This is a genomic window from Stenotrophomonas sp. CFBP8994, from assembly GCF_034044835.1.
In the GTDB taxonomy this organism is placed as follows: domain Bacteria; phylum Pseudomonadota; class Gammaproteobacteria; order Xanthomonadales; family Xanthomonadaceae; genus Stenotrophomonas; species Stenotrophomonas rhizophila_A.
This window is the reverse complement of record NZ_JAXCWT010000001.1, coordinates 969313-1060289: the sequence shown is the minus strand read 5'-3', so window position 1 is coordinate 1060289 and position 90977 is coordinate 969313. Positions and strand designations below refer to the sequence as shown.

Annotated in this window: 77 protein-coding genes and 1 tRNA gene; 56 read left to right on the top strand and 22 right to left on the bottom strand. The window is 67.0% G+C overall.

Annotation, left to right across the window (positions count from 1 at the left end; translation table 11 throughout):
- The first annotated feature begins 564 nt into the window (after positions 1-564).
- From SOM39_RS04865 to SOM39_RS04845, 5 genes are read left to right on the top strand one after another with little or no spacing between them, the layout of a single operon-like run.
- Positions 565-1077, top strand: coding sequence for a CS1 type fimbrial major subunit (locus SOM39_RS04865; RefSeq protein WP_068853877.1), 513 nt, complete (start codon positions 565-567; stop codon positions 1075-1077).
- Positions 1078-1128: 51 nt separating this feature from the next.
- Entirely contained in the window at positions 1129-3729 is a 2601-nt protein-coding gene (locus tag SOM39_RS04860; RefSeq protein ID WP_320457643.1) for a CS1-pili formation C-terminal domain-containing protein, read from the top strand.
- Entirely contained in the window at positions 3729-4847 is a 1119-nt protein-coding gene (locus SOM39_RS04855; RefSeq protein WP_320457642.1) for a CfaE/CblD family pilus tip adhesin, read from the top strand. Before SOM39_RS04860 ends, SOM39_RS04855 begins: the two co-directional genes overlap by 1 nt.
- A gap of 17 nt (positions 4848-4864) precedes the next feature.
- Complete coding sequence (locus tag SOM39_RS04850) at positions 4865-5563, top strand: pilus assembly protein (RefSeq protein WP_320457641.1); 699 nt, start codon at positions 4865-4867, stop codon at positions 5561-5563.
- Between the two features lie 11 nt (positions 5564-5574).
- Positions 5575-7224: a YadA-like family protein gene (locus SOM39_RS04845; protein WP_320457640.1), complete on the top strand. Its 1650-nt coding sequence runs from the start codon at positions 5575-5577 to the stop codon at positions 7222-7224.
- Between the two features lie 18 nt (positions 7225-7242).
- On the opposite strand, the gene SOM39_RS04840 is transcribed toward SOM39_RS04845, so the two are convergent.
- Complete coding sequence (locus tag SOM39_RS04840) at positions 7243-7890, bottom strand: hypothetical protein (protein WP_068853874.1); 648 nt, start codon at positions 7888-7890, stop codon at positions 7243-7245.
- Between the two features lie 157 nt (positions 7891-8047).
- Positions 8048-10468, bottom strand: coding sequence for a penicillin-binding protein 1A (locus SOM39_RS04835; protein ID WP_320457639.1), 2421 nt, complete (start codon positions 10466-10468; stop codon positions 8048-8050).
- A gap of 225 nt (positions 10469-10693) precedes the next feature.
- Between SOM39_RS04835 and SOM39_RS04830 the strand changes: the two genes are divergently transcribed.
- The 15 genes from SOM39_RS04830 to tkt all read left to right on the top strand — a co-directional run bounded on the left by SOM39_RS04830 (position 10694) and on the right by tkt (position 27179).
- On the top strand, positions 10694-11752 hold the full coding sequence (locus SOM39_RS04830) for a pilus assembly protein PilM (RefSeq protein WP_038686523.1): 1059 nt from the start codon (positions 10694-10696) through the stop codon (positions 11750-11752).
- Positions 11752-12591, top strand: a complete 840-nt coding sequence (locus SOM39_RS04825; protein WP_068853872.1) for a PilN domain-containing protein — start codon at positions 11752-11754, stop codon at positions 12589-12591. The genes SOM39_RS04830 and SOM39_RS04825 overlap by 1 nt, the downstream gene beginning before the upstream one ends.
- Complete coding sequence (locus tag SOM39_RS04820; RefSeq protein WP_068853871.1) at positions 12588-13262, top strand: type 4a pilus biogenesis protein PilO; 675 nt, start codon at positions 12588-12590, stop codon at positions 13260-13262. The genes SOM39_RS04825 and SOM39_RS04820 overlap by 4 nt, the downstream gene beginning before the upstream one ends.
- Positions 13263-13297: 35 nt before the next feature.
- Entirely contained in the window at positions 13298-13795 is a 498-nt protein-coding gene (locus tag SOM39_RS04815) for a pilus assembly protein PilP (protein WP_237334367.1), read from the top strand.
- Between the two features lie 20 nt (positions 13796-13815).
- On the top strand, positions 13816-15798 hold the full coding sequence (locus SOM39_RS04810) for a type IV pilus secretin PilQ family protein (RefSeq protein WP_320457638.1): 1983 nt from the start codon (positions 13816-13818) through the stop codon (positions 15796-15798).
- A 126-nt stretch (positions 15799-15924) separates the two neighbouring features.
- On the top strand, positions 15925-16194 hold the full coding sequence (locus tag SOM39_RS04805) for a YkgJ family cysteine cluster protein (protein WP_320457637.1): 270 nt from the start codon (positions 15925-15927) through the stop codon (positions 16192-16194).
- Between the two features lie 92 nt (positions 16195-16286).
- Positions 16287-17318: an AAA family ATPase gene (locus SOM39_RS04800; RefSeq protein WP_414715846.1), complete on the top strand. Its 1032-nt coding sequence runs from the start codon at positions 16287-16289 to the stop codon at positions 17316-17318.
- 7 nt (positions 17319-17325) lie between these two features.
- On the top strand, positions 17326-18252 hold the full coding sequence (locus SOM39_RS04795) for a DUF58 domain-containing protein (RefSeq protein WP_320457636.1): 927 nt from the start codon (positions 17326-17328) through the stop codon (positions 18250-18252).
- Entirely contained in the window at positions 18249-18710 is a 462-nt protein-coding gene (locus tag SOM39_RS04790; RefSeq protein ID WP_320457635.1) for a DUF4381 family protein, read from the top strand. Before SOM39_RS04795 ends, SOM39_RS04790 begins: the two co-directional genes overlap by 4 nt.
- Entirely contained in the window at positions 18707-19711 is a 1005-nt protein-coding gene (locus SOM39_RS04785) for a VWA domain-containing protein (protein ID WP_320457634.1), read from the top strand. Before SOM39_RS04790 ends, SOM39_RS04785 begins: the two co-directional genes overlap by 4 nt.
- A complete protein-coding gene (locus SOM39_RS04780) occupies positions 19708-21435 on the top strand; it encodes a tetratricopeptide repeat protein (RefSeq protein WP_320457633.1) in 1728 nt (575 codons plus the stop codon). The genes SOM39_RS04785 and SOM39_RS04780 overlap by 4 nt, the downstream gene beginning before the upstream one ends.
- Positions 21432-23117 carry a BatD family protein gene (locus SOM39_RS04775; RefSeq protein ID WP_320457632.1) on the top strand — a complete coding sequence of 562 codons (1686 nt, stop codon included), beginning with the start codon at positions 21432-21434 and terminating at the stop codon, positions 23115-23117. Before SOM39_RS04780 ends, SOM39_RS04775 begins: the two co-directional genes overlap by 4 nt.
- A gap of 67 nt (positions 23118-23184) precedes the next feature.
- Complete coding sequence (locus SOM39_RS04770; RefSeq protein ID WP_095363603.1) at positions 23185-24510, top strand: dicarboxylate/amino acid:cation symporter; 1326 nt, start codon at positions 23185-23187, stop codon at positions 24508-24510.
- A gap of 83 nt (positions 24511-24593) precedes the next feature.
- Positions 24594-25013 carry a hypothetical protein gene (locus SOM39_RS04765; RefSeq protein ID WP_221414595.1) on the top strand — a complete coding sequence of 140 codons (420 nt, stop codon included), beginning with the start codon at positions 24594-24596 and terminating at the stop codon, positions 25011-25013.
- A gap of 156 nt (positions 25014-25169) precedes the next feature.
- Entirely contained in the window at positions 25170-27179 is a 2010-nt protein-coding gene (gene tkt, locus SOM39_RS04760) for a transketolase (RefSeq protein WP_320457631.1), read from the top strand.
- A gap of 72 nt (positions 27180-27251) precedes the next feature.
- Here tkt and SOM39_RS04755 read toward each other — a convergent pair whose 3' ends face one another.
- A complete protein-coding gene (locus SOM39_RS04755) occupies positions 27252-29201 on the bottom strand; it encodes an acetyl-CoA hydrolase/transferase C-terminal domain-containing protein (protein WP_320457630.1) in 1950 nt (649 codons plus the stop codon).
- Positions 29202-29325: 124 nt separating this feature from the next.
- On the opposite strand from SOM39_RS04755, the gene SOM39_RS04750 reads away from it, so the two are divergent.
- Genes SOM39_RS04750 through SOM39_RS04740 form a run of 3 tightly spaced genes read left to right on the top strand, consistent with a single transcriptional unit; the run spans position 29326 to position 31482 of the window.
- Complete coding sequence (locus tag SOM39_RS04750) at positions 29326-29691, top strand: BlaI/MecI/CopY family transcriptional regulator (RefSeq protein WP_184127195.1); 366 nt, start codon at positions 29326-29328, stop codon at positions 29689-29691.
- The gene (locus SOM39_RS04745) at positions 29684-30922 is read left to right on the top strand and encodes a TonB family protein (protein WP_320457629.1); all 1239 of its coding nucleotides are present in this window, start codon (positions 29684-29686) and stop codon (positions 30920-30922) included. Before SOM39_RS04750 ends, SOM39_RS04745 begins: the two co-directional genes overlap by 8 nt.
- A gap of 8 nt (positions 30923-30930) precedes the next feature.
- The gene (locus SOM39_RS04740; protein WP_320457666.1) at positions 30931-31482 is read left to right on the top strand and encodes a hypothetical protein; all 552 of its coding nucleotides are present in this window, start codon (positions 30931-30933) and stop codon (positions 31480-31482) included.
- A 20-nt stretch (positions 31483-31502) separates the two neighbouring features.
- On the opposite strand, the gene SOM39_RS04735 is transcribed toward SOM39_RS04740, so the two are convergent.
- From SOM39_RS04735 to SOM39_RS04720, 4 genes are all read right to left on the bottom strand, one after another.
- Positions 31503-32303, bottom strand: a complete 801-nt coding sequence (locus SOM39_RS04735; protein WP_320457628.1) for an MBL fold metallo-hydrolase — start codon at positions 32301-32303, stop codon at positions 31503-31505.
- A gap of 9 nt (positions 32304-32312) precedes the next feature.
- Positions 32313-33128 carry a S1/P1 nuclease gene (locus SOM39_RS04730; protein WP_320457627.1) on the bottom strand — a complete coding sequence of 272 codons (816 nt, stop codon included), beginning with the start codon at positions 33126-33128 and terminating at the stop codon, positions 32313-32315.
- A 119-nt stretch (positions 33129-33247) separates the two neighbouring features.
- A complete protein-coding gene (locus tag SOM39_RS04725; RefSeq protein ID WP_320457626.1) occupies positions 33248-35110 on the bottom strand; it encodes an ankyrin repeat domain-containing protein in 1863 nt (620 codons plus the stop codon).
- 336 nt (positions 35111-35446) lie between these two features.
- Positions 35447-36073: an OmpW/AlkL family protein gene (locus tag SOM39_RS04720; RefSeq protein WP_320457625.1), complete on the bottom strand. Its 627-nt coding sequence runs from the start codon at positions 36071-36073 to the stop codon at positions 35447-35449.
- 200 nt (positions 36074-36273) lie between these two features.
- On the opposite strand from SOM39_RS04720, the gene gap reads away from it, so the two are divergent.
- The 8 genes from gap to SOM39_RS04680 all read left to right on the top strand — a co-directional run bounded on the left by gap (position 36274) and on the right by SOM39_RS04680 (position 47979).
- Positions 36274-37278, top strand: a complete 1005-nt coding sequence (gene gap / locus SOM39_RS04715) for a type I glyceraldehyde-3-phosphate dehydrogenase (RefSeq protein WP_068854751.1) — start codon at positions 36274-36276, stop codon at positions 37276-37278.
- Between the two features lie 393 nt (positions 37279-37671).
- A complete protein-coding gene (locus tag SOM39_RS04710) occupies positions 37672-40329 on the top strand; it encodes a DUF2339 domain-containing protein (protein WP_320457624.1) in 2658 nt (885 codons plus the stop codon).
- The gene (locus SOM39_RS04705; protein WP_320457623.1) at positions 40326-41687 is read left to right on the top strand and encodes a DUF3999 domain-containing protein; all 1362 of its coding nucleotides are present in this window, start codon (positions 40326-40328) and stop codon (positions 41685-41687) included. Before SOM39_RS04710 ends, SOM39_RS04705 begins: the two co-directional genes overlap by 4 nt.
- Positions 41688-41819: 132 nt before the next feature.
- A complete protein-coding gene (locus SOM39_RS04700) occupies positions 41820-42995 on the top strand; it encodes a phosphoglycerate kinase (protein ID WP_320457622.1) in 1176 nt (391 codons plus the stop codon).
- Positions 42995-43681 carry an HAD hydrolase-like protein gene (locus SOM39_RS04695; protein WP_320457621.1) on the top strand — a complete coding sequence of 229 codons (687 nt, stop codon included), beginning with the start codon at positions 42995-42997 and terminating at the stop codon, positions 43679-43681. The genes SOM39_RS04700 and SOM39_RS04695 overlap by 1 nt, the downstream gene beginning before the upstream one ends.
- A 180-nt stretch (positions 43682-43861) precedes the next feature.
- Positions 43862-45328 (top strand): pyruvate kinase, encoded by a 1467-nt coding sequence (gene pyk / locus SOM39_RS04690; protein WP_068853848.1) that lies wholly within the window; start codon positions 43862-43864, stop codon positions 45326-45328.
- Between the two features lie 140 nt (positions 45329-45468).
- Complete coding sequence (locus tag SOM39_RS04685) at positions 45469-46473, top strand: class I fructose-bisphosphate aldolase (RefSeq protein ID WP_093533681.1); 1005 nt, start codon at positions 45469-45471, stop codon at positions 46471-46473.
- An 87-nt stretch (positions 46474-46560) separates the two neighbouring features.
- Complete coding sequence (locus tag SOM39_RS04680) at positions 46561-47979, top strand: M1 family metallopeptidase (protein WP_320457620.1); 1419 nt, start codon at positions 46561-46563, stop codon at positions 47977-47979.
- Here SOM39_RS04680 and SOM39_RS04675 read toward each other — a convergent pair.
- Positions 47873-48469, bottom strand: coding sequence for an O-acetyl-ADP-ribose deacetylase (locus SOM39_RS04675; protein WP_068853846.1), 597 nt, complete (start codon positions 48467-48469; stop codon positions 47873-47875). The genes SOM39_RS04680 and SOM39_RS04675 overlap by 107 nt on opposite strands.
- A 230-nt stretch (positions 48470-48699) precedes the next feature.
- The gene (gene cysK / locus SOM39_RS04670; RefSeq protein ID WP_217538647.1) at positions 48700-49659 is read right to left on the bottom strand and encodes a cysteine synthase A; all 960 of its coding nucleotides are present in this window, start codon (positions 49657-49659) and stop codon (positions 48700-48702) included.
- Positions 49660-49828: 169 nt separating this feature from the next.
- On the opposite strand from cysK, the gene SOM39_RS04665 reads away from it, so the two are divergent.
- From SOM39_RS04665 to SOM39_RS04620, 10 genes are all read left to right on the top strand, one after another.
- Complete coding sequence (locus SOM39_RS04665) at positions 49829-50812, top strand: LysR family transcriptional regulator (protein ID WP_068853844.1); 984 nt, start codon at positions 49829-49831, stop codon at positions 50810-50812.
- A gap of 46 nt (positions 50813-50858) precedes the next feature.
- Complete coding sequence (locus SOM39_RS04660; RefSeq protein ID WP_320457619.1) at positions 50859-51506, top strand: DUF2946 family protein; 648 nt, start codon at positions 50859-50861, stop codon at positions 51504-51506.
- A gap of 74 nt (positions 51507-51580) precedes the next feature.
- Positions 51581-53641 carry a TonB-dependent copper receptor gene (locus SOM39_RS04655; protein ID WP_320457618.1) on the top strand — a complete coding sequence of 687 codons (2061 nt, stop codon included), beginning with the start codon at positions 51581-51583 and terminating at the stop codon, positions 53639-53641.
- Positions 53642-54052: 411 nt separating this feature from the next.
- Positions 54053-55231: an efflux RND transporter periplasmic adaptor subunit gene (locus tag SOM39_RS04650; protein ID WP_083214201.1), complete on the top strand. Its 1179-nt coding sequence runs from the start codon at positions 54053-54055 to the stop codon at positions 55229-55231.
- Positions 55228-58353, top strand: a complete 3126-nt coding sequence (locus tag SOM39_RS04645; RefSeq protein ID WP_320457617.1) for an efflux RND transporter permease subunit — start codon at positions 55228-55230, stop codon at positions 58351-58353. The genes SOM39_RS04650 and SOM39_RS04645 overlap by 4 nt, the downstream gene beginning before the upstream one ends.
- Positions 58346-58879: a GNAT family protein gene (locus tag SOM39_RS04640; RefSeq protein ID WP_320457616.1), complete on the top strand. Its 534-nt coding sequence runs from the start codon at positions 58346-58348 to the stop codon at positions 58877-58879. The genes SOM39_RS04645 and SOM39_RS04640 overlap by 8 nt, the downstream gene beginning before the upstream one ends.
- A 96-nt stretch (positions 58880-58975) precedes the next feature.
- Positions 58976-60493: an amino acid carrier protein gene (locus tag SOM39_RS04635; protein WP_210130952.1), complete on the top strand. Its 1518-nt coding sequence runs from the start codon at positions 58976-58978 to the stop codon at positions 60491-60493.
- Positions 60486-61319: a TrmH family RNA methyltransferase gene (locus tag SOM39_RS04630; RefSeq protein ID WP_068853839.1), complete on the top strand. Its 834-nt coding sequence runs from the start codon at positions 60486-60488 to the stop codon at positions 61317-61319. Before SOM39_RS04635 ends, SOM39_RS04630 begins: the two co-directional genes overlap by 8 nt.
- A gap of 556 nt (positions 61320-61875) precedes the next feature.
- A complete protein-coding gene (locus SOM39_RS04625; RefSeq protein WP_217538653.1) occupies positions 61876-62868 on the top strand; it encodes a hypothetical protein in 993 nt (330 codons plus the stop codon).
- Positions 62868-64307 (top strand): alanine/glycine:cation symporter family protein, encoded by a 1440-nt coding sequence (locus tag SOM39_RS04620; RefSeq protein WP_320457615.1) that lies wholly within the window; start codon positions 62868-62870, stop codon positions 64305-64307. The genes SOM39_RS04625 and SOM39_RS04620 overlap by 1 nt, the downstream gene beginning before the upstream one ends.
- 49 nt (positions 64308-64356) lie before the next feature.
- Here SOM39_RS04620 and SOM39_RS04615 read toward each other — a convergent pair whose 3' ends face one another.
- The 4 genes from SOM39_RS04615 to SOM39_RS04600 all read right to left on the bottom strand — a co-directional run bounded on the left by SOM39_RS04615 (position 64357) and on the right by SOM39_RS04600 (position 67519).
- Entirely contained in the window at positions 64357-65778 is a 1422-nt protein-coding gene (locus SOM39_RS04615; protein ID WP_320457614.1) for a M28 family peptidase, read from the bottom strand.
- Positions 65779-65959: 181 nt separating this feature from the next.
- Complete coding sequence (gene mscL / locus SOM39_RS04610) at positions 65960-66364, bottom strand: large-conductance mechanosensitive channel protein MscL (RefSeq protein ID WP_184126686.1); 405 nt, start codon at positions 66362-66364, stop codon at positions 65960-65962.
- Between the two features lie 58 nt (positions 66365-66422).
- Entirely contained in the window at positions 66423-67130 is a 708-nt protein-coding gene (locus SOM39_RS04605) for a fumarylacetoacetate hydrolase family protein (RefSeq protein ID WP_093533691.1), read from the bottom strand.
- Positions 67131-67243: 113 nt separating this feature from the next.
- The gene (locus SOM39_RS04600; RefSeq protein ID WP_093533692.1) at positions 67244-67519 is read right to left on the bottom strand and encodes a hypothetical protein; all 276 of its coding nucleotides are present in this window, start codon (positions 67517-67519) and stop codon (positions 67244-67246) included.
- A gap of 177 nt (positions 67520-67696) precedes the next feature.
- Between SOM39_RS04600 and SOM39_RS04595 the strand changes: the two genes are divergently transcribed.
- Positions 67697-68044, top strand: coding sequence for a Rieske (2Fe-2S) protein (locus SOM39_RS04595; RefSeq protein WP_217538658.1), 348 nt, complete (start codon positions 67697-67699; stop codon positions 68042-68044).
- A gap of 60 nt (positions 68045-68104) precedes the next feature.
- Here the strand turns inward: SOM39_RS04595 and SOM39_RS04590 are convergent, their stop codons facing one another.
- From SOM39_RS04590 to thiS, 4 genes are all read right to left on the bottom strand, one after another.
- The gene (locus SOM39_RS04590; RefSeq protein WP_320457613.1) at positions 68105-69952 is read right to left on the bottom strand and encodes an SLC13 family permease; all 1848 of its coding nucleotides are present in this window, start codon (positions 69950-69952) and stop codon (positions 68105-68107) included.
- A gap of 27 nt (positions 69953-69979) precedes the next feature.
- Complete coding sequence (gene trmB, locus SOM39_RS04585; protein WP_320457612.1) at positions 69980-70714, bottom strand: tRNA (guanosine(46)-N7)-methyltransferase TrmB; 735 nt, start codon at positions 70712-70714, stop codon at positions 69980-69982.
- The gene (locus SOM39_RS04580) at positions 70714-71508 is read right to left on the bottom strand and encodes a thiazole synthase (protein ID WP_184126690.1); all 795 of its coding nucleotides are present in this window, start codon (positions 71506-71508) and stop codon (positions 70714-70716) included. The genes trmB and SOM39_RS04580 overlap by 1 nt, the downstream gene beginning before the upstream one ends.
- A 79-nt stretch (positions 71509-71587) precedes the next feature.
- Positions 71588-71797 (bottom strand): sulfur carrier protein ThiS, encoded by a 210-nt coding sequence (gene thiS, locus SOM39_RS04575; RefSeq protein ID WP_320457611.1) that lies wholly within the window; start codon positions 71795-71797, stop codon positions 71588-71590.
- Between the two features lie 203 nt (positions 71798-72000).
- Here thiS and SOM39_RS04570 point away from each other — a divergent pair, with 203 nt between their 5' ends.
- The 3 genes from SOM39_RS04570 to SOM39_RS04560 all read left to right on the top strand — a co-directional run bounded on the left by SOM39_RS04570 (position 72001) and on the right by SOM39_RS04560 (position 74672).
- The gene (locus SOM39_RS04570; protein ID WP_320457610.1) at positions 72001-73830 is read left to right on the top strand and encodes an autotransporter outer membrane beta-barrel domain-containing protein; all 1830 of its coding nucleotides are present in this window, start codon (positions 72001-72003) and stop codon (positions 73828-73830) included.
- Positions 73831-73974: 144 nt separating this feature from the next.
- Positions 73975-74048 (top strand) — tRNA-Gly (locus SOM39_RS04565).
- A gap of 270 nt (positions 74049-74318) precedes the next feature.
- On the top strand, positions 74319-74672 hold the full coding sequence (locus SOM39_RS04560) for a nuclear transport factor 2 family protein (protein ID WP_320457609.1): 354 nt from the start codon (positions 74319-74321) through the stop codon (positions 74670-74672).
- Positions 74673-74678: 6 nt separating this feature from the next.
- On the opposite strand, the gene SOM39_RS04555 is transcribed toward SOM39_RS04560, so the two are convergent.
- Both SOM39_RS04555 and SOM39_RS04550 read right to left on the bottom strand, forming a co-directional pair.
- On the bottom strand, positions 74679-75650 hold the full coding sequence (locus SOM39_RS04555; RefSeq protein WP_320457608.1) for an RES family NAD+ phosphorylase: 972 nt from the start codon (positions 75648-75650) through the stop codon (positions 74679-74681).
- 3 nt (positions 75651-75653) lie between these two features.
- Positions 75654-76040 carry a hypothetical protein gene (locus SOM39_RS04550; protein ID WP_208856107.1) on the bottom strand — a complete coding sequence of 129 codons (387 nt, stop codon included), beginning with the start codon at positions 76038-76040 and terminating at the stop codon, positions 75654-75656.
- 257 nt (positions 76041-76297) lie between these two features.
- On the opposite strand from SOM39_RS04550, the gene rimK reads away from it, so the two are divergent.
- The 7 genes from rimK (at position 76298) to SOM39_RS04515 (ending at position 81261) form a co-directional block, all read left to right on the top strand.
- Positions 76298-77203 carry a 30S ribosomal protein S6--L-glutamate ligase gene (gene rimK, locus SOM39_RS04545; protein ID WP_093533701.1) on the top strand — a complete coding sequence of 302 codons (906 nt, stop codon included), beginning with the start codon at positions 76298-76300 and terminating at the stop codon, positions 77201-77203.
- A 232-nt stretch (positions 77204-77435) separates the two neighbouring features.
- Positions 77436-77909: a hypothetical protein gene (locus SOM39_RS04540; protein WP_068853822.1), complete on the top strand. Its 474-nt coding sequence runs from the start codon at positions 77436-77438 to the stop codon at positions 77907-77909.
- A gap of 8 nt (positions 77910-77917) precedes the next feature.
- Entirely contained in the window at positions 77918-78595 is a 678-nt protein-coding gene (locus tag SOM39_RS04535) for a response regulator transcription factor (protein WP_017356179.1), read from the top strand.
- Entirely contained in the window at positions 78558-79925 is a 1368-nt protein-coding gene (locus tag SOM39_RS04530; protein ID WP_307106392.1) for a sensor histidine kinase, read from the top strand. The genes SOM39_RS04535 and SOM39_RS04530 overlap by 38 nt, the downstream gene beginning before the upstream one ends.
- 199 nt (positions 79926-80124) lie before the next feature.
- Positions 80125-80610, top strand: coding sequence for a hypothetical protein (locus SOM39_RS04525; protein WP_320457607.1), 486 nt, complete (start codon positions 80125-80127; stop codon positions 80608-80610).
- 125 nt (positions 80611-80735) lie between these two features.
- Positions 80736-80897 (top strand): hypothetical protein, encoded by a 162-nt coding sequence (locus SOM39_RS04520; protein WP_320457606.1) that lies wholly within the window; start codon positions 80736-80738, stop codon positions 80895-80897.
- Positions 80898-80934: 37 nt separating this feature from the next.
- Positions 80935-81261 carry a hypothetical protein gene (locus SOM39_RS04515; protein ID WP_320457605.1) on the top strand — a complete coding sequence of 109 codons (327 nt, stop codon included), beginning with the start codon at positions 80935-80937 and terminating at the stop codon, positions 81259-81261.
- A 402-nt stretch (positions 81262-81663) separates the two neighbouring features.
- Here the strand turns inward: SOM39_RS04515 and coaE are convergent, their stop codons facing one another.
- The 3 genes from coaE to SOM39_RS04500 are packed head-to-tail and all read right to left on the bottom strand — an operon-like array spanning position 81664 to position 84415.
- Complete coding sequence (gene coaE / locus SOM39_RS04510) at positions 81664-82281, bottom strand: dephospho-CoA kinase (RefSeq protein WP_320457604.1); 618 nt, start codon at positions 82279-82281, stop codon at positions 81664-81666.
- Positions 82282-82288: 7 nt separating this feature from the next.
- Positions 82289-83152, bottom strand: coding sequence for a prepilin peptidase (locus SOM39_RS04505; protein ID WP_068853817.1), 864 nt, complete (start codon positions 83150-83152; stop codon positions 82289-82291).
- A 6-nt stretch (positions 83153-83158) separates the two neighbouring features.
- Positions 83159-84415 (bottom strand): type II secretion system F family protein, encoded by a 1257-nt coding sequence (locus SOM39_RS04500; RefSeq protein WP_320457603.1) that lies wholly within the window; start codon positions 84413-84415, stop codon positions 83159-83161.
- Between the two features lie 356 nt (positions 84416-84771).
- Here SOM39_RS04500 and SOM39_RS04495 point away from each other — a divergent pair, with 356 nt between their 5' ends.
- From SOM39_RS04495 to SOM39_RS04480, 4 genes are all read left to right on the top strand, one after another.
- Positions 84772-85179, top strand: coding sequence for a pilin (locus SOM39_RS04495; RefSeq protein WP_320457602.1), 408 nt, complete (start codon positions 84772-84774; stop codon positions 85177-85179).
- A 118-nt stretch (positions 85180-85297) separates the two neighbouring features.
- Positions 85298-85708 (top strand): pilin, encoded by a 411-nt coding sequence (locus SOM39_RS04490; protein ID WP_320457601.1) that lies wholly within the window; start codon positions 85298-85300, stop codon positions 85706-85708.
- A 56-nt stretch (positions 85709-85764) separates the two neighbouring features.
- Positions 85765-87498, top strand: a complete 1734-nt coding sequence (gene pilB / locus SOM39_RS04485; protein ID WP_320457600.1) for a type IV-A pilus assembly ATPase PilB — start codon at positions 85765-85767, stop codon at positions 87496-87498.
- A 283-nt stretch (positions 87499-87781) separates the two neighbouring features.
- The gene (locus SOM39_RS04480) at positions 87782-90820 is read left to right on the top strand and encodes a spermine synthase (protein ID WP_320457599.1); all 3039 of its coding nucleotides are present in this window, start codon (positions 87782-87784) and stop codon (positions 90818-90820) included.
- The last annotated feature ends 157 nt before the right edge of the window (positions 90821-90977 follow it).

Below are 90977 nucleotides of genomic sequence, written 5' to 3'. Positions count from 1 at the left end.
ACGACCAGGCGTACGGCCTCGTCTCTCATACCTTGGGTTATCTGTCTTGCCACGGGTCACCTCGATGCTTGGATTGATCCTATCGAGTGTCCAGCCGGATTAGACCACCTCAATCCATCCCTGGAGGCTCTTGCGAAACATCCATGTTTCGCAAAGCCCCCGTACCCCCACCCCCGCCGACCCTCTGACAGTCGGCCGGTGACCACGGGAAAAGCAAAAATCACGTCGCCGGCCCTGCACGCAGCATCGTGCAAACGACGGCTTTGGCTTTAGCTCTGGACTTTAGCTGCGCCTTTCGCTTTCAGCTTCCGGCAACACCACGCCGTGCCGCGGCGAGCATAAAGCAGCAACGCGCAACATGCGCACGCGCGCGGGTCGGAATGCTTGCGTTGCTTCCGGTTCGCGCGCGCTGTCGCAGAACGTGCGCGTGCGTGGCGGGTTTAAGAATGGTTGCGTGGGGAGACGTCGCGCACAGAACTAACGTGATCGTGTCGCCGACACTGCACAGCGCAGCGTGGGTGATCGCCTCGAGCGAGGCGTTTTTCAATCATGGGAGAGAACCACATGTACCGCACCCTGAAGCAGGCCGCGTTGGGCCTGGCGATCTTTACCGCCGCACTGTCCGCCCACGCCGTTGAAGCGCACATCACCGTCTGGGCGAACGTCGACCCGACCCTGTCGCTGCTCCGGGCCGATGGCAGCGCGCTTCCCGCTGACGTCGAGATGCCGTACCGCGCCGGGCAGGGACTGAGCAGCTGGAGCGAACGCGTGCGCGTGTTCTCCAACGACACCAGCCTGGATGTCGATGTGCGCCTGGCCGAACCGGCCGTGCTGATGCCCAAGGTGACCGCTGCCGGTGCGGTCGACATCCCGCTCTCGGTTACCCTCAACGGCCGCGAGCTTGGCCTGGCCCCGATCGCGTTCACCGCAGACCAGCTGTTCCAGGGCGCCATTCCCGGTGCCTCCATCGAAATGCCGCTGACCGTGGCCCAGGCCGCGCCCGGTCCCATCACCGCCGCCGGCCTCTACGACGGCCCGGTCAGCCTGGTCCTGGTGCAGAAGGCCAGCAGCCTCTAAGCCATTGCGCGGAAGCCGGCCCTGCGGGGCCGGCGTTCCTGCGCCCCTGCCATGCGCATTCCTGCTCCCGCCCTTGTCCGGCTGGCGGTGGCGCTCGTCCTGGTGCTGGCCTGCGTGGCCGTCCAGGCGGGCCCGGTGCCGGCCGGTTTCGAAGATCTTGTCAGTGGCCAGCGCGAGCGCGTTGAAGTGCGCGCGTTTGGCCGTTCCGCCGGCCTCTGGCCGGCCTGGGTGACGCTGGAGCACGTCCAGCTGGAACAGCCCGCGCAGGTGTTGGCCGCGCTGGGCATGACCACCTCCGCGCAGCAGGCACTGCTGCCGGCGCTGTCCCTGCCGCTGCCGCGCAACAGCCACCTGGCCTGCGTCCATGGCCAGCCACAGCCGGGCTGCGGCTGGCGCCCCCCGTCCGAGGATCCGACCCACATGCATGCCATCTTTGACGAAGGCAACGGCGCGCTGCTGCTGTTTCCCGCATTGCGCTGGCTGCCGCGCGCATCGCCCGGTGCCGACGGGCTGCATGCGCCCAGCGAGCACGCCGAAAATGCGTTGCTGCACCAGCAGACGCTCGCGCTCAGTGGCAGTGGCAGCCAGTACGCCCTCAACGCGCATGGCAGCGCCACGCTGGGCGTCCTGCGCGCCGGCCATGTCGGCGGCAACTGGAACTACGCGCGCCACGCCTGGCCCGGCCAGCGCGCCCGTACGCACTTCCAGTTCGACGATCTGTACTACCGGCATGACCTGGCCCGGCGCCACTACCTGCAGGTCGGGCGCATGGACCGGCGCAACCTTGCCAGCACCCAGGGCGGACAGTTCGGCTTCGGCATGTTGCCGCTCGACCGCTTCGACGGCGTTCGCGCCGGTACCACCCAGGCCTACGTCGATGCCGGCGCCGATACCGGCGCCGCGCCCCTGACCGTGCTGCTGTCGCGGCAGGCGCGCGTGGATGCCTACGACGGCGAGCGACTGCTGCAGACGTTCTACCTGCCCGCTGGCGTCACCGACCTCGATACCCGCCGGTTTCCACCGGGCAGCTATGACGTGACCCTGCGCATCCACGAAGACGGGCGCCTGCTGCGGACCGAGACACTGCCGTTTGCCCGCACCCAGGACTGGGGCGAACCCGGCCTGCAATGGTTCGTGCAGGGCGGGCGAAGCCGCGCCCGCGATGTCCGCCTGGACGCCGGCGACCGCGTCCTGCAGGCCGGCCTGCGCATGCCGCTTGCCCGCCAGCTTGGCATGAGCCTGGGCGTGGCACGCGTTGCCGAGGCCAGCAACGCCGAACTGCGTACCGGTGTCCGCCATCGCCTGGGCAGGCACGACCTGCACGCCGAAGTCGGCGCCCTGGTCGGCAGCGACGGCAGGCGTGGCAGCCAGCAACAGCTCAGTGTGCGCAACCCCGTTTCCTGGAACCTGTACCGGCAGCGCCTGCGCGGCAGCCGTTGTCGCGTGGACTGCGCTGATTCCCTCAGCGCATCGCTGACCGTTCCTTTGTCCGGCGGCAGTCTTTACCTGGGACACAGCCGCAGGCGCACGCTGGTACCCGGCCGCTGGCCCGGTGGCAGCGCCCGCAGCCTGCAGGCCGCCTACGGTCTTACCCGGCAGTGGCGCAGCGTCAGCATCGGCACCCGTTTCGGCGCATGGCGTCAGACCGGGAGTTTCTCCGACCAGGGCCTGCAGCTCTCGGTCACGCTCTCGCGGTTGCAGCACGGCGCAGGCGCCAGCCAGCTGCGCCGCATCGGTGTCGAAGCACGGCGCACGCAGTCCGGTGATGCCGGCCAGCGCCTGCTGCTCGCGCAGTCCTGGCGCCGCGAACAGGACGCGAGCGCGCGCGAGGTGGCCACCGAGGTCAGCGTGCAGGACGCCGCCGACGTCGATGCGCTGCTGGCGGTGCGCACCGCCACGCCGCTTGGCCAGACCAGTGCCGTGCTTTCGCACCACCGGCAGGCGCATGCCAGTGACACCGGGTACAGCCTCAGCCATGGATCGGCGCTGGCGCTGTCGCCGCGCGGCCTGTTCTGGGGCGGCGCGCCCGGTGCCGACGCGGGCGTCGCCGTCAGCGTCGATGATGCCGCTGCCAGCGGGTTCGACGGCGCGGCCGCCGAGGTGAAAGCCGGGGCCAGCCGCCGCCAGGTGCTGCGCTCCGGTCAACGCCGCCTGCTGCCGCTGAGCGGCTATCAGCGCCATCAGGTGGAGGTCCAGGATGCGCCCGGGCACGCACACGACGCCAGCGTGCGGGTGACCCATCCCGGCCCTGCCCAGCAGCCCTTCCTGTTGCCGGGCAGGGTGATCGCATTGCCGGTGGGCGTGGAAGCCACCTTCACCTATATCGGCAGCGCCGTGGACAGGGCCGGTGCCGCGCTGGCCGGTGCGCGCATCCTCAACGCCGCGGTTCCCCGGCTCGGGGCCGACGGCGGGTTCATCGCCGAATTCCCGCAGCGCGAAGCGGTCCTGTACCTGTTGCAGGCAGGTCGCCTGCTGCACTGCCCGCTGCAGGTGCGCGAGCAGCGCAGCGTGGTGCTGCTGGTAGGGCAGGTGGCGTGCACGCCCCTGGCGCGCGACGCGCTGCCCGCCCGCATCGCCCTTCAGCCGCGTGTGCAGCAGTTGCTGGAGGATGCAGCGCCGATCGCGCAGGAGGGGCGATGGAGCGGGCCCTGATGCGCGCCGTCATGCTGGTACCGGCCTTGTGGGTCGCCCAACCCGCGGCGGCGCAGCGGCCCCCGGTCACCACGCCGGCCGCAGGCACCACCGTGACCACGCTGAGCCACGCCTTCGACCGTGCCGCGCCGCAGCCGCTGCCGTTATGGACGCCGCGCACCGTGCTCGGGTTCGACGAGGTGGTGCACGGCCATGGCCGCCTGCATGTCACCTGCACCGATGACCCCGCGCGCGGGCGCTGCCCGCGCAGCGACACCGGCGAAGGACCGACCGGGCGCCAGCCGATCCTGCTGGAGTTCCACGAACCGCGCAGCGGCCAGCGCCGCGACATCGGGGTCAGCGGATGGATGGAACGGGTCGAGTGGGAGCGCAGCTGCAGCGACGACTACTGGGATAAATCCGAGTACCCGCTGTGGACATCGGCAACCCGGGAGTGTCACGTCGCCCCGGCCGGCACCGCCGCGACGTTGCAGGTGGCGGCATCGGACATCGGCGCGCTGGTGGCGGGGCGCTGGCGGGCCGAGCTGCACCTGGACGTGCGCGGTGGCGTGGGCGGCGCGGTACTCGGCCGGCACGTATTCGTGCTGGAGGTCACGGTGACCGATACCGAGCGGGCGGCCATCCACCTGCCCGAGCACGGCGGCTCGGCCGCGCCGATGGACCTGCAGTTGCAGTTGCGGGCCGTACCACCGCCGGCCAGCGTCGGCGGCGAGGCCGTGCTGGACATGTGCCTGTACGACGGGCTGGGTTCCCACAGCAGCCAGCTGGTGCTGGTGGCGCGCGATCGCGGCCCAGACGTGCCGGGGCGGCCACGCGATGCCTTTTCGGTGTGGCACCACGCGGGCGGCCGCGCGCCGCACGAGCGCATCGATTACCGCCTGCAACTGCTGCATGCGGGCACCACGATCGACCTGCACCGGGAGGCGCACACGGTGCTGGCCGGCATCCACAACGCCCCACTGCGGCCGGTACTACTGCCCGGCATGGACCAGCCCGTGCACTGCGTGCCGACCCCGCTCAGCTTCATCACGCCCCGGGTGCCAGCGGCCGAAAAGCGCGACGGACGCTACCAGGGCGATCTCACGCTTGAAATGCGCCTGCCCACCCGACGCCCCTGACGCCGACCGAGACTTCCATGCGCCTGCATCGCCTTTCCCTGCTGCTGTTGCTGCTTCCCGCCCTGCCGTTGTCGGCCAGCCTGGACGTGCACCCCATGCGTGCCCACGTCGACGCGGGCGACACCACCAGCATCCGCGTGCAGGCGCAGTCGCCACGCACCCAGTACGTCAGGGCCACGGTCAAGCGCGTGGTTGCCCCCGCCACCGAAGACGAAAGCGAAGTGGATGAGCCGACCGGCGACGCCGCGGCGATCGCCGTGACGCCGGGCATGTTCGCGCTCGCCGGCGGTGGCAGCCGGCTGGTGCGGGTGATCGCCCTGGCCCCGGTCAAGGAAGAAACCGCGTTCCGGGTGTACTTCGAAGGGGTGCGCGGAGAGGACCCGGAGGCGCGCCCCGATGCCCTGGAGACCCCCGGTGCCACCCTTGGGGTCAGCCTGGTATGGGGCGTGCTGGTCAACGTCCTGCCTGCCGATGGACGGGTCGCGATGCAGGTTGCCGAGGGCCGCCTGCATAACCACGGCACGCTCCGGCTGGGCATCCGCCGGGTCGAGCACTGCGTTGCGGCCGCCTGCATCACCCACGACATCGAACGCAGCGTCTACCCCGGCGCCTCGCTGGCGTTGCCCTTCGAGCCGGTGCCCGGCGCGCGGCTGCGCGTGGATTACCGGCTTAGCCGCGACGGCTACCGCGAACACCAGCAGATCCTGCTGCCTTGAGAGGAAACACCATGCATGTTCTCTACCGATCCTTGTTGTTGATGGTGCCTGGCACCGCGTTTGCGACCGCGTTGCCGCCGCCGGGCGAGGCGGATCCGGCACCTCGCGAACAGAGCACGTCCACGACGACGCACAGCGTGGCCTTCGCCAGCGGGCTCGGCGTCGGCGTGGGCGTGGCCGGCGTGTTCGGCCGCGACCAGGTCCGCGACCGCCTGGTGTACTGCGAAGCGCCCGCGGTGCCGCCGGCGGAGGTTCCGATCGCACCGCCGGGGTGGGCCGATGCGCTGTGGCAGGTCAATCACAACCATGAGCGGATCGCGCGCAACCGGCTGGACATCGACCTGCTGCGCGACGGCGTGCAGGGCGTCAGCGCCGACCTCAGCGACGTGGTGCGTTTCGACAAGGACGCCATCGTGCACCTGCGCGGCTCGCGCCTGGTGGCGCTGGGCGCCGGCGAGGTCAGCGCCAGCAGCGCACACGCGGTCAACGGCGCGCAGCTGTTTGCCGCCGAAGCGCGGGTGGCTGCACTGGAATATGTGCAACGGTATTTCAAGGTCGGATCGGACGAACTGAGCCTGCCCGCGCATGCCGGGTTCCTGGCCACCGCGATGGGCGCCGATGCGCGCGCCGTTGCCAGCGGCTCCACGGCGTACGGCAGCTACGCCACGGCATTGGGCAACAACTCGGTGGCGCTGGGCCGTGCAGCGATCGTCCTGGAAGGGGCCGCAGACGGTTTCGCGCTCGGCACGCGCTCGCGCGTGTTGGCCGAGAACGGCATGGCGCTCGGCGGCTCCACCCAGGTGTGGGCCGACGCCCATGACAGCGTGGCGCTGGGCTTCGGCTCGATCGTGCAGCGCCCCTGGGAGGTCTCGGTGGGCGGGCAGGGCCTGCGCCGACGCATCACCAACGTCCTGCCGGGCATCGCCGCTGATGACGTGGTGTCGCTGCGGCAGCTGTCGGACATGGCCAGCGTGCTCGGCACCAGCGTCAATGCCGAAGGCGGCGTGCGCGGCATGCGTTTCGCGGTGCAGGGCAAGTGGCACGGCACCGTGGCCGGAGCGCTGGATGCGCTGGATTACGCGGTAAGCGCGGCACACCGGGCGCTGGACGACATGGGCGAGCAGGTCGACGCGCTCGCGGCGCAGGAAGGAGCCAGTCTGCCCTCCAGCGTGGCCGATGCCGCCGAGTCGATCACGGCGTCGGCGGACACGACCCACGCCGCAGGCCCGCAGGCCGCTGCCACCGGGACCGCCGTCGCGGCCGACGCGCATGCGGTCGAGCCGGCCGCTGCGACACCGCCGTCGGCAGCGCCACTGCCGCCGGTCGACACCCGCGCCGTGGACGACGCGGTGCAGCGCGCCAACGCGTACACCGATCAGGCCCTGGCCGGCATCGACCGCCGCTTCGACCGCCTCGACCAGCGCATGAATCGCATGGCGGCGATGAGCAGTGCGCAGGCCGCCATGGCCATGAACACCGCGGGCCTGCCCACCTGGAACCGGCTGGGCGCGGGCGTCGGCCATGCCGACGGCGAATCGGCCCTGGCGGTGGGTTACCAGCGCGTACTGGACCGTCGCGCCACCACCAGCGTCAGTCTCAGTGGCGCTTTCAGCCAAGGCGGCGAAAGCAGCGTGGCGATGGGCGTGGGCATCGGCTGGTAGATCCCGCGCGGCGCGTGCTCAGGGGCCGTCCAGATAGCCCCTGATCTCGTCCTCGGCCAGCAGGCTGCGCAGCTGCGCGGCCGAGGCCCGTCGCATCGGTTTCTCGTCGATGCTCGACAGCGGCGGCTGGCGCAGCGCGTCGTAGGGCAGCACCGCCACGTCGAAGGTCAGCCCTTCGGCGGAGAACACCCACACCGGCACGTCCATCGTGCGTTCGCGGTCCAGGCGCAGGCGGCGCATTCGCGACTCGGCCGGGATGCGGTGTTCTTCCAGGAACCGCTGCACGGCATCGGCGTCGTCGCTGTGCAGCTGCAGCTGCACCGGACTGTTGGCGTCCGCGGTGCCGTCCAGCACCGGTCCGCACAGGCGTGGTGCGAAGCCGTGCAGGAATTCCAGCGCACGCAGGCCGGCCTCGCGGCGTTGTCGCAGCTGCGTGCCATGCCCGGGGCCGGCGAACAGGCGCTGGTACTCGCGCAGGGCGTCTTCGATCTCGGTATTGCGCGGCAGCGAGGCATCATCGTGGATGCCCAGTCGCCCGGCGGCTTTCAGCTTGGCCTGGTGGTAATCGCGGATTCCGCCTTCGGCCATCAACCGCGCCGCCTCGTGTGCAAGCCGGTGGCGGCGTTCGCGGGTCTGGCTCTCGGCATGCTGACGGGCCCGATGCATGAGCGATTCTCCCCTTGTACGACCTGCCCCGACTTTACACCCACGTTGTGACGATCAGGACACGCACGGCGTGTCCCTACGCAACCCCAACATCGCTCGACCCCGGATCGTAGTGACACGCCATGCGTGTCAACGCCATGCCGAACGAAGCCGCGAATCAGAAAATATCGAACGCCGCGTCGTCGGCCTGCGGGGTCTGGGTGTTGAAGTCGTACTCGGCCAGCTTCTCCATGTCCTCGACCTTGACCCACTCGGTGGCGCCGTTGAGCGTGGCCTGGACCATCCCGGTCGGCGGCTCGTTCTGCGCGATCGGCGTGTCCTTCAACGCCACCCGCATGTAGTCGATCCAGATCGGCAGCGCGGCGCGGCCGCCGTACTCGCGGTAGCCCAGCGAACGGAAATCGTCGCGGCCCACCCATACGGTGGTGGCGTACGGGCCGCCGAAGCCGGAGAACCACGCATCGCGGTGGTCATTGGTGGAGCCGGTCTTGCCGCCCACGTCCTCGCGACCGAGCACCTTGGCCGCCGTGCCGGTGCCGCGCTGGACCACGTCGCGCATCATCGAGACCAGCTGGTAGGCGGTGCGCGCATCGATCGCCCGCGGCGCGGTGCGCGCGTTCGGGTCTACCGGCACGGCCGGTTCCGCCGCCTGCTGCGGCTTGGCCGGGCCGGCCGGCGCAGGTGCGGCGGCGGCACCGAAGTTGAAGCCGTCCACTACCTGGCTCACCGGCGCCCCGCCACTGGTGCCCACGCATTCGCGGCAGGCCCGGGCCGGGTTTTCCTTGAACACCAGGTTGCCGTCGCGGTCGCTGACCTGGTCGATCAGCCAGGTGTCCACGCGCGAGCCGCCGTTGGCGAACACGGCATAGCCGCGCGCCACCGACAGCGGGGTCAGCGAAGCGGTACCCAGCGACATCGACAGGTTCGGCGGCAGCTCGGCTTCGGCAAAGCCGAATTCGCTGATGCACTTGCGCGCGTACTCCACGCCCATGCCGTCCAGCAGGCGCACCGACACCAGGTTGCGCGACTGCACCAGCGCTTCGCGCAGGCGCATCGGGCCACGGAAGCCGCCGCCGTCGTTCTGCGGCTGCCAGGTCTTGCCGCGGCGGTCGCGGAACACCACCGGCGCATCGAGCACGATCGAGGCCGGGTTGAAGCCCTTGTCGAACGCGGCGGCGTAGATGAACGGCTTGAAGCTCGAACCGGGCTGGCGGCGCGCCTGGGTGGCGCGGTTGAACTTGTTGCCGGAGAAGCTGAAACCGCCCACCAGGGCCTTCAGCGCACCGGTTTGAGCATCCAGCGATACCAGCGCGGACTGGCCGCGCGGGATCTGGTCCAGCAACCACTCGCCTTCCTTCTCGCCGGCGCGCACGCGGACGATGTCACCGCGCTGGACCAGCTTGGCCGGGCTCTTGCCGGTCCACTTGGCGGCCGAGGCGGGCAGCACCACCTCGGTACGGTTGGCCAGCACCACCGTGGCGCTGCCATCGGCGCCGGTGCCGGCCACGATGGCCGGCAACAGCCCGGACTGGCCATTGATACCGCGCAGGTGCGCGGCCAGTGCGGCCGCATCATCGCCCGCGCCCAGCGCCACCTGCTGCTCCACCCCGTGCCAGCCGTGGCGGTGGTCGTAGGCCAGCAGGCCGTCGCGCACGGCCAGGTTGGCGGCGGTCTGCATCTCGGCATTGATGGTGGTGGTGACGTGGTAGCCCTTGTTGAGCACGTCGCCGCCGAAGCGGGCGATCATCTCCTGGCGGACCAGTTCGGCCACGTAGGGGGCCTCGACCTGCAGCGGGGGCTCATGCGCGCTGGCGTGCATCGGCACGGCCTTGGCGGCGTCGGCCTCGGCCTGGCTGATGAAGCCCAGGTTGGCCATGCGCTGCAGCACGTAATAGTCGCGGCGCTCGCGGGCGCGCTCGGGGTTGCTGATCGGGTTGCCGCTGGAGGGGAACTTGGGGATGCCGGCCAGCGAGGCCATCTCGTCCAGGCTCAGCTCGCCCAGCTTCTTGCCGTAGTAGAACTCGGCCGCCGCGGCCACGCCGTAGGCGCGGTTGCCGAAGAAGCTCTTGTTGAGGTACAGCTCGAAGATCTCGTCCTTGCTCAGTTCCTGCTCGATCTTGCGCGCCAGCAGGATCTCGGCCAGCTTGCGGGTGTAGCTGTACTCGGAGCTGAGGAAGAACTGGCGGGCCACCTGCTGGGTGATGGTCGACCCACCCGGGACCCGCTTGTCGTTGGTGGTGGCCAGCAGCCAGACCGCGCGGCCGATGCCCTTGTAGTCCACGCCCCCATGTTCATAGAAGCGGGCGTCCTCGGTGGCCAGGAAGGCCTGCTTCAGGCGCTCGGGGACCTCCTTCATGGTGATCGGGGTGCGCCGGGACTCGCCGAACACCGCCATGAGCTTGCCATCGGCCGCATAGACGTACATGGGCTCCTGCATCTCGATGTCGCGCAGGGTCTGGACGTCGGGAAGACGGGAGGAAATGGCGTAGTACAGGCCCCCGGCGACCGCGGCGCCGATCAGTGCCAGGACCAGGAAGGCGACCAGCAACCAGCGCAGCCAGCGGCGAAGGCGAGTCATCAGTGTCAGATTCCGATTGCGAATTTCGTGGCCGCAGAGTATAGATTACGCAAGGGAACGGCTGGGGTTGTTCCCGGGGAGAGCATTTCGGTCACCGTCAGGGGACGGGTGAAACGTGTCGTAAGTACACGTTTTGCACGTTGATGGTTGCGAATTGCAAAAAAAACGTTATTAATGCGCGGGCGCAAGTTTTGCGTCCAAGTGCCCGTCGGCAGGGGAGAAACCGTGGGGCTTATCCCAAAAAGCCAGTCGCCGCTTATTGGCGTCGACATCAGCTCGACTGCAGTAAAGCTCTTGCAGCTTTCCCGCAGTGGCAATCGTTTCCGCGTGGAACATTACGCTGTGGAACCACTACCGCCGAATGCGGTGGTGGAAAAGAACATCGTGGAAGTGGAGGCCGTGGGTGAGGCCATCCGCCGCGCGGTGAACCGTTCAGGCACCAAGGCCAGGCATGCCGCCGCCGCCGTGGCCGGCTCTGCGGTCATCACCAAGCTCATCCCGATGCCCGCTGACCTGGACGAGAACGACATGGAAGCCCAGGTCGAGCTCGAAGCGGTCAACTACATCCCGTACCCGATCGAGGAAGTGAACCTCGATTTCGAGGTGCTGGGTGCGATTCCCAACAACCCGGAAATGGTCCAGGTGCTGTTGGCGGCGTCGCGGTCGGAGAACGTGGAGCTGCGCCAATCGGCGCTGGAGCTCGGTGGCCTGACCGCCCGGGTGATGGACGTGGAGGCCTTCGCGGTCGAAAACGCCTTCGCGCTGGTGGCCAGTGAACTGCCGATCGCCAGCGATGGCGTGGTCGCACTGGTCGACATCGGTGCCACCATGACCACCCTGAACGTGCTTCGTGGCGGGCGCAGCCTGTACAGCCGCGAACAGGTGTTCGGTGGCAAGCAGCTGACCGACGAGGTCATGCGCCGCTATGGCCTGACCTACGAGGAAGCGGGCCTGGCCAAGCGCCAGGGTGGGTTGCCGGAAAGCTACGAGATGGAAGTGCTCGAGCCGTTCAAGGAAGCCACGGTCCAGCAGATCAGCCGCCTGCTGCAGTTCTTCTATGCAGGCAGTGAGTTCAACCGGGTCGACCACATCGTGCTGGCCGGCGGTTGCGCGGCGCTGGCCGGTCTGCCGGAGATGGTGGAGGAACAGCTGGGCGTGGCCACCGTGGTGGCCAATCCGCTGGCGCAGATGACGCTGGGTCCGAAGGTGCAGGCGCATGCCCTGGCCCAGGACGCCCCGGCGCTGATGATTGCCACCGGTCTGGCGCTGAGGAGCTTCGACTGATGGCAAGAATCAATCTATTGCCCTGGCGCGCCGAGCGGCGCAAGCAACGCCAGCGCGAGTTCATGACCATGCTCGGCTTTGCGGCTATCGCAGGCGTGGTGCTGTCGGCGCTGATCTGGTTCTACTACGACCGCCAGCTCAGTGGCCAGGAGGACCGCAACGCGTTCCTCACGGCCGAGATCGCGCGGGTCAAGGAGCAGAACAAGGAAATCGACCGCCTGGATCGCCAGAAGGACCGCCTGCTGGCGCGCAAGAAGGTGATCGAACAGCTGCAGGCCAAGCGCTCGCAGATGGTGCACCTGTTCGATGCGCTGGTCCGGACCATCCCTGACGGGCTGGTGCTGACCGCGCTGAAGCAGGAAGGCGACATCCTCACCCTGGAAGGGCGCACCCAGTCCAACGCCCGGGTCAGCGCCTACATGCGCAACCTGGAAAGCTCGGGCTGGATGACCAAGCCGGAACTGTCGGTGATCGAAGCCAGGAAGCCGGAAGAAGAGAAGGACAAGCCGATCGGCCCTGTCTCGGACATTTCCGCGCTGCCGTACGTGTTCGTGGTCAAGGTGACGCTGCCCGCGCAGAGCGAAGCGGTCGACGGCATCGCGCCGGATGGCACCGTGGAGGCACCGGGCACCGACCCGAATGCCGCGCCTGCCGCTGCCCCCGCCGTGGCCCCGCTCGCGCCGGCGCCCGCAGGAACTGGCGCACCGGCACCTGCGCCGGGCACTGCTCCGGCACCGGCCGCTGACCCGGCTGCACCGGCGCCTTCGGGCAGCCGTATCGTTCCCGCCCCGGCAACGCAACCGGCGGCGTCCAGCACGCCGCAGAAGGGGGCCGCATGAGCCAGAAGAAAGTCAACCTGAAGGACCTGGACTTCAACAACATCGGCAGCTGGCCACAGCAGGCGAAGATCGTCTTCTGCGCCCTGTTGACCGTGCTGATCGTCGTGCTTTCGTGGTTCCTGCTGATCAGTGGCAAGAGCGACGAACTGGCATCGCTGGAGCAGACCGAAGTCTCGCTGCGCGCCGATTTCGAGAAAGAGCAGGGCCGCGCGGTCAACCTGGAGCCGCTCAAGCAGCAGCTGGCCCAGATGGAGCAGGTGCTGCAGCAGATGCTGCGCCAGCTGCCCAGCAAGACCGAAATGCCGGACCTGATCATCGACATCTCGCAGACCGCGCTGTCCAGCGGCCTGGTCAACGAGCTGTTCCAGCCCGGTGAGGAAGTGCCCAAGGAGTTCTACGCCGAAAAGCCGATCGCCCTGCGCATGGTGGGCAGCTACCACCAGTTCGGTGCGTTCGTCAGCGGCGTGGCTTCGCTGCCGCGCGTGGTCATCCTGACCATGCACGACATCAACCTCAAGCCCAAGGACCCCAAGACCGGCATCACCGCGCGCAGCGGCGCGCTGGAACTGTCGGGCACGGTCAAGACCTACCGTTACCTGGACGACGTGGAAATGGAAGCGCAGGAGAAAGCGGCCGCACAGGCAGCAGGCCCGAACGGAGGCAAGCCATGAACCTGGCCAGCACCGCACGGGTATGTGGCCTGCTGATGCTGGTCCTGTTGGCGGGCTGCGCACGCAGCATCTCCAGCACGCCCGGTGACGCGCCGAACCTGGAAAAGTGGGTCGCCGACGTGCGCGCCCGCCCGGCACCGCCGCTCGAACCGCTGCCTGTCATGCAGCAGTTCGAGACCTTCGAGTACTCCGCGCAGGGGATGCGTGATCCGTTCACCGACGCCTGGGCCAACCCCCAGGCCGGCGGCTCGGGCCTGCGCCCGGATCCGAACCGCCGCAAGGAGCCGCTGGAAGCCTTCCCGCTGGACTCCCTGGACATGGTCGGTTCGATCGGCAAGGGCAGCGCACTGGTCGCGCTGGTGATGGCGCCGGACAAGGTCACCTATCGGGTGCGTCCGGCCGTCTACATGGGGCAGAGCGACGGCCGCGTGACCGGGGTCTTCGAAGACCGGATCGAACTGATTGAACTGGTGCCGGATGGCGCGGGCGGCTGGCTGGAACGGCCTGCATCGCTTGCGCTTGAAGATCAATGAATGATTATGGGGATAGCACGATGACCTTTTCCAACGCCATGCTGCAGCGTCCCGACCGGCGCCCGAAGCTGATCCACCTGTGCGCGCTGGGAGTCGCGCTCATGGTGGCCAATGGCACCCTGATGGCGGCCACGCCGGCCGCTGCAGCCACGACCCAGGGGGTCGGCCCCGCGCCGGCCGCCGCACCGGCCTCGCTGGCGGTGTCCAAGATCGATTTCAAGCGCGGTGAAGACGGCAGCGGCCGGCTGATCCTGCAGTTCGATGGAAAGGGCGCCAACCCGGACCTGCGCAGCCAGGGCAACAGCGTCGTGATCGACGTGGGCAACGCGACGCTGCCGGCGAACCTGCAGAAGTCGATCAACGTGGTCGACTTCGCCACGCCGGTGCAGCGCATCGATCCCAAGCCGTATGGCGGTGGCACCCAGTTGGTGCTGGACACCAACACGGCCTTCGAGTCGCTGGCCTACCAGACCGGCAACGAGTACGTGGTCGAGATCAGCGCCCGCAAGAGCGCCCCGGCCACCGGTGCGATCAACGCCACCACGGTGACCCAGGCGGCCACCGCGGTCGCGCAGCGTGGCTACAGCGGCAAGCCGGTGACCTTCAACTTCCAGGACGTGCCGGTGCGCACCGTGCTGCAGTTGATCGCCGAGGAGTCGAACCTGAACATCGTGGCCTCCGACACCGTCGAAGGCAACGTCACCCTGCGCCTGGTCAACGTGCCGTGGGACCAGGCACTGGACATCGTGCTGCGGGCCAAGGGCCTGGACAAGCGTCGTGATGGTGGCGTGGTGTGGGTGGCCCCGCAGCCGGAGCTGGCCAAGTTCGAGCAGGAGAAGGAAGACGCCCGCATTGCGATCGAGAACCGCCAGGACCTGATCACCGATTACGTCCAGATCAACTACCACAACGCCGCGCAGATCTTCAAAGCGCTGACCGAGGCCAAGGGTATCGGCGGCAGCGGTGGTGGCGGTGGCAGCGGTGGCGGTTCCGGCGGCAGCTCGCAGGAAGACAGCGGGTTCCTGTCCTCGCGTGGCCGCCTGGTGGCCGACGAGCGCACCAACACGCTGATGATCAGCGACATCCCGAAGAAGGTCGCGCGCATGCGCGAGCTGATCAACGTGATCGACCGCCCGGTCGACCAGGTGCTGATCGAGAGCCGCATCGTGATCGCCACCGATACCTTCGCGCGTGAACTGGGTGCCAAGTTCGGCATCACCGGCAGCCGCGACAACGTGTACTTCAGTGGCAACACCAGCACCAACCACGAAAACGTCACCAGCGACGGCGAGAACGCGACCGAGTACCAGGAAGCGCTCAACGAGTGGGCTGCCGGTGGCGGTACCGGTCCGATCCCGGTGCGTCCGCCCCGTACCATCAACACCGGTGGCCTGAACTGGAACCTGCCGGTGGCCGCGGCCAGCAACCCGGGTTCGCTGGCACTGTCGATCCTCAACGCCGGCTACCTGCTGGACGTGGAGCTGTCGGCGATGCAGCAGGAATCGCGCGGTGAAGTGATCTCCAACCCGCGCGTGGTCACCACCAACCAGCGCGAAGCGGTGATCAAGCAGGGTAAGGAAATCGGCTACGTCACCATCACCGGCGGCACTGGAGGCCAGGCGGCGACGCCCAACGTGCAGTTCAAGGAAGTGCTGCTCGAACTGAAGGTCACCCCGACCATCACCAACGACAACCGCGTGTTCCTGAACATGGCGGTCAAGAAGGATGAGGTCGAAAGCTACATCGTGCTGGAAGGCTACGGCCAGGTTCCCTCGATCAACCGCCGCGAAGTCAACACCGCCGTGCTGGTCGATGATGGCCAGACCGTGGTGATCGGTGGCGTGTACGAGTTCACCGACCGCAACAGCGTCAACAAGGTGCCGTTCCTGGGCGACGTGCCCTTCCTGGGCAACCTGTTCAAGAAGCGCAGCCGCAACAAGGACAAGGCCGAACTGCTGGTCTTCGTCACCCCGAAGGTGCTGCGCGTGGCCAAGACCAACTGAGTCGCTGATCCAGCACACGGTGGTAAGCAAGGATCCGGTGCCCGCAAGGGCGCCGGATCTTTTTTTGGCTGTTCGTTCCCCGGGAGCGGTTCAGGGCAGGGCAAGGGCGCCGCGCTATCCTGCCCCATGGCCCAGGCACACTGCTCCGGTTGCACCGCGCAATGCTGCCGGCTTACTGCCGTGCTGGCGCCGTCGGAGTGCGTCCCTTCGAATCTGACCACCGAGATTGCCGATGGCGTGCTGGCCATGGCCAAAAGCCCTGACGGCTGGTGCGTGGCGCTCGACCGCGAAACGATGTCCTGCGGCATCTATGCGGAACGGCCGATGGTCTGCAGGCGCTTTGAAATGGCCGGCCCCTATTGCAGCGCCATCTTCGACGGTGCAGGACGGGCGTAGCCGCGTTCAGGCAATCTTGATCCCGCAGCCCCGCCAGCCCTGCCATCATGTGTGCGGAACCTTACGCCTGTTGCGTGGGTCAGATGGACGCCATGAACCTGCCACCCCCCATGCCCGCAATCGACCCCACGCCCTTCGTTGACACCCCCGAACACGACCGCCTGCATGCCGGCTTCCGCGCATTGCGCGACTCGCTCGCGGCCGAGATCGTCGGCCAGGACGCGCTGGTCGAGCGCCTGCTGACCGCACTGCTGGCCGATGGTCACCTGCTGGTGGAAGGCGCCCCCGGGCTGGCCAAGACCACCGCCATCCGCGCACTGGCTGCCCGCCTGGAGGCCGACTTCTCGCGGGTGCAGTTCACCCCGGACCTGCTGCCCGCCGACCTGACCGGCACCGAGATCTGGCGGCCGCAGGAAGGGCGCTTCGAATTCGTGCCCGGTCCGATCTTCCACCCCATCCTGCTGGCCGATGAGATCAACCGGGCCCCGGCCAAGGTGCAGTCGGCGCTGCTGGAGGCCATGGGCGAGCGCCAGGTCACCGTGGGCCGGCATACCTATGCGCTGCCGGCGCTGTTCCTGGTGATGGCCACCCAGAACCCGATCGAGCAGGAAGGCACCTTCCCGTTGCCCGAAGCCCAGCTGGACCGGTTCCTGATGCACGTGCGGATCGGCTATCCCGACTCCAACGCCGAAGCCGAGATCCTGCGCCTGGCCCGCGAGCGCGCACGTGATGCGCTCGGCACCGCGCCGGCGGCGCCGGCGCGCATGCCGCTGGACGACGTGTTCGCCGCCCGCCGCGCGGTGCTGTCGCTGCACATGGCGCCGGCGCTGGAGCGTTACCTGATTGAACTGGTGCTGGCCACCCGCGACCCGGGCCGCTATGACCCGGCGCTGGCAAAGCGCATCGCCTGGGGTGCCAGTCCGCGCGGCTCGATCGCGCTGGAGCGCTGCGCGCGGGCACGCGCCTGGCTGGCCGGACGCGACTTCGTGACCCCCGAGGACGTGCGCAGCGTCGCCCCCGACGTGCTGCGCCACCGCGTGCTGCCCAGCTATGAAGCCACCGCCGAAGGCTGGGATGGCGAGCGGCTGGTGGCCGAGCTGCTGGCCCGCATCCCGGTGCCTTGAGATCCGCATGACTGCCCCGGATGACACTGCTGCCGATGCGCTGGCGGGCAACGGCGTGCAGCCGAGCCTGGCCGAACTGGTCGCCTTGCGGCGCAGCGCGCACCGGCTGGCACCGGCGCGACGCGGGCGGCTGGCGCATGCCGGGCAGGCGCCCTCGCCAATGCGCGGGCGCGGCATGGAGTACGCAGAGTCGCGCGAGTACGTCGCCGGCGATGATGCGCGACACATCGACTGGCGGGTGACGGCGCGCACCGGGCGCGCGCATACCAAGCTGTTCCAGGCCGAACGCGAACGCCAGACACTGCTGGTGGCCGACACCGACCCGGTGCTGTATTTCGGCACCCGGGTGCGCTTCAAGTCGGTGCAGGCCGCGCGGGTCGGTGCCGTCGCGGCGTGGCTGGCACAACGCCAGGGCGACCGCCTGTCCGCACTGCGCGGCAGCCGCAGCGAAGCACCGATCCCACCGGCCGGCGGTACGCGGGGCGTGCTCCGCGTACTCGACGCACTGGCCCGCTGGTACGCCGCGCCGCCGCCCGACGACGCCGGCCTCGACCACGCACTGCAGCAGGCCGCGCGCGTGCTGCGCCCTGGCGCGCGCGTGGTGGTGCTGGCCGATCCGGCGCGCGCGGCCGCCATCGACATTCCGCGCTGGACCGCGCTGGCCATGCACCATGAAGTGCAGCTGATGCTGCTGGCCGATCCGCTGGAGCTGGCGCCGCCGGATGGCGTGCTGCCGTTCCTGTCGCAGGGCCGGCAGGTGGTGCTGGACCTGCACGATCGTGCCGTGCGCGAACACTGGCACGCCCGCTTCGTCGAACCGCTGGAAGCGCTGCAGCGCAGCCTCGGCGCCCGCCGCATCCAGGTGCACGTGGTCAGTACCGATGACGCCAGCGACTGCTGGTTGGGACCGCTGCCGTCGGCGGTGGTTGCATGAGCGCGGCCACCTCGCTGCCGCTGCGCGATGTGCACCTGCCGCCCATCCCGTCCTGGTGGCCGCTGCCGTTGGGCTGGTGGCTGGTGCTGGCGGCGCTGGCGCTGGTCGTGCTGTTGGCCTGGGCGTGGCGCGCGCATCGACGGCGCCAGCAGCGGCGCTGGCTGCGGCTCTTCGACACGACGGTCGATGCGGCGCAGCACGGCACTGCCCAGATAGCCGCAATGGCTGAACTGCTGCGCCGCGCCGCGCGCCGCCGCCAACCGGGCGCGGAACTGCTGCAGGGCCAGGCCTGGCTGGAATTCCTCGATGCCCCCGGCAGCCGCGCCTTCTCCGACGGCGATGGACGCCTGCTGCTGGACGGGGGCTACCGTCGCAGCCTCGACGCTGCCGACGTGCAGCGCGTGCGCGACCTCGCGCGCGCACGCTTCCTTGAACTGATCGACAGGCGCGGCCGATGAACCCGGGCCTGTCTTCCGTGCTGCCGTGGCTGGATGCGCTGGCCTGGCCGTGGGCGTTGTTGGCATTGCCGCTGCCGTGGCTGATGCGCTGGTGGCCGCGCCGCAACGCAGCGGCTCCCGCGCTGCGCGTGCCGTATGCCGCCGGTGCGCTGGCCGAACTCGGCCAGGCCAGTGGCGTGGCCGTTTGGCGGATCGGGCGCCTGCTGCTGTGGCTGGCCTGGGCCTGCCTGTGCGTGGCCATGGCCCGGCCACAGCAACTCGGCGAACCGGTCACCCCGCCGCAGCAGGGCCGGCAGATGATGCTCGCCGTGGACGTCTCCGGCAGCATGAGCGAACCGGACATGATGCTGGGCAACCAGGTCGTGCAGCGTCTGTCCGCGGCAAAAGCGGTGCTGGCCGATTTCCTCGACCGCCGTGCCGGCGACCGGGTCGGGCTGCTCATCTTCGGCGAACGTGCCTACACGCTGACCCCCATCACCGCCGACCTCACCACCGTGCGCAACCAGCTCACGGACAGCGAAGTCGGCCTGGCCGGCCGCGACACCGCCATCGGCGATGCCATCGCACTGGCGGTCAAGCGCCTGCGCGAACAGCCCGAAGGCCAACGCGTGCTGATCCTGCTGACCGACGGCGTCAGCAACGCCGGCGTGCTGCAGCCGTTGCGCGCGGCCGAACTGGCCAAGGCCGAAGGCGTGCGCGTGTATCCGGTGGCCTTCGGCGGCGACGGTGGCATGAGCCTGTTCGGCGTGCAGATCGCCGCCGGCGACGACCCGGTGGACGAGGCTACGCTGCGCCGCATTGCCGAGCTCACCGGCGGCCGTGCGTTCCGCGCGCGCAACACCGACGAACTGGCCGGCATCTATGCAGAGCTGGACCGGCTGGAGCCGATCACCGCCGCAGGCGCGGCGGTACGCCCCTATATCGAACGCTATGCGTGGCCGCTTGCACTGGCCATGCTGCTGGGTGGGCTGGGCTGGCTGCTGCCGAGGCGCTGGGCATGAATACCCTCTTGAACCACGTGCATCTGGCGCGCCCGGCACTGCTCTGGGCGCTGGCCGCGCTGCCGCTGATCGCACTGCTCTGGACCTGGCGCCGCCGGCGCAGCAGCGTCTGGCGGCAGAACGTGGATGCGCACCTGCTGCCGCACCTGCTGGTGGCAGGCGGGCGCCGCGCCTGGAGCGGGCTGGCGCTGCTGTTGCTGGGCTGGACACTGGCCGTGGTGGCCCTGGCCGGCCCGGGTTGGCGACAACTGCCGCAGCCGCTGTGGCAGGCACCGGCGCCGCTGGTGGTGGCGCTGGACCTGTCCTCGCGCACCACCGCCACCGACCTGCCGCCGTCGCGCCTGCTGCAGGCGCGGGCCAAGCTGGCCACGCTGCTGCGCGAGCGCAGCGGCGGGGAAGTGGCGTTACTGGCCTACGCGGACGATGCGTTCACCGTTGCCCCGTTGACCGGCGACGCCGCCAACGTGGCGCTGTACCTGGATGCGCTGGCCCCGGAGGTGATGCCACGCGACGGCCAACGCGCCGACCGTGCGATTGAAGCGGCGGTGCTGTTGCTGCAGCAGTCCGGCGCCAAGGGCGGCGATATCCTGCTGCTGACCGACCGTGCCGATGACGCCGCACGTGCTGCCGCCGCTGCCGCCAAGGCGCAGAACATCCACGTCTCGGTACTCGGACTCGGCACTCCGGCCGGTGCGGCCTACCGCAGCGGCGATGGCCAGATCGCGCGCGCGCAGCTGGAGCCGGACACGCTGCGCGCGGTGGCCTATGCCGGCGGGGGTCGCTACGCGCCGGTGGCCGACGACGAGGGTGACCTGAAATCACTGGGCGTGCTGACCCCGCGCGCCAGCGCAGGCGAGCAGCAACGCCGCGAAGGCGAAGGCCTGGCTTGGCGCGATGAGGGCTTCTGGCTGCTGCCGCCGCTGATGCTGCTTTCGCTGTGGGCGTTCCGCCGCCGTGGCGTGGTGGCCGTGGCCCTGGTCTGCGTGATGCTGCCGCTGGCCATGCCCGCGCCCGCGCAGGCCGCCGAACGCAACTGGTGGCAGCGCGCCGACCAGCGCGACCAGCAGCGCGTGGCCGAGGGGGTGGATGCCTACCGGCGCGGCGATTTCCAGGCAGCACAGCAGCAGTTCGAGGGCGTGAACGACGCCGAGGCCCGCTACAACCTCGGCAACGCGCTGGCCCGGCAGGGCCAGTACGACGCGGCGATCGCCGCCTACGACCAGGCGCTGGCCCTGCGCCCGGGCATGCCCGACGCGGTGGCCAACCGTGCCGCCGTGGATGCCGCGCGCAAGCGCAAGCCGCCACCGGGTGGCGGGCAGCAACCGCAGCAGCAACAGCAGAAGCAGAATCAGTCGCAGCAGTCCCAGCAGCAACAGCAACAACAGCAACAGAAACAGGACCCCTCCTCGAAAGGCGAGCAGGGCCAGCCCAAACCGGGGCAGGGCACGCCGCCGCAGGACCGGCAGGCGGGCAAGCCCGATCCGGCCGAACAGGCACGCGCCGATGCGGCCCAGCGCGAGCGCATGCGCCAGGCGTTGCAGAAACAACAGGCCGACGCAGGCAGCACCCCGGCGCAGCGCCGCGAGGCGAATGAGACGCCGCAGCAGCGCGAGCAGCGCCAGGCGGTCGAAGCGTGGATGCGGCGGGTGCCCGATGAACCGGGCAACCTGCTGCGGCAGAAATTCCAACTGGAAAGCGAACGCAGGAAACGGGACGGACAATGAGCGCAGCATCCCCCACGCAACGTTGGTGGCGCGCCTGCGCCTGGCTGCTGCTGGGCGTGAGCAGCCTGGCCCAGGCCCAGCCCCGCGCGTGGCTGGATCGCGATGCGATCAGCGACACCGACACGGTCACGCTCAATATCGAGACCGATGCCGGCGCACCGGATTACGCGCCGTTGCAGGCCGATTTCGAGCTCAGCGGCCAGACCAGCAGCCGCCAGGTGCAGTGGAGCCAAGGCGCGATGCAGTCGCGCTCGTTGTACGGCGTAGCGCTCAGCCCCCGGCGCAGTGGCGTGCTGACCATTCCCGCGCTCCGGGTGGGCGCGGCGCGGACCGCGCCATTGCAGTTGACCGTGTCCGCCAGTGCCGCCGCCACGCCCGCCGTGCCCGGCAACGCCACTGCCTTCGTCGAAATGGAGGTTGATGACGCCAGCCCTTACGTGCAGCAGAGCGTGGGCGTGGTGGTGCGCCTGTACTACGCTTCGCAACTGCTGTCGGGCGAACTGGGCGTGGATGCGCCCGAAGGCGCCTCGATGCAGCGCGTCGGCGAGGATCGCAGCCTGGTCCGCGAGATCAACGGGCGGCGCTACAACCTGGTCGAGCGCCGCTATCTGCTCATTCCCGAACGCAGCGGGCCGCTGGTGCTGCCGGGCGCGCGCTTCAATGGCCGCAGCGCGGGCGGCTTCTTCGATGACCTGTTCGGTGGCGATGGCCGGCTGCGCGCCAACGCGCCCGATCGCACCCTGCAGGTGCAGGCACAACCCGACGCCGCCCCCCAGCCGTGGCTGCCGCTGCACGACCTGCGCCTGCGCTACTCCGCCGCGCCCACCCGCGCCCGCGCCGGCGAGGCGGTCACGGTGGTGGTGGAGGCGGTGGCCGACGGCGCCACCCGCGCGCAGTTCCCCGAGTTGCCGCCGCTGGATGCGGGCCCGGGCGCGCAGGTGTTCGCCGAGCCGCCGCAGTACGACGAAACCTTCAACGGCAGCACCCCGCGCCTGACCCTGACCCGCCGCTATTCGGTGGTGCCCCGCCAGCCGGGCACCCTGGTGATTCCCGGCCCGCGCATGGCCTGGTGGGATGTGCGTGGCCGCCAGGCGCGTACCGCCTCGCTGCCCGACCTCAGCCTGGCCGTGGCCGCCGGCGCCCCGGGGACGGCGCCGCCGCCGACCGCGCTGGATACCACCTCGCCCTTGCCCGGGACCACCGCCACGCCGTCCGACGCCGTCACCGTGGCGGCCGCGGCCAGCCGCCCTTGGGGCTGGATCGCGGCAGCGGCCGGCTTTGCGGCGCTGTGGCTGCTGACCCTGGCGTGGGCGTGGCGGCGCCGGCGCGTGGCAGCGCGCGGCGCATCCCACGCGGCGCTGGCGCCGGCTGCCTCCACACAGGTCCCGTCGCGCGGCGAGCTGCGCCGCGCCCTGGACCACGAAGGGCTGGACGAGATCGTCGCGCTGCTGGGCAGGATGGGCGGCGTACACGGCCTCGATGCCGTGCTGGCGCGGCTGGCCGACCCGGCCCAACAGCAGGCCCTGAGCGACATGCAGGCCGCGCGCTGGAGCCGCGACGGGGGCGATGCGACCCAGGCGCGACAGGCGCTGCGCCGCGCCTTCCATGACGGACCGCACTGGCAGCCGCCGCAGGCCGCAGAAAATACTGGGCTGGCGCCGCTCTATCCTTCGGGACGCTGAGCGGCCCCCGGGCCGGGTTGGCCGGCTTTGCTAAGCTCTTTCTCTAATTTTCAAGGAACACCGCTCCATGACTGAGGCCGCAACGACCCGGCAGAAGCTGCCATTGCATTGGAAAATGGGCATTGGCTTCGGGCTTGGCCTGCTGCTGGGGCTGATCGTGCACGCCGTCGGGCCGGGCATTCCCTGGCTGCCCGATGCCGCCCGCGCGGTGATGACCTACCTGACCACGCCGCTGTCGGGCCTGTTCCTCAACCTGATCTTCATGCTGATCGTGCCGCTGATCTTCTCGGCGCTGGTCATGGGCGTGTCGGAGATGGGCGACATCCGCTCGCTCGGCCGGATCGGCTGGAAGACCCTGGCCTACACCGTGCTGCTGTCGGGCATCGCGGTTGGCCTGGGCCTGGTGCTGGTGAACGTGCTCAAGCCGGGCGTGGGCGTGGACCCGGCCATGGCCCAGCAGCTGCTGCACGAGAACGTCGAGCGCAGCCGCGAGATCGTGGCCAACATCGGCGAGCAGCCCAAGGGCATGGACATGCTGCTGTCGATCGTGCCCAGCAACGTGCTGGCCGCCGCCTCCAGCAACGGCGCGATCCTGTCGCTGATGTTCTTCGCGCTGATGTTCGGCATCGGCATGGTGCTGTCGCCGGATGAGAAGACCGCGCCGCTGCGCAAGGTCATCGAAGGCGTGTTCGAAGTCTCGATGACCCTGATCAACCTGGTCATCCGCCTGGCGCCGTATGCGGTGGCCTGCTTCATGTTCAACCTGGCCGCGATCTTCGGCTTCGACCTGCTGATCCGCCTGGGCGCCTACGTGGGCGTGGTGGTGCTGGCGCTGGCACTGCACATGGTGGTGACCTACGGTGCGGCGGTGTGGCTGTCGGGGCGTTCGCCGCTGGCGTTCTTCCGCGATACCCAGGAGGCCACGGTGATGGCGTTCTCCACTGCCTCCAGCAACGCCACCCTGCCGACCGCGCTGCGCGTGGCCGACCAGATGGGGCTGCCGCAGAAGGTATCGCGCTTCGTGCTGACCGTGGGCGCCACCGCCAACCAGAACGGCACCGCGCTGTTCGAAGGCGTGACGGTGATCTTCCTGGCCCAGTTCTTCGGCGTGGACCTGAGCATCACCCAGCAGCTGATGGTGATGGTGGTCTGCATCCTGGGCGGCATCGGCACCGCCGGCGTGCCGTCCGGCTCGCTGCCCGTGGTGGCCATGATCTGCGCCATGGTCGGCGTGGACCCGATGGGCATCGGCCTGATCCTGGGCGTGAACCACTTCCTGGACATGTGCCGCACCGCGCTCAACGTCACTGGCGACCTGGCGCTGACCACCCTGGTAGCCAAGGGCGAAAGTGATGAAAGTCACATTCCCGGGCCTGTCGCGCCGCGCGATTGAATGCGAGGTTGATGCCATGGATACTGGCCCGGCGCATGGAAGGCGCCGGGTCGGCGTCGTGCGGGGAAAGGAGAATCACATTCATGAAGAAGTATCTGGTGGTGGCGGTGCTCGGCCTGCTGGCGTTCGATGCCAGCGCGAAGTCGGAATGCCCGAACTACAAGCAGGAAGGCAGTTATTTCGCGGGCCGCAAGTTCACCAACTGGGACGTTGTTCCGGTGTCTGCGGACGTGGCGTTCAAGCGCATCAAGGTGGAAGGCGTGAGCTCGGGCTTGACCCTGAAGTCGGAAGACAAGGAAGCAGGCCTGCTGATGTTCGAGCAGAACGCCAGCGGCTCCAACGGCCAGGTCACCCTGCCGTGGAACGTGGTGATCACCCCGCAAGGAGCGACGTCCTCCAAGGTCATGGTCACCAAGCTGACCCCGGGTGGCTACGCTACCGGTGAGAAGTTCCAGCGTGAATCCACCTGTGCGGTGATCAATTCGGCCACCGGCGAGGCCTGATCCACGACGTCCAGGCTGAAACGCCCCGCCCAGCGGGGCGTTTTTGTTGGTGTACCGCAGCCGTCTTCACACACCCGGGCAGCCTGACCCGCCCGGTGGACTGTGGGACAATGGGGGGCCCGCAGCCAGCGGGAGCCTCCCGACCCCGACAGAACCATGACGCAGCCCACCCGCCGCCAGTTGGCCAACGCCATCCGCTTCCTTGCCGCTGATGCGGTCGAAACCGCCAAGTCCGGTCACCCCGGCATGCCGATGGGCATGGCAGATATCGCCGAAGTCCTCTGGAACGATTATCTCCGTCACAACCCGAACAATCCGAAGTGGTTCAACCGCGACCGCTTCGTGCTGTCCAACGGCCACGGCTCGATGCTGCAGTACGCGTTGCTGCACCTGAGCGGCTACGACCTGCCGATCGAACAGCTCAAGCAGTTCCGCCAGCTCGGCAGCAAGACCGCCGGCCACCCCGAACACCATGAAACCCCCGGGGTGGAAACCACCACCGGTCCGCTCGGCCAGGGCCTGGCCAACGCGGTTGGTTTCGCGCTGGCCGAAAAGCTGCTGGCCCAGCGCTACAACCGCCCCGAGCACGAGATCGTCGACCACCGCACCTGGGTGTTCCTGGGCGACGGCTGCCTGATGGAAGGCATTTCCCACGAAGCGGCCTCGCTGGCCGGCACCTGGGGCCTGGGCAAGCTGGTCTGCTTCTGGGACGACAACCACATCTCCATCGACGGCAACACCGCCGGCTGGTTCACCGACAACACCCCCGAGCGTTTCGAAGCCTATGGCTGGAACGTGGTGCGCGGCGTCGATGGCCACGACCCGGAAAGCATCAAGGCCGCCATCGACAGTGCGCTGGCGCAGTCCGACAAGCCGACCCTGATCTGCTGCCGCACCACCATTGGTTTCGGTTCGCCGGGCAAGGCCGGCAAGGAATCCAGCCACGGCGCACCGCTGGGCAAGGACGAGCTGGAAGCCACCCGCAAGCAGCTGGGCTGGAACTACGGCCCGTTCGAGATCCCCGAAGAGATCTACGCCGGCTGGCGTGCCGGTGGTACCGGCACCGTGCGCCAGGCCGAGTGGGACCAGCAGTTCGACAAGTACGCCGCGCAGTTCCCGGCCGAAGCCGAAGAGCTGACCCGCCGTTCGAATGGCGAGCTGCCGGCCGATTTCGTCGCCAAGGCCGATGCCTACATCGCCCAGGTCCAGGCCGAAGGCCAGACCATCGCTTCGCGCAAGGCTTCGCAGCTGGCCATTGAAGCCTTCGCGCCGCTGCTGCCGGAGCTGGTGGGTGGTTCGGCCGATCTGGCGCACTCCAACCTGACCCTGTGGAAGGCCAGCAAGTCGGTCGCCACTGACGACCCGAACGCCAACTACGTGTACTACGGCGTGCGCGAGTTCGGCATGACCGCCATTGCAAATGGCCTGGCCCTGCATGGCGGCTTCATTCCGTTCGATGCGACCTTCCTGGTGTTCAGCGACTACGCCCGCAACGGCGTGCGCATGAGCGCGCTGATCCCGGCCCATGCCATCCACGTGTACACCCACGACTCGATCGGCCTGGGCGAAGACGGCCCGACCCACCAGCCGGTGGAGCACCTGGCCTCGCTGCGCTACATCCCGAACAACGATGTGTGGCGCCCGTGCGATGCGGTCGAGTCGGCGGTCAGCTGGAAGGCGGCAATCACCCGCCAGGACGGCCCGAGCTGCCTGGTGTTCAGCCGCCAGAACCTGCCGCACCAGCCGCGCAGCACCGACCAGGTGGCACAGATCGCCCGTGGCGGTTACGTGCTGGCCGATGCCGAAGGCGGCGTGCCCGACGTGATCCTGATCGGTACCGGTTCGGAAGTGGGCCTGGCCGTGGCCGCCAAGGCCGAGCTCGACGCCGCCGGGATCAAGACCCGCGTGGTCTCGATGCCGTCCACCGATGTGTTCGAGCGCCAGGATGCGGCCTACCGTGAATCGGTGCTGCCCAACGCGGTGCGCAACCGCGTGGCGGTCGAAGCCGGCGTCACCGGTTTCTGGCGCCAGTACGTGGGCCTGGACGGTGCGGTGATCGGTATCGACACCTTCGGCGCATCGGCCCCGGCCGAAGCGCTGTACAAGCACTTCGGCATCACCACCGATGCGGTGGTGGCTGCTGCGAAGGCACAGCTGGCCAGGTAAGGGCAAGCAACCGACGTAGTCCAGACGGCGCTTCCCGAAACGGAAGCGCCGTTTTCATTTGTCCGCGCTGCGTTACGCGGTGCGCGCCAAGCCCAACCGCACCAGACGCGCTTCAACTTTCTCGCCGAACGTCTTCGGCGCATCCAATCCCATCCGCTGCAGGTACACCACGTCGCCATCGCCGGCAGGCTGGGTAAATGCAGCCAGCACCGTGCGCAGCTTCGCGCCCGGGGTCTGGGTGTTCTGCTTCAACCAGCCCAATGCCTTTACCAAGTGCTGCTCCACTTCGGTGAAATCGCTGCCCAGCGGGTAATCGGGCAGGGCGCCGGACTGCCGGAACGGCGCCAGCGATGCACTCACCGCGGCGGCCGTATTGCGTCGTGGCCAATGCTCCGGCGCGACAAAACCATCCGCCAGCTTCTTCGAGGCCTTCGCCGTCTGCAGCAGGTTGGCCTGGAACGCCGCATCGGTGATCGCCGCCATGCCGGTCACACAGTCCTCGTCGGTGAGGTTGCGCAGGTCGGCGATGCCATATTCGTTGATGTAGATATCGCGCAGGTGGCGCGGAATCGTGGTGTGCCCGTAGTTCCAGCGCACGTTCGACTGCAGCGTGCCCTTGTCCTCGCGGGTCGCGCGGAACATCAGCGCGCTGCGTGCCTCGGGCAGCGCGTGCGCCATCGCCACGAAGTTGTACTGGCCGCCCACGCCGGAGACCACGCGCCCGTCTTCCAGCGCATCGGACACCGCCGCGCCCAGCGCGGTGGCCATCATGCAGGAATTGAAGAAACGCGCATGCCGGCGCTGCAGCCGTTCCAGCGCCTCGTTGCCGCCATACAGCTGGTTGATCTCGCTGATCCGGCGCATGCCGATCGCGCGGGATTCCGCTTCCGGCAGGTCGCGCAGCCACTGGTAGAACTCCGGCGAGCCCAGGTAGAACGCGCCATGCAGGTATTCGCCTTCGGCGTCCAGCGTGGCGTGGTCGATGGTCAGCGTGCTGCCGCTTTCAATCCGCTCCATCAACGCCAGGTCATCGTGCACCTTGCGTCGAATCACCCCGGTCTGCACCAGCCGGCGGAAGCCTTCGTTGAGCATCTCACTGCAGCCGTACAGACCCACCTCGAACGGCTCCAGCCCGCCGCATTCGAGCACCGTCGGGTGGCTGGCCAACGTCGGGTCCAGGGCGTGCAGGATCTGCCGGTAGCGGGCGTTGTCGGTGTGGCGCAGCACCAGCGCGTGGCTGATCGCATCGGCCAGCGTGCCGATGCCGATCTGCAGCGTGCCACCATCGCGGACCAGTGCGCTGGCATACAGCCCGATGGCGTAGTCCGCATCGCTGACCGGCTGTCGCGGCAGCCCGAACAGGGCCGGATACGGTGCCGGCGGCGTGATCACCAGGTCGAAGAAGGACACATCCACCGTGGCCGAGCCGCCCAGGTAGGGCAACTGCGGATCGATCTCGGCAATCAGCAGCGGGCGCGGCAGGCCGCGCGCGAGCATGGCGTCGATCGTGTCCTGGGTGATGTCGTTGTTGCAGGACAGCGACAGGCGCCGGTCGTCGGGCCGCATCGCCACTTTCTGCACGATCGCGTGCGGCGCGCGCTGCGCCACCGCATCGGCGGCATGGGTGTAGTTGAGGCTGGTGTAGCCGCGCTGGGCCTGCGATGAACCGAGCAGCGCGCCGGACTGCATGTAGAACTCTTCCACCTGCACATGGTCGGGCAGGCGGTCGCGCACCATCGCATCGGCGTAGGCCAGGGGCGGGAAATCCTCGCCGAAATGGCGCGCCGCGAACGGTGCCATGAAGCGCGCCTCCAGCCCGCCGCCGGGCTTGGGCGGGTTCAACGACAGCGCGGTGTAGATCTGCAGCGGGCGCGACGGGTCGTTCTCGATCCGCGCATACAGCGCGTTGAGCAGCCGGTGCGGCTTGCCCAGTGCCAGCGGTGCGCCGATGCGCAGCGGCCCGTCAACACGCTGCAACAGCCAGTCGGTGGCAGCGTCCAGGTCGGTGAGATGCTCGGTCATTCGGCGTTCCTGCAAAGTCTTGAAAAGCATTACAGCACTTCCGGCTTGAACGGACCGCGACGCAGGGGCTTGACAGGGGCAAGGATTACGCGCGTAATCGATCCGTCGATTACGGATGTAAATGATGAGCCAGATCAGCGAAGCCGAAGCCGTTGTCATGGAAGTGCTCTGGAACCGGCACCCGCAGGGCGCCGACGAGGTGGTGGCGGCGCTGGCCGACCGCGACTGGGCAGAACCCACCATCAAGACCCTGCTCAACCGCCTGCTTACCAAGGGCGCGATCAGCGCCAGCCGTGAGGGCCGCCGCTATCTGTACTCGCCGGTGCTGCAGCGGCAGGCCTGGGTGGCCGAACAGAGCAGCGGCCTGTTGGACAAGCTGTTCGCCGGCCGGGTCGCGCCGCTGGTGGCGCATTTCAGCGAACGCGGCGAGCTGAGCGCGCAGGACATTGCCGAACTGAAGAAGCTGATCCAGGAGCTGGACCATGACTGAGCTGCTGCAGGGAATGCTGCTGGCAAGCATGTGGCTTGCGATCGGTGCGATGTTGCTGGCCGCGTTGCGCCCGCTGCTGCGCCGGCTGGGCGGTGCACCGCTGGTGTATCGCAGTTGGTGGCTGCTGCCGCTGGTGCTGCTGGCACCGCTGCTGCCGCTGCCCGGCGTGCCGCTCGACGAGGCCACGCCGGTACACGCGCTGGGGTCGGCGCTGCGCGCGCCGGTGCTGCCAACCGACGCGGTGCTGTGGCCGGCCCTGCTGGTCGCGCTGTGGGCGGCCGGCGCACTGCTGGCCGGCATCCGCCAGTGGCGTGGCCAGCGCCGTTTCGAGCGTGGCATGGGCGCGCTTCACCCGCGAAGCGATGGCAGCTGGCAGGCCAGCGCCGATCCCGGCCTGCCGGCCCTGGTGGGCCTGTGGTCACCACGCGTGGTGGTCGGCCCGGATTTCGATCTGCGCTTCAGTGCGGCCGAACGCGCGCTGATCCTGCAGCATGAATTCCAGCACCGCCGGCATGGCGATCACTGGGCCAATGCCGCGCTGGCACTGCTGCGCTGCCTGTTCTGGTTCCATCCGTTGTTGCCGTGGGCCTCGCGCCGCTTCCTGCGTGACCAGGAGCTGGCCTGCGACGCACGCACGGTCGACCCGCATCCGGCCTCGCGCCGGCTCTACGCCAACGCGCTGCTGAAGGCGCAGTTGGTCCACCCGGTTGCGCCCATGGCCTGCCACTGGCGCAGCCAACCGATGTTGAAGGAGCGAATTGCCATGATGAAGGAACACAAGCGCAGGGCGTTGCCGTGGGTGACCGGCCAGGTACTGGTGGTGGGGCTGTGCATGGGGCTGGGCGCGGTCGCCTGGGCCAGCCAGGCCGGCAGCGGCGGCAGCCCGGCGATCAGTGCCGAACCGTTCCAGTTCGCGCAGGAAGATGCGGCCAAGGCAGGGCTGGAGCGCCCGGTGACGATCGACAGGATGCCGCCGCCGAGCTACCCCACCAGCGCGTTCGAGAACAACCAGAGCGGTGAAGTGGTGCTGCGGGTGGAGGTGGACGCGCAGGGCAAGGTCAGCGATGTGCGCGTGCTCAGTGCCACCAATCCGGGCGTGTTCGACGCCGCGTCGATCGCTGCAGCCCGGCAGTGGACCTACCGTCCGGCGATGAAGGACGGCAAGGCGGTGGCGGGCGCGGTCCGCATTCCAGTGAACTTCGCCATGACTGAAACGGTGACCGGCCAGTGAGGTGGCAGCTGCATGCGTCGGTTGCGCTCGTGGTGGGGGTGGCTGGCTGTGCCGGCCACGACCGCCTCACCACGGTGGATTCACGGGCCGAAACAGTCGGCCATCAGCGGCTGCGGGCTGACGCGACGGGAGGGGAAGGGCAGGTGGAGGCTTACATGCTCAAACCCAGCGAGGGCTACCGGATGCCGCAGCTGTTTGCGGCGCCGGACCCGGTGCTGGGGGAGCGCGATCCACGCCGGGAGTTGCCGCCCACCACGGTCTGCCTGCAGGTGGTGGTGAGCGCCGACGGCACGGTGGAACGCAGCGTGCCGGTGAGTGATCGCAGTGAGTGCATTGCCGGCGGCGCGCCTGAAAACCGGGTGCTGGTGGAAGCAGCACAGGAAGCGGTCGCGATGTGGCGCTACTCGCCTGCGGCGGTCTGCCACTTCGCGGCAGGCCACGCGCCGGCCGACCGCAGCGACTGTCGCGATGCCGAGCGGGTGGAGCCGGTGGCGGTGAGCCTGTTCTACGCTTTCACGTTCGAGATCGTGCACGGCCAGCACACGGTGAAGACCCGGTAAAACCACGCGCTGCGCGGTTTTTACGCCCCGCCCTGGATGTTCGCCTTTACCGACGGGTGCATCAACTTGGGCTCGGCAAGCGTGGCGTCGCGCGCTTGCCGGGTCGCCACGAACGCCGCCTCGCTCACCCCGTCATGCAGGTGGATGTTATGTGCGCGCTGCTCGCCGATGGTGGTTTCATTGGCGACCGCGCGCCCGCCCGGGCCGTAGTCGTGGCAGATGAACACCCGGGTGGCATCGGGCAGGGCAAGCAGGCGTTGGATCGAGCGGTACAGCAGGCCGGCGTCGCCCCCGGGAAAATCACAGCGTGCGGTTCCGCCATCGGGCATGAACAGCGAATCGCCGGTGAACACGGCATCACCGATCCGGTACGCCACGCTGTCGCTGGTATGTCCGGGTACGGCAATGACCTCCGCTGCGATGTCACCCACGGCAAAGCGCTCGCCATCGGCGAACAGATGGTCGAACTGCGAGCCATCGGTGGGCACGTCTAGCCCATAGCGCGGTGCGAAGGTGCGTTGCACCTCCACAATGCCGTCGCCCATCGCCAGCGTCGCCTGCGGCCATTGCTGCTTCAGCGAGCGCCCAGCGCTGACATGGTCGGCATGCGCATGCGTTTCCAGCAGCCAGCGCACCTCGAGCGCGTGGCCGCGCACATGCGCCAGCAGCGGCTGCAGCGCACCGGACCCGGCCGCGTCGGTGTCCGGGTCGTAATCCAGCACCGGGTCGATCACCGCCGCCTGCCGGGTGGCCGGGTCATGCACCACGTAACTGAAGGTGTTGCTGTCCGGGTGGAAGAAACTGGCGACGTGCGGTGACATGGTGAAACCTCAGCGCTTACCCAACGTGTCGTTGAGCAGCACCGCCAGGCGTTCCCCGGCCAGGCGCAGTTCGCTTTCGGCGACCGGCAGGTACGTGGCGGTGTACTCGGGCGCCAGCGTACGCTGGGCCGGGTAAACGCCAGGTGCAATGGCGATGCGGCAGCTGGCCTCGGCCCACTGCACCGCATCGGTGCCGATCGCCGAGCGCTTGCCCACCTTCGGCGCCTTCAGCGCGGCCAGGCGCCGGGTATAGGCGTCATCGTCCAGCTTGAGGGTGTTCAGCATGCCGCTGTCCCACAGCGAATGCAGGTTGGTGCCGCGCCCGTTGAACTGCACCTGGAAGTCATTGCCGCCCTTGTCGTGGCCGTAACCGGCATGCATGGGCTGGTGGATGTCGCCGACGAAATGCACGACGAACTTGAGTGCCTGCGCGCGCTCGGCATCGGGGCGTCTGCGATCGCCCAGGATGGCGGTCTGGGTCTTCAACGCTTCCACCACGCAGTTGCCATTGCGGCAGTTGCGCTCGACCTCGTAGTGGCAATCATCCTCGCCAATGTTCACGTAATGCCAGCCGGCCGAACGCTTGCCAAGGCCAGGATCTTTGGCGCGCAGTTCATCGGCCCACGGCGCAATGGAGGCCAGGGTGGCCCCCGGCTCGGTGGCCAGCAGCCGCGCCACTTCGGCGCGGGTCTGCGGGGTCAGGCGCGGTTCGGCAATGCGGGCGACCAGGCGGTGGCCCTGCGCGCCCCAGGCCAGGGCATCGGTGGATACGAGGGTGAGTGCGGCCAGCAGCGCGGCGGACGTCAACAGGGAGGCGATTTTCATCGGCCCATTCTAACGATCCGCTCAGGCGCTGACCTTTTCCGGATCTGGCCAGCTGGCGATGTCGCCGGCGCAACGGGGTGGCCCCGGCGGAATCCGGGATTCTGCCGGGGCCGTTCCCGCTACAGCGCCACTGGACGCGAGAACACGTAGGAGGGGACGAAGACCTTCCCACTGCGCTTCGACTGCAGGGCATGAGCTGCGCGCGGATCATTCGCGGCGTCGCCATGCTGTGCCATCAGCGCTGGGGCGGGCGAGGTATCGGACGCAGGGCGCTGCTGCCGTTGCAGCAGCCAGCTGCGCAGCAGCGTCGTCACCGGTGCGAGCCGCTCTTTGTCAGCGCGGGGAAGCGTTGCTGTCGCCGCCTCGAAGCTGTCCGTCACCGCTCTCACGAACTGCGGGTCGGCGTTTTCCTCGAGCAGCACCGCCACTGCCTTGACGTGCCCGCCCTGCATGGCGAATGCCAGCGGGGACTGCTCTGCGTTGGAGTCGTTGGGCGGGTAGGCGATTCCGGGTGGGACATGTTCCAGCAACAGCCTCAGCATCGCGGCGTGCCCCTTCTCTGCGGCAAACTGCAGCATGAGGTAGCTTTTGTCACGCGGCCGGACCCCCTGCTCAAACAGGTAGCGCGCGATATCCAATGCGTTGAACGCGACCGCAGTGCCCAATGCCTGCCGGAAGTCGAACGGCTCCGTCGCATCGCATGCGCGCGCGTTCTTCCTTTCCAACAACTGCCAGTGGGCGTGCAGCTGCCGGAACCTGTCCACATTGCCGTCCTCCGCCTGCGATACGAACGCGCGCAGGGTAGGCCTCGCCCCCGCCCGCAGCAGTACCTCGGCGCAGTCCCAATGCCCATGTTCCACGGCGAGTTCGAGCGCTGTGGCTCCGTGCACCTCGGACGTCATGTCGACGTCGATCTTTCCAGCACTGGAGCGCAGCAGTGTTTCAAGGCGCTTTGAATGATTGGAGATCACCGCGCAGTGCGCGGCACCATAGCTGCCGGCGTCAGGGTTGGACTTCTCGAGCAGTTTCTTGATGGTGGTGTCGCTCGTCGGCTTCACCACCCGCCGCAGTACGGACGTGCTGGCGTCGACGAGACAGGCGCGCTCCAGCGCGTTGAAGGGCGCCGGCTGCCGCGTCCGGTTGGATTTCTCCTGCTGTTCGATCTGGTGCACCAGCCTGACGTTGAACGATTGGATCTGGGCAGTGCCCCACCGGCCCACGTTGGCAAGCAGGCTGTTGCTCGCCGCCTCCATGGCACTGCTTTGGCCTAACGTCTTGAAGGTGGGAACGTTGCGCGGCAACAGGGTCCTTTCGTTGGGCATTATCTTCGCAAGGGAGCGCGGTGGCAGGGCAATGACCCGTTGGACGGCCTCCCTGCCCAGTTCAACCAACGCACTGGTCATGGTGCGCTGCGCCGCAGGAACAATCGCCAGTGCCTGCTCGGCCCGCACCGGTGGCGGGTCGGGTGGCAGGTCGACCACAGGCGGGGTGCAGGCCGGCTCCGCCTCGGGGGCGGTCGAAGCGGCAACGTCCAGCACCACCACCGCGTTCGGCGTTGCCTGGCCTTGGCTGTGCAGGGCCGACTCAAGCTTGGCGATCTGCGCCTGGTAGTGCGAACGCGCGTCACCTTCGGGCAGGCGGGCGTGCTCGTCTTTCAGCACCGCCAGGGCGGCGCGGGTGCTTTCCAGCTCCAGCGCGGAGAGATCACCGGGTTCCAGATGGTCGTCGCCGCCGCAGGCGAACTGGCTGTCCTCATCCGACGAGTCGGACACCTCCTGGAAGTCGATCCTGCCCTGCGGCAGCGCCGGAGTCTGGGCTGTGCTCACGCTGGGCGTCGCCACATTGAGAATGGACCAGAGCCTGCCGATGGCCGGCGTCCTGTTGATCTGGCCTGCGATCAGGTGGAGACCTTCGCTCAGGCTGTGAGGCGGTCGGCGCGGGGCGGCGGCGTTGGCGGGAAGTTGCGAGGGAATGCGGGACATGTCGGTCCTTCAGCAGCGGCTTGAGAGAGGCGGGATGGGGGTGCCGGTAGGGCGGCCATGCATGCTTGGCTGGGCCTGCCCGCTCTCCGATGAATTGTTGCCGGACACGTCACTACGATTGACTGCGCCAATTGACGCGAGCAGCGTGTGTGGTCTTGCTCAATCGATCCATGTCGCTGCACGCACCGCAGCGCGTTCCTCGATTCAGTCCATTGATCGAATCGATCGTTCCAATTGACGTGGTGATGAACAGTGCTGCAACAAGGCAAAAAAAATCCCCGGCCAAGGCCGGGGAAATGCGTTGCTGCGAGGTTGGGAGCGGCGCTGACCGGTGGGTCAGAACTTGAACACGTAGGACACGCCGTAGGCCAGCGGGTCGATCTTGACGGTGCCCAGCTTGGTGCCATCCAGCTTGACGTCGCTGTCGATGTCGATCCAGCGCACGTCGACGCGCAGGGCGCCCTTGTCGGCGATGGCGAAGTCGACGCCGGCGTGTGCGGCCAGGCCCCACGAGTCTTCCAGCTTGAGGCTGCTGCCGGCCAGGGCGCCGCCGGTTTCTTCGCTGAAGAAGGTGGTGTAGTTCAGGCCGGCGCCGAGGAACGGGGACACCTTGCCCTTGCTGTTGAAGTGGTACTGCAGGGACACCACCGGCGGCAGGTGCTTGGTGCTGCCAACGCGGCCCAGGCCGTCGATGTTGATGTCGTGCTTGAACGGAAGGGCGGCCAGAAGCTCGATGCCCAGGTTGTCGGCGATGAAGTATTCGCCGGTGATGGTGGGCTTGATGTCGTTGTCGACGTCGACCTTGAGGCCGCCGGCCAGGGTGCCGTTGTTGGACTTGGGCGCCACCTGGTGCACGCCGGCGGCCAGGGTCCAGTCGCCCTTGGACTGGGCCATGGCGGGGCTGGCGGCCAGGGCGAGGGCGGCGGCGAGGCTGGCGGGCAGGAGGAGGGGGGTCTTACGCATGGTGCTGTCTCGTGGCGGGGTGGAATGGGGCCAGTTTTCCCGTCCGGGCCTTGGCGCGCCTTGATCCGGATCAATCCACGATTTTTACGGGTGTAACCGCTTCCCATCCCGATCCCGGGGGCCGGGGTGGGTCGGGCTTTGATAGAATGGCGGCCCTTTCCATCGGCGCCGCTCTGTCGCGGCTGCAGGAGCTTGTGAACATGGCAATCAAGGTTGGCATCAACGGTTTCGGTCGCATCGGGCGCAACGTGCTGCGTTCGGCGGTGCTGAATTTCGGTAATGACATCGAAATCGTGGCCATCAACGATCTGCTGGAGCCGGATTACCTGGCGTACATGCTGAAGTACGACTCGGTGCATGGCCGCTTCAAGGCAGACGTGGAGGTATCGGGCAGCGACCTGCTGGTCAATGGCAAGAAGATCCGCCTGACCCAGGAACGCGATCCGGCCAACCTGAAGTGGGACGAGGTCGGCGTGGACGTGGTGATCGAGTCCACGGGCCTGTTCCTGACCAAGGAAACGGCGCAGAAGCACATCGATGCGGGCGCGAAGAAGGTGATCCTGTCGGCACCGTCGAAGGACGATACGCCGATGTTCGTGTTCGGTGTGAACGACAAGACCTATGCGGGCGAGGCGATCATCTCCAACGCGTCGTGCACCACCAACTGCCTGGCGCCGCTGGCCAAGGTGATCAACGACAAGTGGGGCATCAAGCGTGGCCTGATGACCACGGTGCATGCGGCGACTGCGACGCAGAAGACCGTGGATGGTCCGTCGAACAAGGACTGGCGCGGTGGCCGCGGCATCCTGGAAAACATCATTCCGTCGTCGACGGGTGCGGCCAAGGCCGTGGGCGTGGTCATTCCGGAGCTGAACAAGAAGCTCACCGGCATGAGCTTCCGCGTGCCGACCTCGGACGTGTCGGTGGTCGATCTGACGGTGGAGCTGGAGAAGGAAGCCACGTACGCCGAGATCTGCGCGGAAGTGAAGGCGCAGAGCGAAGGCGCGTTGAAGGGCATCCTGGGCTACACCGAAGACAAGGTCGTGGCGACCGATTTCCGCGGTGAAACCCACACGTCGGTGTTCGATGCCGACGCCGGCATCGCCCTGGACAGCACGTTCGTGAAGCTGGTGTCCTGGTACGACAACGAGTGGGGCTATTCGAACAAGTGCCTGGAAATGGCCAAGGTCGTCGCCGCGAAGTAATCGCTGCGTACGGATCTGAAAGAACGGCGGACTTCGGTTCGCCGTTTTTTTTGGTCGGTACTCGTTGATGGCGCGTGTCGCCGGCCTTCGTTCGGCTGCTGATGGTTCTGGGCGAACAGCCTTTGTTTGCCAGATCCTTGGAGGGGGCCGCCGGGTGCGGGGGTACGGGACACGCCGTGAACCCATCCATGGGGGCTTGGCAAAAACATCCATGTTTTTGACAGTCCCGTACCCCCGCACCCGGCGACCCCTGGACGGTGGGTCGGTGGCCACGGGGAAGCGGCGCATACCCCTCTGAGCGGTCTTCCCCCCGATTCAGTTAGCATGGCTCCGCTGCCGCTGGCGCCTTGCTTGTCATGGCTGCCGGTGGCGTTCCCTTGAGGATGACGCGGAATGGAAGCTTTGATTGTCCTGGCGGTACTGGTGCTGTTGGCCGTGCCGGTGTTGCTGATCGTGGCGTTGGTGATGATTTCCGGGCTGCGCCGAAGGGTGGCTGCCTTGGAGCAGGCACGTAGCGACAGTGCCCATCCGGTGGCCCAGCCGGCGGTGAGTGCTGCATGGGAAGAGCGCCCTTATGCGCCGACCCCGGTGGCTGCGCCGGCGCCTGCCCCTGAGGTGCCGCTGACCGAGCCAGAGCCGGTGCCCGAGCCGTTTGCTGCGGCTGCGCGGGTGGCGCCGCCGCCGCTGCCTTCCGCTGCTGTCTCCGAACCCGAAGCCTTCGTGCCGCCGCCGCCGCGTGGGCCGGACCTGGGCGAGCGGATCGTGGGGACGATCAAGCGCTGGTTCACCGAGGGCAATGTGCCGGTGAAGATCGGCATGCTGGTGTTGTTGGCGGGTGTTGCGGCGCTGCTGAAGTATGCGAGCGACCAGGGTTGGCTCAATGCGCCGATCGAGCTGCGGCTGGCGGCGATTGCGGCCGGGGCGCTGGCGGGGCTGGTGTTCGGCTGGGTGCAGCGCGAGCGCCGGCGGATGTTTGCGCTGGCGTTGCAGGGCGGGGCGATTGGCATCCTGCTGCTGACGATCTTCGCGGCGTTCAAGCGCTATGACCTGATCGATCCGGGTATCGCGTTCGCGCTGAGCATCGTGCTGATTGCGGGCATGGGGGTGCTGGCGGTGGTGCAGAACTCGCGCACGCTGGCAGTGCTGGGTATCCTGGCCGGGTTCATGGCGCCGATCTGGCTGTCCACCGGCAGCGGCAACCATGTGGCGCTGTTCTCGTACTACGCGGTGCTCAATGCGGCCATCCTCGCCATTGCGTGGTGGCGGCCGTGGCGCGCGCTCAACCTGCTGGGTTTTGCCTTTACGTTTGGCATCGGCACCACGTGGGGGGTGCTGCAGTACAACGCGGACAAGTTCGCCAGTACCGAGCCGTTCCTGCTGCTGTTCTTTGCGTTCTACCTGGTCATTCCCATCCTGTACGCGCGCCGCCAGCCGGCGGAGAAGCGCGACCTGGTCGATGGAAGCCTGGTGTTTGGCACGCCGCTGATCGCATTCTCGCTGCAGGCGGGCATGCTGCATGACGACCGGCTGCTGCTGGCGCTGTGCGCGCTGGGGGTGGCGGCGTTGTACGCGGGCCTGGCGTGGGCGTTGATCCGGCGGCCGCGCTATGCGGCGCTGGGGCAGTCGCATGCGGTGCTGGCGGTGGGCTTTGCCACGCTGGCGGTGCCGTTGGCGTTGTCGGCACGTGCCACGGCCAGTGTGTTCGCGCTGGAAGGCGCGGCGCTGGTGTGGCTGGGCCTGCGCCAGCAGCGCCTGCTGCCGCAGATCGCCGGCGCGCTGCTGCAGCTGGGCGCCGCGTTCGGCTTCGTGGTGGGGGCCGACTACTGGTTCAACGACGCCACGGCCATCGCCAACCCGACCTTCATGAGCGGGTTGCTGCTGGCGCTGGCCGGGTTTGCGTCGGCCTTCAGCTACCGCCGTGCCGGCCGCGACGCACCGGCCATCGTGTACTACCTGTGGGGCCTGCTGTGGTGGCTGGGTGGCGCCTGCCATGAGGTCACCCGCTTCGTTGCGTTCGACAGCCGCCCGGATGCGTTGCTGGTCGTGGTGGCCGTCACCTCATGGATCGCGGCGGAGGTGCACCGGCACATGCCGGCGCGCGCGCTGGTGTTGACCACGCTGGCGATGCTGCTGTGCGCGTTCCCGCTGGCGCTGTGGCAGGTGGACATCCACCGCCAGCCCTTCGCCGGATATGGCGCGATGGCCTGGGCGGTGTTCGCGGTGCTGGGTGTGCGCAGCCTGTGGTGCCTGCGCGGCGGCCAGGACCGTGCGGCGGTGGCGGCGCAGTTCATCTGGTGGCTGCTGTGGCCAACAGTGCTGTCGCTGGCCGCATCGTGGCTGGCCGACCGCTTCGAGCTGGCCCAGGGCTGGGCGCTGGCGGCGACGCTGCTGCCGTGGCTGGCGGTGGTGTTCCTCGCGCTGCAGCGGTGGCGCTGGTTGACGGTGCCGTTGGGCGAGCGCTTCAACGTGGCGCGCCCTGCGCTGCAGTGCACGCTGTTTGCGGTGCTGGGGCTGGCGTGGATTGGCTTCCTGTTTGCCCCGGGATCGGCGTGGCCGCTGCCGTGGGTGCCGGTGTTCAACCCGCTGGAGCTGGCGCAGCTGGCCGTGTTGGCGTTGCTGGCGCGGTGGCTATGGCGCGGCGATGCGCCCGCAGCGCTGCAGGCGCGCCGCGTGCCGCTGCTGGCGCTGGCCGGTTTCGTTGCGCTGACCAGCATCACCCTGCATGCCGTGCACCATTGGGGCGGGGTGTCCTGGGACGGGCGGCTGTGGTCGTCCACGCTGGCACAGACCAGTTTGACGGTGGTGTGGAGTGTGCTCGGCGTGATCAGCTGGGTGTGGGGCTCGCGCCGCGGGCAGCGCGCCCTGTGGCTGGTGGGTGCGGTGCTGATGGGCGTGGTGCTGGCCAAGCTGGTGCTGATCGACCGGCAGCACCTGGGCAACCTGCTTGGTATTTCTTCCTTCATCGCCTACGGCCTGCTGTGCACGGTCGTGGGTTATCTGGCGCCGGCTCCGCCGCGCGCGCCGGACCCCATCGTGGAGCCGCAGCCGTGACCCTTCTTCATCGTGTAATCGCCATCGTGTCGCTCGCCGTGGCCACGCCCGCGCTGGCGGCCGATGCGCGCCAGGACTTCCGCGAGCAGTGGCCGTTGCAGCTGTCCGCCGCGCAGGCCGGTGCCTACCGGCTGATGCTGGGCGAGGCCCAGTACCGCAGTGCGGTGTCGCCGCAGTTGGCCGATGTGCAGGTGTTCAATGCGCGGGGCCAGGCCCTGCCGTCGGCGCTGTTCTCGGCCGACCAACCGCTGGCGCAGGCGGCCGAATGGCAGGCGCTGCCCTGGTTCCCGCTGCCGGCGCAGGGCGGTAGCGGCGGCGACGATCTGCAACTGCTGACCGAACGCAACACCGATGGCAGCGTGCGCCGCGTGGAAGCCCGGCTCGGCCGCAGCGTGGGCAACGCATCGCCGGGTGGCTGGCTGGTCGACGCCAGCGCGCTGCGCACCGGCGTGCAGGCCCTGCGCCTGGATTGGGAGGCGCCGCAGGCGCTGCAGGTACGCGTGCGCGTGGATGCCAGCGACGACCTGCGCGACTGGCAGCGCGTGGCCGACGACGTGCCGCTGGTGGATCTGCAGCACGACGGCCGCCGGCTTCAGCAGCGCCGTATCGAGATCGGCCGCGAAGCGAAGTACTTCCGCATCGTGCCCACCGGCGGCGATGCGCTGCCGGTGCTGTCGGCGGTGCAGGCCGAACGCGTGGCCACGGCGCAGGCGATCGCGTGGCAGTGGCGCGCGCTGGGCGGTGCCGCAGGCAGGCCGGGGGAGTTCGAATACACCCTCGATGGCCGCTTCCCCATCGCGCAGGTGGACATCGCCACGCCGGACAACAGCGTGGTGCAGTGGACCCTGCTCAGCCGCGACGATGCCAACCAGCCCTGGCAGGTCCGCGCAGGGCCGTGGGTGGCCTACCAGCTGCAGGACACCGACGCGCGCCGGCAGTCGCAGACCCAGTCGCTGGCCGTGGCCACGCGGGACCGCTTCTGGAAGCTCACCGCCGCGCAGGGCACGGCGGCGATGCCGGCGCCCACGTTGAAGCTGGGCTACCAGCCTGAGGCGCTGGTGTTCCTGAGCCAGGGCGAGCCGCCCTACAGCCTGGCCGCCGGCAGCGTGCGCGCCGCGCGTCTCGATGCCCCGGTGGGCACGGTCATCGCACGCCTGCGCGAGCAGCAGGGCGCGCAGTGGCAACCGGCGCTGGCCACGGTGCAGGGCGCCGCGCAGCCGCTCGGCGGCGACGCGGCCGTGCAGCCGGTACGCGACTGGAAGCGCTGGCTGCTGTGGGGCCTGCTGGTGCTGGGCGTGCTCATCGTCGGCGGGTTCGCGGCCAGCCTGCTGCGACAGGCTGGCCGCGCCAGGGAGTGACGACCAACGGTCGTCACCTACCTGTCGGTTTCCCGTTGCGACCGTTGGTCGTTACGCGCCGAGGGGCCGTTACAATGGGCGTCTGCGCCGTGCGCGGCGCCCTTTCCTTTTCCGCCAAAGAGTTGCTGCCCCATGTCCATCGTTCGCATGACCGACCTCGACCTTTCCGGCAAGCGCGTGCTGATCCGCCAGGACCTGAACGTGCCGATCGAAAACGGCCGCATCACCTCCGAGCAGCGCATCACTGCATCGCTGCCGACGTTGAAGCTGGCGCTGGAAAAGGGCGCGGCGGTGATGGTCACCTCGCACCTGGGCCGACCCCAGGAAGGCGTCTGGAGCGAAGCCGAGTCGCTGGCCCCGGTGGCGCTGCGCCTGTCGCAGCTGCTGGGCGTGAACGTGCCGCTGGTGCGCGATTGGGTCGACGGCGTGGACGTGGCCCCGGGTTCGATCGTGCTGCTGGAAAACTGCCGCATGAACGTGGGAGAGGGCAAGGATGACGAAGCCCTGTCGCGCAAGTACGCCGCGCTGTGCGATGTGTTCGTGATGGACGCCTTCGGCACCGCGCACCGCGCCCAGGCCTCCACCCACGGCGTGATCCGCTTCGCCCCGGTCGCCGCCGGTGGCCCGCTGCTGATGGCCGAACTGGACGCGCTGGCCAAGGCGCTGCTGGCTCCGGCCCAGCCGCTGCTGGCGATCGTGGCCGGCAGCAAGGTCAGCACCAAGCTGGAACTGCTGGCCAATCTGGTGGGCAAGGTCGACCAGCTGATCGTGGGGGGAGGGATCGCCAACACCTTCATCGCCGCCGCCGGCTATCCGGTGGGCAAGTCGCTGTACGAGCCGGACCTGCTGGAGACCGCGAAGAAGATCGTCGCCGATGCCAAGGCACGTGGCGCCGATATTCCGCTGCCGACCGACGTGGTGGTGGCCAAGCAGTTCCTCCCGGATGCCGAAGCCACCGTCAAGGCGGTGGCGGACGTGGCCGAAGACGACCTGATCCTGGATATCGGCCCGCAGACCGCCCAGCACTACGCCGGGCTGATCGCCAAGGCCGGCACCGTGGTCTGGAACGGCCCGGTCGGCGTGTTCGAATTCGACGCCTTCAGCCACGGCACCCAGGCGCTGGCCCAGGCCATCGCCAGCTCGCCGGCGTTCTCCATCGCCGGTGGCGGCGACACCCTGGCTGCGGTCGACAAGTACGACATCGCCGACCAGGTCAGCTACATCTCCACTGGCGGTGGCGCCTTCCTCGAGTTCCTCGAAGGCAAGACCCTGCCGGCAGTGGCCGCGCTCGAAGCCCGGGGCAACTGATGGCAATGGCATCGGGGGTGGCGCCGACTGGGCGCCACTTCGATGAACGCCGGGACACGCTGTTCTTCGACCTCGACGGCACCCTGATCGACTCTGCGGTGGGCATCACCCAATGCGTAGCGCATGCGCTCACGGAAATGGGGCGCCCGGTGCCGCCGCAGGAAGAACTGCGGCGCTGGATCGGCCCGTCGCTGCGCACCAGCTTCGCGCCGTTGTTCGACGATCCGGCCCAGGTGGAGCAGGCGGTGACGTATTACCGCGAACGCTTCGATGTGGTCGGCTGGCGTGAGCACGAGGTCTACCCGCGCATCGGCCAGGTCGTGCAGGCGCTGCACGACCGCGGCCACCGGCTGGCGATCGTCACTGCCAAGAACGAGCCGCATGCGCGGCGCATCGTCGAGCACCTGCCGTTTGGCGCGTGCTTCGAGGATGTCATCGGCGCCACCCCGGACGGCAGCCGCAGTGAAAAGCCCCAGCTGGTGGCCGAAGCGCTGCGGCGGCTGATGCTGCCGGCGGCGCAGTGCTGGATGATCGGTGACCGGCGCATGGATATCGAAGGCGCGCGACATCACGGCATGCGCAACATCGGCGTGCTGTGGGGCTTTGGCGGTGCCGAAGAACTGCAGGCGGTGGGCGCGGGGAACCTGGCCGCGACCCCCGATGCGCTGCTGTCGTTGATCGATTGAACGTCGCGGCGGCGCTCCGTACGCCGCCGCATGTCGTGACCCGGTCCGGTACTGTCTTGAGCGGTCCGGATGGACTGTCTGCAGGACATCGGCGAAACCCAGACGCGACAATGCTGTAAACGTATTCATGGGACGTGAAGGGTGTGCTAATTTCAATCCTTTCCCGGGAGCCCTTTAACCATGATTGAGCGTCAGCGCCGTACCAAGATCCTTGCCACCCTCGGACCGGCAACCGACCCGCCGGGCGTGCTGGAGGATCTGTTCCGCGCCGGCGTGAACGTGGTCCGCCTCAACTTCAGCCACGGTGACCCGTCCGGCCAGGCCAAGCGCGCCGCCGACGTGCGCGCCGCCGCGCAGCGCGTGGGCGTGGAAGTGGGCATCCTGGCCGACCTGCCGGGCCCGAAGATCCGCATCGAGCGCTTCACCGAAGGCAAGATCCACCTCAAGGCGGGCGACCGCTTCGACCTGGTCGCCTCGGCCAATGCGCCGGCCGGCGACACCACCCAGGTGGGCGTGAGCTACCTGGGCCTGCCGCAGGACGTGGTGGCCGGTGACGTGCTGCTGCTCGACGACGGCCTGATGCAGCTGCAGGTGGTCGAAGTGCAGGGCGAGCGCATCGTCAACACCGTGCTCAACGATGGCGTGCTGTCCGACCGCAAGGGCCTGAACAAGCAGGGCGGTGGCCTTTCGCTGGGCGCGCTGACCGAACGCGACAAGGAGCTGATCGGCATCGTGGCCAAGATCGGCGTGGATTTCATCGCCGTGTCCTTCTGCCGCAACGCGCAGGACATGAACGATGCCCGCGCCATCGCCGAATCGCACGGCTGCTACGCCGCGCTGGTCTCCAAGATCGAGCGCACCGAAGCCATCGAGAACCTCGAAGAAATCGTCGACGCCAGCGATGTGGTGATGGTGGCGCGCGGTGACCTGGGCGTGGAAATCGGCGATGCCGAACTGCCGGGCCTGCAGAAGAAGATCATCAAGGCCTCGCTGGCCCAGAACAAGGTGGTGATCACCGCCACCCAGATGCTGCAGTCGATGGTCGAAAGCCCGATCCCGACCCGCGCCGAAGTGCTGGACGTGGCCAACTCGGTCATCGACGGTACCGATGCGGTGATGCTGTCGGCCGAAACCGCCGCCGGCGCCTACCCGGTGAAGGCCGTGGAAGCCATGGCGCGCATCTGCCTGGGTGCCGAACGCCAGTTCCAGACCGAAACCGATTTCGGCGCCTCGCCGCGCAACCTGGAACGTGCCGACCAGGCCATCGCCATGGCCACCATGTTCCTGTCCCAGCACGTGGGCGTGCGCGCGATCGTGGCGATGACCGAATCCGGTGGCACCGCCCGTTACCTGTCGCGCTTCCGCGCCTCGGCCCCGGTGTTCGCGGTGACCCGCCACGACGGTGCCCGCCGCCAGATGGCGCTGATGCGCGATGTGTTCCCGATCAACTTCGACAGCCGCGGCTTCACCCCGCGCGAAGCCGCACGCGGCAGCATCCGCCTGCTGGTGGAAGCCAACCAGCTGCAGGCCGGCGACCGCGTGGTGTTCACCAGCGGCGAGCACATGGAAACCCATGGCGCCACCAACACCCTGCGCCTGCTGGAAGTAGGTGAAGACGGCCGCGCCAGCGGCTTGGGCGACCTGTAAGGAACGCCGGACGCTGGGTCGCACGCCGGCCCAGCGGTCCACCCGTTCACATTGAAAGCGCTTCCATCCCCCATGAACGGCCAGTTCACGGGAGGGGACCGCTATAATCGTGTTTTTCCCGCACCCGCCACAGGAAATACATGAGCATCGAACAGCTGGCCGAAACCGCCCAGGCCATGGTCGCCCCGGGCAAGGGCATCATCGCCATCGACGAATCCACCGGTACCATCGCCAAGCGCTTCGCCAGCGTGGGCATCGAGAACACCGAAGAGAACCGTCGTGCCTACCGCGAGCTGCTGCTGACCACGCCGAAGCTCAACGAGCATATTTCCGGCGCGATCCTGTACGACGAAACCATCCGCCAGTCCACCAAGGACGGCGTGCCGTTCGCCAAGTACATGGCCGACAACGGCATGATCCCGGGCATCAAGGTCGACAAGGGCGCCCATCCGCTGGCCGGCTGCCCGGGGGAGCTGGTCACCGAAGGCCTCGACGGCCTGCGTGAGCGCCTGCAGGAGTACTACAAGCTGGGTGCGCGTTTCGCCAAGTGGCGTGCGGTCATCAACATCGGCGAAAGCATTCCGTCGGGTACCTGCATCGAGTCCAACGCCCATGCGCTGGCCCGTTACGCCGCGCTGTGCCAGGAATGCGGCCTGGTGCCGATGGTGGAGCCGGAAGTGATCATGGACGGCGACCACGACATCGAAACCTGCTACGAGGTCACCGAAGCCACCCTGCGTTCGCTGTTCGACGCGCTGTACCAGCAGAACGTGCTGCTGGAAGGCACCATCCTGAAGGCCTCGATGGTCATCTCCGGCAAGGGCTGCGAAGAGCAGGCCGACGTCGAGGAAGTGGCTGAATCGACCGTCATGTGCCTCAAGAGCACCGTGCCGGCGATCCTGCCGGGCGTGGTGTTCCTGTCCGGCGGCCAGGGTGACGAGCAGTCCACCGCGCACCTCAACGCCATGAACCAGATGGGCAACCTGCCGTGGCCGCTGAGCTTCTCCTACGGCCGCGCCATGCAGCAGGCCGCGCTGAAGCTGTGGGCCAAGGACACCAAGGCCAATGTCGCCAAGGCACAGCAGACCGTGTACGACCGCGCCAAGGAAAACGGCCAGGCTGCACTGGGCAAGTGGAACGGCTGATCCTGCCGGCCGCATGAAATGAAAAAGACGCCGGCGCCATGCCGGCGTTTTTTTATCGGCACCCCAACGGCTCTACAAGGCGGCTTCATGCGAGCAGGATGGACCTGGCTGTTCCTGTTGTTCCCCGCCACCGCAGTCCATGCCGCGGCGCGGGACTTTGATGTACTGCATTACGACCTCGCCCTTGTGCCGGACATCGCGCGCAGGCAGGTGACCGGCCAGCAGACCGTGCAGCTGCGCTCGGGACGTCCCGGGCTGTCCGAAATCCAGCTCGACAGCGGCGAGCTCAAGATCAACTCGGTCGGCATGAACGGGCGACCGCTGCGCTTCGAACACCAGCAGGCGACCGTCACCATCTTTTTTGACGCACCGCTCAAACGCGGCGAACAGGCGGTACTGCAGATCACCTATAGCGGCACGCCGGCGTACGGCCTCGAATTCGCACCGGGGCGCAGCGAGGTCTACACCATCTTCTCCACCAGCCAGTGGATGCCCTCGGTGGATGCCCCTGATGAGCGCGCCACGCTGTCCCTGTCGGTGACGTTGCCCAACGATCTGCTTGCCACCGGCAGCGGTCGCACGCTGCCCGCACGTACGCTCGCCGACGGCCGCATCGAACACCGCTGGCGGCTGGATACGCCGATGCCCGGCTACGTGTATGGGTTTGCCGCAGGCCGCTACCAGCAGGTCCGCGCACGACACGGCGACACCGCGCTGCGCTTCCTGTCCGCCGAACGCTCGCCCGGGCAGCTGCAGGCGATCTTCGCGCGCACCGGTGACATGCTCGATTTCTTTGCCGCGCGTGCAGGCCTGCCTTATCGCGGCGACTACGAACAGGCGCTGGTGGCCGAGACCATCGGCCAGGAAATGTCCGGGCTGTCGCTGATGTCAGAGGCGTACGGGCAGGAAGTGCTGGACGACCCGGACCACGTCGCCCTGATCGCCCACGAAGCCGCCCACCAGTGGTGGGGCAACCGGGTGACGTGCGTCGGCTGGGAGCACTTCTGGCTCAACGAAGGTTTCGCCAATTTCATGACCGCCGCCTACCTGCAGCAGGCGCAGGGCGAAACGGCATACCAGGCGCAGGTGCAGCGCTGGCGCGCGCGGCTGGAGGCGCTGCGTGCCAAGGGCGCCGACCACGCGCTGGTGTATGGGAGCTGGAAGGCGCCTACCGGTGATGACCGCGCCGTGGTGTACCAGAAGGGGGCTTACGTACTGCACCTGCTGCGCGAGGCGTTGGGTGAAGAAGCGTTCTGGCGTGGCATCCGCGAGTACACCCGCGCACATGATGGAAAAAGCGTGGATACCGCGGATTTCCAGCAGGCGATGGAACACGCAGCAGGGCGTTCACTGCAGCCGTTCTTCAACGAATGGGTATATGCGCCAACGCCCGTCCGGCCTACGGTGCTGCAGCTGGAAGCTCCATCCCAGCAGCCAGCGGCGGCAACGGCCCTGCCACCTCCACCGGTTGCCCCAGCGCCGCCAGCGCCTGCTGGTAGACCTTGAAGGTCGCGGCGTTATAGGCCACCAGGATGATCCGCTGCGGTTCGCGGTGCGAACGCTGCCACGTCAATGTCTCGGTGGCCGCGATATGCGCGGCCTGGTGCAGCGGGTAGCCGAACACCCCGCAGCTGATCGCCGGGAACGCGATCGACGTCAGCCCCAGTTTCTCGGCCAGCTGCAGCGATTTCCAGTAACAGTTGGCCAGCAGCGCCGGCTCGTCGCGCAGGCCGTCCTGCCACACCGGTCCCACCGTGTGCAGCACGTGCTTCGCCGGCAGGTTGTAGCCGGCCGTGGCGCGCACTTCACCGGTCGGGCAGCGCATGCCCGGGCGGATCTCCGGCAACGCCGCACACTCGGCCAGCAGCTGGGGGCCGGCCGCGCGATGGATCGCCCCATCCACGCCACCCCCGCCAAGCAGGGACTCGTTGGCCGCATTGACGATCGCATCCACCGCCAGGGTCGTGATGTCGCCCTGCCACACTTCGATCTTCATGCGTGCCGCTCCTTCTATACCGGGTCCATACAACGGGATGACTGCCGCCTCACACGCTAGCGGCCAGGGCATCTAGCCTGCGTCATCGTCGTCTCAGGCAGTGCGACCCGGCGGGCACCGCCCAACACCGCTACCTTGCGGCGGGCTGGCTTCACGGCAGATGAAGGTCGCGTTGGAAACGAAAACGCCCACCGCAGCGGTGGGCGTCACGTTCAGCCAAAGCAACCGGTTCAGGGGGTGCCGGCCAGCCACTCGTCGTCGGAGCCTTCGTTGATGTCGGCAAACAGCGGCGTGGAGAAGTAGCGCTCGCCGGTATCGGGCAGCATCGCCAGCAGCACGCTGCCGGGCGCCGCCTTGGCCGCCACATCCAGCGCGCTGGCCACCGTGGCACCGGCCGAGATGCCGACGAAGATGCCTTCCTCGGCCGCCAGCCGGCGCGACGTTTCAATCGCGCGGGCGTCGTCGATGCTCAGCAGTTCGTCATAGACCTCGCGGTTGAGCACGTCCGGCACGAAATCCGGGGTCCAGCCCTGGATCTTGTGCGGCTTCCACTCCGCCCCGCCCAGCAGCGCCGCGCCTTCCGGTTCGGTGGCGATGATGCGGGTTTCCGGGCGGGCCACCTTCAGCACCTCGCCCACCCCGGTGAGGGTGCCGCCGGTGCCCCAGCCGGTCACGAAGTAATCCAGCCGCGTGCCGGCGAAGTCACGCAGGATCTCGGCCGCCGTGGTGTTGCGGTGGTAGGCCGGGTTGGCCGGGTTGGTGAACTGGCTGGCCAGGAACCAGCCGTGTTCCTCGGCCAGCTCGCGCGCGCGCTTGACCATGCCCGAGCCGCGTTCGGCGGCCGGGGTCAGGATCACCTTGGCGCCGTAGGCGCGCATCAGCTTGCGGCGCTCGATCGAGAAGGTCTCCACCATCGTGGCCACGAACTTGTAGCCGCGTGCGGCGGCCACCATGGCCAGCGCCACGCCGGTGTTGCCGGAGGTGGCCTCCACGATGGTGTCGCCGGGCTTGAGCACCCCGCGGGCTTCGGCGTCCAGGATGATCGCAAGCGCCAGGCGGTCTTTCACCGACCCGCCGGGATTGAACGACTCCACCTTCGCGTACAGGGTGACGTGGTCGGGGGCAATGCGGTTCAGGCGCACCACCGGGGTATTGCCGATGGTGTCCAGGATCGAGTTGTACAGGGCCATGGGAATGCTCCACGGAAGAGGGATGACGGGTTCCGCCAGACCGTAGCGCCGGCATATGAGCGCGCGAAATGACCTGATTACCTTCATAAACAACATTTGGTTATAAGCTGGTGACGGCAACTGCCTTACAGTCGGCTTGACCCCCTTCCTTCCTGCTGCGCGCACGCCCATGACGCTGACCCAACTCCGTTACCTGGTCGCCATTGCCGACGCCGAGCTCAACATCACGCTGGCGGCCTCCCGGGTGCACGCCACCCAGCCCGGGCTGTCCAAGCAGCTCAAGCAGCTGGAAGATGAACTGGGCTTCCTGCTGTTCGTGCGCAAGGGCCGCAGCCTGGAAGCGGTGACCCCCGCCGGCGTGGAAGTGATCGGCCGCGCCCGCGCGGTGCTGTCCGAAGCCAACAACATCCGCACCTACGCCGCCAACCAACGCCGCGAGAGCCAAGGCCAGCTGATCCTGACCACCACCCACACCCAGGCCCGCTTCGTGCTGCCGCCGGCGGTGGCGCGCATCAAGCAGGCCTACCCGCAGGTCAGCGTGCACCTGCAGCAGGCCGCCGAAAGCGACGCGCTGGATCTGCTCAGCCAGGGCGATGCGGATATCGCCATCATCAGCACCGCCGGTGCCGAACCCACCGCCGGCATCGCCATTCCGCTGTACCGCTGGCGCCGGCTGGTGCTGGTACCGCGCGGCCATCCGCTCGACCGCCCCGGTGCCGCCCCGGACCTGCAGGCGCTGTCGACCCAGCCGCTGATCAGCTACGAATCCTCCACCCGCGGCAGCTCCTCGCTGCAGCGTGCCTTCGCTGCCTCCGGGCTGACCCCGGACATCGCGCTGACCGCGCTGGATGCGGACCTGATCAAGACCTACGTGCGCACCGGCCTGGGCGTGGGCCTGCTGGCCGAAATGGCGGTCAATGCCGGCGATGAAGACCTGCGCTCGTGGCCGGCGCCGGCGCCGATCGACGAATGCATCGCCTGGGCGGTGCTGCCGCGCGACCGCGTGCTGCGCGACTACGCGCTGGAACTGGTGCACGTGCTGGCCCCGCAGATCGACACCCGCGACCTGCGCCGGGTCATCGACGGCAACCAGGAGGCCGACTGGCCGTTGCCGCCGACGTGGGAATCGCTGACCCAGACCATCACGGTGTGACGCCGCCCGACCAACGGTCGGGCGCTACCGGTCCGGAATCCGGTAGGTGACGACCGTTGGTCGTCACGCCGTCCCTGCGACGCTTGGTCGCAGATGCCCATTCAGCGGCGTGCGCACGGAAACCCGCCGTTACAATCGCACCGTGAACCGCCGTCGCCGCCCGTTTGCCGTCCTGCTGCAGCTCGCCTTCGTGGCGACGCTGCTGATGGCGTTGGCGCCGCTGGTCAGCCGTTGGCAGCAGGCCCAGGGCCCGTCGGTGATGCTGATGCCCGGCGGCATGGCGCACGTGATGCCCCACGGCGCAGCCGACATTGACCCCACGCCGGATTCCGGCATGTCGCATCACGACATGCACGCGATGGCGGCAAGCGACAGCGCGACGCATGCCACGGCGATGCACGACATGCCCATGCATGACATGCCCATGCACCACATGTCCATGCACGACATGTCAGGGCATGCCGCCGCAGTGGCCGACACTGAACCCGCTGCCCCCATCGACCCGCATGCCGGCCATGGCGAGGCCTGCGAATACTGCATGATGGCCTCGCGCCTGATGCCGTGGCTGGCAGTGCTGATCGTCCTGCTGCCGGCGCTGCCAGTCATCGCCCCACCGGTGCTGCGCACCGTCGCCGCGCCGCGCAGTCTGCGCTGGCCTGCCCATGCCGCGCGGGGTCCCCCGCTTCACGCCTGAAACCGCCCTTTCATTTTCCTGCTGCGCGACGCCGTGATGGCGCCGCGCGCCTGTGCGTTTTCCGGAGTTCCAGCATGAAGCTTTCCTCCCGCAGCGCGGGCGCACTGACGCGCCTGTCTGTTTCCCTGTCGCTTGCCCTGGCCGCGCTGCCGCTGCAGGCCGCCGAGCGCGACGACGCGCGCACCCTCGACACCCTGGTGGTCACCGCCAGTGCGCCCTCGTCGCCGCTGCACTGGGTCACCGACCCGCGACTGCCGCGCCAGCCGGTGCCGGCCAGCGACGGTGCCGATTACCTCAAGACCGTGCCCGGCTTCGCCGCCATCCGCAACGGCGGCACCAATGGCGACCCGGTGCTGCGCGGCATGTTCGGTTCGCGCCTGAACATCGTCAGCAACGAAGGCAACCTGATCGGTGCCTGCCCCTCGCGCATGGACAACCCGCTGTCCTACATCGCCCCGGAAACCTTCGACCGGCTGACCATCATCAAGGGCCCGCAGAGCGTGCGCTGGGGCGCCGGCGCTTCAGCGGGCACGGTGCGATTCGAACGCGATACCCCGCGTTTCGACGCCCCGGGCATCGACCTGGACGCCAGCGCGCTGGTCGGCTCGCGCAACCGCAACGACCAGGTGCTGGACCTCACCGCCGGTGCCTCGCAGGGCTACGTGCGCGTCAATGGCAACCGCTCCGAAGCCGATGACTACAAGGACGGCAATGGCGAGGTGGTGCCGTCCAGGTGGCGCAAGTGGAACAGCGATGTCGCCGTGGGCTGGACCCCGGATGCCGACACCATGCTGGAGCTCTCCGCCGGCACCGGCGATGCCATCGCGCGCTACGCCGGGCGTGGCATGGATGGCGCCGCGTTCAAGCGCACCAGCTACGCCGCGCGCTTCGAACGCGACAACCTGCCCGGCGCGTGGGACAAACTGCAGGCCAACGTCTACTACAACGACGCCGACCACGTCATGGACAACTACTCCCTGCGCGAGCCGAACCCGGCCAGCAGCATGCCGATGCCCATGGCCTCGAATGTCGATCGCCGCACCACCGGCGGGCGCATCGCCTCCGAATGGCGCTGGCAGGACATCGCCATCGTGGCCGGCGTGGACGCGCTCGACAGCCGCCACCGCAGCCGCAACGGCATGGGCCGCAACACCTACCGGCTCACGCCATGGTCGACCGACGCACGCCAGAAGAACCAGGGCGTGTTCACCGAGATCACCCTGGGCGAAGCCACCGCGCAACGTTGGGTCAGCGGACTGCGCATCGACCGCGCGGAAGTCACCGACGAGCGCGCCACCACCGGCATGATGGCGATGCCGAACCCCACCGCAGGCCAGCGCCGCCGCGAAGACCTGGGCAGTGGTTTCCTGCGTTTCGAGCGGGACATCAGCAGCGCGCTGACCACCTACGCCGGTATCGGCCACAGCGAACGCATGCCCGATTACTGGGAGCTGTTCTCGCCTGACATGGGGCCGGCCGGCAGCATCAACGCTTTCAGCGCGGTGCAGCCGGAGAAAACCACCCAGCTCGACATCGGCCTGCAGTACAGGGATGAGCGGGTCAACGCATGGATCTCGGCGTATGCCGGGCGCCTCCAGGACTACATCCTGTTCACCTACCGCGACGGCGGCATGATGGGCAGCACCACCCAGGCCACCAACATCAATGCGCGTATTGCCGGTGCCGAAGCGGGCGCCGAGGTCGCGCTCGGGCAGGGCTGGAAACTCGGCGGCACGCTGGCGTACGCATGGGGCGAAAACCGCACCGATGGCGGCGCACTGCCGCAGATGCCGCCGCTGGAAGCACGCCTGAGCGCAGGCTGGGAAGGCGCGCGCTGGAGTGCAGGTGCACTGGCTCGCGCAGTGACCCGCCAGCACCGCGTGGCGCCGGGCCAGGGCAACGTGGTCGCGCGTGACCTGGGCCCAAGCGCAGGCTTCGCCACGCTCGCGCTCAACGCTGGCTACCGGATCAGCGACGCCCTGCAGCTCAGCGCAGGCGTGGACAACCTGTTCGACCGCGCCTACAGCGAGCACCTCAACCTCGCCGGCAGCGCCGACTTCGGCTTCCCCGCCGATCCGGTGCGCATCAACGAACCCGGCCGCACGATCTGGATGAAGGTGAACTACCGGTATTGAGGCAACGACCAAGCGCGTTGGCCGGCGCTTCCGCACGGTGGGGTGCACTTCAACGGCCGCATGCATGAAACCGTCGGGAGGTGGGCGGGTACCCCCATCCGGGACTGTCAAAAACATGGATGTTTTTGCCAAGCCCCCATGGATGGGTTCACGGCGTGTCCCGGATGGGGGTGCCCGCCCGCCTCGGCGCGGATGAATTGAAACGCCGGCTCTTCGCGATCAACCAAGCTCCGGGCGCGACGCAATCCGACATGCGTTGACACATGCCGTTACATGCTCCGCAGGCCCCAGCACGAAAGGGGTTGCGCGTGTCACCGGGTGATGTGAAGGTGCCGGTAAACGCTTGGCACATATGCCTGACGCGGGCGGTGGCTACACTTGCCGGTCGTGGAACATCAAGGGCTGTACTTCATGTCGGGACGCATCACCGCACGCATCATTGCCGGCCTCGGCCTGGCCATCCTGGCCGGGTGTGGCAGCAAGGACCAAGCCGCCCGCCGGCAGGCCGAAGTCGTGCCGGTGACCACCCAGGTCGTGCAGACCTCCGCCTGGAGCGACACACTGCAGGCACTGGGCACGGCCAAGGCCCGCGAGTCGGTGACCATCACCGCCAAGGTCAGCGAAATCATCGACACCGTGCACTTCGACAGCGGCCAGCAGGTCTCCGCCGGCACCCCCCTGGTGACCCTGCGCGGCCAGGCCCAGGAAGCCGCCCTGCTGCAGGCCCAGGCCACCTTTGCCGAAGCCGACCAGCTGTACAAGCGCCAGCGTGAACTGGCTGCCCAGCAGCTCGTCGCCAGTGCCACCCTCGACACCCAGCGCGCCATCCGCGATGCCGCCGAAGCCCGCGTGCGCGAAATGCAGTCCGACATCGGCGACCGCCGCGTGCGTGCCCCGTTTGCCGGCGTGCTCGGCATCCGCCAGGTCAGCGAAGGGTCGCTCGTCACCCCCACCACCGTCATCGCCACCCTCGACGACATCGAACGCATGCACGTCGATTTCCAGGTGCCCGAAGCCGAACTGGCCTCGCTGGCCAAGGGCGACAAGGTCAGCGCCACCAGCGTGGCCTACCCGGGCCGCACCTTCGAAGGCGACGTGGCCACCATCGATACCCGCGTCGATCCCGGCACCCGCGCCGTCACCGTGCGCGCCGACTTCATCAACGCCGACCACGCCCTGCGCCCGGGCATGCTGCTCGACGTGCGCATGTTCCGTCCCGAACGCCAGGCGTTGGTCATTCCTGAAATCGCCGTGGTCCAGGTCGGCCGCGATTCGTTCGTCTTCCGCGTCAAACCCGACCACGTGGTCGAGCGCGTCGACGTGGTCAGCGGCGCGCGCCGCTCCGGCGTCGTTGAAATCCGTGAAGGGCTCAAGGCAGGCGACCGCATCGTCGTCGACGGCACCGGCAAGCTGCGTCCCGGCCTGAAGGTCAACGACACCGCCGCGCCGGCCGCCGCGCCGGCCCCTGCGCCCGCCACCCCGGCCGCCAGCCCGGCCGCAGAGAAGGCCACCGATCCGGCCCCGGCCGGCACCACCCGCGCCCCGACCGGCGCGACCGCCGCTGCAGCGCCCGTGGGCAGCGCCGGATGAAACTCTCCAACATCTCCATCCAGCGGCCGGTGTTTGCCGTGGTGATGAGCCTGCTGCTGGTCGTGCTGGGCATCATGTCGTTCACCCGCCTGACCCTGCGCGAGCTGCCCGCGATCGACCCGCCGATCGTCTCGGTCTCCGTCGATTACACCGGTGCCTCGGCGGCCGTCATCGAAAGCCGCATCACCCAGGTGCTGGAAGACGCCCTGGCCGGCATCGAAGGCATCGACACCATCAACGCGCGCAGCTCCAACGGCCGCGCCCAGGTCAGCATCGAATTCACCTCCAACCGCGATATCGAAGCGGCCGCCAACGACGTGCGCGACGCCGTCAGCCGCGTCGCCGACCGCATGCCCGAAGAGGCGCGCCCGCCGGAAATCGCCAAGGTCGAGAGCGACGCCGACCCGATCATCTGGTTCAACATGACCTCTTCCAGCATGAACACGCTGGAGCTGAGCGACTACGCCGACCGCTACGTGGTCGACCGCTTCTCCAGCCTGGATGGCGTGGCCCAGGTCCGCATCGGCGGGCGCCAGCGCTATGCCATGCGCATCTGGCTCGACCGCGACCAGCTCGCCGCGCGCGGCCTGACCGTGGGCGACGTGGAAACCGCACTGCGCAACGAAAACGTCGAACTGCCGGCCGGCCGCATCGAATCTGCCGACCGCGACTTCACCCTGCGGGTGGAGCGCAACTACGTAAAGCCCGAAGACTTCGCCACCATCCCGCTCGGCAAGGGCGCTGATGGCTACGTGGTGCGCATGGGCGACGTGGCCAAGATCGAACTGGCCTCCTCCGAACGCCGCGCCTACTACCGCAGCAACGGCGAGCCCGGCATCGGCCTGGGCATCGTCAAGACCTCCACCGCCAACTCGCTGGACGTGGCCCGCACCGCGCGCGCCGAAGCCGAACGGGTCGGACTGACCCTGCCCGAAGGCACCCACATCTTTGTCGCCTTCGACAACACCACCTTCATCGAAGCGGCGGTGGACCGCGTCTACGCCACGCTGGTGGAAGCCATGCTGCTGGTGCTGGCGGTGATCTGGCTGTTCCTCGGCAGTTTCCGCGCCGCGTTGATTCCTGCAGTGACCGTGCCGGTGTGCCTGGTGGCCGCCTTCATCGCCCTGTATGCGTTCGGCTTCTCGATCAACCTGCTGACCCTGCTCGCACTGGTGCTGTGTATCGGCCTGGTGGTGGACGATGCCATCGTCGTGGTCGAAAACGTGCAGCGCCGCATCGACCTGGGCGAGCCGCCGCTGGTGGCATCCAAGCGTGGTACCGCGCAGGTGGCCTTCGCGGTCATCGCCACCACCGCCGTGCTGGTCGCGGTGTTCCTGCCGGTGGGCTTCCTCGAAGGCAACACGGGCCGCCTGTTCCGCGAACTGGCGGTGGCCCTGGCCGCAGCCGTAGCGCTGTCGGCGTTCGTGTCGCTGACCCTGACCCCGATGATGGCCTCCAAGCTGCTCAAGCCGCACACCGGCCAGCCGCCCAAGGGCCTGCACGGTTTCATCAACCGCAACCTCGACCGCGTCTCGGCATCCTACGGGCGCGTGCTCGACGCCCACGTCGGCAAGATATGGATCTACGTCGTGGTCATGCTGCTGTCGCTCGCCGCCAGCGCGCTGCTGTTGAAGGTGCTGCCGTCCGAACTCGCCCCGGCCGAAGACCGCGGTTCGTTCCAGATCATGATCGACGGCCCCGAGGGCGCCGGCTACGACTACACCGTGGGCCAGGTGCAGGAAGTGGAAAAGGTCGTGGCCGGGTACGTCGGCGCGGACAAGCCCATCGTGCGCGCCAACCCGCGCGTGCCGGGCGGCTTCGGGGCCAGTGAGGAAATGCACACCGGCCGCATCAGCGTGTTCCTGCAGCCGTGGCGCGAACGTTCCACCGCCACCCCCGACGTGGCCGCCGAACTGCAGAAGGACCTCGACGGCATCCGTGGCGTGCGCGTGCGCACCCAGGTCGGCGGCGGCCTGGTCCGCAGCCAGGGCCAGCCGTTCCAGATCGTGCTTGGGGGCCCCGAATACGCTGAAATCGCGCAATGGCGCGACCGCATGCTCGAACGCATGGCCGACAACCCCGGCCTGGTTGGGCCGGACTCGGACTACAAGGAAACCCGCCCGCAGATGCGGGTGAACATCGACCGCCAGCGCGCGGCCGACCTGGGCGTCTCGGTCACCGCCATTGGTTCGGCGCTGGAGACCATGATGGGCTCGCGCCGCGTCACCACCTTCGTCGACAACGGCGAAGAGTACGACGTGCTGGTCCAGGCCGGCCGCGAAGGCCGCGCCTCGCCCGACGACCTGGCCGCCATCCGCGTGCGCGCCACCAATGGCGAACTGGTGCCGCTGTCCAACCTGGTCACGCTCAGCGAAGTGGCCGAAGCGGGCAACCTCAACCGCTTCAACCGCCTGCGCGCGATCACCATCACCGCCGGCCTGGCCCCGGGCTACCCGCTCGGCGAGGCCATCGCCTGGGCCCAGCAGACCGCACGCGAAGAACTGCCGCAGCACGCGCAGATCGACTGGAAGGGCGAATCGCGCGAATACCAGAACGCCGGCAGCGCGGTCCTGCTCACCTTCGCCATGGCGCTGCTGGTGGTGTACCTGGTGCTGGCCGCGCAGTTCGAAAGCTTCATCCACCCGCTGGTGATCATGCTCACCGTGCCGCTGGGCGTGCTCGGCGCGCTGCTGGGCCTGTACGTGAGCGGCGGCACCATCAACCTGTTCAGCCAGATCGGCATCGTGATGCTGGTCGGCCTTGCCGCGAAGAACGGCATCCTGATCGTCGAGTTCGCCAACCAGCTGCGCGACGAGGGCCGCGACGTGCACCGGGCCATCGTCGAATCGGCCATGGTGCGCCTGCGTCCGATCCTGATGACCTCCATCGCCACCGTGGTCGGTGCCATCCCGCTGGTGGTCGCCGGCGGCCCGGGTTCGGCAAGCCGCGGAACGATCGGCATCGTAGTGATCTTCGGTGTCACCGTCTCTACCTTCCTGTCGTTGTTCGTGGTCCCGGCGTTCTATTCGCTGCTGGCCCCATACACGCGCTCGCCGGAAGCCGTGGCCCGCGAGCTGGAAAAGCAGGAAGCCGACACCCCGTCGGTCGGTGGCCATGCCTGACCGGCCGCTGCGGCTGGAAGGCCCCGGATTCGTGCTGCGCCCCTGGCGCAGCGACGATCTGGAGGCGCTGCTGCGGCATGCCAACGACGAGGCGGTCTCGCGCGGGCTGCGCGACCGCTTCCCGTTCCCGTACACCCGGGAAGACGGCGAGGCCTTCCTCGGCGGCCGGATCCTGGCCCCGGAGACGCTCAACCTGGCCATCGAGATCGACGGCGCCGCCTGCGGCAGCATCGGCGCCCAACCGGGCGTGGCCGAACGTGGGCACACCGCCGAGCTGGGCTACTGGCTGGGTCGCGCATACTGGGGGCAGGGCTGGATGACCCGCGTGGTAGGCCTGTTCGCCCCCTGGGTGATGGACGAGCTGCGCCTGTTCAGGCTGCAGGCCGAAGTGCTGGATTTCAACGAAGGATCGGCCCGCGTGCTGCTCGGCAACGGGTTCCAGGAAGAAGGAACGGCCCGCTGCGCCGTGTTCAAGCGCGGCCAGCTGCACGACCTGCGGCGGTTTGCCAGGGTCCGCACCCCGTAAATCGGCCCTATCGGGCTGGCGCTCGATGATGGAGAATCGACCGGTCCCTTCCAGCCGACGGGACGTCCTTCATTTTCCGCCGACTGGAGAGAGCGCGTGGAAGCAGTAGTTGAATTCATCAATGGCATCATCTGGAGCAAGGCACTGATCTTCCTGTGCCTGGCGGCCGGCCTGTTCTTCAGCGTGCGCACCCGCTTCATGCAGCTGCGTGGCTTCTTCGAAATGTGCCGGCTCACCGTGCAGGGCGAGAAGTCCGACGCCGGCGTGTCCTCGTTCCAGGCCCTGGCCATGTCCATGGCCGGCCGCATGGGCATCGGCAACATCGCCGGCGTGGCTACCGCCATCGCCTTCGGCGGCCCCGGTGCGATCTTCTGGATGTGGGTGATGGGCTTCCTCGGGGCGTCCACCTCGTATGTCGAGTGCACCCTGGCGCAGATCTACAAGACCAAGGATGCCGACGGCCGCTACCGGGGTGGCCCGGCGTACTACATCGAAAAGGCCATGGGCCTGAAGTGGTACGCAATGGCCTTCGCCATGGCCACGATCGTTGCTGCCGGTTTCCTGATGCCGGGCGTGCAGGCCAATGCGATCGCCGACAGCATCATCAACTCCTGCCGTGGCGGCGCCCTGTGCGGACCGCTGGACGGCCAGTTCATGGGCATGGAATCGGTGCAGGCGCTCAAGCTGGGCATCGGCATCGTCGTGGCCCTGCTGCTGGGCGTGGTGATCTTCGGCGGCGTAAAGCGCATCGCCAACTTCGCTGAAGTGGTGGTGCCGTTCATGGCCGCCGGCTTCATCCTGATGGCCATCGTCATCATGATCCTCAACTACGAGCGCGTGCCGGACATGTTCCGTACCGTGTTCAGCAGCGCCTTCGGTGCGCATGCCGCGTTCGGCGCGATGATGGGCCTGGCGGTGGAGTGGGGCGTCAAGCGCGGCATCTACGCCAACGAAGCGGGCCAGGGTACCGGCCCGCACGCGGCCGCGGCCTCGGAGGTCTCGCACCCGGCCAAGCAGGGCTACGTGCAGGCCTTCGCCATCTACTTCGACACCATGATGGTGTGCACCGCCACCGCCTTCCTGATCCTGGCGGCCGGCACCTACAACGTGTACTCGCCCACGCCGGGCGCCGAACCGGTGTTCGCCGGCCTGGCCGGTGTGGCCGAAGGCGCGGGCTACGCACAGGCTGCGGTGGAAACCGTGCTGCCGGGCTGGGGCTCGGGCTTCGTGGCCATCGCGATCTTCTTCTTCGCCTTCACCACGATCATGGCCTATTACTACATGGCCGAAACCAACCTCAGCTACCTCAACCACAACCGCAAGCGCCCGCTCACCGTGCTGGCGCTGCGCCTGGGCATCATCGGCATGGTGGTGTTCGGCGCCTTCCACAACGCAAAGATGGCGTGGGCGCTGGGCGACATCGGCGTGGGCCTGATGGCGTGGTTGAACATCGTCGCGATCCTGATCGTGCAGAAGCCGGCCCTGATCGCCCTGCGCGATTACGAGCGCCAGAAGAAGCTCGGCCTGGATCCGACCTTCGACCCCGATGCCCTGGGCATCAAGAACGCCGATTTCTGGCGTCACCGCAAGCTGGAGCAGTCCCGTAGTGAATGATCCCTGGAAAAATGCCCGCCGCCCCTCCTCGCGACCGCCGCGGGCCACCCCGCTGCCGCCGCGCGAAGGCGGCACCCCGCCACCACCGGGGCGCGGCAACGACGAGCTGCGCCTGTACGGCTGGAATGCCGTGCAGGCGCTGTTCGAGCGCCGCCCGCAGGCGCTGCGCAAGCTGTACCTGGCCGAGGCGCTGATCCCGCGGCTGCAGCCGCTGTTGAAGTGGTGCGTGGCCAACCGTGTCGGCTATCGCGTGGTGGAAGAGGGTGACCTCAACAAGCTCGCCGCCACCACCCACCACGAAGGCGTGGTGGCCGACGTGCTGCGCGCCCCGATGCTGGAACTGGGCGAGTGGCTGGCCGGCCTGCCGGCCGACAAGCCGGCGCTGGCGCTGTGGCTGGATGGCGTGGGCAACCCGCACAACTTCGGCGCCATCCTGCGTTCGGCGGCGCACTTCGGCGTGGCCGGGCTGCTGCTGCCGCCCGATTCCACCCTGGCGTTGTCCGGTGCGGCGGCGCGTGTGGCTGAAGGCGGCGCCGAAGCGGTGCCGCTGGTGCGCCTGCCGGCCCTGCCGCAGGCAATGGAAGCACTGCGTGCCGGCGGCTTCGGCCTGGCGGCCACGCTGGTGGAAGGCGGCGCGGACCTGTTCAAGGCCACCTTGCCGGCGCGGCTGGTGTATGTGATGGGCGCCGAAGGCGAGGGCATGGACCGTGCGTTGGCACAGACCTGCGACCTGCAGGTATCCATTCCCGGCAGTGGTGCAGTGGAAAGCCTCAACGTGGCATCGGCCACCGCCGTGTTGCTGTCGCACTGGTATGCACAGCGGTAACTTCGGGTAACGCTTGCGCGCTGCCCTGCGTGATGTGATCGACTTCTCCAAAGGAGTCGTGCCTACGGTGGATTCGGATTTTTCGCATGGTGCGCCGCGTTCTTGCTGCGTCACAGTGCAACGCGGCGCCGTACTGTGTAGGTGAGGAGAGACACCCACCCAGTGCGGCGCCGTTGTCCGGATCACGGTCTGTTCCGTGGCGCTCACCGCGTGGGGTGTGACGAATCCCGGTAGCCCGGCCGCTTGGCCGGGCTTTTTTTATGCGTTTTCGCGGTGCGCACGGGCGAAGTGCGACATTTCATGCCTGTGCATGGGCGCCTGCGACGTGTGCGCGCAGTGACGTTCCGGGCCGCGCGCGATGGAAATCCGGAAGCGCGTTTCCTGCCGGGCATCCGCTGAAAAACGCCGTTGGCGTGATAGGCATTTTCGTGCGTGCGCCCGCGCACAGAACGCAAGATTCGCGTGATTTACCGATTTTTCCGAGATGACTTCCTGTGCAGATTGCCGGTGCGGCGGATTGGCCTGCCGCATCACTCTGTCACCAAGGAGGCATTCCATGACATTCGATGCGCTGCGTTCCCTGCGCCCGATTTCCTTCGCCTTGATCGCCGGCCTGCTGCCCGCTGCCGCCCAGGCTGCCGAGCACTCGCTGGACGGCGTCAATTTCATGGGGCCGCTGATCACCCCCAATCCGGCCGGGATGCCCAAAGGCAATCTCTTCGTCGAGCCGTACCTGATCCGCATCGACAGCGACCGCTACTTCGATGGCGACGGCCGCCGGCATGACAGCGACGGCCGCAGCGCCGCCTGGCTGACCGTGGTGCCGATCGCCTACGGCCTGGGTCAGCGCGTGACCGCGCAGGTCAACCTCAGCGCCTCGCGCGCCGAGACCGGCAGCGAGCGCAGCCGCGGCTTCCGCGCCGGCGATACCACCGCCATGGTGCAGTACCTGCTGCAGGCGCCGAACGAAGACGGCACCCGCCCGGCCATTTCGGTGTCGCTGAGCCAGCGCTACGCCACCGGCAGCTATGACCGCATCGATGGCAACCCGCTCAACGCCCAGGGCGATGGCGTGCAGCGCACCACCTTCGGGCTGGGCATGCAGCAGGTCGTGTGGCTGCCCAACGGCCGCCCGCTGCGCTGGCGTGGCCAGCTCAGCGCCAGCCCGGCACCGGCGCGCGTGGCGATCAACGACCACAGCGTGTACGGCACCCCGGATGGCTTCCGCGGCAACATCGCGCCGGGTTCGCTGATCGGCCTTTCCGCGGCCGGTGAGTACAGCTTCGACTCGAAGTGGGTGGGCGTATTCGAATTCGCCATCAGCCGCCAGAGCGACCGTCACCTGAGCGGCTACGCGCCCGCTGCCGACGGCACCATGCTGCGCATCGATGAACGTCGCCCCGGCAGCCGCAACGTCACCCTCGCACCGGCAGTGCAGTACCACTTCAGTCCCAGCGTCGGGCTGATTGCCGGCGTGGAGTTCACGGTCGCGGGCCGCAATACCGGCAGCTACATCAACCCGCAGGTCGCCTTGGGCATGTTCTTCTGATGGGCCTCGATGAGATCGTCGCCCACCTGCTGGGCATCGTCTGGAGTCCGGCGCTGGTCGGGCTGTGCCTGCTGGTGGGCCTGTACTTCAGCGTGCGCACCCGCTTCATCCAGCTGCGCGGGCTGCCGGAGATGCTCAAGCTGATGTTCCAGGGGCGCAGTTCGGCGGCGGGTGTGTCCTCGTTCCAGGCATTGAGCCTGTCGCTGTCCAGCCGCGTCGGCGTGGGCAACATCGCCGGCGTGGCGATGGCCATTGCCTACGGCGGGCCGGGTGCGATTTTCTGGATGTGGATCGTCGCCTTCCTCGGTGCCTCCAGCGCCTTCGTCGAATCCACCCTGGCGCAGATCTACAAGCAGCGCGACAGCAACGGCATGTACCGGGGTGGTCCGGCGTACTACATCGAAAAGGGCCTGGGCAAACGCTGGTACGCAGTGCTGTTCGCGCTCAGCACGGTGATCGGCTGCGGGCTGCTGCTGCCCGGTACGCAGTCCAACGCGATGGTCAGCGCGTTGGACGAGGCATGGGGCGCGCCGGGCTGGGTCACCGCGGCCGGCATCGGCACGGTGGTCGCGATGGTGATCTTCGGCGGCGTGCGGCGCATCGCACAGGTGGCCCAAGTCATCGTGCCGTTCATGGCGCTGGGCTATCTGGTGGTGGCGGCCGTGGTGATGGCCCTGAACCTGGATGCGGTGCCGGAGATGTTCAGCATCATCCTGCGCAGTGCATTCGGCCAGGACGCCGCGTTCGGCGCCATGATCGGCACGGCCATCCAGTGGGGCGTGCGCCGTGGCGTGATGTCCAACGAAGCCGGCATGGGCAGCGGTGCGCATCCCGCTGCCGCAGCGGAAGTCTCGCACCCGGTGAAGCAGGGGCTGGTACAGGCCTGTTCGGTGTACATCGACACCATGGTGGTGTGCAGCGCCACCGCCTTCCTGATCCTGTCGGCCGGCACCTACAACGTGCATGATCCGGCCGCACCGGCGCAGTGGATCGTGGCCAACGTACCGGGGCTGGAAGCGGGGCCGCGGTTCGTGCAGCAGGCGGTGGAATCGGCGTTGCCCGGTTTCGGGCGTTCGTTCATCGCCCTGGCGATCCTGCCGTTCGCCTTCACCACCATCCTGGCGCTGTACTACACGGCCGAAACCAACGTGGTCTACCTGCTGCGCAACCGCACCTCGCCGTGGGTGATGGCGTTGTTCCGGCTGGGCTTCCTGGGCGCCATGCTGTATTCGGCGTTGAACAGCGCCACGGTAGCGTGGTCGCTGGGCGATATCGGCGTGGGCCTGATGACCTGGCTCAACATCATCGCGCTGCTGCTGTTGCAGAAACCGGCCCTGGCCGCACTGCGCGATTACGAAGCCTCACGCGGTGCAGGAAAGGACCCGGTGTACCGCCCCGACAACATCACGCTGCCGGCCAGCACGGTGTGGTTGCGGTAACCCGAAACGGAAACCGGCGGCAGACACCGCCGGTTTCCACATCATCCGCTTATTCGTTCGGCGGGGTGGTCGCCTTGGCTTCACTGCCGAAATTGCCATCGGCTTCGGCCGCCAGGTAGGCGAACACCGTGTACGCCGCCACGTTCTGCGCCAGCGCCGCCGGTTCGATCTTGTCGAGCGTGTCGTCGGCGGTGTGGTGCAGGTTGAAGTAGTCGGTTCCGTCCTGCGCCAGCCACGCCCATGCGCCGCCCTTGGCGGCCAGTGGGCCGACATCGGGGCCCGGGCCACCCTTGTCCGGGGCGTACTCGATGCCCAGCGGCTTGAGCACCTCGGCAATCTGGGCGGTCGCCTCGCGCGAACCTTCCGGGTTCGGCGAACCGGTGTTGAACGCATAGATGCGGCCGGCACCGAAGTCGCTCTCCGCGGCCAGCTGGTGCAGCACGATGTCCTTGGCATGCGCATCGGCGTAGGCCTTGCCGCCGTACAGACCCTGTTCCTCGTTGGCGAACGCCACCACGCGTATGCTGCGCTTGGGCGCCTGCTTGAGCTGGCCGATCAGGTGGCCGGCGGCCATCGTCAGCGCCACGCCGGCGCCATCGTCGATCGCGCCGGTGCCCAGGTCCCAGGAATCGAGGTGGCCACCAATGACCACCACTTCCTTGGGCAGGCTGCGCCCGGTGATCTCACCGATCACGTTGTACGAGGTGGCGGTGCCATCCCAGCCGCAATCCAGGCTGAGCTTGAGCTTCGTCGGCCCCAGCGCGACCAGCCGCGCCAGCTGGTTGGCATCGGGCACCGACAGCGCCGCCGACGGCACCGGCGTCAGGCCGTCATCGAAGCGGGTGATGCCGGTATGCGGCACGCGGTGCGAATCGGTACCGGCCGAACGCATCACGAAGCCCACCGCACCCTTGCGGATCGCCTCGGACGGGCCTTTGCTGCGCACCGCGCCGCCCTTGCCGTAGTCGCGGCCGTCGCGATAGGCGGTCATCTGGTAATCCACGAAGGCGATCTTGCCCTTGAGCGAGCCTTCCGGCGCGGCCTGCAGCGCGGCCAGGTCAGCGAAGCGCACCACCTCGGCCTCGACCGTACCGCCCGGGCTGCCGCCCAGCGCGGTGATGCTCAGCGGCTGTGCATGCTTGCCCAACACCTGCGCGTGTTCACTGCGGCGTTCCCACTTGGGGAAGGTCACCGGCTCTTTCCACACCTTGTCAAAGCCCAGTGCCTTGAACTTGGCTTCGGCCCAGGCCACCGCGCGGGCGTCGGCCTCGCTGCCGGCAATGCGCGGGCCGATCTCGGTCGTCAGCGATTCGACCACCTTCCAGCCGGTGTCGTCCTTCAGGGCCTGTTCGCGCAGTTCAGCAGCGGTGGCCAGCGATTTCGGCGGCAGGGTGGTGGTGCCCGTCGCCGCGAACGCCGGGGCGGCCAGCAGGGCGAGGGAAGATGCGATGGCAAGGACGCGGCGACGCATGGGACGGACTCCGGGGGGAACAGGGCGGAAGCCCCCGAGCTTAGCAGCCTGCCCGCGCCGCACATGGGCGGGAGGTCATGGTTGGGCGGATGCTGTTTTCCACCGGCGGGCAGGGCGACGACCAACGGTCGTCGCCTACCGGCGCGGAGCGGTAGGTACCGACCGTTGGTCGGTACGCCTTTTACCGCTTCAGGTTGTCCCGGATCTCCCGCAGCAGCACGATCTCTTCCTTCGGCGCCGCCGGTGCCGCTTCCTTCTTGCGCGCCAGGCGGTTGATCACCTTGACCACCATGAAGATCGCGAACGCCACGATCAGGAACTGCACCAGCGTATTGAGGAAATCGCCGTAGCCGATCACCACGGCAGGGATCTCCGTGCCATCGGCGGCCACGCGTGCCGGCGCCAGCGTCCACGCCAGTTCGGAGAAGTCCACCCGGCCAATGGCCCAGCCCAGCGGCGGCATGATGATCTTGTCCACCAGCGCGGTGACGATCTTGCCGAACGCAGCACCGATGACCACACCGACCGCCAGGTCGATGACGTTGCCACGCATGGCAAATTCCTTGAACTCAGTCAGCATTCCCATCTGGTTCTCCTGTAGCGGGGATAGCAAAGGTCGCCGCAGCGTAACGCGGCGCGTGTCGTCATCCGGCGATGATGCCGTGGCGTTCGGCCACGTTTTCCAGGCGCGCGCTGAAACGATCGCCCGGCTTCAGTGCGGCCACGCCGGCCGGCGTACCCATGAACACCAGGTCGCCCGCACGCAGGGCCCACAGCTTGGACAGCTCGTGCAGGATCTCCGGCACGTTCCAGATCATCTGGTCCAGCAGTGACTGCTGTCGTACTTCGCCATTGATTTCCAGCGACAGGTTGAGCGCGGCAAGATCGCCCACTTCACCGGCCGGCACCAGTTCGCTGACCGGCGCGGAATGATCAAAACCCTTGGCCGAATCCCACGGGTGGCCCTTGGCCTTGGCCGCGGCCTGCAGGTCGCGGCGGGTCAGGTCCAGGCCTACGCCGTAGCCGAACACCAGCGCCTCGGCCTGGTCGAGCGGGAGCTCGCCGGCAGGCGCGTCACGACCGATCGCCACCACCAGTTCCACTTCGTGGTGAAGATCCTGGGTGGAAGGCGGGTAGGGGATCACATCGTCATGGCCAACCACGATCGCATCGGCCGGCTTGCTGAAGAACATCGGGCGGCCGCGGTCATCGGCGGCGGGCACGGCCGCGCCCATTTCCTTGGCGTGGTCGGCGAAATTGCGGCCGACACAGTAGATGCGGCGCACTGGAAACGTACCGCCACCGGCGACCGGAATGCGGGGTTGTTCGGGGGCCGGGATTACATCAGACATGCGCGCGTCCTGTGGGAAGGGGTCGCACGAGTGTATTCCGCCACGCCGCAAATCGAGTAGTGCCGACTGTTAGTCGGCAACCCAGCCAAACCCGGCAAACCGGCCAAACCCACTCAACGCGACAGCGGCAACGCCTGCTTGCGCACCACGCGGTACTCGCCTTCCACCACCTGCGGATCGGCCGCACGCGCGGCCTGCTTGCGCGAAGCCAGCAGCTTCCACGCCACGCCGGCGATGATCATCGCCGCGCCCACGAACACACCCACGAACACCAGGGCGGCCAGGATCGCCAGACCCAACAGGCCCACCGCAACGCGCACCAACGGATGGCGCGGCTTGCGCGGCGCAAACAGGGAGCGGAACTGGTTGAACTGGAAGCGGTTGTACATGGCGGTTCTTTGGCTGAAGTCAGCGAGATGTCAGTATCCCGGCACTCTTTTGTCATTGAGTGAAAAACTCGTTAAACGCGACCTGCGTTTATTTGAAATCAATGACTTGTGTTCATCGCAGAGCCAGCCAGATGAGGGCGTGAGACAATCGAGCACCGTGCCCTGGATGCTGTTTCCATGTCTGTTTCCGATGCCTCCGCCACTGCCCTGATCGCCCTGGAACGTATTGTCGACGGGGGATTTGCCGAGGCGGAGGGATGCATCGACGGCGACCACGAGTCGCTGGTGCTGTACCGCGACGGCGACGATGTGCGCGGCTGGCTCAACATCTGCCCCCATGCCGGGCGCCGGCTGGATTGGGCACCGGGCCAGTTCCTCAAGAGCAAGGCCGGCGAGCTGGTCTGCGCCGCGCACGGCGCGTCGTTCTCGCTGACCGATGGCGAATGCGTAGCGGGCCCGTGCAAGGGCGACCGGTTGCGGAGCGTGGCGCTGGAAGTGCGGGACGGGCAGGTTTTCCTGGCGTGAGGCATGCCGACCAACGGTCGGCATCTACCGGTAGGTACCGACCGTTGGTCGGTACACCACTCAGAACATCAGGTTGATCATCGCCACCACCACGATGGTGTAGATCAACGACAACGGCGCGCCCACCCGCCACAACTCGCGCGGGGTGTAGTTGGCCGGTCCGGTGATCATAGAAATCACCGGGTTTGAAGCGGTCATCAGATTGTTGGACGCCGACAGCGCCACGATCAGCGCGAACGCGGTCGGGCTGCCACCGGCCGCCAGCGCCAGGTTCACCGCAATGGGCACCATCACGATGGTCGCGCCTACATGGCTGATTACCAGCGAAAACACCGTGGTCAGAAGCGCCAGCGCGATCTCCAGCACCCACACCGGAATGCCGGCAGGCAGGCGGTCGATGGTGTGCCCGGCCACCCAGGCCGCCGCGCCGCTGCTGTCCATCGCCCAGCCGAGCGGAATCAGCCCGGCCATCATGAACACCGTCTTCCAGTTGATCGAGGCATACGCCTCGTCCATGCGCAGCACGCCGGTGAGCAGCATGCCAGCCACGCCGGTCATCAGGGTCAATGCCACCGGCAGCTTCGAGGTCAGCGCGATCAGGATGGTGATGGCGAAGATCGACATGGCGATCTTGAACTTGTGCGGGCGCTGTTCGCCCTTCGGGTAATCGGTGACCACCACGAAGTCGCGGCTTTTGGCGGCTTGGGCCAGGTCGGTCCAGATGCTGTGGAACACCAGCATGTCGCCGGCGCGCAGCGGCACGTTGCGCACGTCCTCGCGGATCACCTGCTTGTCGCGGTTGATCGCCAGCAGGCTGATGCCGCGCTGCTTGCGCAGGCGCAGGTCCGAGGCGCTCTTGCCGATCACCTCGGAGGTGGGCGGAATCACCGCCTCGGAAATACCCGCGCGGCTGGGGTTGAACAGGTCGCCCAGGTGCTTCAGCCGCGAGGACATGCGCAGGAACTGGTTCTGGGCGAAATCGCCTACCTGCTGGCGGCTGCCCATCACGCCCAGCACGCTGCCCACCCAGATCCGCATTTCCGCCGGCGGTGCCAGCCGGGTGTCGTTGCCGGTCTTGAGCGCCAGCATCAGCGGCGCGTCGTGCAGGTTCTCGGCCTCGCCCAGGGTCATGCCCACCAGCGGGCTTTCGGCGCTGACCACCAGCTCGAAAACATCGCCCTCGATCCCGTAGGTCTTGGCGAAGTAGCTTTCCGTGCGGGCCGGGGTGACGCCGTCGTTGGCCAGCGTTTCTTCTTCCACCAGCTTGCGGTCGCCGAAGTAGCGGAAGTACAGAAGCGACGCGGCCAGCAGCGCCAGGCCGATTGGCAGCGGCGCGAACATGCGCAGCGGTTCGATCGTGGCCAGGCCCGAAGGAAGATTGTTGTTGGCCGAGGCCAGCAGATCGTTGAGCAGGATCAGCGGCGAATTGCCGACCATGGTCAGTGCGCCGCCCATCACGATCGCCGCGGCAATCGGCAGCAGCAGGCGCTGCAGGGTCAACCCGGTACGCGCCACCAGCCGCGACGCCACCGGCAGGTACAGCGCCATCACCGATGGGTTCTGCATGAACGACGAATTCAACCCGGCAATGGCCGTGGTCATCATCAACAGCCGCGTCTCAACCCCATGGCCGCGCCGCAGCAGCCACGCCGCCAGCCGGTTCAGCGCCCCGGTGCGGTCCAGGCCGGCACCGAGGATGGTGGTGGCGATGATGCTCATCACCGCATTACCCGAGAAGCCGCCGAAGATTTCCTCCGGCGCGATCAGGCCGGTCACGCCCAGCACCACCAGCACCACCAGCGCCACCACGTCGGCGCGGATGCGCTCGAACAGGAACATCGCCATCGTGAAGCCGACCAGCCCCAGGACGAGCTTCATGTCGGTGGTCAGCGTCAGCGTGGTGTCCATGGGGTAACGCGGTTCCTTGGATGGGGATCAGGTGCGGTCGTACAACAGGTCCCACACCCCGTGACCCAGTTTCTGGCCGCGGGTTTCGAAGTGCGTCTGCGGCCGCCACTCCGGCCGCTCCACCTGCCCGCGCGGACCGGCACGGTTGACCAGCCCCGGGGTGGCGTCCAGCACCTCCCACATCTGCACCGCATAGTCTTCCCAGTCGGTGGCGCAGTGCAGCCGCCCACCCACGCGCAGCTTGCGCACCAGCAGTTCCGCAAACCCCGGCTGGATCAGGCGGCGCTTGTTATGGCGCTTCTTGTGCCACGGGTCCGGGAAATAGATGCGCACTTCATCCAGCGCGCCATCGGCGATTTCTTTTTCCAGCACCTCCACTGCGTCGTGGTGGTACAGGCGCACGTGGTCGGCATTGTCGTCGGCCAGTGCGTTGAGCAGGCGGCCCACGCCGGGGGCGTGCACTTCCAGCCCGATGTAATCGCGGCTCGGATCCTGCTGCGCGGCGAAGCGCAGCGCGGCCCCGTTGCCGAAGCCGATTTCCAGCACCTTGCGCGCATCGCGCCCGAACGTGGCGTCCAGGTCGCGCGGCTCGCCGGTGAAGTCCAGGCCAAAGCGCGGCCATCGGTCGTCGAACGCGCGCTGCTGGGCGGGGGTGAAGCGGCCCTGGCGCAGCACGAAGCTGCGCACCTCGCGGCGGCCTTCGGTGACGGTGAAGGGTTTGGGCGGCGCCTTGGCGCCCGCGCTGTCGAAGGGATTGGTCATCAGCCGATCAACCCGTCCACCGGCGAAGACGCGCTCGCATAGCGCTTGCGCGGAATGCGCCCGGCCAGGAATGCCTCGCGCCCGGCTTCAACCGCCTTGCGCATCGCGCTGGCCATCAGCACCGGGTTGCGCGCGCCGGCAATGGCGGTGTTCATCAGCACGCCGTCGCAGCCCAGCTCCATCGCAATGGCCGCATCCGACGCGGTGCCCACGCCGGCATCGACGATGATCGGCACCTTGGCGCTTTCGATGATTTCCAGCAGGTTGTACCTGTTCTGGATGCCCAGCCCCGAGCCGATCGGTGCGGCCAGCGGCATCACCGCCACGCAGCCGATCTCTTCCAGCCGCTTGGCCAGGATCGGGTCATCGGAGGTGTAGACCATCACCTCGAAGCCGTCGTTGACCAGCGTTTCGGCAGCCTTGAGGGTCTGCACCACGTCCGGGTACAGGGTCTTCTGGTCGCCCAGCACTTCCAGCTTGGTCAGGTTGTGGCCATCGAGCAGTTCGCGCGCCAGCCGGCAGGTACGCACCGCGTCTTCGGCGGTGTAGCAGCCGGCGGTGTTGGGCAAGATGGTGTAGCGGTCTGGCGGCAGCACATCCAGCAGGTTCGGTTCGCCCGGGTTCTGCCCGATGTTCGTGCGGCGGATCGCCACGGTCACGATCTGGGCCCCGGCCGCCTCGGTGGCGATGCGGGTTTCGTCCAGGTCCTTGAACTTGCCGGTCCCGGTCAGCAGCCGGGAAGCGTAGGTCTTGCCGGCGATCACCAGCGAATCGGGGGAAGAATGAGCAGTCATAAGCGAATTATCACACAGCCCACTGCCGCACAGACCCGGTAGCGCCGGCCGTTGGCCGGCCCACGCGGACCGTGAATCGTCACCCGCCGCCCAACGCGTGCACGATCTCGACCACGTCGTCGTCCTCAAGCACGTGGGTCGCGTGCAGGCTGCGGGTAACGATTTCGGCATTCACCTCCACCGCCACCCGGCGCTCGGTGAGGTGTTCGGCCTGAAGCAGGTCCAGCACGGTGGCACTTTGCGGAAGCTGGCGGGGTTCGCCGTTGAGCGTGATGTTGACGAAGTTCATGGCGCGATTGTCCCCCAAAGTCGTCACTTCTGCGTACCCTTGCGCCCCCACCGATGCCCGTCCCGGCCCGTGGTGTCTGACGTCTGCGTGCCCTTGGCCCCGGCCATGCCGCAGCGCAGCGTGATGTCGCCGGGGTGCAGTGGAACCATGGCACCGTGCGCCGCCGTACGTCGGCCGTCATCACCCAAAAAGGAGTTTTTTCCATGCTGCTCAGCAAGCGTCCCCTGCGTTCCCTGATGGCCGTGGCCATCGCCCTGGCCGCCGTGCCGGCGATGGCGCAGTCGCCCTATTCGAAGACCATCTTCATCGGCGACAGCCTGACCGACCAGGGCTACTTCCGCCCGCTGCTGCCGGCCTCCGTGCAGCCGGTCACCGGCCAGTTCACCACCAACCCGGGTTGGGTATGGGCGCAGTACGTGGCCGACTACTACGGCACCAACGCCACTGCGCACGGCAACGGCCAGAATGGTGACAACTACGCCATCGGCGGCGCCCGCGTCGGCGTGGACACCACCCAGACGCTGGCCCCGGGCACCCCGGCCATTCCGGTCTACTCGCTCAAGACCCAGACCGCGCAGTACCTGGCCGCGAACGGCGGCAAGGCCGACGCCAACGCCCTGTACACCGTGTGGGGCGGTGCCAACGACCTGTTCGCCATCCAGGCCGGCGCACCGCTGCAGGCCACCCTTGGCGCGGCCGTGACCGACCAGGTCGGCATCGTGGGTACCCTCAAGGGCGCCGGCGCGCAGTACATCGTCGTGCCGACCCTGCCCGACATCGGCCTGACCCCGGCCGCACGCGCCGGTGGCGCGGTGGGCATGGCGCAGGGCACCGCGCTGGCCAAGGCCTACAACGACGCGCTGTTCGGTGGCCTGAAGGCTGCCGGCCTGCAGGTCATCCCGGTGGATACCTTCCACATCCTGCAGGAAATCGTCGCCAGCCCGGCCACTTACGGCTTCATCAACGTCACCAGCCCGGCCTGCACCACCGCCTCGTCGCTGACCTGCAACCCGACCGCCTACGCCAACCCGAACGCGGCAAACAACTACGTGTTCGCCGACGGCGTGCACCCCACCACCGCCACCCACCAGATGCTGGGTGAGTACACCCTGTCGATCCTGGAAGCCCCGCGCAACCAGCAGATCCTGACCCACTCGGCGCAGACCGTGGGCCGTGCGCGCGCCGACCAGGTCAGCGGGCACCTCGATGGCCGTCCGGCCGATGGCCTGAGCTGGTGGGGTGGCCTGCGTGGCGACATGCAGCGCTACGACCACGCTGACCTGTACGACGGCCTGGCCCCGGCCGGTCTGTTTGGTATCGACTGGGCCCACGACGGCATGGTCGTCGGCGGCTTCGCCGGCTATGGCCGCATGGATGCCGACTTCGGCAACAGCAAGGGCGATTTCACCCAGTCCGACACCACGCTGGGCCTGTTCGCGGGTTGGTACGGCGAGAAGACCTGGGTCACCGGCCAGATCAGCTACAGCTGGCTGGACTATGACGTGACCCGCCGCGTGCAGCTGGGCCCGGCCGAGCGCACCCACACCGGTTCGCCGGAAGGCAGCAACCTCACCGCCGCCCTGAACGCCGGTTACGAATTCGGCACCGAAGGTGGCTTCCGCCACGGCCCGGTGGCCGCGGTGATCTGGCAGCAGGTCAAGCTGGATGGCTACGTGGAATCCAACCCGAGCGCCACCGCGCTGGGCTACGGCAACCAGGATGCCGACTCCACCGTGGGCCGCATCGGCTGGCAGGCCCGCTTCGACGGCGGCAGCGTCAAGCCGTACGTGCAGGTCACCTATGACCACGAGTTCGAAGACGGCAAGCAGGCCAGCGCCTGGCTGCAGACCATGCCGGACGTGGGCATGTACAAGGTGCCGGGCCTGGAGTTCGACAAGAACTACGCCACCGCCGTGCTGGGTGCGCGCATGAGCATGTTCGGCCTGAACAGCAATGTCGGCATGAGCACCACTGCGGCACAGAAGCGGGCACGCGACATCAGCCTGTTCGCCACGGTGAGCGGCAGCTTCTAAGCCGGAAGCCGGCGGTGCACGGCCAAATTCGCCGTGCACCCACCCGGTAGGGCACGACCATTGGTCGTGCCGAAAGCAACGGGCGGCCGCAAACCGCCCGTTGCCTTTTAACCCCCCGGGCAACTAAACTTCCCCCGGCACCAAGCGGGTGTAGCTCAATGGTAGAGCTGTAGCTTCCCAAGCTACTGACGAGGGTTCGATTCCCTTCACCCGCTCCATCGGTTGCTGCGCAACCCGATGGAGCTCGGCGTTCATTCCGCCAGATCCCCGCGCCTGTATCTGATCGCTGCGACTGCGGCGTATCGGCGCCATGTCGGTAGGGTCGTATTCCAATCGACTGCCGGCAACGCTGATCGGCGCGGCGAACGCATGACCCTGATCGAAGAGCGTGCTCGCTTACGCTTCGCTCTCATTCCCCTTGCGCCTTGTTAACCTGATCGCTGGGACCATGCTCCGTCGGCGCTTTGCGCCACTGGTGGAGTACTCGTATGCATGGTTCCAACAAGTCTGTTCTCCTGCAGGCCAACGAGGCCGTCATCGCGGGCGACAACGAAGGGTTCCTTTCCCACTGCACGGACGACATCCGCTGGACGACAGTGGGCGAGGGTACGCTGGAGGGCAAGGATGCGGTGCGCCAGTGGATGCAGAGCGCCTACACCACGCCGCCGCGCTTCACGGTCGACCGCCTCGTTGCCGAGGACGACACGGTCGTCGCGCTGGGCACGATCATCGGCGAAGGTGATGACGGTGAGCCAATCGAGCTGGCCTACAGCGACGTCTGGCGGTTCCGCGACCGGAAGATGGTGGAGCTCAACGCCTTTGTGATCCAGCTACCGCGCTGATCTGGCTTACGGAGCGCGGTCGGCCTGGCGGACGTGCTCCCACCCGCACAGCGCGTCGGCGCTAGACAGGTCAAGTCGGTTGTGTATCACGGCGGGCGGGTAGCCATCCGCCAGTTCGATGAAAGTGCGCTCGCTGCAGATGTTGCTGGTCAGCACCGCGATGCAGGTCGAGCCGGGCTGCTTGCTGGAGCGATAGAGTATTCCTTCGTATCCCGCCCACTTCAGGAGCAGGCCGAAGCGCTGGCTGGGCGACGGAAGACCGAACTGTGCGGGCCACGCTCTCCAGTTCATATCCTGAAGAGTCGCCTGCAGTTTCGCGGGCGTTCGTATCAGCAGATCGGACGGCTTTCCCATCTTCAGCGATCTGGCCAGCTTCTCAAGCTCGGGAGGGACAGCGAACTTCGCCAATACCTTGGCGACTGGTTTCAGGTTTTCGATGTTGCGTATGTCGAACACCCGTTCGATGTGTCCGTTCAACCGAACTGATGCATCGCTTTGGCGCAGGCTCATCTCCGCTGGGGTCAGGCCTGTCGCCTCCATCTTTTTCGATGCCATCTGGTAGCACTCGCGGAACGCGGTCTCGTGCGAGTCGCCGATGTAGAGCGCCGGGAAGACGGCTGCGGCACCCGACTCATCACAGTCATTTCCAATGCTGAATCGTCCACCGATAGACCTGACGCTGCCGGCAGCGGAGAGGGGCTCATTCGCATACCGGTACTGCACCATGCGCACCCAGTTATTGAAATCATGCGGCGGTGCTGGTTTGGCGTTCAGTGCCTCGATCAGCTGATCCCGGCGCCGTATGCGTTCCGGTTCCAGGCCGTGGTAAAGCTCATCATGCAGCGCATCCAGCTCCCGGGAACGTTTCTTCCACACCTCCAGATCAGACTCGGAAAATCTGTCGAGGACGTGGATGCTGGCCGGGAAGTCGTCAGGAACACCGCGAACGGGAACCGGCTGCTGGCGCCTGCGTGGCATGCGTTACCTGACCTTGTCCTCTTGGATGGCGGTGACGATGAATCTGCGCAGCCGGTCGTGTCTTCCCAGCCGGACCATGTCCCTTGGGGCAACATCGCCCAGCAATGGGTTTTTGGTGCGGAACCACAGTGCGGTCTTGGCGGCGTCGCCCTGGAAAATGTCCGCCACCATGTTCGCGATGGCGCCGATTTCCTCCAGCCGCTCCTTGACCGCCTTGGGGACGTTCTCATCCCAACGGACGGATGCGCTGGATACCGACGCAATCTTGGACACCGCATTCCGATCCAGTTGCATGAACTCGGCGACCTTCTTTGGTTCGAACTGGTCGCCGTTGCCGAAGTGCAGGGAGTCCCCTTGGGGGACGCTGAGGAAGAGGGGGGCTGTTTGCATGAGGTGAGGGGAGGATGCGGGATGGGCCGAGTATTGCACAGCAATGAGCCGCTCGCACCAACTTTAGACCACTATGGAACCAATTTTTAAACAATAAAATAGCAAATAAAAACAGCAAGTTAGAGCGTTAGTGCCTATGGATGTGCATGGGGTTCTACGGTTCATTCTCGTTGACGCTTTTGGTAGATCCCCTGCATCTGTAGTCACCGGCGGCACGCTATGCTTCGCGTCCTATCCGATCCCCCATCAAAGCCGCGATGAAACTGGCCATCCTTTCCCGCAACAGCAAGCTCTACTCCACGCGGCGGCTGGTGGACGCGGCGCGTTCGCGCGGGCATACCGTGCGGGTGCTCGACCCGCTGCGCTGTTACATGCGCATTGCCGCCGACGGTTTCACCATGCATTACAAGGGCCGGCCCATCACCGGGGTGGATGCGGTGATTCCGCGCATCGGTGCCTCGGTGACCCGCTACGGCACCGCCGTGCTGCGCCAGTTCGAGATGATGGGGGCAGTCACCCCCAACCCGTCCGATGCCATCCTGCGTGCCCGCGACAAGCTGCGCGCGCACCAGATCCTGGCCTCCAAGGGCATCGACATGCCGGTCACGGTGTTTGGCGACAACCCCGATGACACCGTGGACCTGCTCTCCATGCTGGGCCCGCCGCCGCACGTGGTGAAGCTCAATGAGGGTACCCAGGGCCGCGGGGTGATCCTGACCGAAAAGGCCAGCGCCTCGCGCGGCATCGTCGAGGCCCTGCGCGGGCTGTACGCCAATTTCCTGATGCAGGAGTTCATCGGCGAGGCCCAGGGGGCCGACCTGCGCTGCCTGGTGGTGGGCGACCACGTGGTGGCCGCCATGCAACGCCAGGCCCCGGACGGCGACTTCCGCTCCAACCTGCATGCCGGCGGCAGCGCCCGCGTGGCCAAGGCCACCCGCGCCGAGCAGCAGGTGGCGGTGCGCTCGGCCCGGGCGCTGGGGCTGGGGGTGGCCGGGGTGGACCTGATCCGCTCCAGCCGGGGCCCTTTGGTGCTGGAGGTCAACTCCACCCCCGGCCTGGAAGGGATCGAGGGGATCAGCCAGGACGACCTGGCCGGGCGCATCATCGAACACGTGGCTGGGCAGGTGGCTGCTGCGAAAAAGCCAGCAAAATCAAAGGCATGAATTTTTATTGAAGCCGCTTGGCCGGTTTTAACACCGGTTTAATCGCCCCCGGCGTAGGCTTCAACGAACCGCAGCTCTGCCCTCCTCAGCAGATAACGGTAATCGGGAATGACTTCAGGCCCAGGCGGGATCCGTCTGGGCCTTTTTCTTCCCGTGCCATCGCTCACTTGCTGAGGTGAAGGCGAGGGGGATACATTCGGCGTTCCGTTCAGTTGACTAAGGATTGGTTGAAATGAAGCGAGTGATTCTGGCCGCCGGGACCGCGGCCCTCCTGCTGGCAATGGGCACCACCCAGGCAGCGCCGCAGGCCGAAGTGTTTGCCCGTGGCAAGCCGCTGGCAGAGCAGATGCAGCGCATCGACGTCGAAATGAACGATGGTGAGACCTACTCGGAGCTCACCCTTGAAGACCGCAGCCGGGTCCGCGCGGCCTTGGGCCGCATGCGTGGCGTGCTGGACCAGTACCCTGACCAGGCCACCATCACGGACGTCGCCAAGACCGAGCTCTACAACGACCAACAACTTGTGAACACCGTTTTGACGAAAGCGCGCGAAGATAGTCGCCAGATCTGCACCCGCGAAAAGTCGACCGGCTCACACCGTGCAACTACGCAGTGCAGGACCGTGGCCCAGCGCGAGCGGGACAAGACGTCTGCCCAGCACCAGCTTGGCACCGTGCAGCGTGTGGGCCACAACGTCATCCCTTAAGAGGTCACATGCGAATTCTTGTAATTGAAGACAACAGCGACATCGCCGCCAACCTGGGCGACTACCTCGAAGACCGCGGCCACACCGTGGACTTCGCCGCCGACGGCGTGACCGGCCTGCACCTGGCGGTCGTGCACGAGTTCGACGCGATCGTGCTGGATCTCAATCTGCCGGGCATGGATGGGATCGAGGTCTGCCGCAAGCTTCGCAATGAAGCGCGCAAGCAGACCCCGGTGCTCATGCTGACCGCACGGGATTCGCTGGACAACAAGCTGGCCGGGTTCGACTCCGGTGCCGACGACTACCTGATCAAGCCGTTCGCGCTGCAGGAAGTGGAAGTGCGTCTGAACGCCCTGTCGCGCCGCGGCAAGGGCGTGCAGACCCGGGTACTGGAAACCGGCGACCTGGAATACAACCTCGATACCCTCGAGGTTCGCCGCCAGGGCAAGCTGCTGCAGCTCAACCCTACCGCGCTGAAGATCCTGCAGGCGCTCATGGAAGCGGCCCCGGCCGTGGTGACCCGCCAGGAGCTGGAAACCCGCGTGTGGGGCGAAGAGCTGCCCGATTCGGATTCGCTGCGCGTGCACATCCACGGCCTGCGCGCCGTGGTGGACAAGCCGTTCGAGGTGCCGTTGATCCAGACCCGCCATGGCATCGGATACCGCATCGCCGCCCCGGAAGCCTGATCCGGTGACGGGCAGGGGGGAGCGCCGCCGGGGCCCGTACCGGCGCCGGCTGCGCAGCCGCATCATCGTCTCATTCGTGCTGTTGGGCTTCTGCCTGACAGCACTGTTTGCCTTCGCCACCAACCTGGCCCGCGCGCGCGTGGAGAACCAGCTGGTCGAAGACGTGATGAACCGCAACATCAACGAGTACGCGCGCCGCTACTTCGCTGATCCCTCGCGCAACCCCGACCTTCCCGTGCAGCAGATGCGCGCGCGCATCGTGGGGCCGGACAAGTTCGAAGCGCTGCGCCAGGAAGAGCCGGACTGGTACGAATTCCGCGATGGCATCCACGGCCTGAGCGGCGTGGACGAGCGGGGCAACCCCTTCTCCTACAAGCTGGCGGTACGCAAGACCCCCGATGCGTGGTTCTTCCTCGCCTACGACATGACCGAAAGCCTGCGCGGCGCAGAGCAGTTGAACCGCGCGCTGTTCTTCTCGGTGCTGGTGTTCAGTGCGTTGTCGCTGGTGCTGGGCTGGTGGTCCGCCTCGAAGGTGATGAAGCCGGTGTCCGACCTGGCCGCGCGCCTGCGCGCCTACCGGGGCGGTACCAGTGACCCCACGCCGTTGGCGCCACGCTTCCCCGACGACGAAGTGGGGCAACTGGCGCAGGCGCTGGATGACTATTCGGCCCGGCTCACCGAAGTGGTACAGCGCGACCGCGAATTCAACGCCGACGTCAGCCACGAGCTGCGCACCCCGCTGGCCGTGATCCGCGGTGCCACCGAGCTGCTGCTGACCCGGCCGGACCTGGACCCCAAGGTGCTGCAGCGCCTGCAGCGCATCCAGCGTGCCGAACAGCAGTGCACCGACCTGATTGGCGCGCTGCTGCTGCTCTCGCGCAACGAGCGCGGGCAGGGCAGCAGCAACGTGGCGCGGGTGGCCGAACAGCTGCTCGATTCACACCGCGCCCAGCTGGGCGGCAAGCCGCTGGAGCTGGTACTGGAGGGCGACCGCGAACTGGTCATCGATGCCCCGGAATCGGCGCTGTCGGTGGCACTGGGCAACCTGATCGGCAACGCCGTGAAGTACTCGCAGGAAGGCTCGGTGCGGGTGCTGGTCACCGGCAACCGGGTTGAAGTGATCGACAGCGGCCCGGGCCTGAGCGCCGAAGATGCGGCCAAGCTGTTCCAGCGCGGCTATAGAGGCACCCACGCCGGCCACTCGCAGGGCGGCGGTATTGGTTTGTCGATCGTGAGCCGCCTGTGCGATCTGTACGGCTGGCAGGTCAACGTGCGGCCAGGCGATACCCGGGGCGTGGTAGCCACGCTGACGTTCGCCCCGGCGGGCTGACCTACACCTGTGCTGCCAACTGGCAAGGGACCGCCAACTGGGACCGCTCCGCCAATTGTCGCCGCCTGGCGCCGCTCCGCGGTAGAGCCACGCCTTGCGTGGCTGCTCTTCGCCGGACACCGCGCCAGCCACGCAGGGCGTCGCTCTACGGTGTGTGCCGTCTGCTAAAGTGCGACAGGCTCACCTTGCAAGGACGTTGATGATCGTGATTCGTTTCGAACGAATTCGTGAGGACGAGGACCTGGGTTGGCTGGTGGATGAATACTTCGACTACATCCACGATGTAGCCGATCGCATGCCGCCGGAGCTCCGCGATTTCGCTGTCCGGAGCGAGCACTACCAGTTGCAGGGAAAGTACAGCCTGCACGATTCTCGAATGCGCTCATTCGCCATTCGCAAAGAGCCCACAGAAGGAGAGGGCGTATCAAACGCCACCTCGGTGGATGTCATCTTTCTCGACCAGCTCTTCGAACATGAGTTTTCCCTCCACTACGGCGGGGTGTCGTCGTTCGTAGTGACCGAGGGTGATCTGCCGACACGCCGTGCGACGGATGTGCTCATGCATGAGATCAGCGTGCTTTCCAAGTGCAATTTCAGGCATGTGGTCAGATTCGACGGTGGGGGAGGTTATGCCGTCGAGTTCTCGTCGTTCAATCGAAAGCTGGATCTCACGGTCGGCAACTGATGAGGGTAGGGGGCATGTTTGTCAGGTGCTTCGGAACATTCGTGGGCCTTGAATTTGCTGCCTACGGTTGGGCGGTTGCGTCTGGAATGACGATTGGCCCAGCTATCTGCCGGACGGATTGCCAAATGAACGCCTCGCTGAGGCAGCTGATCGGTGATGACGCTGCGAACCTTCTGTTAGGCGGTTCGTGGATGGTTGCCGGTGTTGTATTCATCGCGTTCATTAACCTGCGGCGAGGCGCCAAGCAGTCGAAGCGACCTGCCGGAAGCATGGTGGGGCGCGCCTGAACAGTTGACTCGGCCATGTGGAGATCAGGAGGAAGTCGTGGGGGTTATTGAGAAGACCACCTTTGACGATTCGATGAAGAACTGCCTTTTCTACTTTGAACAGGCAGCGAGAAGCATTTCAGGTGGGCCGGAGCACGCGGCCCAGCAATTCGATGCTTTCCATGCTGCGGCTTGGGAGCTCAGGCAGGAGATTATGGTTGGATCGCCGCTACTTGCTTGGGACAGGGTGTCTGAGGCGCTTCGCGAGAGCATTGAACATCCTGCCTGGGTGCAAGTCAGGGATGCGGCGACCCGGTTTCTGGCTGCCGCCGAAGCTGAGCGGCCTCAGGTAGGGGAGGGAAGTGAGTTGGGGGGCGGTCCATGAAGCGACATAAAGCCCGTGCCATCGTTGATGCCTCACCACTCACACCGGCGGGCATCCGAAGGGTGGTGCTTTCCGTCTTTCCACGCAGGCATGATTACGGTGACTTTGATCTTGCTGATCTCGTCACGGAGCTGGCGGAGTTTGGTATCGCCACGGTCAAACCTCTCCGTCTTCTCATGAAGAAGCACAGGAGGCAGATACTTATCGATGAAAGGGTAAAGATGCCTCGCGCGGAGACGCTTTATCTGGCAAGTGAGTACAACCCGGCGGGGGTGGACGTTCACTCGAACACATCCTGGTACGCGGTACCGGGGTTGGTCAGGCAGGCAATGGAAAAGGAATTCGGTTGGGACGCCGTAATCGGCATTCATGAAGTGCGGCCGCAAGACCACGCGGCCAGCCCTAAGGTCTGCTGCTTGGCCTGCTCCGGTAGAGCGCATCCAGCCGCTCCACTTCCGCCTGCAGATGATCCGGGTGCCCATCATTGACCACCACGTCATCCGCCAGCGCCAAGCGCTCCTCCCGGCTGGCCTGCGCCGCAATCATCCGGCCGGCCAGATCGGCCGTGGTGCCATCGCGCTGCATCAGCCGCGCATGCTGCACCGCCACCGGCGCATCCACCACCAGAATCCGGTCCAGCCATGGGTACTGCTGGCGGCCGCCGGCTTCGGTCAGCAGCGGGATGGCCGCAATCGCATAGGGGCTCCCAGCCTGCTCACAGGTCTGCCGCAGCAGTTCCCGAATGGCAGGGTGGGTAATGGCTTCCAGCGCCTGCCGTTCCTGTGCGGAGCTGAAGATGCGCTCGCGCAACGCCGCACGGTCCAGCTGGCCATCAGCCAGCAGAATTCCAGACCCAAAATGCGCCACGATCCGCGCCAGGCCGTCGCTGCCAGGGGCAACTACGGCACGGGCGGCCACGTCGGCATCGGCGATGGTGATGCCCAGCGCCTCGAAGCGCCGGGTTACCTCGGTCTTGCCGGCGGCCACGCCGCCGGTCAATCCAATCACGAACTGGCTCATCGCTGCCTCAGCGCAGGCCGGACACCCGCAGATACGCGTTGATCAACGGCTCGCCCCACATGAACACGATCCAGCCCGCCAGGGCAAGGTAGGGCCCGAACGGAATCGGCGTGGCCCGGTCGCGGCCCCGCGAGTACAGCCAGATCGAACCGATGATCGCCCCAAGCACCGACGAGAGCAGGATGATCGGCAGGATGCCCTTCAACCCACACCAGGCGCCCAGCGCGGCCAGCAGCTTGAAATCGCCGTGGCCAATGCCTTCCTTGCCGGTGATCTGCTTGAACAGCCACCACACCGACCACAGCAGCAGGTAGCCGGCAATGGCGCCCAGCAGGGCAGGCTTGGCCGGCATGTACAGGTTGTCGATGCTGCCTATCAGCCCCAGCCACATCAGCGGCAGGGTGAGCTGGTCCGGCAACAACTGGGTGCGCAGGTCAATGCCGGACAAGGCCACCAGGAAGCAGCTCAGCACGATGGCGCCAAAGCCCTGCCAGCCAAAGCCGAACTGCCAGACGCTCGCTACCACCAGCAAGCCGGTCAACAGCTCGACCAGCGGGTACTGGATGGAAATCGGCGCATGGCAGTGGCGGCACTTGCCGCCCAGGACCAGCCAGCTGAACAGCGGGATGTTCTCGTACCAGGACAGCTTGTGCTTGCAGTGCGGGCAGTGCGACGGCTCGACCACGATCCCGGGCGGGGGTGGCTCGTAGATGTCCGGAAGCTCGAGCACCTCGCGGGCGTCGCGCTTCCACTGCCACTCCAGCCGCTTGGGCAGGCGCAGGATCACCACATTGAGGAAGCTGCCAATCAGCAACCCCAGTGCGGCCGCGGCCGGATAGCCGAGGCCGGGATGCTGGTCGAGAAATGCCATGTGCCGTTAGACCACCGAAGCCAGTTTGAAGATGGGCAGGTACATGCCGATGACCATGCCGCCGACAATGGTACCAATGAACACCATGATCAGTGGCTCCAGCAGGCTGCTCAGCGCGTCCACGGCATTGTTCACTTCCTGCTCGTAGTACTCGGCCACCTTGAAGAGCATCGTGTCCAGTGCGCCTGCTTCCTCACCAATGGCGGTCATCTGGACCACCATGTGCGGGAAAAGGTTGATCTGCTTCATCGCCATATTGACGGGATAGCCGACCGACACATCGTCACGCATGCGCAGCACGCCCTCCTCGTAGACCTTGTTGCCGGTGGCGCCAGCGACAATTCCCAAGGCCTCCACCAATGGCACGCCTGCCCTGAAGGTCACAGCAGTCGTGCGAGCGAACCGCGCGATCGAGCTGTTATGCATGATCTGGCCGATGACGGGCACCTTCAGAATCGTCCGGTCCATCGCATGCTGCATCGAAGGCGATCGCTTGTAGGCGAAAATGAAGCCGCCAATGGCGCCGCCGGCGATCAGCAGCATCAGCCACCACCACGAAACCATGAACCGCGAAAGATTCACAATCATCTGGGTGAACGCAGGAAGCTCTGCCCCAAAGCTGGCGAAGACGTCTTCGAACTGGGGGACAACCCAGACAAGCAGGATGCCGCTGACCAGAATGGCCACTGCCATCACCATGGCAGGGTAGAAGAGCGCCTTCTTGATCTTGCCCTTGAGTGTCTCGATGTTCTCTTTATACGTGGCAACCGTGTCCAGTACCGTTTCCAGAACACCCGCCCCTTCGCCAGCGCGAACCAGGTTGCGGTAGAGCTCATCAAACTGGACCGGGTGCTTGCTTACCGCTTCATAGAGGGACGAGCCCCCCTCGATGTCGGCGCGGACAGTGTCCACCATCTTCTTCATGCGCGGGTTCTTGTGCCCGCTACCGATGATCTCCAGCGCGGAAACGATCGGGACGCCGGACTTCATCATGGTCGCCATCTGGCGGCTGAAGAAGGCAATGTCCTTGGCGCTGATGGTCTTTCCGGCGGCGCCGAACAGCGGTTTGGGCTTGGGCTTGACCACGTTCGGCGTAATGCCCTGCCGGCGCAGCTCGGCCCTGAGCAGATTTGCGTTCTTGGCGGGCTGTTCGCCCTTCATCTTCACGCCCCGCTTGTCGGTCCCCTCCCAGACAAACGGCTGCAACTCCATGGTGCTACGCGCCACGGGCTCTTTCTTGACAGCACTACGGCTCACAGACATACAGGCTCCCCAGCCGCGCCATCCCCAGGCGGGCTTCTGCGCCGAATGGTAGCTGGTTCCGGGCCGTCATGGCATCCCTTCATGACGGCAATCCGTGACCGGGGTCCAGGACCGGGGCCGTCAAAAGGTGACGTAACGCGTCACAATGCCGGTTGTGTCGCAAATTACCGTGAGGGGGGTTCCAATCCTGAAGATTGCTGCCATCATTGCGCCGGGGAATGCTGGGGAGCATTGCTGAGAAGTTGGCACGCAACCTGCTTTCAACCACCCGCACGGGCGATTGCCTTGCTCAGCCGGTTTGCCGGCCAGGCGCGACCCAGTGTTCATTTTTCAAACCACCTCTAGGGGATGTACTCATGAAGAAGCAGCAGGGCTTTACCCTCATCGAACTGATGATCGTTGTCGCGATCATCGCCATCCTGGCCGCCATCGCAATTCCGGCTTACCAGGACTACGTCGTCCGCTCGCAGGGTGCTTCTGCCCTTGCCGAAATCACCCCGGCGAAGGTCGGTTTTGAGCAGGCTATCAACGAAGGCAAGACCCCGTCGACTGCCGCTGCTGACGCTGGCTTCGTCGGTGTGGGCCCGGACACCTCGTACTGCACCGTGACCGTCGGCGCTGACAACATCCAGTGCGTCACCAAGGGCGGCAACGCCACCAAGTTCAACGGCAAGAAGGTCACTTGGACCCGTACCGCCGACACCGGCCTGTGGGCTTGCACTTCGGACCTGGACGCCAAGTACAAGCCGGGCAAGTGCACCTAATAGGTCGCCTATCGCTTGAAGAAGAGGCCTCCGCTTAGCCGGGGGCCTTTTTTTTTGCCCCAATGAACTTGGCACGAATTCTGCTTTCCTTGCTGATTAACGATAGGGGAGCGTTTCAATGCAGAGGTCCAACGGCTTCACGCTGATCGAGCTGATGATCGTGGTGGCGATCATCGCGGTGCTCGCCGCGATCGCCATTCCCGCCTACCAGGGCTATGTCGCCAAGACCCAGGTCACGGCCGCGCTGGCCGAGATCGCGCCCGGCAAGAACGGGGTTGAGTCGGCGCTGGCGACAGGCAATGCGTCTCTGGTCGACGCCGCCTACGTCGGCCTCGCCACCCCTACCAGTCATTGCTCGACCGTGGTCGCCTCCCTGGCTGCCGACGGTTCGGCGCAGATCAGCTGCGTCGTGGTGGGAAACCCGCAAGTGGTGGGTGCGAGCCTGAGCTTGAATCGGGATGCGGGCGGCCAGTGGAGCTGCGAAGCGCCCAGCCTCGCCGAGCGTATCCGCCCCCGCAACTGCAATTGATTTCCCATTCTCTGGGTTAAGCTGTAGCCCCCGGAGCAATCAGCCGTGACGCCCCTATGAACGCAGTAGTGACCGCCAATCTCGTCGGCATCACCGGTATCGCCCGTCGTCTCGTGCAGGACGGTGCGCTGGATGAGGCTGCAGCGCGCGATGCGATGGCCAAGGCGGCCGCAGCGAAGCAGCCGTTGCCGCAGTACTTTGCTGAAAAGAAGCTGGTAACCCCGGCGCAGCTGGCCGCAGCCAATGCGCTCGAATTTGGCATGCCGCTGCTGGACGTCTCGGTATTCGACAGTGCGCAGAGCGCCATCAGCCTGGTCAGTGAAGAGCTGCTGCGCAAGCATCATGTGCTGCCGCTGTTCAAACGCGGTGGCAAGCTGTTCGTGGGTACCAGTGATCCGACTCACTCGCTTGACGAGATCAAGTTCCACACCAATCTGGTGGTCGAGCCGATTCTCGTAGACGAGGAGCAGATCCGCCGCACGCTGGAACAGTGGCAGTCCAAGCATGACACCCTGGGCGGTTCCCTTGGCGGCGGCGACGACGACGGCATGGCCGACCTGGATGTGTCGGGCGGCGATGATGAGGGTGGAGCTGGGGCAGATTCCGGTCACGACGCCAAGGGGGACGACACCCCGGTCGTGAAGTTCGTCAACAAGGTGCTGGTCGATGCCATCCGCAAGGGCGCATCGGACATCCACTTCGAACCGTATGAAGACGACTACCGCGTGCGGTTCCGCATCGACGGGCTGCTCAAGAACGTGGCCAAGGCGCCGGTGAAGCTGAACCAGCGCATTGCTGCACGCCTGAAGGTGATGTCGCAGCTGGATATTGCCGAAAAGCGCGTACCGCAAGATGGGCGCATAAAGCTCAACCTCTCCAAGTCCAAGCAGATCGACTTCCGCGTCAGCACCCTGCCGACCCTGTTCGGCGAAAAGGTGGTGCTTCGTATCCTCGACGGCAGTGCCGCCAAGCTGGGCATCGACAAGCTCGGCTACGAGCCCGAGCAGCAGAAGCTCTTCCTGGAAGCGATTCATAAGCCCTACGGCATGGTGCTGGTCACTGGTCCCACAGGCTCGGGTAAGACGGTATCGCTCTACACCGCGCTGGGTATCCTCAACGACGAAACCCGCAACATCTCCACGGCGGAGGATCCGGTAGAAATCCGGCTGCCTGGCGTGAACCAGGTCCAGCAGAACGTCAAGCGCGGCATGACCTTCGCCGCCGCGCTCCGATCCTTCCTGCGACAGGATCCAGATATCATCATGGTCGGCGAAATCCGCGATCTGGAAACGGCCGAGATCGCCGTCAAGGCAGCGCAGACCGGCCACATGGTGCTCTCCACCCTGCATACCAACGATGGTCCGCAGACCATCGCGCGCCTGATGAACATGGGTATTGCACCGTTCAACATCACCAGTTCGGTCACGCTTGTGATTGCTCAGCGTCTTGCGCGCCGACTGTGCAACAACTGCAAGCGGCCGGTGGACCTGCCGCCGAACGCCTTGCTGGCCGAGGGCTTCACCCAGGCCCAGCTGGACGCCGGCATCACCCTGTATGAGCCGGTTGGCTGCGAAGAGTGTACCGAGGGCTATAAGGGTCGTACCGGTATTTACCAGGTCATGCCGATGAGTGAGGAAATTTCGGTCATCGTCCTGGGCGGTGGCAACGCGATCCAGATCGCTGAAGCTGCCCAACGTGCCGGTATCAAGGACCTGCGCCAATCTGCGCTGATCAAGGCGGGCGCGGGCACCACCAGCCTGGCCGAGATCAACCGCGTCACCAAGGACTAAGCTCCTTCGTTTCGCCAGAAACGCATAGGTAGGGCCGGGCTCTGCCCGGCAAGAAACCAAGACGGGGCTGGGACGCACGGCCCCGTCCGCTGCACCCGTTTGGTGCCCAATCCCTGATCCTGCCGCGATCACCTGCTACCATCCACAAGCAACATTGCCCGGCGGGGAGCTGGGCCCAACCTTCGATTGCCAGCCGCTGCCGCCGCTTCAATGCGGCGCCGTGCTTGGCGACATACTTCAATGCAGTTCGTTTGGCCTTGTGATAGGCAATGGGGATGCACGCATGACGTTGGTTAAGAGCAGGGCTGGAACGTGGCTGTTGTGGATATTCGTGCTGTCCGGCTTCTCCGGCCTGATCTACCAGTCCATCTGGACGCAGTATCTGGGCTTGTTCCTGGGTCATTCCTCCTACGCGCAATCGCTGGTGCTCATTCTGTTCATGGGCGGCATGGCGATCGGTGCATGGCTGGTCAGCCGATGGAGCAGCAGAATTCGTCGGCCGCTTCTCGCCTATGCGCTCATTGAGGTCGTCATTGGCCTGCTCGGATTGAGCTTCGACGGCATTTATCAGGGTGTGACCGGCTGGGCCTACGCACAAGTGCTGCCGATGCTGCCGTCAGGGCAGCTGCAGAACGTTCGCTGGTTGCTGGCGGCGGCGATGGTGCTGCCGCAATGCATTCTGCTTGGTGCGACCTTCCCGCTGATGAGTGCTGGCTACATCCGCCTGCAGACCCACGCGGAGGGCCGGGTGCTGGCAGGCTTGTATTTCTCCAACAGTCTCGGCGCGGCCATTGGTGCGTTGGCCTCGACGTATGTAATGCTGCCCGCGATCGGCATGCCGGGCACGGTGTTCTCGGCAGGGCTCATCAATATCCTGGTCGCGGTGATGGTGTATCCGCTTAGCAAGCAGGAGCGACCACTAGCGCCGGATTCCGCCCTCGTGCCTGCAGTGGATGCGCGCACAACCGGCGCGGTTGCCTCCAGGCCGTTGCTCATTCTGCTCGTGGCCGGTCTCACTGGGGCAGCATCCTTCGTCTATGAAATCACCTGGATCCGGATGCTCTCGCTGGCACTGGGAACCACGATCCATTCGTTTGAATTGATGTTGGCGGCCTTCATTCTGGGCATCGCGCTGGGTGGGCTCTGGCTGAAAAACCGTGCAGATAGGCTGACCGCACCGCTTGCGACTGCCGGTTGGATCCAGGTGTGGATGGGTGTCGCCGCATTGGCGTCCATGTTCGTCTATGCCAACGCGTTCGAGTGGGTCGGATGGCTGATGATGGTCATCGTGCACAGTGCGGAGGGATATGGCCTATTCAACGTGGCAAGTGCAGGTATCGCGCTGCTCGTCATGTTCCCCGCAGCCTTCTTTGCCGGTATGACGCTGCCTCTGCTCACGCTGGCACTGCTGCGGCAGGGCCATGGCGAAAAATCGATCGGCCAGGCCTACGCATTCAATACGCTGGGCGCAATCATTGGCGTACTCGCCGCGGTGCATCTGCTGATGCCCGTGCTGGGCCTGAAGTACGCGCTGCTGAGCGCTGCCGTGCTCGACATCGGTCTGGGTCTGGTGCTGCTGGCTCGTTATGCGCCGGCCTCGACCCGTTGGCGGCTGCCACCGATGGTGCCGGCGGCGGCGATTTCTGCTGCTGCGGTACTGGCTGCCAGTTGGCTGGTTACCTTCGATCCGGCCGTTCTGAATTCATCGGTGTATCGCTTCGGTTCCACGTCATTGGGCGCGGACACCAAGACGGTGTTCTTCAAGGATGGGAAGACCGCGACTGTTGCCGTCATCGAACGGAATGAAGAGGACGGACCCGTGCGGATGATCTCCACCAACGGCAAGGTGGATGCCGGCCTGGCGCTGCAAGCCGATCAGGCGCCGACGTCCGATGAGTCGACCATGGTGTTGCTCGCCGCGATCCCGTTGTCCATGCGTGAGCACTACGACCGCATCGGTGTAATCGGGTTTGGCTCGGGCATGACCACGCATACGCTCATGGGGCACGCAAAAGTAGGCGCGGTGGATACGGTGGAAATCGAGCCGGCAATGGTCGAGGGTGCCCGCCACTTCGGCGACCGGGTTTCGAGGGCGTACAACGACCCGCGCTCGCACGTGATCATTGACGATGCCAAGGCGTACTTTGCCTCGGTGCCCAAGAAGTACGACCTGATCATCTCCGAGCCTTCCAATCCGTGGGTCGGTGGCACCGCATCCTTGTTCAGTACCGAGTTCTATCAGTACATCCCGAAGCAGCTCAATCAGGATGGCTTGTTCGTTCAATGGCTGCAGTTGTATGAAATCACCCCTGAGCTGGTCAACTCGGTGCTCTCGGCCATGCTGGTCAACTTCAAGGATGCGAAGGCGTATCTGGCCAACGAGGGCGATCTGATTCTAGTGGCCTCACCGCACGGAGAGGTCCCTGATCTCTCCGCGGACATTTTTCGCCAGCCGTTGGTGGCTGCCGATCTTGCTCGTATCGGCGTGACCGACCTGCGTGCTTTGCAGGACACCAAAGTGTTGAATCGCCGTGGTCTGGAAGGCTATCTGGCGCTCTATCCGCACCAGATGAACTCCGACATGTTCCCGGTGTTGAAGCTCCAGGCGCCGGTGGCTCGGTTCCAGCGTACCCAGGTGGCAGACTTCGATGCAATGGGCTCGGCTCCGTGGCCGTTGGTCCGCAGCCTCGGTGGCCCGATGCCGGCAAGCGACCGTTCGTTTGGCACTAACCGTCTATCGCTCGCGTCGGTTCGGCAGGCTGAGGCCGCTCAGGAGGTATTTGCTGCATTGGTGGAGGGGAGCAAGGCGCCGCCCTCAGCAATGTCCGAGTTCGACGCATTGCAAGTGGACGCACTGCGCGGGCTGGCGGCTGCCTGCGAACTGGACAGCCGACCGGAGCGGACGGCCACAATGATTTTCTCGCTGGCGACGGAAACCGTAGTGTTCCTGGACTCCGCGCGGCTCGAGCGCATCTGGGGCAAGCCGACGTGGCTGCGTTGCCCTTCGAATGATGCCACCGTCCAGGCCGCCCTCGGCCTGGTAGCGGCCGCCTCGGAAGATCGGCATCGCGACGTAGTCGAGTTGGGCCTGGAGCTGTTGGACGGCGAGCATGGTGCAGCACTGCTGCAGGATGGCGTCTCTGGCTACTACATCATGGGCGCGATGCAGTACGCAGCACTGTCAGAGGGCGATCCTGCCGTCGCTCAGCAGTTGATGCAGCGCTATTGGTCGCGCTTGGACCGGAAGGCGCAGGGCAATCCTTCGCTGCGGTTGATGACGCTGCTGGCGACGCGTGCTGAACACGGAGGGCGTAGCCCGTAGCGCGGCTATCGGCACCATGGTCCCGGCTTTTTCACAAATCGAGACGTGGCGCTCATTTCCATAAGCGCCATTCGAAAAGACTAATGCGTCAAACGTCAGTGGGCGCTCATTCCTGCGCCCGCAGTTGCCCATCCACAGAGAGGTGGTTGTGCCCGCG

Excerpts from the sequence above, each read along its gene's own strand:
- SOM39_RS04845 (WP_320457640.1), top strand. The coding sequence starts at position 5,575 with ATGCATGTTCTCTACCGATCCTTGTTGTTGATGGTGCCTGGCACCGCG.
- SOM39_RS04595 (WP_217538658.1), top strand. The coding sequence starts at position 67,697 with ATGTCTGTTTCCGATGCCTCCGCCACTGCCCTGATCGCCCTGGAACGT.
- SOM39_RS04775 (WP_320457632.1), top strand. The coding sequence starts at position 21,432 with ATGAGCGCAGCATCCCCCACGCAACGTTGGTGGCGCGCCTGCGCCTGG.
- SOM39_RS04495 (WP_320457602.1), top strand. The coding sequence starts at position 84,772 with ATGAAGAAGCAGCAGGGCTTTACCCTCATCGAACTGATGATCGTTGTC.
- SOM39_RS04570 (WP_320457610.1), top strand. The coding sequence starts at position 72,001 with ATGCTGCTCAGCAAGCGTCCCCTGCGTTCCCTGATGGCCGTGGCCATC.
- pilB (WP_320457600.1), top strand. The coding sequence starts at position 85,765 with ATGAACGCAGTAGTGACCGCCAATCTCGTCGGCATCACCGGTATCGCC.
- SOM39_RS04615 (WP_320457614.1), bottom strand. The coding sequence starts at position 65,778 with ATGCGTCGCCGCGTCCTTGCCATCGCATCTTCCCTCGCCCTGCTGGCC.
- SOM39_RS04725 (WP_320457626.1), bottom strand. The coding sequence starts at position 35,110 with ATGTCCCGCATTCCCTCGCAACTTCCCGCCAACGCCGCCGCCCCGCGC.
- trmB (WP_320457612.1), bottom strand. The coding sequence starts at position 70,714 with ATGACCAATCCCTTCGACAGCGCGGGCGCCAAGGCGCCGCCCAAACCC.
- SOM39_RS04695 (WP_320457621.1), top strand. The coding sequence starts at position 42,995 with ATGGCAATGGCATCGGGGGTGGCGCCGACTGGGCGCCACTTCGATGAA.
- SOM39_RS04790 (WP_320457635.1), top strand. The coding sequence starts at position 18,249 with ATGAGCGCGGCCACCTCGCTGCCGCTGCGCGATGTGCACCTGCCGCCC.
- SOM39_RS04655 (WP_320457618.1), top strand. The coding sequence starts at position 51,581 with ATGAAGCTTTCCTCCCGCAGCGCGGGCGCACTGACGCGCCTGTCTGTT.
- SOM39_RS04625 (WP_217538653.1), top strand. The coding sequence starts at position 61,876 with ATGACATTCGATGCGCTGCGTTCCCTGCGCCCGATTTCCTTCGCCTTG.
- SOM39_RS04480 (WP_320457599.1), top strand. The coding sequence starts at position 87,782 with ATGACGTTGGTTAAGAGCAGGGCTGGAACGTGGCTGTTGTGGATATTC.
- SOM39_RS04550 (WP_208856107.1), bottom strand. The coding sequence starts at position 76,040 with ATGCAAACAGCCCCCCTCTTCCTCAGCGTCCCCCAAGGGGACTCCCTG.
- SOM39_RS04640 (WP_320457616.1), top strand. The coding sequence starts at position 58,346 with ATGCCTGACCGGCCGCTGCGGCTGGAAGGCCCCGGATTCGTGCTGCGC.
- SOM39_RS04560 (WP_320457609.1), top strand. The coding sequence starts at position 74,319 with ATGCATGGTTCCAACAAGTCTGTTCTCCTGCAGGCCAACGAGGCCGTC.
- SOM39_RS04835 (WP_320457639.1), bottom strand. The coding sequence starts at position 10,468 with ATGACTCGCCTTCGCCGCTGGCTGCGCTGGTTGCTGGTCGCCTTCCTG.
- SOM39_RS04780 (WP_320457633.1), top strand. The coding sequence starts at position 19,708 with ATGAATACCCTCTTGAACCACGTGCATCTGGCGCGCCCGGCACTGCTC.
- SOM39_RS04580 (WP_184126690.1), bottom strand. The coding sequence starts at position 71,508 with ATGACTGCTCATTCTTCCCCCGATTCGCTGGTGATCGCCGGCAAGACC.
- SOM39_RS04825 (WP_068853872.1), top strand. The coding sequence starts at position 11,752 with ATGGCAAGAATCAATCTATTGCCCTGGCGCGCCGAGCGGCGCAAGCAA.
- SOM39_RS04770 (WP_095363603.1), top strand. The coding sequence starts at position 23,185 with ATGACTGAGGCCGCAACGACCCGGCAGAAGCTGCCATTGCATTGGAAA.
- SOM39_RS04590 (WP_320457613.1), bottom strand. The coding sequence starts at position 69,952 with ATGGACACCACGCTGACGCTGACCACCGACATGAAGCTCGTCCTGGGG.
- pyk (WP_068853848.1), top strand. The coding sequence starts at position 43,862 with ATGATTGAGCGTCAGCGCCGTACCAAGATCCTTGCCACCCTCGGACCG.
- gap (WP_068854751.1), top strand. The coding sequence starts at position 36,274 with ATGGCAATCAAGGTTGGCATCAACGGTTTCGGTCGCATCGGGCGCAAC.
- SOM39_RS04675 (WP_068853846.1), bottom strand. The coding sequence starts at position 48,469 with ATGAAGATCGAAGTGTGGCAGGGCGACATCACGACCCTGGCGGTGGAT.
- SOM39_RS04700 (WP_320457622.1), top strand. The coding sequence starts at position 41,820 with ATGTCCATCGTTCGCATGACCGACCTCGACCTTTCCGGCAAGCGCGTG.
- SOM39_RS04520 (WP_320457606.1), top strand. The coding sequence starts at position 80,736 with ATGAACGCCTCGCTGAGGCAGCTGATCGGTGATGACGCTGCGAACCTT.
- SOM39_RS04860 (WP_320457643.1), top strand. The coding sequence starts at position 1,129 with ATGCGCATTCCTGCTCCCGCCCTTGTCCGGCTGGCGGTGGCGCTCGTC.
- SOM39_RS04555 (WP_320457608.1), bottom strand. The coding sequence starts at position 75,650 with ATGCCACGCAGGCGCCAGCAGCCGGTTCCCGTTCGCGGTGTTCCTGAC.
- SOM39_RS04755 (WP_320457630.1), bottom strand. The coding sequence starts at position 29,201 with ATGACCGAGCATCTCACCGACCTGGACGCTGCCACCGACTGGCTGTTG.
- SOM39_RS04685 (WP_093533681.1), top strand. The coding sequence starts at position 45,469 with ATGAGCATCGAACAGCTGGCCGAAACCGCCCAGGCCATGGTCGCCCCG.
- SOM39_RS04815 (WP_237334367.1), top strand. The coding sequence starts at position 13,298 with ATGCTGGTCCTGTTGGCGGGCTGCGCACGCAGCATCTCCAGCACGCCC.
- SOM39_RS04765 (WP_221414595.1), top strand. The coding sequence starts at position 24,594 with ATGAAGAAGTATCTGGTGGTGGCGGTGCTCGGCCTGCTGGCGTTCGAT.
- SOM39_RS04505 (WP_068853817.1), bottom strand. The coding sequence starts at position 83,152 with ATGGCATTTCTCGACCAGCATCCCGGCCTCGGCTATCCGGCCGCGGCC.
- SOM39_RS04785 (WP_320457634.1), top strand. The coding sequence starts at position 18,707 with ATGAACCCGGGCCTGTCTTCCGTGCTGCCGTGGCTGGATGCGCTGGCC.
- coaE (WP_320457604.1), bottom strand. The coding sequence starts at position 82,281 with ATGAGCCAGTTCGTGATTGGATTGACCGGCGGCGTGGCCGCCGGCAAG.
- SOM39_RS04850 (WP_320457641.1), top strand. The coding sequence starts at position 4,865 with ATGCGCCTGCATCGCCTTTCCCTGCTGCTGTTGCTGCTTCCCGCCCTG.
- SOM39_RS04600 (WP_093533692.1), bottom strand. The coding sequence starts at position 67,519 with ATGTACAACCGCTTCCAGTTCAACCAGTTCCGCTCCCTGTTTGCGCCG.
- SOM39_RS04650 (WP_083214201.1), top strand. The coding sequence starts at position 54,053 with ATGTCGGGACGCATCACCGCACGCATCATTGCCGGCCTCGGCCTGGCC.
- SOM39_RS04680 (WP_320457620.1), top strand. The coding sequence starts at position 46,561 with ATGCGAGCAGGATGGACCTGGCTGTTCCTGTTGTTCCCCGCCACCGCA.
- SOM39_RS04720 (WP_320457625.1), bottom strand. The coding sequence starts at position 36,073 with ATGCGTAAGACCCCCCTCCTCCTGCCCGCCAGCCTCGCCGCCGCCCTC.
- SOM39_RS04535 (WP_017356179.1), top strand. The coding sequence starts at position 77,918 with ATGCGAATTCTTGTAATTGAAGACAACAGCGACATCGCCGCCAACCTG.
- SOM39_RS04530 (WP_307106392.1), top strand. The coding sequence starts at position 78,558 with ATGGCATCGGATACCGCATCGCCGCCCCGGAAGCCTGATCCGGTGACG.
- SOM39_RS04865 (WP_068853877.1), top strand. The coding sequence starts at position 565 with ATGTACCGCACCCTGAAGCAGGCCGCGTTGGGCCTGGCGATCTTTACC.
- SOM39_RS04805 (WP_320457637.1), top strand. The coding sequence starts at position 15,925 with ATGGCCCAGGCACACTGCTCCGGTTGCACCGCGCAATGCTGCCGGCTT.
- SOM39_RS04750 (WP_184127195.1), top strand. The coding sequence starts at position 29,326 with ATGAGCCAGATCAGCGAAGCCGAAGCCGTTGTCATGGAAGTGCTCTGG.
- SOM39_RS04525 (WP_320457607.1), top strand. The coding sequence starts at position 80,125 with ATGATCGTGATTCGTTTCGAACGAATTCGTGAGGACGAGGACCTGGGT.
- SOM39_RS04810 (WP_320457638.1), top strand. The coding sequence starts at position 13,816 with ATGACCTTTTCCAACGCCATGCTGCAGCGTCCCGACCGGCGCCCGAAG.
- SOM39_RS04540 (WP_068853822.1), top strand. The coding sequence starts at position 77,436 with ATGAAGCGAGTGATTCTGGCCGCCGGGACCGCGGCCCTCCTGCTGGCA.
- SOM39_RS04840 (WP_068853874.1), bottom strand. The coding sequence starts at position 7,890 with ATGCATCGGGCCCGTCAGCATGCCGAGAGCCAGACCCGCGAACGCCGC.
- SOM39_RS04620 (WP_320457615.1), top strand. The coding sequence starts at position 62,868 with ATGGGCCTCGATGAGATCGTCGCCCACCTGCTGGGCATCGTCTGGAGT.
- rimK (WP_093533701.1), top strand. The coding sequence starts at position 76,298 with ATGAAACTGGCCATCCTTTCCCGCAACAGCAAGCTCTACTCCACGCGG.
- SOM39_RS04820 (WP_068853871.1), top strand. The coding sequence starts at position 12,588 with ATGAGCCAGAAGAAAGTCAACCTGAAGGACCTGGACTTCAACAACATC.
- SOM39_RS04710 (WP_320457624.1), top strand. The coding sequence starts at position 37,672 with ATGGAAGCTTTGATTGTCCTGGCGGTACTGGTGCTGTTGGCCGTGCCG.
- SOM39_RS04795 (WP_320457636.1), top strand. The coding sequence starts at position 17,326 with ATGACTGCCCCGGATGACACTGCTGCCGATGCGCTGGCGGGCAACGGC.
- mscL (WP_184126686.1), bottom strand. The coding sequence starts at position 66,364 with ATGGGAATGCTGACTGAGTTCAAGGAATTTGCCATGCGTGGCAACGTC.
- cysK (WP_217538647.1), bottom strand. The coding sequence starts at position 49,659 with ATGGCCCTGTACAACTCGATCCTGGACACCATCGGCAATACCCCGGTG.
- SOM39_RS04735 (WP_320457628.1), bottom strand. The coding sequence starts at position 32,303 with ATGTCACCGCACGTCGCCAGTTTCTTCCACCCGGACAGCAACACCTTC.
- SOM39_RS04500 (WP_320457603.1), bottom strand. The coding sequence starts at position 84,415 with ATGTCTGTGAGCCGTAGTGCTGTCAAGAAAGAGCCCGTGGCGCGTAGC.
- SOM39_RS04490 (WP_320457601.1), top strand. The coding sequence starts at position 85,298 with ATGCAGAGGTCCAACGGCTTCACGCTGATCGAGCTGATGATCGTGGTG.
- SOM39_RS04665 (WP_068853844.1), top strand. The coding sequence starts at position 49,829 with ATGACGCTGACCCAACTCCGTTACCTGGTCGCCATTGCCGACGCCGAG.
- tkt (WP_320457631.1), top strand. The coding sequence starts at position 25,170 with ATGACGCAGCCCACCCGCCGCCAGTTGGCCAACGCCATCCGCTTCCTT.
- SOM39_RS04855 (WP_320457642.1), top strand. The coding sequence starts at position 3,729 with ATGCGCGCCGTCATGCTGGTACCGGCCTTGTGGGTCGCCCAACCCGCG.
- SOM39_RS04800 (WP_414715846.1), top strand. The coding sequence starts at position 16,287 with ATGAACCTGCCACCCCCCATGCCCGCAATCGACCCCACGCCCTTCGTT.
- thiS (WP_320457611.1), bottom strand. The coding sequence starts at position 71,797 with ATGAACTTCGTCAACATCACGCTCAACGGCGAACCCCGCCAGCTTCCG.
- SOM39_RS04745 (WP_320457629.1), top strand. The coding sequence starts at position 29,684 with ATGACTGAGCTGCTGCAGGGAATGCTGCTGGCAAGCATGTGGCTTGCG.
- SOM39_RS04605 (WP_093533691.1), bottom strand. The coding sequence starts at position 67,130 with ATGTCTGATGTAATCCCGGCCCCCGAACAACCCCGCATTCCGGTCGCC.
- SOM39_RS04730 (WP_320457627.1), bottom strand. The coding sequence starts at position 33,128 with ATGAAAATCGCCTCCCTGTTGACGTCCGCCGCGCTGCTGGCCGCACTC.
- SOM39_RS04645 (WP_320457617.1), top strand. The coding sequence starts at position 55,228 with ATGAAACTCTCCAACATCTCCATCCAGCGGCCGGTGTTTGCCGTGGTG.